This is a genomic window from Caldicellulosiruptor diazotrophicus, from assembly GCF_017347585.1.
Taxonomy (GTDB): Bacteria; Bacillota; Thermoanaerobacteria; order Caldicellulosiruptorales; family Caldicellulosiruptoraceae; genus Caldicellulosiruptor; species Caldicellulosiruptor diazotrophicus.
This window is the reverse complement of sequence record NZ_AP024480.1, coordinates 530687-646029: the sequence shown is the minus strand read 5'-3', so window position 1 is coordinate 646029 and position 115343 is coordinate 530687. Positions and strand designations below refer to the sequence as shown.

Annotated in this window: 91 protein-coding genes, 1 tRNA gene and 1 pseudogene (2 of these 93 running past the window's edge); 16 read left to right on the top strand and 77 right to left on the bottom strand. The window is 35.0% G+C overall.

Features of this window, described 5'->3' with window-relative positions; all coding sequences use genetic code 11:
- Positions 1-126, top strand: the 3' portion of a protein-coding gene (locus tag CaldiYA01_RS02830; protein ID WP_207181142.1) for a sigma-70 family RNA polymerase sigma factor. Its footprint begins 807 nt before the window's first position; the window shows 126 of its 933 coding nt (coding positions 808-933); its start codon lies beyond the left edge, outside the window; its stop codon occupies positions 124-126.
- Positions 127-140: 14 nt separating this feature from the next.
- Here CaldiYA01_RS02830 and CaldiYA01_RS02825 read toward each other — a convergent pair whose 3' ends face one another.
- Positions 141-557 carry a type II toxin-antitoxin system HicB family antitoxin gene (locus CaldiYA01_RS02825; protein WP_207181141.1) on the bottom strand — a complete coding sequence of 139 codons (417 nt, stop codon included), beginning with the start codon at positions 555-557 and terminating at the stop codon, positions 141-143.
- A gap of 22 nt (positions 558-579) precedes the next feature.
- Positions 580-762: a type II toxin-antitoxin system HicA family toxin gene (locus tag CaldiYA01_RS02820; protein ID WP_207181139.1), complete on the bottom strand. Its 183-nt coding sequence runs from the start codon at positions 760-762 to the stop codon at positions 580-582.
- Positions 763-2153: 1391 nt separating this feature from the next.
- Between CaldiYA01_RS02820 and CaldiYA01_RS02815 the strand changes: the two genes are divergently transcribed.
- Together CaldiYA01_RS02815 and CaldiYA01_RS12540 are read left to right on the top strand one after the other, a co-directional pair.
- On the top strand, positions 2154-2363 hold the full coding sequence (locus CaldiYA01_RS02815) for a type II toxin-antitoxin system HicA family toxin (RefSeq protein WP_207181137.1): 210 nt from the start codon (positions 2154-2156) through the stop codon (positions 2361-2363).
- Between the two features lie 7 nt (positions 2364-2370).
- Positions 2371-2788: pseudogene (locus CaldiYA01_RS12540) on the top strand (type II toxin-antitoxin system HicB family antitoxin).
- Positions 2789-3012: 224 nt separating this feature from the next.
- On the opposite strand, the gene CaldiYA01_RS02805 reads toward CaldiYA01_RS12540, so the two are convergent.
- Both CaldiYA01_RS02805 and CaldiYA01_RS02800 read right to left on the bottom strand, forming a co-directional pair.
- Positions 3013-3594: a Uma2 family endonuclease gene (locus CaldiYA01_RS02805; protein ID WP_207181135.1), complete on the bottom strand. Its 582-nt coding sequence runs from the start codon at positions 3592-3594 to the stop codon at positions 3013-3015.
- A 454-nt stretch (positions 3595-4048) separates the two neighbouring features.
- Positions 4049-5443 (bottom strand): alpha-glucosidase/alpha-galactosidase, encoded by a 1395-nt coding sequence (locus CaldiYA01_RS02800; protein ID WP_207181134.1) that lies wholly within the window; start codon positions 5441-5443, stop codon positions 4049-4051.
- Positions 5444-5631: 188 nt separating this feature from the next.
- Here CaldiYA01_RS02800 and CaldiYA01_RS02795 point away from each other — a divergent pair.
- Positions 5632-5707: transfer RNA gene (locus CaldiYA01_RS02795), tRNA-Trp, on the top strand.
- A 75-nt stretch (positions 5708-5782) separates the two neighbouring features.
- Here the strand turns inward: CaldiYA01_RS02795 and CaldiYA01_RS02790 are convergent.
- The 16 genes from CaldiYA01_RS02790 to thyX all read right to left on the bottom strand — a co-directional run bounded on the left by CaldiYA01_RS02790 (position 5783) and on the right by thyX (position 25409).
- A complete protein-coding gene (locus CaldiYA01_RS02790; RefSeq protein WP_207181132.1) occupies positions 5783-7363 on the bottom strand; it encodes an ABC transporter substrate-binding protein in 1581 nt (526 codons plus the stop codon).
- A 26-nt stretch (positions 7364-7389) separates the two neighbouring features.
- Entirely contained in the window at positions 7390-8283 is an 894-nt protein-coding gene (locus CaldiYA01_RS02785) for a carbohydrate ABC transporter permease (protein ID WP_207181130.1), read from the bottom strand.
- 15 nt (positions 8284-8298) lie between these two features.
- Positions 8299-9246, bottom strand: a complete 948-nt coding sequence (locus tag CaldiYA01_RS02780) for an ABC transporter permease (RefSeq protein WP_207181128.1) — start codon at positions 9244-9246, stop codon at positions 8299-8301.
- Between the two features lie 104 nt (positions 9247-9350).
- Complete coding sequence (locus CaldiYA01_RS02775; protein WP_207181126.1) at positions 9351-10946, bottom strand: type 2 periplasmic-binding domain-containing protein; 1596 nt, start codon at positions 10944-10946, stop codon at positions 9351-9353.
- Between the two features lie 211 nt (positions 10947-11157).
- A complete protein-coding gene (locus CaldiYA01_RS02770; protein WP_207181120.1) occupies positions 11158-13485 on the bottom strand; it encodes an AraC family transcriptional regulator in 2328 nt (775 codons plus the stop codon).
- A 269-nt stretch (positions 13486-13754) separates the two neighbouring features.
- On the bottom strand, positions 13755-15344 hold the full coding sequence (locus tag CaldiYA01_RS02765; RefSeq protein WP_207181118.1) for an FMN-binding glutamate synthase family protein: 1590 nt from the start codon (positions 15342-15344) through the stop codon (positions 13755-13757).
- 65 nt (positions 15345-15409) lie between these two features.
- Positions 15410-16825 (bottom strand): phenylacetate--CoA ligase family protein, encoded by a 1416-nt coding sequence (locus CaldiYA01_RS02760; RefSeq protein ID WP_207181116.1) that lies wholly within the window; start codon positions 16823-16825, stop codon positions 15410-15412.
- 162 nt (positions 16826-16987) lie between these two features.
- On the bottom strand, positions 16988-18673 hold the full coding sequence (argS, locus tag CaldiYA01_RS02755; protein ID WP_207181114.1) for an arginine--tRNA ligase: 1686 nt from the start codon (positions 18671-18673) through the stop codon (positions 16988-16990).
- The gene (locus tag CaldiYA01_RS02750; protein ID WP_207181112.1) at positions 18670-19107 is read right to left on the bottom strand and encodes a DUF1934 domain-containing protein; all 438 of its coding nucleotides are present in this window, start codon (positions 19105-19107) and stop codon (positions 18670-18672) included. The genes argS and CaldiYA01_RS02750 overlap by 4 nt, the downstream gene beginning before the upstream one ends.
- Before the next feature lie 28 nt (positions 19108-19135).
- The gene (murI, locus tag CaldiYA01_RS02745) at positions 19136-19939 is read right to left on the bottom strand and encodes a glutamate racemase (RefSeq protein WP_207181110.1); all 804 of its coding nucleotides are present in this window, start codon (positions 19937-19939) and stop codon (positions 19136-19138) included.
- Between the two features lie 7 nt (positions 19940-19946).
- The gene (locus CaldiYA01_RS02740; RefSeq protein ID WP_207181108.1) at positions 19947-21041 is read right to left on the bottom strand and encodes a D-alanine--D-alanine ligase family protein; all 1095 of its coding nucleotides are present in this window, start codon (positions 21039-21041) and stop codon (positions 19947-19949) included.
- An 86-nt stretch (positions 21042-21127) separates the two neighbouring features.
- The gene (locus CaldiYA01_RS02735) at positions 21128-22531 is read right to left on the bottom strand and encodes a phosphoglucomutase/phosphomannomutase family protein (protein WP_207181106.1); all 1404 of its coding nucleotides are present in this window, start codon (positions 22529-22531) and stop codon (positions 21128-21130) included.
- Between the two features lie 117 nt (positions 22532-22648).
- Entirely contained in the window at positions 22649-23284 is a 636-nt protein-coding gene (locus CaldiYA01_RS02730) for an RNA polymerase factor sigma-70 (RefSeq protein WP_207181104.1), read from the bottom strand.
- Between the two features lie 95 nt (positions 23285-23379).
- Complete coding sequence (locus tag CaldiYA01_RS02725; RefSeq protein WP_207181102.1) at positions 23380-23886, bottom strand: NYN domain-containing protein; 507 nt, start codon at positions 23884-23886, stop codon at positions 23380-23382.
- A complete protein-coding gene (rlmB, locus tag CaldiYA01_RS02720) occupies positions 23870-24631 on the bottom strand; it encodes a 23S rRNA (guanosine(2251)-2'-O)-methyltransferase RlmB (protein ID WP_207181100.1) in 762 nt (253 codons plus the stop codon). Before rlmB ends, CaldiYA01_RS02725 begins: the two co-directional genes overlap by 17 nt.
- Complete coding sequence (gene thyX / locus CaldiYA01_RS02715; RefSeq protein WP_207181098.1) at positions 24618-25409, bottom strand: FAD-dependent thymidylate synthase; 792 nt, start codon at positions 25407-25409, stop codon at positions 24618-24620. The genes rlmB and thyX overlap by 14 nt, the downstream gene beginning before the upstream one ends.
- Positions 25410-25510: 101 nt before the next feature.
- Between thyX and CaldiYA01_RS02710 the strand changes: the two genes are divergently transcribed.
- Both CaldiYA01_RS02710 and CaldiYA01_RS02705 read left to right on the top strand, forming a co-directional pair.
- Positions 25511-26530 carry a DnaD domain protein gene (locus CaldiYA01_RS02710; protein WP_207181095.1) on the top strand — a complete coding sequence of 340 codons (1020 nt, stop codon included), beginning with the start codon at positions 25511-25513 and terminating at the stop codon, positions 26528-26530.
- Positions 26517-27557, top strand: coding sequence for an ATP-binding protein (locus CaldiYA01_RS02705; protein WP_207181089.1), 1041 nt, complete (start codon positions 26517-26519; stop codon positions 27555-27557). Before CaldiYA01_RS02710 ends, CaldiYA01_RS02705 begins: the two co-directional genes overlap by 14 nt.
- 40 nt (positions 27558-27597) lie before the next feature.
- Here the strand turns inward: CaldiYA01_RS02705 and fabZ are convergent, their stop codons facing one another.
- The 16 genes from fabZ to csaB form a co-directional block, all read right to left on the bottom strand.
- Complete coding sequence (gene fabZ, locus CaldiYA01_RS02700; protein ID WP_207181084.1) at positions 27598-28020, bottom strand: 3-hydroxyacyl-ACP dehydratase FabZ; 423 nt, start codon at positions 28018-28020, stop codon at positions 27598-27600.
- Between the two features lie 22 nt (positions 28021-28042).
- Positions 28043-29308 (bottom strand): ArsB/NhaD family transporter, encoded by a 1266-nt coding sequence (locus CaldiYA01_RS02695; protein WP_207181074.1) that lies wholly within the window; start codon positions 29306-29308, stop codon positions 28043-28045.
- A complete protein-coding gene (locus CaldiYA01_RS02690) occupies positions 29305-29691 on the bottom strand; it encodes a Mini-ribonuclease 3 (protein WP_207181072.1) in 387 nt (128 codons plus the stop codon). Before CaldiYA01_RS02690 ends, CaldiYA01_RS02695 begins: the two co-directional genes overlap by 4 nt.
- 101 nt (positions 29692-29792) lie before the next feature.
- Entirely contained in the window at positions 29793-31274 is a 1482-nt protein-coding gene (locus CaldiYA01_RS02685) for an aminotransferase class I/II-fold pyridoxal phosphate-dependent enzyme (RefSeq protein ID WP_207181070.1), read from the bottom strand.
- A 72-nt stretch (positions 31275-31346) separates the two neighbouring features.
- Entirely contained in the window at positions 31347-31997 is a 651-nt protein-coding gene (locus CaldiYA01_RS02680) for an MgtC/SapB family protein (protein WP_207181068.1), read from the bottom strand.
- A 126-nt stretch (positions 31998-32123) separates the two neighbouring features.
- Positions 32124-33818, bottom strand: coding sequence for an ABC transporter substrate-binding protein (locus CaldiYA01_RS02675; RefSeq protein ID WP_207181066.1), 1695 nt, complete (start codon positions 33816-33818; stop codon positions 32124-32126).
- A gap of 73 nt (positions 33819-33891) precedes the next feature.
- A complete protein-coding gene (locus CaldiYA01_RS02670; RefSeq protein WP_207181063.1) occupies positions 33892-34782 on the bottom strand; it encodes a carbohydrate ABC transporter permease in 891 nt (296 codons plus the stop codon).
- A 28-nt stretch (positions 34783-34810) separates the two neighbouring features.
- Positions 34811-35725, bottom strand: a complete 915-nt coding sequence (locus CaldiYA01_RS02665; RefSeq protein ID WP_207181061.1) for an ABC transporter permease — start codon at positions 35723-35725, stop codon at positions 34811-34813.
- Between the two features lie 177 nt (positions 35726-35902).
- A complete protein-coding gene (locus CaldiYA01_RS02660) occupies positions 35903-37456 on the bottom strand; it encodes a response regulator transcription factor (protein WP_207181059.1) in 1554 nt (517 codons plus the stop codon).
- Positions 37457-37463: 7 nt separating this feature from the next.
- The gene (locus CaldiYA01_RS02655) at positions 37464-39215 is read right to left on the bottom strand and encodes a sensor histidine kinase (RefSeq protein ID WP_207181057.1); all 1752 of its coding nucleotides are present in this window, start codon (positions 39213-39215) and stop codon (positions 37464-37466) included.
- 77 nt (positions 39216-39292) lie between these two features.
- The gene (gene yicI, locus CaldiYA01_RS02650) at positions 39293-41617 is read right to left on the bottom strand and encodes an alpha-xylosidase (protein WP_207181055.1); all 2325 of its coding nucleotides are present in this window, start codon (positions 41615-41617) and stop codon (positions 39293-39295) included.
- 157 nt (positions 41618-41774) lie between these two features.
- Positions 41775-42629, bottom strand: a complete 855-nt coding sequence (locus CaldiYA01_RS02645; RefSeq protein ID WP_207181049.1) for an AraC family transcriptional regulator — start codon at positions 42627-42629, stop codon at positions 41775-41777.
- A 138-nt stretch (positions 42630-42767) separates the two neighbouring features.
- Positions 42768-43709: a transketolase family protein gene (locus CaldiYA01_RS02640; protein WP_207181047.1), complete on the bottom strand. Its 942-nt coding sequence runs from the start codon at positions 43707-43709 to the stop codon at positions 42768-42770.
- Positions 43710-43716: 7 nt separating this feature from the next.
- Positions 43717-44559: a transketolase gene (locus CaldiYA01_RS02635; protein ID WP_207181045.1), complete on the bottom strand. Its 843-nt coding sequence runs from the start codon at positions 44557-44559 to the stop codon at positions 43717-43719.
- A 116-nt stretch (positions 44560-44675) separates the two neighbouring features.
- Entirely contained in the window at positions 44676-45527 is an 852-nt protein-coding gene (locus CaldiYA01_RS02630; RefSeq protein ID WP_207181044.1) for a YitT family protein, read from the bottom strand.
- The gene (gene csaB, locus CaldiYA01_RS02625) at positions 45528-47366 is read right to left on the bottom strand and encodes a polysaccharide pyruvyl transferase CsaB (RefSeq protein ID WP_207181043.1); all 1839 of its coding nucleotides are present in this window, start codon (positions 47364-47366) and stop codon (positions 45528-45530) included. It lies immediately after the preceding gene.
- Between the two features lie 104 nt (positions 47367-47470).
- On the opposite strand from csaB, the gene CaldiYA01_RS02620 reads away from it, so the two are divergent.
- Complete coding sequence (locus CaldiYA01_RS02620) at positions 47471-47629, top strand: DUF1540 domain-containing protein (protein WP_013429637.1); 159 nt, start codon at positions 47471-47473, stop codon at positions 47627-47629.
- Positions 47630-47632: 3 nt separating this feature from the next.
- On the opposite strand, the gene CaldiYA01_RS02615 is transcribed toward CaldiYA01_RS02620, so the two are convergent.
- Positions 47633-48322: a 4Fe-4S double cluster binding domain-containing protein gene (locus tag CaldiYA01_RS02615; protein WP_207181042.1), complete on the bottom strand. Its 690-nt coding sequence runs from the start codon at positions 48320-48322 to the stop codon at positions 47633-47635.
- 27 nt (positions 48323-48349) lie between these two features.
- Complete coding sequence (gene radA / locus CaldiYA01_RS02610; protein ID WP_207181041.1) at positions 48350-49690, bottom strand: DNA repair protein RadA; 1341 nt, start codon at positions 49688-49690, stop codon at positions 48350-48352.
- 128 nt (positions 49691-49818) lie between these two features.
- On the opposite strand from radA, the gene CaldiYA01_RS02605 reads away from it, so the two are divergent.
- Positions 49819-50946: a glycosyltransferase gene (locus CaldiYA01_RS02605; RefSeq protein ID WP_207181040.1), complete on the top strand. Its 1128-nt coding sequence runs from the start codon at positions 49819-49821 to the stop codon at positions 50944-50946.
- Positions 50947-51024: 78 nt separating this feature from the next.
- On the opposite strand, the gene CaldiYA01_RS02600 is transcribed toward CaldiYA01_RS02605, so the two are convergent.
- The 4 genes from CaldiYA01_RS02600 to rplM all read right to left on the bottom strand — a co-directional run bounded on the left by CaldiYA01_RS02600 (position 51025) and on the right by rplM (position 53649).
- Positions 51025-51360, bottom strand: a complete 336-nt coding sequence (locus CaldiYA01_RS02600) for a P-II family nitrogen regulator (protein WP_207181038.1) — start codon at positions 51358-51360, stop codon at positions 51025-51027.
- A gap of 18 nt (positions 51361-51378) precedes the next feature.
- Positions 51379-52599 (bottom strand): ammonium transporter, encoded by a 1221-nt coding sequence (locus tag CaldiYA01_RS02595; RefSeq protein ID WP_207181036.1) that lies wholly within the window; start codon positions 52597-52599, stop codon positions 51379-51381.
- Positions 52600-52803: 204 nt separating this feature from the next.
- Complete coding sequence (gene rpsI / locus CaldiYA01_RS02590) at positions 52804-53196, bottom strand: 30S ribosomal protein S9 (RefSeq protein ID WP_207181034.1); 393 nt, start codon at positions 53194-53196, stop codon at positions 52804-52806.
- A gap of 24 nt (positions 53197-53220) precedes the next feature.
- Positions 53221-53649 (bottom strand): 50S ribosomal protein L13, encoded by a 429-nt coding sequence (rplM, locus tag CaldiYA01_RS02585; protein ID WP_207181032.1) that lies wholly within the window; start codon positions 53647-53649, stop codon positions 53221-53223.
- Positions 53650-53911: 262 nt separating this feature from the next.
- Here rplM and CaldiYA01_RS02580 point away from each other — a divergent pair, with 262 nt between their 5' ends.
- Positions 53912-55045: a glycerate kinase gene (locus CaldiYA01_RS02580; protein ID WP_207181030.1), complete on the top strand. Its 1134-nt coding sequence runs from the start codon at positions 53912-53914 to the stop codon at positions 55043-55045.
- A gap of 65 nt (positions 55046-55110) precedes the next feature.
- On the opposite strand, the gene CaldiYA01_RS02575 is transcribed toward CaldiYA01_RS02580, so the two are convergent.
- The 3 genes from CaldiYA01_RS02575 to CaldiYA01_RS02565 all read right to left on the bottom strand — a co-directional run bounded on the left by CaldiYA01_RS02575 (position 55111) and on the right by CaldiYA01_RS02565 (position 59852).
- Positions 55111-56571, bottom strand: a complete 1461-nt coding sequence (locus CaldiYA01_RS02575; RefSeq protein ID WP_207181028.1) for an alpha-L-fucosidase — start codon at positions 56569-56571, stop codon at positions 55111-55113.
- Between the two features lie 26 nt (positions 56572-56597).
- On the bottom strand, positions 56598-58412 hold the full coding sequence (locus CaldiYA01_RS02570) for an L-fucose isomerase (protein ID WP_207181026.1): 1815 nt from the start codon (positions 58410-58412) through the stop codon (positions 56598-56600).
- Positions 58413-58835: 423 nt separating this feature from the next.
- On the bottom strand, positions 58836-59852 hold the full coding sequence (locus CaldiYA01_RS02565) for a LacI family DNA-binding transcriptional regulator (RefSeq protein ID WP_207181024.1): 1017 nt from the start codon (positions 59850-59852) through the stop codon (positions 58836-58838).
- 195 nt (positions 59853-60047) lie between these two features.
- Between CaldiYA01_RS02565 and CaldiYA01_RS02560 the strand changes: the two genes are divergently transcribed.
- The 3 genes from CaldiYA01_RS02560 to CaldiYA01_RS02550 are packed head-to-tail and all read left to right on the top strand — an operon-like array spanning position 60048 to position 64953.
- Positions 60048-63167 (top strand): glycosyl hydrolase, encoded by a 3120-nt coding sequence (locus tag CaldiYA01_RS02560; protein ID WP_207181023.1) that lies wholly within the window; start codon positions 60048-60050, stop codon positions 63165-63167.
- 33 nt (positions 63168-63200) lie between these two features.
- The gene (locus CaldiYA01_RS02555; RefSeq protein WP_207181021.1) at positions 63201-63926 is read left to right on the top strand and encodes an SGNH/GDSL hydrolase family protein; all 726 of its coding nucleotides are present in this window, start codon (positions 63201-63203) and stop codon (positions 63924-63926) included.
- A gap of 34 nt (positions 63927-63960) precedes the next feature.
- Complete coding sequence (locus tag CaldiYA01_RS02550) at positions 63961-64953, top strand: Gfo/Idh/MocA family protein (protein ID WP_207181019.1); 993 nt, start codon at positions 63961-63963, stop codon at positions 64951-64953.
- A 172-nt stretch (positions 64954-65125) separates the two neighbouring features.
- On the opposite strand, the gene CaldiYA01_RS02545 is transcribed toward CaldiYA01_RS02550, so the two are convergent.
- The 3 genes from CaldiYA01_RS02545 to CaldiYA01_RS02535 form a co-directional block, all read right to left on the bottom strand.
- A complete protein-coding gene (locus CaldiYA01_RS02545) occupies positions 65126-66541 on the bottom strand; it encodes a GldG family protein (protein WP_207181017.1) in 1416 nt (471 codons plus the stop codon).
- A 131-nt stretch (positions 66542-66672) separates the two neighbouring features.
- Entirely contained in the window at positions 66673-67719 is a 1047-nt protein-coding gene (locus tag CaldiYA01_RS02540) for a glycoside hydrolase family 53 protein (RefSeq protein ID WP_207181015.1), read from the bottom strand.
- 215 nt (positions 67720-67934) lie between these two features.
- On the bottom strand, positions 67935-68177 hold the full coding sequence (locus tag CaldiYA01_RS02535) for a helix-turn-helix transcriptional regulator (RefSeq protein WP_207181008.1): 243 nt from the start codon (positions 68175-68177) through the stop codon (positions 67935-67937).
- A gap of 422 nt (positions 68178-68599) precedes the next feature.
- On the opposite strand from CaldiYA01_RS02535, the gene CaldiYA01_RS02530 reads away from it, so the two are divergent.
- The 3 genes from CaldiYA01_RS02530 (at position 68600) to CaldiYA01_RS02520 (ending at position 72471) form a co-directional block, all read left to right on the top strand.
- Positions 68600-70093 (top strand): hypothetical protein, encoded by a 1494-nt coding sequence (locus CaldiYA01_RS02530; protein WP_207181006.1) that lies wholly within the window; start codon positions 68600-68602, stop codon positions 70091-70093.
- A 59-nt stretch (positions 70094-70152) separates the two neighbouring features.
- Positions 70153-70368, top strand: coding sequence for a response regulator transcription factor (locus CaldiYA01_RS02525; RefSeq protein ID WP_238480579.1), 216 nt, complete (start codon positions 70153-70155; stop codon positions 70366-70368).
- Between the two features lie 243 nt (positions 70369-70611).
- Complete coding sequence (locus CaldiYA01_RS02520) at positions 70612-72471, top strand: rhamnogalacturonan lyase (protein WP_307729589.1); 1860 nt, start codon at positions 70612-70614, stop codon at positions 72469-72471.
- A 734-nt stretch (positions 72472-73205) separates the two neighbouring features.
- On the opposite strand, the gene CaldiYA01_RS12535 is transcribed toward CaldiYA01_RS02520, so the two are convergent.
- Positions 73206-73337 carry an IS3 family transposase gene (locus CaldiYA01_RS12535; RefSeq protein ID WP_408612169.1) on the bottom strand — a complete coding sequence of 44 codons (132 nt, stop codon included), beginning with the start codon at positions 73335-73337 and terminating at the stop codon, positions 73206-73208.
- Positions 73338-73658: 321 nt separating this feature from the next.
- On the opposite strand from CaldiYA01_RS12535, the gene CaldiYA01_RS02515 reads away from it, so the two are divergent.
- Positions 73659-74435: a Gfo/Idh/MocA family protein gene (locus tag CaldiYA01_RS02515; protein ID WP_238480578.1), complete on the top strand. Its 777-nt coding sequence runs from the start codon at positions 73659-73661 to the stop codon at positions 74433-74435.
- Between the two features lie 103 nt (positions 74436-74538).
- Here CaldiYA01_RS02515 and CaldiYA01_RS02510 read toward each other — a convergent pair whose 3' ends face one another.
- The 28 genes from CaldiYA01_RS02510 to dnaX all read right to left on the bottom strand — a co-directional run.
- Complete coding sequence (locus CaldiYA01_RS02510) at positions 74539-79896, bottom strand: rhamnogalacturonan lyase family protein (protein WP_207181000.1); 5358 nt, start codon at positions 79894-79896, stop codon at positions 74539-74541.
- Positions 79897-80209: 313 nt separating this feature from the next.
- Positions 80210-81421 carry a Gfo/Idh/MocA family protein gene (locus CaldiYA01_RS02505; protein ID WP_207180994.1) on the bottom strand — a complete coding sequence of 404 codons (1212 nt, stop codon included), beginning with the start codon at positions 81419-81421 and terminating at the stop codon, positions 80210-80212.
- 27 nt (positions 81422-81448) lie between these two features.
- The gene (locus CaldiYA01_RS02500) at positions 81449-82537 is read right to left on the bottom strand and encodes a zinc-binding dehydrogenase (RefSeq protein WP_207180992.1); all 1089 of its coding nucleotides are present in this window, start codon (positions 82535-82537) and stop codon (positions 81449-81451) included.
- 13 nt (positions 82538-82550) lie between these two features.
- Positions 82551-84338 (bottom strand): FAD-binding protein, encoded by a 1788-nt coding sequence (locus CaldiYA01_RS02495; protein ID WP_207180990.1) that lies wholly within the window; start codon positions 84336-84338, stop codon positions 82551-82553.
- A gap of 2 nt (positions 84339-84340) precedes the next feature.
- The gene (locus CaldiYA01_RS02490) at positions 84341-85486 is read right to left on the bottom strand and encodes a 4Fe-4S binding protein (RefSeq protein ID WP_207180988.1); all 1146 of its coding nucleotides are present in this window, start codon (positions 85484-85486) and stop codon (positions 84341-84343) included.
- A 126-nt stretch (positions 85487-85612) separates the two neighbouring features.
- Positions 85613-86455, bottom strand: coding sequence for a carbohydrate ABC transporter permease (locus CaldiYA01_RS02485; RefSeq protein WP_207180987.1), 843 nt, complete (start codon positions 86453-86455; stop codon positions 85613-85615).
- 3 nt (positions 86456-86458) lie between these two features.
- Entirely contained in the window at positions 86459-87394 is a 936-nt protein-coding gene (locus CaldiYA01_RS02480; protein WP_238480577.1) for a carbohydrate ABC transporter permease, read from the bottom strand.
- Positions 87395-87489: 95 nt separating this feature from the next.
- The gene (locus CaldiYA01_RS02475) at positions 87490-88794 is read right to left on the bottom strand and encodes an ABC transporter substrate-binding protein (protein ID WP_207180985.1); all 1305 of its coding nucleotides are present in this window, start codon (positions 88792-88794) and stop codon (positions 87490-87492) included.
- 485 nt (positions 88795-89279) lie between these two features.
- Positions 89280-91061, bottom strand: coding sequence for a beta-glucuronidase (gene uidA / locus CaldiYA01_RS02470; RefSeq protein WP_207180983.1), 1782 nt, complete (start codon positions 91059-91061; stop codon positions 89280-89282).
- A gap of 70 nt (positions 91062-91131) precedes the next feature.
- A complete protein-coding gene (locus tag CaldiYA01_RS02465) occupies positions 91132-93390 on the bottom strand; it encodes a glycoside hydrolase family 95 protein (protein ID WP_207180981.1) in 2259 nt (752 codons plus the stop codon).
- A gap of 31 nt (positions 93391-93421) precedes the next feature.
- Complete coding sequence (locus tag CaldiYA01_RS02460) at positions 93422-96019, bottom strand: exo-rhamnogalacturonan lyase family protein (RefSeq protein WP_207180979.1); 2598 nt, start codon at positions 96017-96019, stop codon at positions 93422-93424.
- A gap of 98 nt (positions 96020-96117) precedes the next feature.
- Positions 96118-97683, bottom strand: coding sequence for an extracellular solute-binding protein (locus tag CaldiYA01_RS02455; RefSeq protein ID WP_207180977.1), 1566 nt, complete (start codon positions 97681-97683; stop codon positions 96118-96120).
- A gap of 91 nt (positions 97684-97774) precedes the next feature.
- Positions 97775-98653, bottom strand: coding sequence for a carbohydrate ABC transporter permease (locus CaldiYA01_RS02450; protein WP_207180975.1), 879 nt, complete (start codon positions 98651-98653; stop codon positions 97775-97777).
- A gap of 32 nt (positions 98654-98685) precedes the next feature.
- Positions 98686-99651: an ABC transporter permease gene (locus tag CaldiYA01_RS02445; protein ID WP_207180973.1), complete on the bottom strand. Its 966-nt coding sequence runs from the start codon at positions 99649-99651 to the stop codon at positions 98686-98688.
- Positions 99652-99899: 248 nt separating this feature from the next.
- Positions 99900-102434 (bottom strand): glycosyl hydrolase, encoded by a 2535-nt coding sequence (locus tag CaldiYA01_RS02440; protein WP_207180971.1) that lies wholly within the window; start codon positions 102432-102434, stop codon positions 99900-99902.
- A 175-nt stretch (positions 102435-102609) separates the two neighbouring features.
- Complete coding sequence (rpsR, locus tag CaldiYA01_RS02435) at positions 102610-102843, bottom strand: 30S ribosomal protein S18 (protein ID WP_207182709.1); 234 nt, start codon at positions 102841-102843, stop codon at positions 102610-102612.
- A gap of 82 nt (positions 102844-102925) precedes the next feature.
- Entirely contained in the window at positions 102926-103411 is a 486-nt protein-coding gene (locus tag CaldiYA01_RS02430) for a single-stranded DNA-binding protein (protein WP_207180969.1), read from the bottom strand.
- Positions 103412-103426: 15 nt separating this feature from the next.
- Positions 103427-103717 (bottom strand): 30S ribosomal protein S6, encoded by a 291-nt coding sequence (gene rpsF, locus CaldiYA01_RS02425; RefSeq protein WP_207180967.1) that lies wholly within the window; start codon positions 103715-103717, stop codon positions 103427-103429.
- A 129-nt stretch (positions 103718-103846) separates the two neighbouring features.
- Positions 103847-104977: an aldo/keto reductase gene (locus CaldiYA01_RS02420; protein ID WP_207180965.1), complete on the bottom strand. Its 1131-nt coding sequence runs from the start codon at positions 104975-104977 to the stop codon at positions 103847-103849.
- 113 nt (positions 104978-105090) lie between these two features.
- On the bottom strand, positions 105091-106158 hold the full coding sequence (leuB, locus tag CaldiYA01_RS02415) for a 3-isopropylmalate dehydrogenase (protein WP_207180963.1): 1068 nt from the start codon (positions 106156-106158) through the stop codon (positions 105091-105093).
- Complete coding sequence (gene leuD / locus CaldiYA01_RS02410) at positions 106151-106651, bottom strand: 3-isopropylmalate dehydratase small subunit (protein WP_207180961.1); 501 nt, start codon at positions 106649-106651, stop codon at positions 106151-106153. Before leuD ends, leuB begins: the two co-directional genes overlap by 8 nt.
- Positions 106652-107941 (bottom strand): 3-isopropylmalate dehydratase large subunit, encoded by a 1290-nt coding sequence (gene leuC / locus CaldiYA01_RS02405; protein ID WP_207180959.1) that lies wholly within the window; start codon positions 107939-107941, stop codon positions 106652-106654.
- Between the two features lie 168 nt (positions 107942-108109).
- Positions 108110-108565, bottom strand: coding sequence for a chemotaxis protein CheW (locus tag CaldiYA01_RS02400; protein WP_207180957.1), 456 nt, complete (start codon positions 108563-108565; stop codon positions 108110-108112).
- Positions 108562-109681, bottom strand: a protein-coding gene (prfB, locus tag CaldiYA01_RS02395; protein ID WP_207180955.1) for a peptide chain release factor 2 whose coding sequence is annotated in 2 segments (ribosomal slippage) — positions 108562-109605 and positions 109607-109681 — 1119 coding nt in all. Because the reading frame shifts where the segments join, the coding sequence is not laid out codon by codon here. Before prfB ends, CaldiYA01_RS02400 begins: the two co-directional genes overlap by 4 nt.
- A gap of 38 nt (positions 109682-109719) precedes the next feature.
- Complete coding sequence (gene secA, locus CaldiYA01_RS02390; RefSeq protein ID WP_207180953.1) at positions 109720-112266, bottom strand: preprotein translocase subunit SecA; 2547 nt, start codon at positions 112264-112266, stop codon at positions 109720-109722.
- Between the two features lie 155 nt (positions 112267-112421).
- On the bottom strand, positions 112422-112967 hold the full coding sequence (hpf, locus tag CaldiYA01_RS02385) for a ribosome hibernation-promoting factor, HPF/YfiA family (protein WP_207180951.1): 546 nt from the start codon (positions 112965-112967) through the stop codon (positions 112422-112424).
- Between the two features lie 287 nt (positions 112968-113254).
- Positions 113255-114337: a DUF362 domain-containing protein gene (locus tag CaldiYA01_RS02380; protein ID WP_207180950.1), complete on the bottom strand. Its 1083-nt coding sequence runs from the start codon at positions 114335-114337 to the stop codon at positions 113255-113257.
- A 14-nt stretch (positions 114338-114351) separates the two neighbouring features.
- Positions 114352-115343, bottom strand: the 3' portion of a protein-coding gene (gene dnaX, locus CaldiYA01_RS02375) for a DNA polymerase III subunit gamma/tau (RefSeq protein ID WP_207180949.1). It continues 613 nt past the right edge of the window; the window shows 992 of its 1605 coding nt (coding positions 614-1605); its start codon lies beyond the right edge, outside the window — the gene reads right to left on this strand; it ends in the stop codon at positions 114352-114354.

The window sequence follows — 115343 nt, the reverse complement described above, 5'->3', positions numbered from 1 at the left end:
GTCTACAATGTAAGACTTCTTAAAGATTACTTTGTATTTTGTCTTTCACATCTTTCGATGGTACAAAAGTATGGCAGCAAGTACAGAGAACAATTAAAAAGAGTGGTCAAAAAGTTAGCTTTGTAAGCTGAAAATATCTTTTATGCATTTTTTCGCTCTTTTATTCCAAGTTTTTCTTTCAAAGCTTGTTGCAAAACCTGCGAAAAATTAATATGTGCTTCTTCAGCTGCCCTGCTTAACCATCTTGGAAGTGTCACCGTTTTATTTACGCTTTTGTTAGCTATCTCTTCCCTAACAGGTGGCATATATGCAATGATTGGAACTACAAAAGCACCTCTTGAAACATTCAATTTTTCTGGTGGTGTAGGTTCAGGTATTTTTTCTCCATCTTCTTCTAAACCATAGATGTGCAGCTCCAAAGCTTCTTTTGCCATGTATAAAGCTTCTTCAAGATTTTTACCTTCTGTTATACAACCGGGTAAGTCTGGAAATGTAACAACGTAGCCTTCTTTTTCTGCCGGTTCAAATATAGCTGGGAAAATATACTTATCTTTCATTATTCTTTCCCCCTTGCTCAATTTATTTTAATCCTGCCTGCTTGAGAATGCTATTGAGTGTTTTTATGTCAAGGTCTTTATTGTGGAATGGAATTGTAACTAATCCTTTTTTAACAGGATGTCTAAATTGCTTATGTGAACCTCTCTGCCTTACCTCATACCAGCCATCTTCTTTAAGTATTTTTATCAATTCTTTTGGTTTCAATACATCTCCACCTCACAAAACTATTTTAACACGTGTTTTTGACACGTGTCAATAATATTTTCCACGAACAATTTTTGTATATCCCCCCACTTTGACCGAAAAACAAAATCCTTTGAGACCAGAGGGCCCAGCTTCAAAAACCTGCACTCCCCACGCACACGAGGGGGGTTAAACAAAAAGGGCTAAAAACAAACAAAGTTTTGTATTTTGGCTTAAAAAGTCTAAAATAATTTTAAAATTGCTTAAAAACAAATAAATCAGCAAATGCAAAATGACTAAAATATTTAAATATGATAAGCAAAAACTTTTGTAAGATTACAAAAGGAAATGTCCCATTTTGACACATTTTAACCACCCTCTAAAGACCAGCAAAGCGTTGTAAACTCTAACGTGGAAGGTATTTAGGACTTTAAGGATGTGACATTTGGTGAGGTGTACCCTATTTTGTGGTGCCTTGCAAGGGTGCAGCAAATTACTGCATCACAAACATTGACTGCATTTCCATTTTTACTGTGGCTTATAAGCCATATCTGAGTGCCAGGTCGTACTTTTATCCCTCTCGTCTCTTTTGCGTGTTGTAGAAGCTTTTAAAATGCTTTGAGAAGGTTGTCAAACGTGTCAAATGCAAAGTTTAGCATGACAGGTTGACAAATTAACAGAGCTGATTTTGACCGCAGCGGTCAAAGTGTAACAAGCTTAACAACCAGCAAGAAAAGATTAACAGGTTAACAGGTTAACAGTTTTAAATTGTCAAGAAGTGTCAAATTATTTTGTAAATGCTGTCTTGTGTTAAGAAATGTCAAACTAAGCTACAGCTTTGACCTCTCTTTAAAGCTTATCAACCTTGGCACATCTCAAAATGGCAGTTATTCAAGTTTAACAGCCGATGAAATTCGTTGTCTGTTTTCTGCCAAGCCGACGAAATTTGTATGCTTTGACATGCTAGCAAATGCTAACCTTTGGAGAACACTCTACAAAGGGTATTCTAACTTGGAACATCCTAAATATAGGGCGTCGAAATTCACGACACCCTATAAACTATTCGAAGATTTCGGAGTCCCTAAAAAAGAGCAACATAAAACTTTAAATTTTGAGTCCTAAAATGGTGACTTCCTAACTTGGAAAGTCATTTTAAAATGGTAGGGCATTGTAAATCTCTGCAGCTTTTCAATCAGGACCAGCGCGCTGGGGTTTGCATATGTGACCGCAAGTTTTCAATGTTTTTTGGAGCCTGTCTGTTCTTTGCAGGCTTGAGTTTGAACTCCAGAATCTTGAGAAAAAGCTACTTAGTAAAACTTAAGGTTTGTTAAGGTTTTAAATTTGGTAAAACTTGAGGATTAAATTAACAAATTATTGACACGTATTAAAATAATGATGAAAAGATAAGTTGAATGAAAGCTTATTCTTCACGAGAGATTATAAAAATACTAATAGCTGATGGATGGTACTTAGAGGCGGTTAAAGGAGACCACTATCAATTTAAACATCCAAGCAAAAAAGGAAAAGTCACAGTACCTCATCCCAAAAAGAATTTGCCAATAAGAACAGTTAAAAGGATTTTAAAACAAGCTGGAATTAAAATTGAAGATATTGGGGAGTGAAAAAGAAATGAATAGAGATACTTATATCTTTCCTGCCATTTTTACTTTTGATGATGACGGAATAACAATTGAATTTCCCGACCTGCCCGGTTGTATTTCATGTGCTGATACCTTAGATGAAGCAGTAAAAAACGCAAAAGAAGTATTAGGACTATATCTTTGGAGTATGGAAAAAGATAATGAATCAATACCCGAGCCAACACCTGTGAACAACTTAAAACTTTGGACAAAATCAAATTCCAATGTTGATTGAAGTATGGATGCCTCTTGTTCGGCATAAGATGGACAATAAAGCAGTAAAAAAGACTTTAACAATCCCTCAGTGGTTAAACATATTAGCAGAAAAGAATAACATAAATTTTTCTCAAGTGCTTCAAGAAGCACTAAAAGAAAAATTAGGAATAAATGACTACAACCGCAACTAAAATTTCACTACAGCTACCGAAATAAAAAAACGTGATTTTTAACGACTTGAAATAAATTCTCAAATCCTTGTAATTAAGATGTATCAAGCGTTATACGATTTGTTAAAGTTTGTAAAAAGATATCCCGTCAATCTACGGATCTGAGGGTTGGGGGTTCGAGTCCTCCTGGGCGCGCCATTTGTTTTCAAGGGGTTTGAGGTTTGGAATAATGTTTGGTAGGCATTTTATAACACCTCTTTGATTTGTGCAAAGTCTATTATAAGGTCTTCAAATATACCAACTTTGACTTTATCATTGAATGTGTAAACTTCTGGCGGCAAGTAATCTTCATTGTCTTTGAGTCTATATATCAAAATTATTTGGTTGTTGGGATTGACAATCCAATACTCTTTGACTTTAAACTGATTATACAGGTTTAGCTTTCTTACATAGTCGTGAGATGGATTATATTCTGACACAACCTCAATTATCATCTCAGGAGCTCCAACGCAGCCTCTTTCAGTGAGTTTTTTCTTATTGCATATGATTGATATGTCGGGCTGGACAACGTTTATTGCTTTGCTTTCATCCTGTCCTTCCTCTACAAGGACAACATCAAACGGGGCTGTGTAAAGTTCACAAGGTTTTTTATTTTGTTTAATATAATTTCCAAAAATCAAAGTCAATTCAAAGATAATCTTCTGGTGTACCCTTGAAGGTGCAGGGCTCATATCATAAATGACACCATCAATAAGTTCTACCCTTGCGTCCTCTGGAAACCCAAGATAGTCTGCATAAGTGTAAACCTTAGGTATTCTTTCTTCCATCTAAATCACCTTCTTTGTTGTATTCTTTTCAAGTTTCTGTAATAAACTGTACTGGTAAAATAAATCTAATAAACTTACTAAATTTTTTTAACAAATCAAATACAAGAGTCTCTAAAGAATCTACCAAACCATCTGCAACTTCAAGTCTTTGTGTAATTAATTCAATATATTTCCTAAATTTTTGAATCCCTAACGAGCTTTGCAAAGCTAACAAGTTGACAAGGGATTCCAATGATAATGGTTCCTTTTTGTACATTATACTACTAAATAAATATAAGTGAAACTTTTTTGTCGATTTCTCAGATTTGAAGAGTTATGACAAAGTAAAGCTAATAACGAAACATTAATATCATTAAATTAAAATTTCAAATTCAAATATAGTACAACAACAAAGGGGCCGGTTATGAGACACCTAACAAGCCCCCGATGGTTATTTTTGAAATTGTTGTAATCCTTACAAGCCTAAATATGCCAAATACTTTTTAGTGTTACTTATCATCTCCTCAAAAAGCTGCTCAGCTTTGTTCTGCGGTAGTCTTTCAACTGCAGGGTCATTCAAGAATGCTCTTTTTGCAAGGTTCAAATCCTTTTCTAAAGCAGCTTTAACTATAAGCTCTTGATTGCTGATATGCCTTGTCATTATGCTTGCCAAATCTGAAGGCAGCTTTCCTGCACAAACTGGTCTGACGTCATCATGTGTGAATACTGCATTTGTCTCAACTATAGCACCCATCGGAAGGTTTGGTATTTGACCCATATTGGGCAAATTCACGTTTGTCACCAACGTATCCAAACCTAAAATAGCTTTCATCTGCATAACTCCTTCTTCTCCAGAAGGATTCAATGGAACTTCTTTTTGGTCAGATGCATATTCTTTACTAAGTTTAATCAACTCTTCTCTGTGTTTAATTCTCCATTCGACAGGTGTTAAGTTGAATTTCCATTTATAAACTGTCGCTTTGTCTGTAAGATAAATGTAAGGAACAAATTCAGCCAAGTGTCTATCACCTGCTGCAGCAATAAGTCCAAAGCGTTTAAACAAATCAAACTTTACTCTATTTGCAGAAGCAAAATAATCTTTTTCCCACAATCCTTTTGTTTTTTCAAAACCTTCTTCATAGTATTTGTTCACGAATTCTTTGTAAAGAGGGAATAAATCATAAGTTTTGTATGATGCTTTGTCAAACCAAGTAAAATGATTTATACCAAGAACATTTACCTTAATTTCTCTTCTTGAGATTTCTCTTTCTTCTCCTAAAAATTCTCTTACAACCTCTGTCAAAAGCTTTTGTGTACCAAAAACTTCATGACAGCAGCCAAAAGCTTTTATTTTAGGAAATACCTCATATAGGGCTTTTAAGCATATAGCCATTGGATTTGTGTAATTGATAACCCAAGCATCTGGACAATTTCTCTTTATAGCTTCTGCAAATTCAACATACATAGGAACAGTCCTAAGTCCTCTGATAAGACCTCCTGGTCCTGTTGTGTCACCTACAGACTGGTATATACCATATTTCTCAGGAACATGGACATCCGAATACATCTCTTCAAAAGTCCCAGGCAAAATCGAAATGATAACAAAATCTGCACCATATAAAGCTTCATCTAAGCTCTCTACAGCAACATATTTCCACTTCCCTACTACCTCAGGCTTGCTTGAAAGCTTATTGCCTATTACTTCATTTGTCTTAGCAGCTTCAAAATCAATGTCGTAAAGTCTTACAGTACCACTCAAATCCTTCTCTAAAGCTAAATCAGTCATCAACCTCCATGCCCAGCCGCGTGAACCCCCACCAATGTATGCTATATTGATTTGTTTCTGTTGTTCTGATGTGGTATTCAACATTACTCCCTCCTATAATAATTGTGAATTTCAAATAAATTATATCACAAATCTCACTCAAAACCAAACTATTATTATCTTTAAATATCATTTATTCCTATTATATCTGGTTTTTTCCTTGACTTTTCAAAAGTGCATCCTAAAAAGATATTGACAATTCTACATCTCTTCCCTTATAATAAAATAAGTGTAGGGGCGTAGCTCAATTGGTAGAGTAGCGGTCTCCAAAACCGTTGGCTGGGGGTTCGAGTCCCTCCGCCCCTGCCATTTTTTATACCGTTGAAAATAAGAAAAAAGAAGGGGCTGTATTTCAAACAGCCCCTTTATTGTTTTTTGTATTTCTTACTTCTTAGCTCTATTGTACGCATTTATCCTAATTGTTATCAAGCGTTGTAGACCAACTTTATTGAGAACATTCAGATATTGTTGCCAATCTTTGTTATTACTTGGGTCTAACTGACCTGTTACAAACTTCATGCAATATTCATCTACAACCGCCATGATATTCGATTCTAACTCTGCTCTTTCTGCCATTTCTTCTTTTGTATACATCATGGGTTCTTCCCTAATATAGTAATACTTTGGTCTATTCAAAAAAGTTTTTGCAAGTTCTGCATAAATAGGTGCATATGTTTCTACAGCCTGAGGATATGCCACCATAAAACCGTTCGGTGCCGCAAATGGAAATCCATAGTCTTGTAAGCTATACTTACCCGCGGGATTGGTTGGAGTTTGAATATGGCTCATATATACGTATTTGTTTCCTTCTTTTTTATAAGTAACACCATATTCCCCGTAAGTATGGAATATCTGCCCTTCTTCACTCAGTGCCCAGTTCAAATATTCAAGAAGCCTATCTAACTTTTCTTTGCTGATGCTTGAATTAAACCCATGACCATCTGCAAAATGTAAAGGATTTCTCTTGAAAAAGTATGCCTTACCAGGATATGCTGTTGGTACATCCTTAGACCATACCCAGTTTGTGTCTTTATCTGTATTTCTATACAAATTATTGTAAGTTCCTATATTCGCTGGATATGCCCACATAATTATTCCTTGCCCTTGTGTTCTGAACTTATCCAACTGGTCACGAGTTGCTGTTGCATATTCCTTCCATATGCAACCAGCTTTGTAAAGTTTGTTTATCAAAATCAGTGCTTGCCGGTAATTATTTTGATTGAACGCAAACGGAACAAATTTCTTGGTAAGTGGGTCTACATAAGAAATCTGTCTTGGTGCAAGTTCAGGCAAACCATACATTAAGAATATCCCTGTAAAAGCCCAAAGACTCAAATTACCAGAAACTGCATTTGCGTGTAGATAAACAACTTTACCTGTTTTTTGTCTTAAGAATATACATGTTTTATAAAACTCATCAACTGTGGTTGGAAACTTTAAATTATATCTATCAAATATCTCTTTTCTGTATAAAAAAGCCATATCCACTGGAGCTATACGTCTTCCATGGAAAGAATATACTTTACCATCACTATAACGTACTATTTTATAGAGGTAATCCCACTCTTCCTTTGTCCATATCTTTAAGTAGTTCGGCCATTTCTTTTTTATTTCGTCCTGAGTAAAACCAATTAAATATCCTGCTGCAATCCACTCATTCAAATTATACTCAGGCCTTAAAGCACGTATCCAGTCCGGTGCCATATTACTTGCAAAAAGCAAAGACATTTTTGTAACATAGTCACTTTGAGGAATATATATTGTTTTTAAATCAATGCCAAATTTTTCTCTCAATTTCTTTTTATATAAATCTGTAACTGCTGGTGGTTGACTCGAAGTCGTATGAGTAGTAATTGTAATTAGCTTTTTAGATGTAGCTGCTTTTCCAAATGAAAATCCTAAAGTCGAAATAGATATCAAAAAAGCAACTGTCAGAAAAATCACAAATATTTTTTTACCTTTCATCTTTCTATCCCCCTTTTTGCAGGTTTTTAATCTTTTAATGACCCTATCATAACTCCTTTGACAAAATACTTTTGGACAAATGGATAAACAGCTAACATTGGAACCATCGAAACAAAGAGTGTTGCATATTTCACCCCCTTTGCATTTATTAATCCCAACTCTTGCCTTGCACTCAAATCACCTGCTTCAGCCGCTTGCTGAAGTATCTGAGCAAGCATTATAATATCTCTCAAAACAAGCTGCAGAGGAAATTTTCTCTGGTCACTCAAAAATATCATGGCATTAAACCATGAATTCCAATGCCCAACAGCATAATAAAGCCCTACAGTTGCAAGTGCTGCTTTTGAAAGTGGTAAAACTATCCTTGTAAATATAACAAATTCATTTGCTCCATCAAGATAAGCAGATTCTTCTAATTCGTGAGGAATATTTTGGAAAAATGTTCGCATTATGATAAGGTTTGTTGTATGAATTGCTCCAGGTAATATCAATGCCCACATTGTATCATATAGTCCTAAATTTTTTACTAATATAAAAAGGGGAATTAAGCCACCTGAAAAATACATAGTTATGATAACAAGCCAAGTATAAAAGGACTTTAGTGGCAAATTTTTTCTTGATAGCGGATATGCGAATGAAGTTGTCAAAATAAGATTTATAAATGTTCCTATAACAGTGTAAACAACTGAGTTTTTAAATGCTCGCGGTACTGCTCCTGCTGTAAATATCATCTTGTATGAATCTAACGTAAAACCAATTGGAAAAATGGTAACTATTCCCCTGTTGTTTGCATCTGCACTGCTTAAAGATGAAGCAAATACATTTAATACAGGATATAAAGTTACGATTAAAACAAATATCATAGTAGTATGAACAATTAACGTCAGAATTTTGGTTGATAGCGAATTATCTTTCACCATAAAATTTCGCCTCCACTAAAAGAGTCCTGTTTCTGTAACTTTTTTTGTAATCTTATTTGCAATAATGAGAATTGTGAGATTTATCAATGAGTTAAAAAGTCCTATTGCAGTCGTATAACTATACTCACCATATACAAGTCCCCTTCTGTAAACATATGTACTTATAACGTCTGAGGTTTCGTAATTAAGAGGACTTTGCATAAGTAAAACCTTCTCTGCACCCAACGACATAATGTGACCAATTCTTAAAAGAAGCATTATAACAATTGTAGGCATTATTGATGGTATTGAAATATATCTCATCATTTGCACTCTTGTTGCTCCATCTATTACAGCACCCTCATAAAGTTCTGGATTTACATTACTAAGCGCTGCTATATAAATTATCGCCCCCCAGCCCAAATGTTGCCATATATCGCTTATGATATAAAGTGGTCTAAACCATTTTGGGTCAGCCATAAAATATATTGTTGGTAGTCCCATCTTCTGAAGTATCATATTTATAACACCATCTGTTGGTGATAAAAACATTACCATCATACCAATTATTGCAGGAAGAGAAATAAAGTGAGGTAAATAGCTAACTGTTTGGACAAATCTCTTATAAAAACCGTCGCGAAGTTCGTTTAGAAAAAGAGCAAATATAATTGGCAGAGGAAATACAAATATTATTTGATAAACGTTAATGAGAATTGTATTTCTAATTAACCTCCAAAAGAACGGATTTTCGAAAAATCTTATAAAATGTTTAAACCCTACCCATTCACTACCTAAAATACCTTTTCTAAAATTGTAATCTTTGAATGCAATTATTACTCCATACATAGGAATATAATGAAATATTATATAATAAAGTACCCCTGGTAAAGCCAAAAGATGAAGATATTTAGTTTTCTTCATTGATTTCCAGAAATTTTTAAAGTAAGTTCGAAAAGTTTCTTTCTTATTGAATGTAACTTCCACTATGTTCACCTCTCAATTTTTGAAATATAAAAACATATTTATAAATAACAATTTTTTTAGAAGGGACTGCCTTCTTTAAAGTTTTGAAAGTAGCCCCAATGCCGTTACTTTCTGTTGATGTAACGGTTATATGCTTGTTGATATATCTTTATTGCCTCGTCTATCCTCATTCTTTTCAATCCTTTTCTCAGCTGTTCAACATCGTTGAGTTTGCCTGTCATAAGTCTTACAAACATCTCATCATAATATGTGTTAACCACGTTCATAATATCTGCCAGTTTTTTTGCTTCATCTGACGTGAACGAAAGAATAGGCAAAAGTTTTTTGTTAGTTGCATATCTCCAGTTCTCGCTTGCCTCTTTCTGCTGTGGAAGCCCTAAACCTATCTGAAGAGCATTTTCTTTTGCCTGAATAAATGGACCACCAAACGAGGCACATGCATATCTAGCAAGTGCAGAAGGTCTATCAAGCTGCGGGTTGTTCATAACCTCATCAGTGTAAACCGGACGCCCATCTTTTATAACATAGCTTTTACCCAACACACCAAAATTGAGTGCCATGAATCCTTCCTTACTCCATCCCCAATCCAGAACCTTTATTGCAAGTGGAATATTTTTACAAGATGTGGTAATGGCAGCTCCACTTTTTGCAAACTGAGGCTCACGATGGCTAAACTCTGGTTTTTGTCCTTTTTTAAGAACAGGATACTTAACTCCCATTAAATCTTTCTTTAAGTTTACAAAGAAAGCTAAGTCTCCACCTATTAATCCCAAAAAAGAACCTATTAAATCGTTCTGAATATTTGCTCTGATTATATCTCTGTTCATAGTCAATATATCTGGGTCAATCAAACCTTCCTTCCACCACTTTTGAAGTGTCTTTATGAAATCTGTATATTGAGGTTTTAAAGGACCATATTGAATTTTATTGTTCTCAACAAAGAAATCAGTTTTAATACCCCATGCACCTACTAAAAAACTGCAATAGTCAAAAGCTCGTCTTGGACTTGTTGCACCGCCTAAGCTAATGGAAAATGGTCTTTCATCATTTTTACCATTTCCATTGAGATCGTTAACTTTAAAAGCTTTTAACATCTTATACCATTCATCGACAGTTTCGGGTGGACTGATTTTTAATTTGCCTAGCCAATCCTTTCTCACAATAGGGCCATAGAAGGTACCCTGAATTTCAGGGTCTTCTCTCAAATAAGGAAAACAATACAAATCACCATTGTCTGTTACTATCATCTTTTTCACATCAGGATGTTTTGACAAATATGATTTAAAATTTGGAGCATATTTGTCCACATATTCGTTAAGCCTTATAATTACCTTGTCTTGTAAAGCTTTTACAGGTCCACCTGGGTAACTGTCTACCCAATTCCAGTAAATGATATCAGGGAGCTTTTTGGATGCAATCATTAAATTTAATTGGTCTTGGGCAGCGGTACCTCCCATCGGAGGATGGATAAATTGAATATTTACATTTAGTTTTTTCATAAGAAGTTGATATGCCGCAATCTTGCCAAAGTTATCATATGACACTGCAACCTTTGCATCCATCTGGACAAAATAGGTAATAGTAGGTTTTGTAGCTGCCAAACCTACTATAGGGTTTATCACTAACAAACCAATAACAATTGCAAATATTATAAAAATACTAAAAATTCTCCATACTTTTAATTTCTTTTTGTCGAACATCGAATTTAGCCTCCTCATTTTTATTTATTTTCACTGATATTTAAGTTATAGCAAGTGCAATGTTTTATCAACTTTCACCTATTTAGAAAGTATAACAATTTTTTAGGATAATACACATTCACTTTTTAAAATTAAGGTACACTTTTATAGAAAAAACAATCCCCCTGCTTACTTATAAACAGGGGGAGCTTTTCAATAAACTCTTTTTAGTTTAAACTTCTCTCAATCTTTCACAAAACTCACTTGGCAAAATCCCTATTACTTTTTTGAAAGCTCTTCTGAAAGTATGGGCATTGGTGTATCCTACCATTTTTGCAATTTCATCAATGTTATACTTACCCTCTCTTAAAAGTTTACATGCCTTTTCAATTCGCAGTTTTTCAATGTAATCGCTAAACTTCATACCTGTCTGTTCTTTGAAAAAGAAAGAAAAATAAGAGTTCGAAAGATCAAATTGTGAAGCTACAAAAGATATACTCATCTGAGAGTTATACAAATTTGAATGTATAAAATCTAATATCTTTTCTAACAACTTTTCATTGTGACTTTTTTTATTCAGGTCCATTATTTTAGAAATTTCAAGGAATCTCTTAGCAATCTCTTCAAAAACCATTTCTAAGTCTTGTTTTTCTTTTGAAACAAATAACTGTTTTATTTCTAAAGTCGAAACCATTGAATTATCACACCTGCTGAGTATTTTAATGAATGTAGCTAAAAGCTCATTTAGAAAGATAATCTTTAGATTTTTACTGAGATTTTTTTCTATAAAATTTTTTTCAAAAAGTATATCAAGTATAGACTTTAAATCACTAACACGCCCTGCAAGAGTAAGTGAAATAATTTTTTCTTCTATTTCTAATGGATAGTATATTACATCCGATTTTTGCCACTCATCAGCCCAGATTATGTTGCTTTCTATCTCATCATACTTAAGCGAAATATTTTCTAATAATTCTTTAGCATCTAAAAATGCATATTGAACATCAAATAAACTGCTACATATACGTCCTAACACTATCAGTGGAGCTATAGAATACTTTTCAGCTATCTCCTTTTGAATGGTTTCAAATAATACTTTTGTTCGTTTTTTTACCTCTTCATCATTTTCCATATTAAAACCAATCAATATTGCAACTTCATTTTCGTTTATAGTATGTATGTAAATAGGACCCTCAAAGTTTCTCTTCAAAATCTCTTCAATAGAAATCCTGTAAATGTCAAGTTCATTGAGTATACTTTTGGTAGCTTTTTGATACTCTTTTAATATCCTTATAATTGCCACTGCAAACTTTTTTGAATCTATATTGAAATTTAGATACTTCATCAACTTCTCAATTTTGCTTTTGTCATCATAGTGACCATACAAAAGCCTTTCAAGGAAAACTTCTTTTAATACAAACTGCTGGTTCTCAAGTCTTTTAGAAAGTTCTATTTCACTTTGCAGTAAATTTGAAATTTCCTTTTTAATAAATTCAAATTCCTTCTCTTCTTTATTCAAAACTGGTCTTGCTCTTTTTAAAATACCTAAAATTTCTGATATAGGTTTCTCATTTTTATATGCAAATATTATCGAAAATATAAAACCTAAAAATAATGCCAAAAGTAATACTATAATTGTAATCTTTCTTAAAAAGTAAACTTCTTGCATAACAAATTCAATAGGAAATTCAGCAACATAAACCCAATTGTTTAATTGTGACTTTACAAATGTCCTTATTACTTTATTTCCATTTATTTGTACAACTGTATAACCTGCTGATTTCTCAAAATTTAGAAACCCAATATTATTCAATATTGTTGAATTTGTTGAAAAGGTTGAGATAATCTTCCCATCTTTTGAAACTATATATGCATTACCTTTTAAATTCTCTACAATTTCTCTCAGAAAATTTTGGATTTTTCTCTCGTCAATAAATATTGCAATGACCCCGTCAGGACTGCGTTTTTTCCAAAATGGAAACGAATAAACATACGTTATAACTTCTTTTTTTACTCCGTCTACTATAACCCTCGATTTTGGTAAAAAATCTTTGTAATGAAACCTGCTAAAAAGGTAAGTATACCATTCTTTAAATGACATTTTCTCATATTTAAAACTATTGTTATAAAAATCATTCATCCCAAAATAAAGAACAGAATTGTAATAAATAGTGTCGTTGTGTTTCAGTGCAACTAATAATGATATATCTAATTCGTCTTTCAAGTTAGAAACAATTTTGCAAAAATTATTGTAATATTCCCAAAACCAGTACATATCGGGAGAGCCTTCTGTCGGTTTCTTTAAAGAAGAAATCCATTGAAGTTTAGAATCATATGCCATCTTTATTGCTATTTCATCTATCTTTTCTATTCTACTGTCAATAAGATTTTTTAATTGATTTAACAAAAATAATGTTGAATTAACAGAATTCTTTTGAACAACAGTAACTGAGGTGTTAAACACAATCAATGATAACAACAAAGGAATAAGAAGTATTGATATATAGGATATTAGAAATCTTTTAAAAACAAATGACTCCTTAAATTTTTTTAATAGCATAAATACAGTTATCCCCCTGTCTTTGTATTGCTATCTCATAGTTTATATATTAATTCAAGATACAATTTAAGTCAATCTTAATAAATATATTTTTAAATTCACCATTTGTTTTGTTAAACATGACTATTTTATTTCTCTTTCACCTATAAATTAAACAAATACTTTTTATTGTTGTGTCTGATGGTATTAAATGTAATAAAAGGCTGCAGGGTTATTTATACCCCCGCAGCCTTTTTATACTGTGTCTTCAAAACAATAGGTAAATAGCCTTATTCTTCAAGTATTCTTTCTGCTTCTTCTCTGTATGCATCCATTACATATGGAATGCCTGATATTTTAGCCGCATCTTCGGTCAGAGCAATGAGGTCTTTTCTTGAAATTGTAGAGATTCTGAAGTTTCTTGACCCTGCCATGAGCTGTTGCAAACCTGTTTTGAACTTTTGAACAAACGTGTAAATACCAATCGCACCAAGAGGAATGTTCTTTATCTCATCACCATACTTTTCACGAAGCTCTTCATATGTTATGAATATCTCTTCGGGTGTTGTACCATATTTGGATACTGTCTTTGGAAGATTGCCTTCTTTTAGCCACTTTTCAATATTCTTACCCACCATACCTGGTATCATCAAGGCTCTTCCCATACAAACAGCTTTTACATACGGTGCACCCATTGCAATTGCCTTGAACACTCCATCTTCAGTTGAAAAACCACCTGCGATTGCAAGGTCAGGAACTCTAAAGCCTTTCTTTGTAAGCTTTTCAGCAAACTGATATGCCAGAGCTTCTAAATAAAATGTTGGAATTCCCCATTCGTTCATCATTGGCCATGGGCTCATGCCTGTGCCACCTGGTGCACCATCAATTGTTATTAAATCAAGTTTTGCCTCCGCACCAAACCTCAGTGCCATTGCAAGCTCAACAGCTGAATATGCTCCAGTTTTGAGTGTTATTCTCTTAAATCCAAGACTTCTGAGCCGTTCAACCTCTTGCAAAAAGCTTTCCTTTTCAACAAATCCAAGTCTGGAATGCCTTTCAAACTCTCTGATAGCACCTCTCTTGAACGCTTCCTGAACATCTTTTTGGGTTGGGTCTGGCAAAACAATATATCCTCTCTTTTTGAGTTCTAAAGCCCTTTCTAAGCTCTTTACCTTTATCTCGCCACCTATACACTTTGCACCCTGCCCCCATTTGAGCTCAATTGTGTCAAGCCCGTGTTTTTCAATGACATACTCTGCCACCCCAAGGCGAGTATCCTCGACATTCATCTGGACCAAAATCTCGCCCCAGCCCTCATGGAATCTCTTATATGTATTTATTCTCCTGTCCATCTCAGGAGACTTTTTGACCTTGCCATCTGATGTGAGCTCAAGTTCTGGGTCAACCCCACACACATTCTCACCACAAACAAGTGTAATTCCTGAAATAGCAGCACCAACAGCAAAATGTTCCCAGTTTTTGCGTGCAATTTCTGTTGAACCAAGGGCACCAGTGAATATAGGAACCTTCATTTTAACCTTCTTTTCCCAACCATACTCGGTTGATGTGTCAACATTTGGGAATATAGCTGTATCTGGATTTGGCTCAACACCTTCAGGAAATCCTTTTGCTCCAACAGCATAACCCTGAATGTTTAGGTGTGAATAATCAACAGGGTAATTTTTGTCAGCACCTGCAGTTACCTCACCAAACGGTCCTGGATACAAAACCTCTCTTCCTCTAAAAGAGGCCAAAAAGATTTCACAATTCCCTTGACACCCATCCACACATCTTGTACAAATTCCTGACATTGGCACAACATCTTTCGAGCGGTTAAACGTTCCTGTTGCTTCATTTGCATTTGGCCTTCTTAGATTCATCTTACAACCGTCCTCCCTTTCTACAAAATTTTTTTTAATTAAAAAACACAATAAGGCACTCTAAATTACAAATCAAAAGTGAATATCGTAAATACAGAAACTGCTATCTTTAAAAATGAGAGCAAAGCTCTCATTGCTGGAATTTTGTATTCTCTCACTATATATCTAACCTTTCCGGAAAGACTACATTCAATTTCATTCACATAATCTACCTTTATTGAAACATCTCCAAACCTGCTTTTAATATTTTTTATGAACCTCTCAACCTCACTCTCACTAAATCCTTTGCCTTTTACAATCTTCAGTGTCATATTTTCCAAATCATGCTGAACAAGCTGATACTGTAGCACTCCTTCCATCTCTCTTGCTAATATATTGAAAAAGTGACTGTCATAAACCTCTCCATTCTTTGTAACAAATATCTCATCAATCCTACCATCAATTTCTTTAATAGTTGGAAATCCTACTCCGCAGTTACAACCTTCATCATCAATGGTCACCACATCACCAAGTCTATATCTTAGCCTTGGCATTACATAATTGTGAAGATCTGTTACCAATATTGATTTTCTCTTTTCATTCTCTAATCCTTCAATATCTACAAACTCATAAAATCCTGTCAAGGTCATCAAATGCATCTTACCTTTTGGACACTGATATGCAATTATTCCGCCATCTCTTGCACCATATTCGTTTATTACAGGGCATTTAAATACTTCTTGAATTAAATCTTTTTGGTATTCATATAAATTTTCAGCTGTGGTGACAACTCCTTTGAGTTTCAACTTCAAGTCTATACCATTTTCTTTTAAAAGATATGCAAGTTTATATGCAGCAGAAGGATATGCGTATATGTACAAAGGTTTGAATCTCTTGATTCTTTTTGCAATTTTATTTATGTTTTTCTCGTTTATCTCCCATGAAGAAATTATAAGCCTATTTTTCAAAATTCGCTCTTTAATTTTACCTTTCAAATCCTTAACATTTCCAATATCATTTCTGGAAGCCCAAAGCATCAGACACCTATCACCAATGTTTATCCCCCACCAAGAAAGTCCCAAATACCTTGCTGCTTCATACCACTCGACAGTTTCTCTATCCATATAAAACTTTACAGGCTCGCCTGTAGACCCGCCTGTTCTATTTAAGATACACTTTGAGAGATCTGCTTTTTCTGACAAGTAAAAATCTCTGTTTTCTGAAAACTCTTTTTTCCCCAAGATGGGAAATTCTTTCAAAGCCCTTTCTGGATAAGCTTCTATTTCTTTTTTGAGATAGTTGTACTTTTTATATGCTGGGACATGTTCAATACAATGCAACAGTAGCTTTTTTAGATCTTCTCTCTGAACATCTTCAATCTTTTTTTGAGAAGCTCTACTTTTTTGTAATAAAATATCTAGTTTCTTTCTTATTGTATTTCCTTTAAACGTTTCCATTAAAGGAAAGAATATATTTCTTATCAGATAACCAATAAAATCCATATTAAATACTCCTAATCGAACTTTTTATTTACTATTTAAATTATATCACACATCTCAAAAAACAAACAATAGATTAAATAATTTTAATGAGATTTTCGTGAAAAATAAATAAAAAAGTCTCTTACCCTTTTGTAAAAAATGGGTAAGAGACATCGAAAGCAATTACATTTTCTCTGGAGCGTCAACTCCAAGCAGTCTTAGCATGTTATTTATGACAATTCTTACACACTCAACAAGAGAAAGCCTTGTAAACATCAGTTCTTCATTTTCATTCTTAACTCTGCACGCGTTATAAAAAGCATGGAACATAGATGCTAAGTCTAAAAGATACTTTGTTACTCTGCTAACGTCTAAGTTCCTTGCTGCTATCTCAATTTCTTCAGGAAGCTCTAAAAGCTTTTTCAAAAGTTCAAGCTCTTCCTCTTGCTGCAAAAGTTCTACTTTTATTTTACTTTTATCTAATACAATCCCTTCTTCTGAAAGAGCTCTAATGATTCCGCATGTTCTTGCATGAGCGTACTGGACATAAAACACAGGGTTGTCAAGTGTCTGCTGGGTCACAAGGTCTAAATCTATCTCAATGTGGGTATCTGCTGATTTTGTATTGAACATAAACCTTGCAGCGTCTTTACCAATTTCATCAATCAGGTCTATAAGGGTTATCGCTTTACCTGTTCTTTTAGACATTCTAACAACTTCTTTACCTCTTACAAGTCTCACAAGTTGCATAAGAATTACTATGAGCTTTTCGGGGTCAATTCCGAGCGCCTTCATTGCAGCTTTCATTCTTGCAACATGCCCATGATGATCAGCACCCCAAATGTCTATCACAATGTCAAAGCCTCTTTTTTCAAACTTGTTTCTGTGATAAGCAATATCAGCTGCAAAATAGGTTGGAATCCCATTTGCTCTTATCAAAACCTCATCTTTCAAGGTTTCATCTATCTTTGAAGCTGCAAACCACAGTGCCCCATCCTTTTCGTATGTGTATCCTCTTGATTTTAAATCCTCAATTGTCTCAAAAACTTCTCCACTTTCATAAAGGCTACTTTCATGAAACCATACATCATACTCAATACCATATTTTCTCAAGTGCTCTTTCATAAGCAAAATATTTCTCTTTAGGGCAAATTCAACAAGCTTTTTTCTTCTCTCATCTGAAGATAAATTCGCTAAATCATCCCCATACTCATCCAAATATTCTTTTACCCTTTCGATTATATCCTCACCATGATAACAATCTTCTGGAAGAACTATATTTTCACCCTTCAGTTGTCTGTATCTAATCTCAAGGCTCTGTCCAAACTTTTCTATCTGGTTCCCAGCATCATTGACATAAAACTCCTTTGTGACATTGTATCCTGCCCATTTTAAAAGGTTTGCAAGGCAATCCCCCAGCGCACCTCCGCGGGCATTCCCCATGTGCATGGGACCAGTTGGATTCGCTGAGACAAACTCAACCATCACTTTTTTGCCATTTCCAATATTTACTTTTCCATAGTCGTCGCTTTCAGACAAAATCACATCCACAACCTTGTAAAGCCAGTCTTTTTTGAAAAAGAAATTTATAAATCCTGGACCTGCTACTTCAACCTTTTCAATGAAAGTATTTGATAAATCAATTGCGTTAAAAATCCTATTTGCAATCTCTCTTGGATTTTTCTTAAGTTTTCTTGTAAGCTCCATTGCTATGTTTGTTGCAAAATCACCATGAGACTTCTCTTTCGGCTTTTCAATCATTATATCTGGGATGCTGTCAAGTTCAAATATCCCTTTATCAATACAGCTTTTTAGGGCATTTTGAACTACATCTTGAATCTGCTGTTTTGCAAGTTTTACTAAATTCAATTTTTTACACCTGCCTCTTTGATTTTAAGTAAAAAGTCATTTTCAGACATCATATGCGAATCTAAATCTATAGCATACTCTACTAAAACTTCTCCACCACTATCATCCAAGTCAACTTTCATCTTCTTTGTATAAACTCCAATCATGATAACTCCCTGGTCGGTTATATATGTGGAGATGTGTCTTTTGCCAGGCTCAAATATAAAGGTTGATGTAACATCACCCCAGCGGATTAAGGTTATAAGGTCGGGCTGAATCTTAAAAGTTGTTGTCGTACCTGCAAGACCGGTCAGTTCACTTTCCTTATATGTCACAAAATAACTTTCTCCCTTTTTATAGAACTTACCTTCTGTAAAAAATTCTATGCTATTTTCAAAACTGTTTATGGGGTATTCCTGCGTGCCTTTTACGTAAATCAAAACATCTTTTTTCATACTTCCACACCCCAAAAAATGGCTATTTTTAGTACCTCTCTATGTCTATTTTCTCTTCACATTTTATCTTTTCATTTAAAAATATCGAAGCTACAGACTCAAATTTTTTGAGATTGTCGCTTGCATAAAAATAATATGTTGGTTCATCGTTTGTAGTGTTTAACATATCTTTTTGCTTTAAAACCTCAAACACCTGTTTAGCTGTTTCAAGTGCAGGATTTATTAGCACAACGTCCGGCAATATCTTCTTTATGACATCTTGTAAAAAAGGATAGTGTGTGCATCCCAGAACGAGAGTATCTATTTCCTTTTCACTGAACTCTTCTAAATACTCTTTCGCAACAAGATAAGTTACCTCTTTATCTGTCCATCCCTCTTCTACAAGCGGGACAAAAAGAGGACACGGCTTTGAAAAAACTTTTATATTACTATCAAGTTCTAGTATTTTTTTTTCGAAAGCACCACTTGATATTGTTCCTTCCGTCCCTATAATTCCAATTTTTTTATTTTTAGTAGCTCTTACTGCTGCTTCAGCCCCAGGTTCAATTACTGCAACAATAGGAATGTCAAATTTTGCTTTCAAAGCTTCATATGCATACGCAGAGGCAGTGTTACATGCCACAACCACTATCTTAACATTTTTTGATAGCAAAAACCTTGTGTTTTGCATTGCAAACTTTGTAACTGTTTCTTTAGACTTAGAACCGTATGGAATTCTTGCCGTATCTCCAAAATACACAATACTTTCATTTGGCATAAGACTTACAATCTCTTTAAAGACAGTAAGCCCACCCAAACCAGAATCAAATATACCGATTGGTCGCAAATCCATAGCTATTTCAGCCCTCTTTGCTGTATTTTATGCTTTTTTTCTGTCTATTTTTCTCAATGGCAAGAGAAATTAGTTTATCAATGAGCTGAGAATACGGAATGCCACTGAACTCCATAAGTTTTGGATACATCGAAATACTTGTAAAACCAGGTATTGTGTTTACCTCGTTGAAATACACTTTGTTCGTATCTTTATCAACAAAAAAGTCCACTCTTGCCATTCCACAGCACTCAAAAATCTTGTAAATCCTTCCTGCCAAATCTTTTATTTCTTCAATAACTTCCTTTGGAAGTCTTGCCGGGATGATAAGCTCTGATGAATTATCAATATATTTTGCCTCATACGAATAAAACTCTCTTGACGGAATTATTTCTCCCGGCTCAGACACAAATACTTCATCATTTCCCAAAACTGCACATTCTATCTCCCGAGCGTTTATAGCCTGTTCAATCAAAATCTTTGTATCATACAAAAAAGCCTCATGTATTGCCAAAACAAGGTCCTCTCTATCTTTCGCTTTTGATATACCCACAGACGAGCCTGAGTTTGCAGGCTTTACAAAAACAGGATACGAAAACTCACTCTCTATTCTTTTTATGAAATAATCTTTTTTAGCTGAATATTCGTTTTTGTATACAACCAAAAAATGCCCCTGTGGTATTCCTTCTAAAAGCGCAAGCTTTTTAGCAAATGCTTTGTCCATACATATAGCCGACGAAAGAACTCCGCAACCCACATATGGTATGTCGGATAACTCTAAAAGCCCCTGAACTGTACCATCCTCACCATTCATTCCATGCAAAACTGGGAATACTACATCTATATCTATAAAAGTAGCTTCACTATCCTTTATTTTTACAAGTGCTTTTTTGGTTCTATCAGGAGAAACAAAACATTCTATAGAAAACTGAGTCCACTTGCTATCTAAATCTTCAATTTTGCCTGTGTACAAGAGCCATTTTCCTTCTTTTGTTATACCTATTGGAATTACTTCGTATTTTTCTTTATCCATATTTTGCATAATTGATTTTGCCGAAACTATGGATATTTCGTGTTCTGTTGAAACTCCTCCAAATAAAACAGCAACTTTTAACTTGGTCATTATCAGAATTACCTCCAAAAATATGCTTTTTGTAAATTTATATATTCATCAAGCAGACAACTTTATTACATTTCAAGTTGCATTTTCTACAATCCAAGATAGCCTCTCACATCAAGCAAAATTTCCTCTAATTTCTGCTCATCTGGGCTTTCACCATAAATTCTTATAAGGTCTTCTGTGCCAGATGGTCTTACTAAAAACCACGACATATCTTCAAGTATAACCTTCAATCCATCTCTTGTTCTGTATTCAATACATTTGAGCCCTGCAACTTCACTTTTGCCGAAATTTTTAATTCTTCCCAAAGCCTCTTCTTTCTTCTGAGAAGTTGTTCTTATATCAATTCTTTTATTATAAAGCTTTCCATACTCAGACTCAATGCTCCTTAAAATTTCTTTTGGAGATTTTTGAAGCTTTGCAACTGCCTCTGCAACCAAAAGGTCAGCCAAAATTCCATCCTTTTCAGGCACATGCCCTTTTATGGAAAGCCCTCCAGATTCCTCTCCACCGATTAGGCTATCTTCTTTCATCAAACACTCTGCAATATATTTAAACCCAACAGGTGTTTCAATGCAACGCATATTGTGCTTCTGTGCAATTTTGTCGAGCATAGAAGTTGTTGCAACTGTCCTTGCAATTGATGATGCTTTCCCACGCGTTTTTATCAAATAGTCTGCAAGCATAAAGATTACTTCATTTGCCGAAATATACTCTCCATCTGGATTCACAACACCAAACCTGTCTGCATCCCCATCTGTTGCAAGGCCTAAGTCAAACTTTTCGCTCTTTATAACCTCTAAAAGGTCTTTCATATTCTCCAGATTAGGCTCTGGCAAATGTCCACCAAAAAGCGGGTCGCGCCAATTATTAATTACCCTTACTTCACATCCAAGCCTCTTGAGCGCTTCATCAACATACCCTATTCCACAGCCATACATAGGATTTACAAGAACTTTTAAAGTTTTCCCCTCAAATACCTTTTTGTCTATCAAGTTCAAAACATCATTTATATATTCTTCTTTGTAATCAAAGTATTCAATAAGTTTTTCTTCAGGATTTAAACTGCCAAGTCCTTCTTTCTGGATTCTTTCCACGTTTTTTACTATCTTATCTGTAATCTGTGTGTTGGCAGGTCCACCATAGTGTGGAATAAACTTTATTCCGTTGTAGTAATATGGGTTGTGACTTGCTGTTATCATTATTGCTCCGCTTACACCTTTTTTAACAACAGCATGTGCTAAAGCTGGTGTTGGAATCGGCTGTTTTGAAAGAAAAACGTGTATCGCATTGCTACTTAGAACCTCAGCACACACTTTTGCAAAATTTTCTGAGTGAAATCTATAGTCATATCCAATTATTATTGTCGGGTTTTCGTAGGTTTCTAAAACATATTCAGATATTGCCTGAGCAACAACTTTTACATTCTCAAAAGTAAAATCGTCTGCTATAATTCCTCTCCAGCCATCTGTCCCAAATGAAATCTTTCTCACCCTTTTTACCCTCCTTAAAAAAAGATTGGACAAATATATTATAATATAGATTGAAATTTTTACAATAAACAAAAAGATGACCGGGCAATAAATAGACTGCCGGTCATCCTTCTTTGTTCATTTATCAGCTGGAGCCAAGTACTTTTCAATCTTCTTTTTAACCCTTTGAAGAGCATTGTCAATTGATTTTACATCCTTGTGAATCATATCAGCAATCTCTTGATAACTCCTTCCTTCAAGGTAAAGGCTTAAAACCTTGAACTCAAAAGGTGAAAGACATCCAGTAATAACATTTATAGCGTTTTCAAGCTCCTCCTTTGTAATCATAACCTCTTCGGGGTCAGAAATGAATGTGTCTGCTAACGTATCAATTAGCGTTCTTTCATCATTTTCTTCGTACACAGGCTTGTTAAGTGATATGTAGGTGTTAAGAGGAATATGTTTTTGCCTGCTGGCAGTTTTGATTGCAGTTATCATCTGCCGCGTAATGCACATCTCTGCAAACAATCTAAACGAAGGATATTTTGTCTCATCAAAATCACGCACAGCTTTAAACAAACCTATCATTCCTTCTTGATAAATATCCTCCTTATCAGCTCCGATCAAAAAATACATCCTGCACTTTGCCTTTACAAAGTTTTGATACCTTGAAAGAAGCTCCTCAAGAGCCTCTTTCACTCCTTCTCTTGAATATTTAACCAATTCCTCATCTGGACATTCTTTAAAATTTAAAAGCCATTTTTGCAATGTCAAGGCAATATGCCTCCTTAAGTTTTTAAGCCTTGTTAAGAATTCAAAGAAAAACCTATCACAATAATTATATATTATTGCTAAAGCTTCTTTCAAGCTCATTCCAGGTTTTTTTTGAACTTCTCCAGCTTGCGAATAATATCCTCTTCTAAAGTATCTTCCAATCTGCCATTTTTATGCACTTTTTCTTCTTCTTTCTTTTTAATTTCTTTTCTGTAATGTTCAATCTCATATATAAGTTCTCTTGGAGGTATTCTCAAAGCACCATCTCCAAGGATTATTAGCTGTTCTAAATAGTCTGAGGTTACAACCCCAATTTTCTCGTTTTTGCTATTCTTGTAAACATATTGTTCTATGTAATTGTCTGCTGTCTCGCCCTCTTTTGTAAATATTACTTCTACATTGCTGATGGTTTCTTTTTGCCGCATAGCTCCTTTAACTAAGTGTGAATCAAACACAATAGTAATTTTATACCCTTTGTAGCCAGAAAAATCTGCTAAAATGTCAATTAACTTTTTACGTGCACTGTCCAAATCCTCTTCAGCAATTTTTCTTAAGTTCTCCCATGTATTTATAAAATTGTATCCATCAACCATCAAGTGCACCTTTGATTTCTCCTTCTTTAAGTCTTTGTTTCAAAACCTCAAAAAATATGATACCGGCCGCAACAGATGCATTAAACGAATTGACATATCCTTTTTGTGGGATTTTTATCAAAAAGTCAGCTCCTTCTTTCACAAGCCTGGAGATACCTTTCCCTTCAGAACCTATCACAATACATGTTGGAATAGTAAAATCACACTCATAAACAGGTTTCGGACTACTTGCATCTGCAGCAAACACCCATATGCCCTTCTCTTTCAGTTCCTCAATAGTCCTTCTTAAGTTAACAACCCGTGCAATCTTCATATACTCAACAGCACCTGCAGAAGCCTTTTCAACGGCTGGCGTTACAGGGCATGAATTCCTTGCTTCAATCACAATTCCATGCGCCCCACACAAATGTGCAGACCTTATGATAGACCCAAAGTTCTGTGGGTCGGTTATTCCATCAAGCAAAACTAAAAAAGGCTCCTCACCGCTCTTCTTTGCTTCAAATAAGATGTCATCTGTATCGCAATATTCAAACTCGTGTGCAATGGCAATGACGCCTTGTGGATTTTTTGTCTGCGCCATTTTATCTATTTTGCTTTTATCAACAAATTTCACCACAACCCCACTTTGTCTGCAAAGGTCTATTATCTGGGCAGTCTCTTTATCTTTTGCTGAATTTGAGATATACACCTCTGTTATCTTAGCTCCGCTTTTGAGTGCTTCTTTCACAGGATTTTTGCCTTCAATAGTTCTCATTTTCCTCCCTCTTTTTCCCAAGATATTTTTCTCTCACTTTTTCAAACTCTCCACAAGAGAACTTCCCTTCAGGGCAATAGCCAAGTCTTATGCATTTAGGTCCTGCAAATTTGAATATGTTTGGCGCAACGTTTTTGACAAGCTCTAAAATCTTGTCAGCAACAGCCCTCATCTCCCACTGAGCTCTACTGCAGCACCTTTCGCTAAAAAAATGTAAAAGCTCTCTTGCGTTCATTGTCATGATAATCTTTGTTTCACAGGCATTTGGAAGAACATATCTTGCATCCTCAATTGCCATTTTTTCTGCCTTCTTTAAAGCCTCTTTCTCTGAAATTCCTTGTATTTTAAATCTTTCAATGTGTTTTTTTTGAAGCTTTTCAGACAAAATAGCATAAGCTTGTGAAATCTGGTTCATGGTGTCTATAAAAATATTTTTAAGCTCTTCATCTTCTTCTATGCTTGGTGGGATGACATAATCAAATCCATCCATCTTGACATACCGCTGAGATTGCTGTGAATACGAAGCAATCCTGTGACGGACAAGCTGGTGTGTAAAGCTTCTTGAAACTCCTTCTATCCCAAATGTAAAGCTTACATGTTCTAAGGGTGACTGATGCCCCACCTCTACCAAAAAATTCAGAAAGTTTTTAATTGTCTCATCATCTAATCTTTCGAAGATATTCTCAATGGTTGCATTAGAATAACAAAGTTTTGCTGCAGTTGCAACAACCTTTTCAGGCTCTGGTGTGTGAGATAACAGAACAACTTTGAACTTCATAGTCAATTCCTCCATATATAATAATTGCATTTTACTGGTATAAAAATAAATGAAGTTTTGTGATAAAATTATTGTATCACAAAAAGGGGGCAACTTTATATATGGGAAAGCTATTTATTATGCCTAAACAGCAAAACTTTGTTTTAATAGGCTATGATTTTATTAAAAATCATATGCCTTTTTCTGACGGGGAGTTTGTTAAGGTATATATATACCTTAAATATCTTTTCCAAAACAAAATTGAAGCAGTTGAAATAGATAGGATTGCAAAAGAACTAAATCTTCTTGAAAGTGATGTTGTAAAAGCACTTGAATTTTGGACACAAAGAAATTTAATTAGGCTTTCAAAAGACGTTGATGGCAATTTTTCAATTGAATTTTTGGATGAGGTGTTTGTATCTGAAAAGATTGAAAGTTCTATAGCACCACCAGTTTACACAACAGAGGATTTATCAAGATTTTTTGAAACAGATGAAAAGTTTAGAAACCTTCTTGAATTTGCCCAAAAACAGTACTGCAGGACATTTAACAAAAGTGATATTGATGTTTTGCTTGAGATTTATGACTGGCTAAAACTGCCTATTGAGGTCATATACCTTTTGATAAACTATGTTACAATAAATAAGAACAATAAAAATCTAAAATTTCTTGAACAAATGGCAATTAAATGGAAAGAGCTTAACATTGACAGCATTGAAAAGGCTGAGGAGTATATAAGGTCGCAGGAAGATACAAGTAGAATAAAAAGGCATGTTCTTCAGTATCTTGGAATATACAACAGAGCTCCCACTAAGGTGGAAGACGAAATTATGAATGTATGGATAAACGACTGGAAAGTGCCAGAGGATGTTATTATGTATGCTTTGAGTCTTGTGAAAAATGTGAACAATCCCACAGTAAGCTATGTAAATGGTATAATAAAAAGGTGGTATGAGGCAGGTCTGAAAGATTTAGAATCAATCAAAAAGTTTGAACTTGAAAATGCTCAAAAGAAAGAAAAGAACAAAAAGCAGGCCTCAAATAAAAAGAGCCTCCGTGAAGAAAGAGACCCATCTACATACACTGCGCTAGAAGAACTTTACAAAAAAGCCTTGAGAGGTAATGCAGATGATGACGAATAAGAAAGAAATATTAGAGACGATAGATAGAATATACAAGCAAAGACGCTACAATGCAGAGCTTTCAAAAGAAAGAAAAATCAACGAGCTTTATGCAAAATCAAAAGAGTTTGCCGATATATGTGACAAAATAAAATTAGCTGGCTTGAGGCTGTCAAAAGCGTCGCTTATGCAAAATAAAGAACAAATAGCTAAATATTCTAAAATTTTTGATACACTTATTTCAAAAAGGACAAAACTTTTAATTGAGATGGGATATCCGAGCGACTATTTAGAACCAGACTATGTGTGCAAGACATGCCAGGACACAGGCTTTGTCGTTTTAGATGACAGAGTTGATGTTTGCAAATGTAGAACACAGCTCTTTATTGAACTTCTGTATGAACAAAGTAAGCTCAAGGAAATCTTAAAAGACCATAACTTTAGCAAGTTAAATTTAAACTATTACTCAAAAGAAGTTGATGTGAAAGAAGGATTGTCACCGTATAAGAATATGGTCAAGATAATTGAAAAGGTTAAAGAGTTTTTAGAAAATTTCGATAAACCAAATCAAAAAAATTTGTTGTTTTATGGACCAACGGGTCTTGGTAAGACGTTTCTTGCTCATTGTATTGCAAAAGAGGTAATTGATAAAGGTAAAACTGTAATATTTTTAGACAGTATTTCTTTCTTTGAGGTATTAAAAGATAAATATTCCAAAATGCTTCGACTCTATGAAGATGTAAGTGATGAAGAATACAAAAGCCTTGAAGAGGTAGACCTTTTGATAATTGATGATCTTGGGAATGAGGGAAAAAATGCTGAGTTCTGCCATGGGGTTTTTCAAAGTTTGCTGGACAAAAGATTTTTATCTGGCAAAAAAACGGTTATAACAACAAACTACAGCCTTGACGGGCTTGTTACAGTTTATTCTCAGTTTATAATGGGTAGGCTTCAGGAGTATTTTTTGTTTCTTCATCTGTTTGGAGAAGACGTGAGGGTAATAAAAGCAAAACTTCAGCTTGAAAAGAGAACTTCAGAGATGTCATAAAAAGATAAAGGTAACCAGCTTGAAATCTTGCCGGTTACCTTTATTTTATAGCAAAAAGCAATTCACCCTCGCATACAACTTCACCATCAACATATGCAGCCGCCTTTGCCTTGCCAATTGAACCTTTGAGAGAAATTAGAACTGTTTCAATCACAAGAACATCGCCAGGTTTTACAACTTTTTTGAACCTTACCTTGTCAATACCTGCAAAAAACGGAGTCTTTCCTATAAATTCTTCTTTTAAAAGCATTGCAACAGCTCCAACCTGTGCCATTGCCTCAACAATCAACACACCCGGCATCACAGGATTTCCCGGAAAATGCCCCTGGAAAAACGGTTCGTTGATTGTCACATTTTTGATTCCCTTTGCTCTCTTTCCCTCTTCAACTTCTACAATCTTGTCAACAAGTAAAAAAGGGTATCTGTGAGGTAGAATGTTCATGATCATATTAATATCAATCATTTTTTAGTTCATCTCCTTTTTGTTACATATAATATCTTACTACTAAATATATGGTTGAAAGAACAATTGTAAGTATCATTGTAGGAAAGGCATATTTAAAAAATTCTCCAAATGAAAGCTTATATCCTTTTTCTTCTAAAAGACCTGCTGTGACAACATTTGCCGATGCACCGATAATAGTACCATTTCCGCCAAGACATGCACCCAGAGCTAAAGCCCACCAAAGTGGTTCTACATCAAAATGCCCAAGTTTTTGCATGTCTAAAATCAAAGGTATCATAGTAGCGGTAAATGGAATATTGTCAACAAATGCAGAGAATATAGCAGAACCCCAGAGAATTACAAGCGCTGTTAAAAGCGGGTTACGATGGGTTATATTTAACATTGCTTTTGCAAGAATATCAATGACCCCAGTTATCTCAAGCCCTCCTACTATTATAAAAAGTCCTAAAAAGAAAAATATTGTGGTCCATTCAACCTCTTCAAGGACCTCTTTTACGTCAACACCGCTAATCAGCAAAAGTAGGCTGGCACCTGCCAGTGCTATAATTGAAGATTCAAGCTTTAATTTATCATGAAGAATAAAACCCAATATCGTAAGACCTAACACTGCCAAACTTTTTATGAGCAACTTCTTATCTTTTATATATTCACTCTCATCTATTTTCAAAAAAACTTCTTTAAGTTCAGGATCTACCTTTAATTTGTTCCTAAATATAAAAGCAAATATTAACACTGTGGTAACAAGAATTATGACAATTACTGGAGCAAGATTTTTAACAAAGTCCATAAACGAAAGTCCTGCTTTGCTGCCAATCATTATGTTTGGTGGATCTCCAATTAGGGTTGCTGTCCCACCAACATTTGAAGCAAATATGATTGAAATTGCAAAAGGAATTGGAGAGATATTTAGATCCTCTGTGATACTCAGAACAATAGGAATTATCAAAAGTACTGTTGTAACATTATCCAAAAAAGCAGAAGCTACAGCTGTTACTATGGATATAAGTATTATCATAATAAGAAGGCTACCTTTTGAAAGTTTTACCTGTTTTACCGCAATGTATTCAAATATACCTGTGCGCTTTGTAATAAATACAATAATCATCATTCCTACCAAAAGTCCCAAGGTATTGAAATCTATTGCCTCATGAATAGCATATTCATAAGACACAACCTTAAAAATAAGTAAGATGGCAGCACCAAAAAGTGCAATAATTGTTCTGTGAATCTTTTCAGAAACTATAAATGCATATACAAGCAAAAATATTACAATTGCTAATATCATTGTTTTTTTCTCCTTTCATTTGTAAGCATTTCATAAACTGTATTAAGAATAAAGTAAAGTCTTTCATTTTTACCTTGAAGATATAAGTACCCTACAAGACATTCAAACGCTGTTGCAAACTTATAATCAATAACATTACTATTTTTCGGTATTGTTTTACTTTTTGCATTTCTTCCGCGTTTTACAATAATTTTTTCTTCTTCAGTTAAAATATCCCAGATATGTCGCATTGCCTTTGCTTGATTTTCTGCTTTAACGTACATTATTGACCTCAAATGATACAAATGCGGAGTCAAGTTAGGATTTTCTTCAACCATTTTTGTTCTTATAAATTGCTCATATACAGCATCGCCTACATATGCATATGTGAGGGGATTTAACATAATAACCTTCTCACCACTTTTGACTTTAATCTCACAATAAAAACAAAATGAGCCAAAGCCAAACTTGGCCCAAAAAACTATATAATTGTTTTTTACTAAAATCAATCAGCTGTTCCAAGTACCCTTATTGTATTCACATAAGGGTCGGCCGTGCCCTGCAGCTGACAATCCTCTTCTTTCAAAAGCTTTATATAATCAACAAGGTCTTTTGTAATTCTCTCACCCGGCAAAATAAGTGGTATTCCAGGCGGATATGCCATGACCATCTCACCTGAAATCTCACCAACTGCGTTGTCAAGATCAACAACCTTTTTAGAGCTATAAAATGCATCTCTTGGCGACACTATCACCTGCGGCGAGTGCAAAACTATTGTTGGCGTTTTTACATCCTTTACGCCAAGTTTTTTAGCCATATCGCGAAGAGCTTCAATTAGCTTTTCCACACTCTCTTGTGTATCTCCCAAAGAGATTATAGCCAGTATATTGTAAAGGTCAGACATTTCTACTTGGATGTTATATTCATCTCTCAAAATTCTCTCAGCTTCATATCCAGTTATGCCAAGTCTTCTGACATTTATCCCAAGTTTTGTCTCATCAAAGTCATAAACACCCGGTGTCCCAATTAGCTCTTTTCCAAATGCATAAAGTCCTTCAATCTTGTTAATCTCTTCTCTTGCCATTCTGGCAAGTTTGAGCGTCTCTTCTAACATCTCTTCACCATACATTGCAAGCTGTTTTCTTGCAACGTCTATGGAACACATCAGAATGTAAGATGAGCTTGTTGTCATTGTAAGGTTCAAAACCTGCTTGACAGTTTCTGGTTGAATTCTGTGACCTCTAAGAAGAAGCACTGAACTTTGAGTAAGTGACCCACCTGTTTTGTGAGTAGAAACTGCACTCATATCTGCTCCAACTTCCATTGCAGTGAGCGGAAAATCATTATGAAATCCCATATGTGCACCATGCGCTTCATCTACCAAAACAGCCATTCCAAACTTGTGTGCTGTCCTTGTTATGGACTTCAAATCACTTGCAATTCCATAATATGTTGGGTTTATAACAAATACAGCTTTTGCATGAGGATGTTTTAGTATAGCTTTTTTCACATTCTCAATTGTCACACCCATTGTAATCCCAAGCTCTTCATTGACCTCTGGCTGCACATATACAGGTATAGCCCCACTTAAAATTATCCCGCCAAATGCGCTTTTGTGTGCATTTCGAGGCAGTATTATCTCATCTCCAGGTTCGCACGCTGACATTATCATTGTCTGAACACCAGACGTTGTACCGTTTACCAAAAAATATGCATATTGAGCACCAAATGCGCTTGCAAAAAGCTTTTCAGCTTCATAGATGACTCCTATTGGGTTGTTTGCATTGTCTAAATCCTCCATGCCGTTTAAGTCCATTAGCATGACGTTTTGCCCAACAAAATCGGTAAATTCTTTAAGACCTCTTCCATATTTGTGTCCCGGAACATGGAACGGTATTATATTCTTTTCAATGTGTCTTTTTACAGCATCAAATAAGGGTGTTTTGCTCTGGTCCTCCTTTGTCACCTTATTCTGCCCTGCCTCCATTTCTTTTCTTTATACTTTTTAATTTTCTGATTGATAATTATACCACACTGCAATTTTTTTAAAAGTATTTTTTTACTCAAAAGTTACGCGGCTTACACCCTCAATTAGATATAGATCTGTAATAAGCTGGTTGATATTGCTATCTGGCAAAACTAAAGCTTTATAACAAACCTTCTCAGTCTTTTCATGCATAAATTTAATATCTTTAATTGTCACAGAGTGTGCTGTCAAAATTGAATCTATCTTTTGAATAGAACTTTTTAGATTGTGCCCCTCGACAATTATTGACCTCAAAATCCCTTTTGATACAAATTTTACTTCAAACTTTTTTAATAGAATCAAAGTAAGATATACAGCAGCTGTTGCTAAAAATGCACCCTTATAATACCCAATTCCAATTGCAAGACCAATACACGCAACAGCCCATAAAGTTGCAGCAGTGGTTAAACCTTTGACTGTAGCACCATCTTTTATAATTGTCCCTGCACCAAGAAAGCCAATCCCTGAGATGACCTGAGCACCCAGTCTTGCAACATCTATATTTGCATGTCCTTTGTAATAAATCTCATAAATATGCTCAGATGTCATCATAACAAGCGTTGAACCAACACAGACCAAAATATGTGTTCTGAATCCTGCTGGTCTGTGGACATTTTCACGCTCAATACCAATAAGTCCACCTGCCAATATTGCAAATATGATTTTCAATATATCCTGTAACATTCAAAATTCCCTCTTTAGAATGTAAGACTATGATTATATTATATACTACAAAATGTAAAAAAATTAAAGAGGCTGCTTTCTCGTTTTTTGGGTTTTAGAAAAAGCAGCCTCAAATGGAATACTTTATTATTTTGTCCACAATTCAATGTTTTGCTTGATTCTCTTTGTATAATATTCTTCAACTTTACTATTACCAAGCTTCTCAAAACCAGCTAAAAATTCTTCCCATACCTTATCAAAATCTTTTTCTTTTGCCATTACAACTTTTGGAATGGTTGAAAGTGTATAGTTCCAAATTTTGTCGTTTATTGTTTTGATATTAGGATCATCAATTGAAATCATCCATAGATATCCCCATGTTTTTTCTGGATATTCATTTGATTTGGGGAACAAGTCTTTCCAAATCTCAGCTTTGTATGCTGAGAGAACTTTCTTTTCAACATCACTGTAGTTCTTTCTTATATCTTCTTTTCTTGTATCAGGCGCAATTGGATTTCCTGTAGAGTCAATATACGTGTTAGGTAGTCTTGGGAATGGATAAAGGTATGCACCAATTCCTGTCTTTTTAGAAAATGTTGGATCTGTTTTTCGCATCTGGTCAATTTTAGGAAGAAATACTCTTTTGCCGTTTACATATGTGTAATGGATACCTTCTATCCCCCACTGTCTTAGGATATTGGCATCTTCTGTGCACATCCAGTCTAAAAATTTAATAGCTCTTACTTTATCCTTGCACTTAACAGTTATTGCAACACCCCAGCCCCCTGTGTAACCAACTTTGACATCAGGTGGAGCCTGTTTAATTTTTTCATTTACTGTAACAGGATAATAACCATATGTGTATTCGTACTTACCTGCTTTCTTGAGAGCAGTAATTGGCTCACCTACCGCCCAACCTGCGTCAATTAAAGCAAGAACTCTTCCAGATGCAATTTTTGCTTTATACTGGTCGTCTTTCTGAACAAATGTCTCTCTATCAAGGATTCCTGCGTTCCATAGGTGATTTAACCATTTGAAATATTCTTTTTCAATTGGACGTTTATAATGTCTTATTACTTTCAAAGTTTTTGGATCAACATAAAACTCTCCATCATCTGGTGCGCCCGTTGCCTGAAAAGCTGGATTTGTAACCGATATAACAGTTCGCCAGTCATCAGCGGAAAGTGTGAGTGGAATTGTTGGAAGTCCATCTGTAGCAGGATGTTTCTTCCAGTACTTGACTATTGCATTTTCAAAGTCTTTGATTGTTCTTATTCTTGGGTAATTTTGCTCAATTACTACTCTGTGCTGAATCATAAATCCACCATTAACATCCAAAGTTGCATCATTGTCTGTTGTAATTCCCAAACAGTAAATGTGTGGATCCTGTGGACTCCATCTGAGTCTTTTGAGATTTTTGCCATATGCTTTTTTGATATTAGGACCATACTTTTCAATTAAACTGTCTAACTGAACAATACCACCAGCATTCTTAAGAAGTTGCAAATCTCCTTTTGCATATACAAGGTCTGGATAATCACCACTTGCTGCCATAAGCTGAAGTTTCTGCTGGCCTCCTTGAGCCACAGCATATTCAATTTTGAGTGTCACGCCTGTAAGTTCTTTTATCTTTAGTGCAACAGGAGACTTAAATCCATCATCGTTCGGATTCACTTCAGCATTATACATAGTAAAAGTAATTGGTTTTTTAGCCTCTGGTGTAGGTTTTAAAGGATGGACAAGCTTTGAACCAGTAGCATTCCCAACAAAGCCAATTTCAAAAACAAAAATCCCAACCACTACAAGTGATAAAATTGAAAGTAACTTTTTTGAAATTCTCATGGCTAATTCAACCCTCCCCATTTTTGTTTTATGCTAAAAGCTGGTTCTTACCAGCTAAAAGCCGTGAATCTTTTTAACTTTTTATAGCACCAATTGTCATACCATGAATAAAATATTTTTGGACAAACGGATAAACAAATAAAATTGGTAAAGTCACAATTATAGTCATAGCCATTCTGAGAGAATGAGGAGTTACTTTCATCGTTCTGTTAGGGTCAAGATTGCTGTAGTAGTCAATCTGAGAGGAGGCTGCAGCATTAGACAAAATTTTTTGAAGTTCATACTGCAGTGTTGTAAGCCTTGGTTCATTTGAACAATAAAGGTATGTATCAAACCATGAATTCCAGTGACCTACTGCAATGAATAAACTTATTGTTGCAACTACAGGAGCACAAAGTGGCAAAATTATTTTCCAAAATATCAAAAAGTCATTTGCACCATCTATCATTGCCGACTCTTCCAAATCGGGCGGAATCCCTTCCATATACGACTTTATAACAATAACATTAAAAGGACTTATAAGACCGGGAAGAATATACACCAAAAAGTTATTCATAAGTCCAAGTCCTCTTATTAGCATGTAATCAGGAATCAAGCCTCCACCAACATACATAGTAATAATAAACATCATTGCAACTGGTTTTCGTGCAATAAAATCCTTCCTGTTTATAACATAAGCAACCATAGCAGTTGACAAAACACCAGCAAAAGTTCCAATAACTGTTCTCAACACAGTTATCAATACTGCCCACGGAATTTGAGGATAGTTTAATGTTTCTATATAGTTTACTAATGTAAACTTTCGTGGAAATATAGTAATTCCACCCTTTACTGTATCATAAGGGTCATTAAGCGATACAGCTAAAACGTGTAAAAAAGGATAGAGAGTGACTACTGTCAAAATCATCATTAGTAGGTAATTAAATACTTCAAATACCAAATCTCCTGTTGTTTTCCTTTTCACTTTAAAATGCCTCCTTGAGTAAAGTTTTTTACACCATGCGATAGCCAGTTGTCTTTTTAGAAAACCAATTAGCAAAAACAAGTAGAACCAAGCTCACAACTGACTTGAAAACACCTGCAGCTGTTCCAAAAGAGTATCTGCCTGTTCCAATACCATATGTAAGTATGTAAAGGTCGATGACATCAGCAACATCTCTTGTCGCCGCAGTTCTTAAAAGAAATTGCTTTTCGAAACCTATGTTTATTATGTTTCCAATACTTAAAATTAAAAGAACTATAACTGTGGGCATTATTCCTGGCAGCGTTATGCTTATCATCTTTCTGAATCTTCCCGCACCATCAACAGTTGCAGCTTCATACAGTTCAGGATTTATTGACGTTATTGCTGCCAAGTATATAATTGTGTTCCATCCGAGTTCTTTCCAAATATCGGAAAATGTAACTATCCACCAGAAGTAGCGTGGCTCTGCCATAAACATAATTGGGTAATTTATAAGATGAATCTTTTGTAAAATTTGATTTATCACACCGCTTGGTGATAGAATTTCGTTTACTAAACTTGCCACAACAACCCACGAAACAAAGTGCGGAAGATATGAAATTGTCTGGACTGTTCTTTTAAAGCTTATATTTTTTATTTCATTTAAAAGTAAAGCTAAGATTATTGGTAGTGGAAAGCCAAATACCAACCCCATAAAACTCATTATTAATGTATTTCTCATAGCTTTGTAAAAGTCAGGGTCCTGAAACATCTCAACAAACCACTTAAATCCAACCCATTCTTGATTCCAAATAGGTTTACCAGGTTTATAATCTTGAAATGCCATAATCCAACCCCATAGCGGAACATATCTAAAAACAATAAGCCATATGATAAAAGGAAAAATCATTAAAATTAGATATCTTTGCCGCCACAGTTTTTTGTAAAGTTTTGAACTATTCATTTTAAAGCCTCCAAAAATATATTTCACATTGTTGTCCACTGTTTAGACATATACAATTTTAAAGAAAAAAATAAAATTACAATACCCTATTTTTTTGACATCTTATACCCTACAGTTTAGACATTTAAAAAACAAAAAAAGAAGCCATTTTTTGTAGCTTCTTTTCTGATATATTTATCAATTTTTTAATTTCTCTTTATACTCCTTTGGTGAAAGTCCTACATATTTTTTGAATTTTGAACAAAAATAATCAACATCTTCAAAACCAACTTTTTTGCATGTCTCAGATACCTTACATCCTTCTTTTAAAAAGACTTTAGCCTTCTCTACCCGTATTCTATCTAAATACACCGTGAAGTTTTCTCCAAATATCTTTTTAAAGAGCTTACTAAAATAAGAGCTACTGTATCCAAAAGCACTGGCAATTGTATCTAATTTTATATCTGCAAAATAGTTTCTCTCTATAAAGTCAGCAATCCTTTGTTTTAAGCTATCAGGACTTAATTTATTAATCTCATCTGCAATAGATACAAAGTAGAATTTTATCAAACCTTTTAATTCTGTTAAGGTAGGCTGTACGTAAAAATTCTTTAAAATCTCTTGGCTAAGATATTTTTCAACAAGAGGTTTATAAAGATCATTTTGGGTCAATTTATATAAAGTCTCAATATAGAAGTTTGAGAAATTTATCTTTATATCCTCTTCAGACATTCTACTATACAAAAATTGTTCACTCTTTTCTTCAACTATCCGATTAATGTTCTCAAATCCATTTAGTGCTATAGCCATTGCTAATTTTTCGGTACACTCTTTATTATCAAAGTTGACTTTTTTACCTTCAATATTTTCCATATACTCACCTATGTAAACAATTCCTTTGTATCCTAAAAGAAATCGTCTTTCAAGCAATTCTATCGCTTCCTTAAATGACTTCTTGATAAGAGTGTAGTCATCAACTTCACTACCAATTGAAATCACTACTTGGTTGCTAACTATTCTTGACAGATTTTCCTTTAATATGTTAATACTCTTGCTATTGAATGGATACCAAAAATCTTTGAAAAGAATACATATATTATGATTAACAATTGTTGAATATCCACAACAATTTCTTTTTAAAAACAAATCTATCTCTTTTTTTAATTGAGATAGTTTTTCTTCTATAACCTTTTGATTATTCTTGCTACAAAACGTTACTATAGCAACCTGATATTTATTCCATGGAAGCAAGAGCCCGTAAAAACTACTGATATAATTTATTTCATGTTCATCAAATGCTCCCAGCAAAAGTTTTTCTATTGCTTTTTCCAAACCGATTTCTTGAGTAGTCCGAACTGCCCTTTGCAGTTCAATCTCTTGACTAATCTTTTGTTTCACTTTCTCTAACTTCTGCTCAAGCATACGCGGGTCAACAGGCTTTAGCAAATAACTTTCAACACCAAGCTCAATTGCTTCTTTTGCATACTCAAACTCAGAATATCCTGAAAGAATTATAACTTTGGTATTCACACCTTCCTCTTTCAACTTTTTTATAAGCAAAAGCCCATCTATTCCAGGTATTCTGATATCAATCAATGCAACTTCAGGTTTATATTTCTTTATCTTATCTAATCCTTCTATTCCATCTTGAGCTGTGGCAACAATCTCAAATCCTAATGCTTTCCAATCAATAATTTTTTGAAGACCTTCTAATATTATAGGCTCATCGTCAATCAAAATTGCTTTTAGCAAAACCTCTTCACCTCTTTGGAATTTGAATTTCAATACTTGTGCCTTTGCCAAGTTCACTATTTATAAAAATCTTTGCCTCTTCCCCATAAAATAGTTTTAGTCTATGATAAACATTTTTCAATCCAACATGACTTTTGTCTTTGCTATCTAACGACTGTAAGACCTCCCCAAGCTTTTCCTTAGGCATTCCAGCACCATTGTCTGTAATAATTATCCTTATTGTACCATCTTTCTCAAATACCTTTATTTCAATGGTTCCTTTTCCTATCATCGGTTCAATACCATGCCTAATTGAATTTTCAACAAATGGTTGGATAATAAATGGAAGTACTTTTGATGAAAGAAGGTCATCTTGAACTTCAATTTTGTAATCTATCTTATCGCCAAATCGAAACTTTTGAATCTCTAAAAATTCTTTAACAATCTCAATTTCTTTTTCCAAAGTTATTAAATCTATTGTCATCTCAATGCTTTTCCTGAGCAAATTACTCAGCAAATAAACAACTTGAGCTATTTCATGCTGACCTGTACAAAAAGCCTTCATTCTGATAGCCTCAAGAGTATTGAATAAAAAATGAGGATTTATTTGACTACAAAGCATCTCAAACTGGATTTCTCTTTGTTTAGCAATTATTTGTTGTTTTTGTACCTCTGCCAGATACACCTGGTCAATCAAGTTTTTGATATTTTTAGCCATTGTTTTTATATTCTCTGTGAGTTGTCCAATTTCATCATTGCCTAAAATATTTATCTGTGCATCCAAATTGCCATGCGAAATTTCATTCACTTTTTTGTTCAAGATTGCAATTCTGTCAGTTATTAGTTTAGAAAATAAAAGCATAAGAAGAAGTGATACAAGCAAGTTACTGAATATAAGTGCAAACGTTATAAAAGTTATTTTGTTGACTTTTTTAAATATTTCTCTCTTCGAGAAAAAAGAAATGACTTTGAGAAAGCTGCTTCCGCTTTCACTTGCACTAATTGTACCTAAAATTGCCATTGTTTTTTTACCATCAATATTGACATTCTCAATAAGTTTGCCATCCTGAGAGGAAAAATTAAAATTCAGTTTCTTACCAACAAGATCTTTGTCCTTTGTAGCAACAACTATTCCTTTGTCAGTTATAATTAAGGTGTTCAAGTGCAATGACAACACTTCTTCAAGCTTTTCTTTTTTTATGTAAATTACCATTACACCTATTCTTTCACCATAAGAGTTTTTTATAAGCCTTATCATGCTAAAATAATACTGCGGCCGAAATGGATTATTGTCAAACACAAGCTCCCATAAAATCTTCCCATCGCCTTTTATGGCTTCTTTAAACCATTTTTGATTTTTTGTATAATCGTCAACCTTTACAATTTCGCCTGTATCAAGTAAAGTGGGATTAAAGGCATAAATTTTTATTGCATAAATATTCTTGTTGTAAATAGACATGAGATTGGAAAGCTCTGTATATGAAATATAATCATCGTAGATTTTGGATATATCTTTGTACTCTGTTGAAAGTATATTCAGAAGTTTTTTGTCAAGATATAATTTATTTGAAATATCAACAGCATTCTGTACAATATCCATAAGCTTGATTTTTACATCTTCAACATTTTTTCTTGTGTCTTTGATAGCATTTTCCAAAGCAATTGCTCTGAGGTTTAAAAAAAGAATAATCCCCAAAATAGTTTGGGGAATTAAAGCAGAAATCACAAAAGCTAATATGAATTTTTTCTTTATTTTTAAATTTGCAAAAAAGATCTTCATCTTTTCTCACCTATTTGATTTCTTTAATTTTATTTTAACTAAAACCATGACGGTCAAACAATGGAAAATTTTTAACTCTATTTTTCAATACTCAACAACGCTTCTTTACTTGCTGCTTCTAAAATTACTTCACTCCCATTTTCTTTTTGATTTACAATAGCATTAAATTGAGACTTTAACTTAAGTCCATGGAAAAGAAGTATCCAAGGCTTTTGAGTATCTTTTAATACATTTATTGAAATTTTGTCATTGTCTCTTTTTACTTCTAACTCAAGTTCTGTCTCGCCATTTGTATTCTTTACAGCTACAGAAACAGTATTCCCATCCTCCAATTCATATACATTCAATGTTACATTTTGAGCATAGTCATAATCAGGTCTTGTGTCACAACTTCCCATTGGAATTATAGAATTTGGCCTTGCTAAAAGCGGCAAGCTAAAATAATTATGTTTTTCCTTTCTCCACCTGCCACCAACAATCTTTTCACCTGTCAATATGTTTGTCCATATGCCTTCTGGAACATAATACTGAACCTCGCCATCTGGTGAAAAAATCGGAGCAACTAAGAGGCTACTTCCTAACATATATTGTCTATCAAGGTAGTTGCATGCTGGGTCATCTGGAAACTCTAACACCATAGGTCGCAAGACAGGAATTCCTTTTTCTGCTGCCTCTACAGCCTTTGCAAAGATATAAGGCATAAGTCTACATTTTAGCTTTGTGAAAAACCTCAAAACATCAACCGCTTCCTCGTCATAAAGCCAAGGAACTTTATAAGCAGAATTCCCATGAAGTCTGCTGTGTGAAGAAAGTAGCCCAAATGCAACCCATCTTTTGTAAAGATCTGGTGTTGCTGTGCTTTCAAACCCACCTATGTCATGACTCCAAAATCCAAAACCACAAAGTGAAAGTGAAAGACCACCCCTGAGCGTCTCTGCCATAGACTCATATGAAGCCAAACAGTCTCCGCCCCAGTGAACAGGAAATTTCTGGCTTCCTGCCGTCGCTGACCTTGCAAACACAACTGCATTTCCCTTGCCAAATTCTTCTTCTAATGTTTCATATACTGTCTTATTGTAAAGATAGGTGTAGTAATTGTGCATCTTTTGAGGGTCTGAACCATCAAAATAAACAACATCTGTTGGAATTCTTTCACCAAAATCTGTCTTAAAACAGTCAACCCCCATTCTAATTAACTCTTTGAGCTTTTCTGCATACCACTTGCACGCCTCTTGGTTTGTAAAATCAACAATAGCCATACCAGGCTGCCAATCATCTGTCTGCCATACATCACCATTTGGCTTTTTCAAAAAATATCCTCTTTCTTTGCCTTCGTCAAAAAGTTTTGAAAGCTGAGATATATAGGGATTTATCCAAACACATATTTTTACTCCCTTTTCTTTTAGACGCTTTAGCATCTGCGATGGTTCAGGAAAAACCCTTCTGTCCCACTCAAAATCAACCCAGTGCATATCCTTCATCCAGAAACAGTCAAAGTGAAATACATGAAGTGGAATACCCCTTTGGATCATTCCGTCTATAAAGCTTGTAACTGTCTTTTCATCATAGTTTGTAGTAAATGAGGTTGTAAGCCAAAGTCCAAAAGACCATGCTGGAGGAAGCTTCGGCCGACCTGTGAGTTTTGTGTAATTTTCCAAAACATTTTTCATGCTGCTGCCACCAATTAGGAAATACTCTAAATATTCACCTTCCACAGAAAACTGGACTCTTTCCACATTCTCAGTGGCAACTTCAAATGATACACGTCCTGGGTCATTCACAAAAACACCATAACCACGGTTTGTAATGTAAAAAGGAATGTTTTTGTAAGCAAGCTCAGAGATCGTACCACCATCTTCATTCCACATATCAACCACTTGTCCGTTTTTAACAAAAGGGGTAAACCTCTCACCCAGCCCATAAACACTTTCGCCAACACTCAAAGAAAGCTGTTCTCTCATGTAAGTAGTATTGTCAGGCATGATTGCGTAACCAAGATATTTATAACCATTTCTTGTTAGATATTTATCTTCATAGTAATATGTTACTCCCCACTCACCTTTTTTACTAATGGTAGCTTTGAGCTTTCCACTTGTTATTACAATATTATCCGAAAAATCTTCTATCAAAGGACAATATTCTTCTTTATAAAATTCAAAATGTGGCTTTTTATCTTTTTGACCCTTGTAATGCCAAATTTGCACTCTTATAACATTCTCAAAAGGTGAGGAAAAACGTACGGTAAAAACAGGTCCTTGTAGAGTTTGTCCCCTGTTTGTAATAGATTGAGCTGGCGCGAAAATAGTAACTGTATCTTTTGCAACTTCATAATCATACACATGAGCTGGATGATATAATCTTACTCCATCTTTTACACGCCAAAAGCCATCTGTAAATTTCATTTTAAAATCCCACCTTTATATTATTAAGCTTGTCACTGGCAAAAGAAAATTAAAGAAACAATCCAGTTTTATTATACACACCTTCTTTTTATATCTCTCATACTCTTTTGCAAAAAAGTATAAATGATTTGCTCTAAAATAACTTTTACATGGCTAACTAAATATTTTTTTTGTATTTAAATGGAGTAACACCTACATGCTCTTTAAATACTTTTATAAAATAGCTCACATTATTAAATCCTACTTCAAATGCAATTTCAGAAATACTCATGTTTGTGTTTTTGATAAGCTCAATTGCTTTTTCAACCCTGAACTTATTTATGTAATCAACTGGTGTAAGATGAGTAATCTCCTTAAAAAGACGACAAAAATAGAATTTGCTCAGGTTTGCAAGCTTTGCGAGCAGGTCAACATCTATATCAGATGAGTAGTTAGAATTGATATAATCAAGTGCAGATTTTATCTTTTCAATTTTCAAATCAAGTTCTCTATCAGAATTGCTGGCTGTTATACGTCCATTATTAAAAAGATTATAAAATAAACCGAACAAATAGCCTTTTACTAAAAGCTCATAACCTTTTGGCTTTTCTTTCCACACTGTTATTATATTCGAAATTAGTTCTCCTATTCGTTCATCATCAAAACTATTTTGAACAAGCAATCTTCTTTCTAAAATAGGCTGCAAATATTTGCTTTTACATATATCTGGTCCTCCAGAAAATAGCATATTCAAGCTAAATACAATTGCATAAGGTTCGGGATTATTTTCTGCTTTTCCACCGTGAATTGAACCACAGTTGACAAATAAAAACTGTTTTGGCCCTAAAAAATACTCCTTGCCGTCTATTCTAAAACTTGCCGTTCCTTTTTCAAGATAGACTATCTCAAATTCATCATGCCAATGAGGTAGAAGAGTATTGTTTTCGTGAACAAATATTTTTTCATATACATTTATAGGAAACACCACACTGCCATGTTGAACCTTTTCTTTGAGCCTCAACCTTTCATCCATTGCAATTTCCCCACTTTTTTGTATGTTTTCAATAAAAGCAATATACTAATCTTAAATAAATTTTATCACAAGCACAACAAAATAAAAAGCTGCCACAAATTTTGGACTGCGGCAGCTTTTCATCTACATGATAATATTTTACTTTTTCATCTTCATAACCTCTTTTGCTTTATTTACAATCTCTTCTGCTGTGAGCTTGTAGTATTTCAAAACATCCTCAGGCTTTCCTGACCTTCCAAACTCATCATTAACACCAACCATTTTTACCGGTGTAGGATAATTTTGAATCAAAACCTCAGACACAGCACTTCCAAAACCACCCAAGATATTATGTTCTTCTGCTGTGACAATACAGCCAGTGGCTTTTGCAACATCTAAAATCAAATCAACATCAAGTGGTTTTACGCACGGCATGTCAACAAGATAAACCGATATTCCTTCCTCTTGAAGCATTTTTGCTGCTTTTATAGCTTCATGGACCATTAGCCCTGTTGCTAAAATTCCAACATCTGTTCCTTTTTGTAGAACAATACCTTTCCCAAGTTCAAGTTTTAGTTCACCTTTCTTGTAAATCTCCTCAACAGCAAGTCTTCCCAAACGAATATAAACAGGTCCTTCATGTTCAATTGCAAGCCTTACGCATTCATGCGTAGATGCAGCATCAGAAGGAGAAAGCACTACCATTCCAGGAATTACTCTCATTAAAGCTATATCTTCAAGCATCTGATGAGATGCACCATCTTCGCCAATTGATACACCTGCATGTGACGCTCCAATCTTGACATTTAGATGTGGATAGCCTATTGAGTTTCTCACCTGGTCATAAGCTCTTCCAGCGGCAAAGATTGCAAATGTGCTTGCAAATGGAATTTTACCACATGTTGCAAGTCCTGCTGCTGTTGCCATAAGGTCTTGCTCTGCAATTCCTATATTGAAAAACCTGTCAGGAAACTTTTTCTTGAAAATCTCTGTTCTTGTTGACTTTGAAAGGTCAGCATCAAGCACAACAATGTCTTTGTATATTTCACCAAACTCAGCCAATGCCTGACCGTATGCTTCTCTTGTTGCTATTTTTGCCATTTTAATTTTACACCTCCAAATTTTCTAACTGCTTTTGTAGCTCATCTAAAGCTTTTTGAGCTTGTTCTTTATTTGGTGCTGTCCCATGCCAGCCAGCTTCATTTTCCATAAAAGATACGCCTTTACCTTTAACTGTCTCAGCAATTATAATTGTCGGTTTCCCTTTTATTGTTTTTGCTTCATTTACAGCCTTTTCAATCTGGTTAAAATCGTGACCATCAATTTTTATAACATGCCAGCCAAATGCTTTAAATTTCTCTTCTACAGGTTCAGGTGACATAACCTCTGTGATTTTTCCATCTATCTGAAGCCCATTGTGGTCTAAAAAGGCTGTAAGATTGTCAAGCTTGTAATGTGCAGCTGTCATTGCAGCTTCCCAAATTTGACCTTCCTGAATCTCGCCATCACCAATTAAAACATAAACTCTGTAATTTTTCCCATCCAGTTTTGCAGCCAATGCCATACCGTTTGCAACAGACAAACCCTGACCCAAAGACCCTGTTGACATCTCAACACCAGAAACTTTCTTCATGTCAGGATGGCCTTGGAGATTTGAATATATCTGTCTAAAACCTGTAAGCTCATCTTTGCTGATGAAACCCTTTTCAGCTAAAACTGCGTACAAAAGCGGGGATGCATGTCCTTTGGAAAGAACAAACCTGTCTCTGTCAGGGTCTTTTGGATTTTTAGGATCAATGTTCATTTCAACAAAGTAAAGATATGTCAAAATTTCAACACCAGAAAGTGAACCGCCAGGGTGACCAGAGCCTGCAGATGCAGTTTGAATAATTATGCTCTTTCTTATCTCTGTTGCTATTTTTTTGAGTTCAATTTCTTTTGCTCTATCCATTGTCTTTTTTAAACCTCCTTTGCAAAATACAATATTTGGTTTGTGTTTTGGCTTTAAAAATGAATTTTTCAAACTATCTTTTCCTTTTATATTATATCATATTGTTCATTTTTTACTCAAACAGAAAAACCTTCACCCAAGACTTCACGGACATCTGTCAGAATAACAAAAGCACGCTTATCAACGCTTTTTACAAGGTTTTTTACACGACTCACTTCATGTCTTTTTACAACACATAGTAGAACATTTTTCTCTGTCCTTGTCCACATGCCTATGCCATGAAGACCTGTAACTCCCCTGTCAAGTTCCTTTAAAATTTTTTCAGCAATTACCTCAGATTTATCTGAGATTATTATGAGCGCCTTCGCAAAGTTTACACCTTCAAGTATTGCATCAATCAGCTTTGAACATGCAAATAGAGTTAAAATTGCCCAAAGTCCAAGCTCATAGCTTTTAAACACAACCGATGCAAGTACAATAACAGCTATATCAAGCCCTAAAAGAATTTGACCAACAGAAATAAACGAAATATATTTGTGAATAATCTTTGCCAACATCTCTGTTCCACCAGTTGTTGCACCAAAAAGTAGAACAATTGCAAGACCAATCCCCATCAGCGCTCCTCCAAACACCGACGCTAAAAGCTTATCATATGTAATACATGGCACAAATGTTGTTGTGTCTGTGAGCACCGAAAGTATTATTGTCCCGTAAACGCTTTTCACACCAAAGTCCACGCCAATTGTCCTAACACCAAGAATAAATGCAGGAATATTTAATGCAAGCATTGTCATACCAACAGGAAGCTTGTAGTGTGAAACATAATATACAACTGTTGCAATTCCCGAAAAACCACCCGCTGCAATCTTATTTGGAACAAGAAAAAGATTCAGCGACAAGGCAACCAAAAGCGAACCGAAAGTTATTGCAGCATATTCATATAAAACTCTGAAAATTTTTTTTAGCATTTATCTTCCCCCAAATATCCTAATTTTCAAAACAATAAATACAAATTTAGGAAGCACAAGCATCCTTTTGAACCTCCAGGGCTGGGTAATTAACCTATAAAACCATTCAAGACCAAGCTTTTGGAACATCTTGGGTGCTCTTTTTACCTCACCTGACAAAACATCAAGACTACCACCAACGCCCATAATAAGCTTACATTTGAGCTTCTTTTTATTTTTGTAAATCCATTCTTCTTGTCTTTTCATACCCATTGCAACAAATAAAACATCTGGTTTTGAGGAGTTTATAATCTCTACAACTGTATCATTTTCTTCTTCACTAAAATATCCATGATACACCCCGCAAATTTCCAAACTTCTAAATTGTTTTAAAAGATTTTCTTTCGCTTTTTCAGCAACTCCCGGTTTCGCACCAAGTAAAAATACTTTTGCTCCTTTTTTTTCAAGAACTGTCATAAGAGACATCATAAGGTCAAAACCTGTGACCCTTTCATACAGCTTTTCACCAAAATACTTTGATGCCCACACAACACCAATACCATCTGGTACGTTTAAGTCACTCGAATTTAAAATTTTTTTAAATTTCTCATCCCTTTGAGACAGCATTATCATCTCTACATTGGGCGTAAATACTACTTTGGGTGAAGATGCAGATAAAAAGTCAATACATTTTTTCTTTGCCTTGTCAAAATTGATACAATCAATCCTTACACCCAAAACATTGATGCTCTTTCTTTTCTTGATTGAGGTTAAGGCTTCTTTTAAAATCTCAAATGATTTTTCCGCCTTTTGAATCATATTGTTTGTTGTTTGTTCAATTTTCTTTTGAATTTTTGACTCATTAAGCATATACTGGATATTTAAAAGAACATTGTTAATATCAAAACTGTCAACATAACCAGCTGGTTTTAGCCCATACATTTTAAGAAAACTGTCAATTTTGGGGTCATAAGATATTCCAATAAACCTTTTGTTCATTTTAGCCGCAAATATTAGACTGTGAAGACGCATACCAACTATTAAGTCGAAATATCTAAAAATACCTAAAAGTTCATGAGGTTGAAAATTCTCAGAGAGAATACATGGTTTATTCTTCATTTTTGAGACAATCTCGTTTATCTTTATTATGTCCCACTTACCCTGAAAAGGAATAAAAACCACATTATATCCTTCATCTTCTATAAGAATGTCAGCAATTTGAGCAATTTTGACAGTCATGTCCTTTTCTTTTTTCCATTTCCTTACTACTATTCCTATTGTCTTTCTACTCAAATCGATATTATAAGTTTGAAATAATTTTTCAACTCTTTTTTCACAGCAAGGACTTAGCAAAAATGCAGGATCTGCTGAGAGGTCTATTTTGTTTTTAAGTTTCAGTCTGTGTAAAAGGTCAAAAGAATCATAGTCTCTTACTGTAATATAATCAGCAAGTTTGATTATATGTTTGAAAACCAAGACATTATACCACTTCTTTATTGGTCCTATCCCCTGAGAAAAAATAAAAACCTTTTTGCCAAATAGTTTTGCAATAAAAATTTGAAAGAGGTAATAATAAAGACTTCTATTGCTTGTCTCATTTTGAAAAAGACTTCCTCCACCAGAAATAAAAATATCACATCTTTTTATTGCTTTTACAACTTTCCAAATCTTTTTTCTATTTACAGAGTCTATTTTGTAAATCTTGCTTGTAAGCTGCGGTCTTGATGAAAGAACAACAATATTTATGTCTTCATTTTCTTGTCTTTCATATTCTCTCAGCCTATCTATCAAAACCCTTAGTATGGCTTCATCACCAGTATTTAATTGTCCATAATATCCTGATATTACAATATTTTTCATTCTTTTTCTCACCCAAAATTATTATTTTTGAATAAACTTAAGTTTTGTTGCAGAAAATAAACCTTGAAAGTTGCAAAATTTAAATCAAAATGGAGGTATTAAAGATGCCAGATAGAATCACATGTAATGTTTCCGACTGCATGTATTGGGATAATAAAAGATGCACAGCACCATCAATTGAAGTCTCTGTAGATGGTGGCGGTTCTTCTGCTCAAGGAACAAAGGAGAAAACAAACTGCCACACATACCAACTCAGAAGATAATACCTATCTTTTTACTTCACTTCCATAAGGACAGACCCTCATGCATATGCCACACACCTGACCACGCCCTATGAATTTAAACTTTTCTTTCATGTAACTGCTACATGCATGGGGGTCTATCATCTCGTTTCTATCAATACCTAAATGCCATATTCTTCCATAAATTGCTTGTGCAGGACAGCTCACAACACAAAGATTACAATCTCCACATTTAGGTTCAATAATATTATTTTTTATCCCATTTTCTGGTTCATATGTTGTTAAAATTGTTCCAAGTCGCACGCGCGGACCAAATTTTTCATGAACAAAAAGATTACTTTTCCCGATAAAACCCATACTAGACAGTACAGCACCTATTTTGTGTGAAAGTACCCCAGAAAATCCATTGTCCTTACCATGGACGCTCTGTGATGCAGCAATACTATAAGCATAATACCCTTTTGATTCTAAAAACAATACACCTTTTAAGGTTAGAAGGTCAATGAGGTTATTTACAGCTCTGTAATGATGATAGTATGTAAACGTTGGTGAGTCTACAATCTCGTTTACGATGGCATCTGAAAGCTTTATAACCACTGTTATACATGTTCTAAATATTTTTAGTTCTTCCGGAAGATATAAACTTATAGAAGAAAATCCTACATCACTCGCACCCTCAAAAATTAACATCTTTTTGAGTTCTTCTAAGAGCATTTTTCAATCATCTCTCTTTGGCTAGAACTAAAATACAAAATTCAAGACTTCTTCAATATTTGACATTCCAAAAACTTCGATTGTACCATCAATTTGGATTGTCTCCATATTTCTTTTTGGGATGATAGCCCTTTTAAACCCAAGCTTTTTGGCTTCGCTCAATCTCTTTTCTATATTTGACACAGCTCTAATTTCGCCTGTCAAACCCACTTCACCTATTAATACAGTATCTCCAATGGGAACTCCTTTATAACTTGAAGCTATAGCACATACAATAGCAAGGTCTGCTGCAGGCTCTGAAACCTTAAATCCACCTGCTACATTTACATATATATCTTGAGTATTTAATGCAAATCCCATTTTTTTTTCAAGCACAGCACAGAGCATCACACATCTGTTGTAATCAATTCCGGTTACCGTCCTTCTTGGTGTACCAAAAGATGTTGGAGTGCTAAGTGCCTGTATCTCTAAAAGAATAGACCTTGTTCCTTCTATTGCAGAGTAAATAGCAACACCCTCTACATTGTAGCTACTTTCCAAGAAAATGCTTGAAGGATTTTTTACCTCAACCAGTCCACTGTCTGTCATCTCAAAAATTCCTAACTGATTTGTAGGTCCAAATCTATTTTTGTAAGCTCTGATTACTCTGTAGGTGTTAAACCTCTCTCCTTCAAAATACAAAACACAGTCAACCATGTGTTCTAAAACCCTTGGTCCTGCAATAAGACCATCTTTTGTAACATGCCCAACAATAACTGTTGTCACATTATAAGTCTTTGCGATTTTTAAAAGCTGCATTGTTACGTCTCTGACCTGGGTTACACTTCCAGGTGCTGATTGGTTTTCAGGTACATACATAGTTTGTATGGAATCAATTATAACAAACTCTGGTTTTGTTTCTAAGATAACATTTCTTACTAAATCAAAATTGGTTTCACACACAACATCAAAGTTTCCATCTATGTTGAGTCTTTGTGCTCGAAGCTTTAGTTGGTTTGCCCCTTCCTCTCCTGATACATACAATACTTTAATTTTTTTACTTAATATATTTGCAACCTGTAAAAGCAGGGTTGATTTTCCAATCCCCGGCTCACCACCAAGTAAAATAAGCTCTCCCTTCACAAATCCCCCACCAAGGACAGTATCCAGCTCTTCTAATCCAGACAAAAATCTTTCTTCATTTGTACTGACATTAGAAAGCTTTAGTGTTGCTAAAGTCTCAGTCGAAATTGAGAAAGTTTCTTTTTTGTTTTGGTCTATTCTTTCAAGTACAAAGCTGTCCCAGCTTGAACAGTTTGGACATCTTCCAAGCCATTTTGAGGTTTTAAAGCCACACTCCTGACAAATATAAATGCTCTTTGTTTTCATTTTACTTTCTCCTCAGAATCATTTTAAATCTATACGATATATTTTTATCATATTTTCACCCTTTTATAAAGAGTTATGATATAATCTAATCGAAGGTTATTTAAGTTGAGGAGGTCTGTCTTTCAAAAATGAAAGTTTTGCACCTTATAAGCGGTGGTGATACAGGAGGAGCAAAAACACATATAATAAACCTGTGTTCAAAGCTAAAAGATCTTGTTAGTCTTAAAATTATATGTTTCATGTATGGGCAATTCTACGAAGAGGTAAAAAATGCTGGAATTGATATAGATGTTATTCAACAATCTTCTCGATTTGATTTAAGCGTGGTTGATAAAATTGCGCATATTGTTGCGGTTGAAGGTTATGATATAATTCATTGCCACGGCGCAAGAGCAAATTTCATTGGAATGTTTCTAAAACAAAAAATCAAAAATATACCATTTATTACAACAGTACATAGCGATTTTGATTTAGATTTTCAAGATGTTTTTTATAAAAGAGTAGTATTTTCATTTCTTAACAAACTTGCTTTAAAAAGATTTGATTATTTTATTTCTGTGGGATCTGCATTAGTTGACAAAATAAAAGGACTTGGAGTAAGAGAAGATAGGATTTTTCTTTTGTACAATGGTTTTGATTTTTCAAAAGAGATACATTATGTGCAAAAGGATGAGTTTTTATCGAAGTTTCTTGACAGAAAAGTATTTGATTCTAAAATAGTTATAGGAAACTTGAGCAGGTTATATAAGGTAAAAGGTTTAGATGTATTTATAAAAGCCGCCAGTATAATAGCTAAAAAACATTCTGATGTCATTTTTTTAATCGGTGGAAGTGGTCCTCAAAAGGAGTTTTTAAAGCAGATGATAAGTAAGTACAACTTAACTGATAGAGTATTTCTACTTGGCAGTATAAAAAATCCATATGACTTTTTTAATAGCATAGATATAAATGTTATAAGTTCATACTCTGAAACCTTTCCCTATTCTATCTTAGAAGCCACAGCACTTGAAAAGTGTTGTATATCAAGTAAAGTTGGTTCTGTGCCTGATTTAATTGAAGATGGAAAAAACGGCTTTTTATTTGATATTGGAGATTATAAAGGACTTGCTCAAAAGATAGAAATTCTTATGCAAAATAAAGAACTTATCAAAGAATTTGGACAACTTCTTTCTAAAAAAGCAAAAGAAAAGTTTTCCGCAGAAAATATGGCAATGATGCAATCTGAGATTTATAAAAGCATACTTTTGAAAAAATAAAAGGGCTACTTGCTTTAAAAACCTCATTTTAAAACCTTATAGCAAAGTAGCCCTTTTGACTTATATATTTTTCAAAATTTACAGCTTTACATTTCTTTCTTTGCTGCTAATCCTTATAACTTCACTTATTTCTGACACAAAAATCTTACCATCACCTGGATTTCCTGTTGAACAGCATTCCAAAATAATGTCAATCACCTTTTCAAACTTCTCATCACTCACAACAATCATTACCAGAACCTTAGGGAGAAGATCCACGGTATAACTTCCTGCTCTCCACTGCAAGGTAATACCGCGTTGGATACCTCTTCCTTTAACTCTCATAACTGTCATTCCGTATATACCCTCTTTTTCAAGGCACTCTTTGAGGTCGTTAAGTTTTTCTTCTCTTATTATAGCTTCTATTTTTTTCATCTCAAAACACCCCCAAAATTAAATTCCTCCATAAGCCTCTTCGCCATGCTGAGATATATCAAGACCAACAGTCTCTTCTTCGTATGTCACAGCCAAACCAACTGTTTTATCAAGTAATTTTGAAATTATTATGGTCACAATAAACGAAAATGCCCAAACAACTAACACCGAGATAAGCTGAACAAAAAACAGCTTGTAGTTTCCAAATAAGAGCCCGTCGTTTCCTGCTGGATTTACAGCCTTGCTTGCAAATATTCCTGTTGCAAGCGCCCCCCAAGTTCCACCCATTCCGTGGCAAGCCCAAACGTCTAATGTCTCATCAAGTTCTAATTTTTCTCTGAGTCTAATACAATAAAATGAGATTATAGAAGCAACTGCACCAATAACAATTGCTGAAAGAGCATTTACATAACCTGATGCAGGTGTTATTGCAACAAGCCCAACAACTGCACCTGTTGCAATTCCAATTGCGCTTGGTTTTTTGTAAAGCCAGCTGATTAACATCCACGAAACTGCAGCAGAGGCTGCCGCAACATTTGTTACAACAAAAGCATTTACCCCAATCTCATTTGCGGCTAAGCTGCTACCTCCGTTGAACCCAAACCAGCCAAACCAAAGTAAAAACGCCCCAACAAGTGTTAAAGGAATATTATTTGGCTCCATCTGAACTTTGCCAAAGTCCTTTCTTTTTCTTAGCACAAGCGACAGTGCTAAAGCTGACACACCAGCAGTAATATGAACAACAGTACCTCCTGCAAAGTCTAAAGCCCCTAAGTTTTTGAGCCATCCACCTTTTGCCCATACCCAATGCGCAACCGGATTGTAAACAAATATTGACCATAGTAATGTAAAAAGTATATAACTGCTAAATTTTATTCTCTCAACATAAGCACCTACAATAAGTGCAGGAGTGATTGCTGCAAACATCATCTGAAATGCCATAAACAAAAGGTGTGGAATGCTCCCTGCATAGTCAGGGTTAGGCTTATATCCAACATTTTTTAACCCTGCCCAGTCAAAGCTCCCAATCAATCCAAATCTGTCAGGTCCAAAAGCCATGCTATAACCGATCAAAACCCATTCAATGCTGATAAGTCCCAGAGTCAGTGCTGACATGGTAATTGTGGAAAGAAGGTTTTTTCTTCTGACCATACCACCATAAAAAAGACCTACTGCTGGTGTCATCAGCATAACTAAAGCAGTTGAAATTAAAACCCATACAATATCAGCATAGTTCATCCAAAACACCCCCAAATTTTATTTTGAAAGTCTATATTCCCCTAAAATGCAAAATGGGGACATACCTTTTCTGGTATGCCCCCATTGGCAACTACAGTTTTATTATATTCTCTTGAGTGTAAATTGTCAATAGGTTGAAAGAAAAAAACTTCTGAATTGCAGAAAATAAAAGCTCCTTTAAAAAAGGAGCTGTAAAAAACTTTTTTATCTTTTTGAGAACTGAGGTGCTCTTCTTGCTTTCTTGAGACCGTATTTCTTTCTTTCCACCATACGCGGATCTCTTGTAAGAAATCCCGCTTTTTTCAGAGCAGGTCTTAAAGTTGGATCAGCAAGCACAAGCGCTCGTGCAATCCCATGTCTTACTGCACCTGCTTGACCAGAAAGACCGCCACCTTTAACCTTTGCAATTACATCAAACTTACCAAGAGTCTCAGTAAGCGTCAATGGTTGTTTCACAATAATTCTCAATGTCTCAAGAGGAAAATACTCTTCCATGTTCTTATCGTTCACAATAATTTTGCCATTTCCAGGTGAAAGCCAAACCTTAGCAACAGAAGTTTTCCTTCTACCAGTTGCATAGTATTTTATCTGTGCCACTTTCATATCCTCCCCTAACTAAAACTAAATTTCCAGCACTTCTGGCTTTTGTGCCGCATGTGGATGATTTGGTCCTCTGTAAACCTTGAGCTTTCTCATGAACCTATCTCTCAGCCTATTTTTAGGAAGCATTCCGCGCACCGCAATCTCAATTGCCTTTTCTGGATGCTTTTCAAGAAGTCTGCGATATGGTATGAACTTAAGTCCCCCAGGATATTTTGTATGATATCTGTATCCATCATTGTCAAGCTTTTTACCTGTTAAAACAACCTTCTCAGCGTTTACTACAATTACATAATCTCCAGTGTCAACATTAGGTGTAAACTGGGGTTTATGTTTTCCTCTCAAAATCACAGCAATTTTAGCTGCAAGCCTTCCCAGCGGTTTTCCTGTTGCATCTATCACATACCACTTCTTTGGAACTTCATTTGGCTTTGCAAGGTATGTCTTCATCGCTTTCTTCTTCACTCCTTTTGAAATTTTGTTTTCTGTTATTAAAAATCGAAAATCTATATCATCAACTTATACTCGGGGCCTTATTTTAAAACATAAAATATTCTAATATATTATAATGTCAATGTCAATCGCCCAGAATAAGTATTTGAATACAAAATCAAGATTGTTTTAGTGTTAAAAATACAAAACATCTGATAAGTATTTTGGTAAAATATAAATGTATATTATACATTAAAGAGAAAAGAGAGGAGGAATCTTATTGAGATATTTAGTTTCACCGGATAAATATAAAGGGTCATTTGACGCTTTAGTCGCATCTGAGATAATAAAAGAAGCTATTATTGAGGTTGACAAAAGCGCAGAAGTTTTCCAGCTTCCGCTTGCCGACGGTGGAGAAGGGACCCTGACAGCTCTATCTAAAATCTTTGGTGCCAAAATAGAAGAAGTTGAGGTAAATGACCCTCTTTTTAGGAAGATAAAAAGCAGGATAGGATTTTTTGAAGATAAAGCAATCATTGAAATGGCAGAATGTTCAGGACTTCTTATTTTGAAAGATGAAGAAAGAAATCCCCTTTACACAACAACATACGGTGTTGGCGAGCTCATCAAATACGCAATCTCAAAGAATGTTAAAGAAATCATCATTGGCATTGGTGGGTCTGCAACAAATGATGCAGGAGTTGGGATGCTAAATAGCCTTGGTATGAAATTTCTGGACGAAAATGGAGAAGAGTTAAAACCAATTGGAGAAAACTTGGTAAAAATAAAAAAGATTGATGATTCAGAATTTTTGAAAGATGCTCTCAAGATAAAATTTACAGTTTTGTGTGATGTTACAAATCCGCTTTATGGAGAAAACGGTGCAGCGTATGTGTTTGCACCTCAAAAAGGGGCAAACGAAAATGCTGTAAAGCTTCTTGATATGGGACTTAGAAATTTTGCAAATGTTGCCAAAGAGTATCTCGGAAAAGACTTGTCACTGTCAAGCGGAGCTGGTGCCGCAGGAGGATTAGGATTTGCGCTTTTGGCTTTTTTGAACGCTCAATACGTATCAGGAATAGATTATATACTCAGCGCTTCAAATGCAGAACAACATGTCAAGTGGGCTGATATTATTATCACAGGTGAAGGAAGATTTGACAGGCAAAGCTTATCTGGAAAATCTACAATTGGAATTGCAAGACTTGGGGTTAAGCTTGGCAAGATGGTAATTGTTATTTCAGGGTCTATTGATTGTCCTTTTGAAGAATATTCAAAAGAAGGCATAACTTCAATTTTCTCTATCGTTGATATGGCATCATCGCTTGACAGATGTCTCAAAGAAGCACCACGGCTTTTGAAAGAAACTACAAAGAGTATTGTGAATTTGATTTTAAGGGCAAAAAAACTTTAAAAAGCAGATAAAACCATCAGGGCTATTCCGTCTTTTTTTGGAATAGCCCTGAAAAAGGAAAGTTTTTACTTTATGCAAAAACAGTGTGGATATCCTGTGCTGCAGTACTTTTCTGGCAATTTGATTATCAGAGCGTTATTGAGCTGTTCAAATTCAAGCTTATCTTCAAAACCTAAAAGTTTTACCTCTTTGACAGAGATACCACTTGACAGTCCCAAACTTTTGATGATTGCTCTGTTATCTTCTGGATACTTCATTTGAAAAGCAAAAATTTTCCCATCTTTTTGGGTAAATCTAAAATCATCTTTTGTCCACTCAAGCTTTTTCTCCTGGAAAGCTCCACCTTGAGCTTTTGTCGGACCTTCTCCATATCTTATCCATGGACGTGTTGCATATATGGCTTCTGCGTTTACTTTCATCCATTTTGCAATCTCATCAAGAATATAAAGACACTCATCATCCAGTGTGCCATCTGGTTTTTGTGGAATGTTTAAAAGAAGGTTTCCACCTTTGCTGACAATATCAATAAGCATTTCAATTACCTGCTCAGGAGTTTTATATACAGCTCTTACATCATAAAACCAACCACCTACACATGTATCTGTCTGCCATGGATGAGGTAGAATATCTTCGGCTGCTCCACGTTCAATGTCCAAAACACCAATTTTATACACATCTGGATTTGTGTCTTTTTGAGTATACACTGCTTGATTTACACCGCCATAATTTTTTGCGCTTGTATTGTAAAGATGCGCAATTATACTCAGACCAATCTCACCAAATGGAACACCACCATCTGAATACAAAAAGTCTGGTTCATACTGGTCGATTAAATCTTTTATTCTTAAAAACCATTTTATATGCCACTGTGTATTTTGCGAGTACCAATTGACAATCTTTCCATGCCGTTTTTCTAATTCATACTCGTCCCTATTTGGGTGATAAAAATCCTCATAGGCAGGGTCATTTCCATCATATGGAACACTCTTGTATGGTCCTTTTGAATCACATCCTTTGCTTGGTGCAAACCATGAAAAGCTTGCTGCTAAATGTTCTGATACACCAAACGGAAGACCTCTTTCCCTTGCAGCCTTTGCCCACATTCCAACAATATCTTTTTTGGGACCCATATTTACTGCATTCCACCTATGGTATCGGGAATTCCAGTTATCAAAGTTATCGTGGTGAACAGCCTGAGCAACAAAATATTTTGCCCCTGTTTTTATATACAGGTTAATTAATTCCTCTGGATTAAACTTTTCGGCCTTCCACATCTGAACAATATCTTTGTAACCAATCTTTGAAGGATGCCCATACTTTCGCCAATGGTAGTAATACTGTGGTTGTCCTTCTATATAAATATTGCGTGCATACCAGTCACCATACATAGGAACCGATTGAGGTCCCCAGTGCGCCCAAATACCAAACTTGGCATCTAAAAACCATTGAGGACATTTGAACTGCCTTAAAGATTCCCATGTTGGTGAGAATGGACCTTGTTGGATGGTTTTTAAATACTCCTCCATGTGTAAAAGACCTCCTTGTACACAAATTATTTTTTATAAAGTGGGCCAAAATTCTTGCATGCTCTAAAATCTGCACCCTCTAAGTCTTCTGTTCCAAACGCACTCCAAGCACTCGGTCTGAATATTCTTTCTTCTTCTACATTGTGCATGCACACTGGAATCCTTAACATAGATGCCAATGTGATAAACAAATCACCCACATGTCCATAGGTTATTGCACAATGATTTGCTCCCCAGTTTTCCATCACAGAGTATACACTCTTAAATGCTCCCTTGCCAGTAAGTTTTGGAACAAACCATGTGGTTGGCCATGTCGGATCTGTCCTTCTATCAAGTATTTCATGAACATTTGGAGGAAGTTCTACTGTCCAGCCTTCTGCAATCTGAAGAACAGGTCCCAACCCTTTAACAATATTTAATCTTGAGATTGTAACAGGCATACCACCTCTTGTCACAAATTTTGTTGAAAATCCACCACCCCTAAAATAGCCCAAATTTGCATAACAGAATCTTGTTGCCTCTAAACACTTTCTAACTTCTTCTTCAGTGATTTCCCAGAAAGATTTTATAGCAGGCTTGCCGTCAATCTCTTGCTGACCTGTTCCGTCCAGTGCTGCTGAACCTGAATTTATAAGATGAATCACACCATTTTCCGAAAGCCCTTCTGGTTTCCATCCAGTAACTCTATAAATAGCATCTGGACTCCAATATGTTCTAACGTCTGCAAAAATCTGGGCTGTATTTGTAAGAAGATGCCCAAATAACATACATACACCGTTTAAGCTATCATTTTCAGTCGCAAGTATGTAGGGCTGTCTTAGTCCATTCCAGTCAAATGAGGAGTTGAGAATTGTTTCCATAAAGTCACCGTTTGGAAAATGATCTGTCCACTGCCGCTGTCCTTGAAATCCTGCTAAAATTGCATTATGTCCAAGTGCTTCTTCGGGATAACCCAATGCTTCAAGCTTTTTGTTACCAATCATTAAATCTCTTGTTATTATAGCCATCTTGACCACAAATTCCCATACCTCATCCTTCTTTTTTCTGTCAACTCTTTTCTCTGGTGGATTAGGATCTTTTCCTTCCTTACAATTATTCCTCACCCACTGTATTGCCCTTTCAAATTCTTCTTGGTCGTATATTTTTTCTTCTATTCGCCTTATTATCTCTGACATGTCAACACACTCAACTCTCATCCCAAGATAATCCTCAAAAAAGTCAGGGTCAACAATAGAACCTGCGATTCCCATCGATACGTTTCCAATTGAAAGATAGGACTTATTTTTCATTATAGAAACTGCTAAGGCACTTTTTACAAACTTTAAAATCTTTTCTTGGACATCTTGAGGAATTGAAAAATCATCTTTGTCTTGAACATCCTTCCCATATATCTTAAAGACAGGTAACCCTTTTTGATTGTGAGCGGCCGACACTGCAGCAAGATATACAGCACCCGGTCTTTCTGTACCATTAAATCCCCATACAGCTTTTGGAATATCCAGTGTCATATCCATTGTTTCAGAACCATAACACCAGCAAGGCGTGACTGTTATAGAAAGGCCAACTCCCTCTTTTTTGAAAAGTTCATCTGCCATTCTTGCCTCAACAACACCACCAATACATCGAGGAGGGAGTACACACTTTACCTTCTCGCCATTTGGCAAATAAACATTCTTTTCAATAAATTCTGCTACCGATTTTGCTAATCTCCATGTCTGCTCTTCTAAAGACTCTCTTACTCCACCATATCTTCCATCTATAGTTGGTCTTATACCCACCTTGGGGTAATCTTCAACAAGTCTTTTTTCACCTATGAAAACATTCAATCTTTCATTTGACATTTTTGCCATTTCTCCTTTCTTTCAGTTTTTGAGATGCAAAATTACATTGGCAAAATGGAAAGAAAGTGCGTGAAACGTTTAGCTTTTGTTTTACAAAAATAATTATAACGCTATTTATCCTGTTTCTAATATACACTCTTTTTCACAACTTGTCAATATATTTGCCTAATTTTTTGCTATAAACTTCTACATAATTGTCCTTTAGTCACAATTGTATATCACATTTTTCTATTTACTCTAAAAATAGAGAGTCAATTATCACTAAAACTCACTCACCATATGCTAAACGTTTCACAAACCATGACAAAATAAAAATTTTACTTTTGATTTTATTATATTCTTTGATACATTCCTTGTCAATAACAAATAAATTAAATAAAAAATAAGTCAAAAACACTCTAAATCATCTTAAAACCAATAAAATCAACATTTGATCTCTTTTATAGACTTTTTTATCAAAAGTTGTGCATCCAACTTTTTAAAGAGAGGAAAATCGCTTTTATCCCCTTTTAATCTTTTCAAAATAAGCTCAGCTGCTACTTTGCCAATTTCCTCTGTTGGTTGTAGCACTAAAGATAGAGGTGGTTTTACCATTCTTGCTATTTCAATGCTGTCAAATCCAATTACAGAAAGTTCATCGGGAATTTTGACATCCTTTTCATTCAGAGCGATTATACTCCCTACAGTCATATCGTAATTTGTGATGAATACTGCAGTAGGAGGATTATCTTTCTCTAAAAGCTCCATCATCTTTTTAAATCCTGATTCCATACTGTGATAATCACTAAATTTTATATACCCTTGGTCTATTTCCACGTTATAATTCTTGTGTGCTTCAATGTAACCTCTCAGTCTTTCCTTTGCTGTATAAATATTTTGCGGGCCGCATATTATGCCAATTTTTCTATGTCCCATGGTAATAAGTTTTTCCACCGCTTTGTACGAAACCTCAAAATTGTTTACAACAATTGTGTCACACTCGTAATCTGGAATTGGTCTATCAATTGCTATTATTGGAATATCTCTTTTTACAATTTTTCTTATATCAGAGCCCTTCAAAGAAGAGGGAACAACTACAAGAGCATCTACTCTTTTTTTATAAAGAAAATCAAATCTCTCCTTTTCCAATTTCTCATCATCTTTATAGTCGCATACAACAACGCTATAGCCTGTTTCAAGCAAGATTGTTTCTAAACTCGAAATAATAGTGCTAAAGAACTGCTCAAACACAGGTATAAGCACACCCACGGTCATAGTCTTATTTGTCCTCAAGCCTCTTGCAATCTCATTCACTTCAAAATCCAAGGCTTTTATGGCTTCTTCAATCAATATTCTATTTTTTTCAAGCACATTTCCTCCATTTAAGTATTTTGAAATTGTTGCAATTGACAAGCCTGTGTAGCGAGCAATGTCTTTGATGGTCGCAGGAATTTTTATCACCCTCTTTTGTCCAATGAATTTTTTATTAGTTTATTTTACCACCCTAAGCTCTCTTAAATCAAGAATTTTAGTAAGCATTGTTTGAAATACCCATAGGTTTTGATTTGTTTTTGTTGATTCTTTTTATTTTGTTGTGTATAATTAAAATAAATAACTTTAAAATAAATACAACTAAAACAATTTGGAGTGAAAGAAATGGATATCAACTTTAAAATAAAACCTTTCTGGTTTTGGAATGGGAAAATGGAAAATGATGAAATAGCAGAGCAAATAAAAGAGATGCATGACAAAGGAATTGGTGGATTCTTCATTCATCCACGGCAAGGCCTTGAAATACCCTACCTTTCTCACGAGTGGTTTGAAAAGGTTTCTGTTGCAATTGAATGTGCAAAAAAATATAACATGGAAGTGTGGCTTTATGATGAATATCCTTATCCAAGTGGAATTTCAGCTGGTGAAGTAGTTGCTCAGCATCCTGAGTATCAAGCTTTTATATTAGATTATAAAGTGTTTGAGGCAAAAGATAATGAAGAGATTTGCATTGAAATTCCCATGTGTGAAGTGTTATTAGCAAGAGCCTATAGAATAAGAAACGATAATATAGTATGGAATGAATACATAGATTTGATTGATTATATTGGTGTAATCTACAAAGAACACATTTACCAAGAAAGTGGGCTTACGTTTTACAATAGGAAAAGATACTTTGTTGGAGATGGGGCAAAAGTTCTTAAATGGAAAGTACCAAAAGGAGAGTGGAAGATATTTTTGTTTTATCAGTATCCATTAAAAAATTTTAAATATTTCGGAACATTTATCGACCCTCTAAACAAAGATGCTGTAAGACTGTTCATTCAAACCACTCATGAAAGATATAAAAAATACTTAGGTCATGAGTTTGGAAAAACAATAAAGGGAATTTTTACGGATGAAACAGCTCCAGTTGCCGGCAAACTTCCTTGGTCAAAATTGCTTCCTAAGCTTTTTGAGCAAACATATGGGGAAAATCTTATTGAAAAATTACCTCAAATTATTTGCACAGACATATTTGATACAGCTTATGCTAAATTTAAGTATCAGTTTTGGAAGCTTGTTGTGGACACATTTATTGAAAGCTACGACAAACTAATCCTTGAATGGTGCCACCAGAATAATCTTCTATATGTAGGTGAAAAACCAATTTTGAGAAGCTCGCAATTAGCATTTATGGACATTCCCGGAATAGACGCAGGGCACCAAAAGGCTGGTGACATTCCCCAGGTTGTATCTGAAAACTACAGAGCAAATCCAAAGATAGCATCATCTGCCGCTCACTTTTATAAAAAGGAAAGGGTTTTGTGTGAATGCTTTCATAGTATCGGCTGGAGCATCACAATTCAAGATATGAAATGGATATTTGATTGGCTAATACTACAGGGAATAGACATGTTTGTTCCTCATGCTTTTTATTATAGTGCAGATGGGCTTAAAAAACACGATGCTCCACCTTCAGCCTTTTTCCAGATGCCTTGGTGGAAACATCAAAAAATATTGTCTGAGTATGTAGAAAATGTAACTAAAATGCTTAAAAATTGCAAAAGAAAAGTTGATGTACTTGTAGTAGATCCAATTACAAGCCAGTGGACCTGTTTTAATGAGAGAGAGATAAAAGAAAAGATTTCAAAGGATTTCTGTAGAATTCAACAAATTCTTTTAGAAGAAAATGTAGACTACTATGTGATTGACCAGTCATTAGTGGGGAGTTTGGAATGCAGGAATCAAAAGATCTATTATGACAATGAAAAATTTGAATTATTGATCATTCCACCTGTGACCAATTTAGAAAAAGAGGCTTACTTAAAGATAAAAGATCTAATATTTAAAGGATGTAAGCTAATATTTATTGGCTGTTTGCCATTTCAAAGCATCGAAGATTTTGATGTTGCAAAAGATATTAGCAATCTTCTTGGAGTAAATCCTATGGACATCGCAAAGGCATATACAACAGGTTCTAAATTGAACAATATAGTTTTTCTAAACAGTTGTATTTTCATTAGTAACATAGAAGATTTGGCTGCAAAAATTGACAAGATTTGTAAAAAGCCTGTAAGTATATCATATGAATCTCTTAACGACCGCGGTATTCTCTGTGCTTACTTTGAGGATGTAGATCATGATCTTTTATTCATAATAAACCCAACTAAGGAGAAAAAGAGTTGTAAGATACACGTGGGTTACAAGGCTGATGAAATAACCAGAATTTATTCGGTTCCATTAACATTGCAAGAACTTGATAAGGAAATAAATTTCGAAAATTCTTTAGATAAAAAGCAAATGACTTTTTCCATGAGTTTTGAGCCTTTTCAATCGTATTTAATCAAATTAGAAAAAGGTTTGGTTAAGAACAGTGATAACAAAAAGGATATTGAAAAGAAAATTTTTCAATATAAAATTCCTCTTGAAACTTCCTGGAGATTTTCAATTGAGAGTTTAAATCCATTGAGGCTTGGTAGATGGAATTTAAAACTTATTTTCAACAACGGAAATGAACAGTACTCAACATCTTCAAAAATTACAGTGACCCCAAAACCGATAATTGATCAGATAGAAGAAGCAAAAATTCCAATACCACTAAAAACAAAAAGTTTCTTTGGATGTCCAAAAGAAATAATATTGCCAAGCTTTGAGGCAATATACACTACTTCATTTTTTGTAGATGTTGCAGACCAAAAATTCTGGCTTGTAATTGAAGATGAAGGTATAAAAGGTGAATGGTTTATGTTTTTGAATGGCTACACTATTTTACCAAAAGATTTTGTACCTAAAAGATTTTATTCTCATACTAATTTAGCATATGACATTAGCAACTTAATTAAATTGGGAGAAAATCAGCTTTGTGTATGCGTTAAGATTAGCAGGTCTTTTGATGGACTTCTTACACCCATTTATATTTTCAGCATGGCAGGTATATTCAAAGTTGATGACAGCTGGCATATAGGCAACCTTCCAACTCAAGGCTGCTTTGGTAAAGACCTTGAAAATGGCATTCCTTTTTATGCTGGTTTTATAAAGTACGAAAAAGAACTTCAAATGCCATCTTTGGAAAGTGGTTTTGTGGAACTCTTTATTGAAGATAACATAGATCAGTGTGTAAGTCTTTATATAAATGATGAATATATAGGTACAAGGTGCTGGCAACCTTACAGATGGAAGATAGATTCTGATTTACTTTCTTCAAAGAAGGTAAAGCTCACCCTTGAAGTATCAACTTCGAGCCTGCAGCTGTTTGAAGGTGAAGTTATTGAACCAATAACACATAAAATTAAAACAATATGAAACTCATCAATATAAATGGGGGCAGACCCAGGAATGATGCGCATTGTAGAAAAAATTAGACAAAAAAATGAAAATTATCACTCCGGTCCAATACCTACAATTGTCTTTTTGGGTGACAGTGTAACCCACGGTTGCTTTGAGATCATTGAAGGAACAAAAAGAACATTAGAAGTTGTGTGCGATTTCGAAGCTGTCTATCATAATCAATTTAAAAAAATCTTATCAATGGTGTTTCCATTTGCTCCGATTAATATTGTCAATGCAGGCATAAGCGGCGATACAGCACAAGGTGGCTTACAAAGACTTGAAAGAGATGTTTTAAGATTTAACCCAGACCTTGTGGTAGTATGCTATGGATTAAACGATAGTAACAAAGGAAAAGAGTATTTGAATGAATATTTAGATAGTTTAGCAGGGATATTTTTAGAACTTAAAAAACACGATATTGAAGTAATCTTTTTAACTCCCAACATGAAAAATACTTATATTTCACCAGCTATAAAGAGCTTGCCGTTAATTGAGATGGCAAAATTAAATATGGAAAGTCAAATCAATGGAACATTAGACCTTTACATAGACTCAGCTAAGGAGCTTTGCCAAAAAGAAAAGGTTGTAGTTTGTGATTGTTATGAAAAATGGAAAAAGCTTTATCATAGTGGCGTTGACACAACAAATCTTCTTTCAAATTTTATAAATCACCCCAATCGCCCGATGCATAAGCTCTTTGCATGGTCATTGTTTGAAACAATTATGTTTTAAAAGAAAAATTTGAATGAAAGGTGTGGAACTTTAAATGAAAATTTGCATTGTAGGTAGTAGTGGGCACTATGTATACGCTTTAAGAGGAATAAAAGAAGACCCTGATGCCAAAATTGTGGGAATCTCTCCTGGATGTGAAGGAGAGAATATTGAAAGGTTATATTCTCAAGTAAATGAAATGGGATTTGCACCTGTGGTTTATAGCAATCCTATAAGCATGTTTGAAGAGCTCAAACCTGACATTGCTGTGATTAATACATTTTTTTATAAAAATTCTGAGCTTGCAATTGAGGCTATGGAAAGAGGAATCCACGTATATATGGAAAAACCTGTTGCACTTTCAATAGAAGAACTTGAAGAACTAAAGAGTGTGTGGAAACAAACAAAAGTAAAACTTTCGTCAATGTTGGGATTGCGCTATACACCCCATTTTTGGACTGCTTATAAACTTATAAATGAAAACAAGATAGGTAGAATAAGACTGATACATGCTCAAAAATCTTATAAACTTGGAATGCGACCTGATTTTTACAAACAGAGAAGAACATATGGCGGAACAATTCCCTGGGTTGGGATTCATGCTATTGATTGGATTTATTGGCTAAGTGGCAAGAAATTTAAATCGGTCTTTGCAAGACATTCAAAACTTTATAATAATGATCATGGTGAGCTTGAAGCCACTGCTTTTTGTAGTTTTGTAATGGAAGATGAAATTTTTGCAACTGTAAATATCGACTATTTGCGTCCAAACGATGCACCAACGCACGACGATGACCGAATTAGAGTTGTTGGTACAAATGGAATAATTGAAGTTATAAATGGAAAGGTTTTCTTGCTAAATGATGAAACAAAAGAAGCAATAGAAATTAAGACAGAAGATCCGCCGGTAATATTCTTAGATTTTTTGAATGAAGTACGCAGCACAGGAAAGTGCTTAGTAAGTAGCGAAGATAGCTTTTATATGACATTAGCTTCACTTTTGGCAAGGGAGTCTGCAGATAGGGAAAGGGTAATTGAGTTTTATTAATGCAGTGTATTTAGTTGATAGTACAGCAGAGATTATATTCTGTGTTTTGTGTTGATATATTGTATATTTTATTGAAATATTCGAATTATTATAAATTTTTTTGTATTCAGTTGAATTAGTAATATTTTTTAAATTGTTAATTATTTAATTGATGCTGTTCTTATAAAAATTTTTATGCATTCTCCCTGTGTATCCATATATTAATACCTATTGAAAAAATTAACAGTGGTATCAAAATAACCACAATAATTGTATAAACATATGACTGAAACGGAGTAAGTGTTAAATAAAACGTAACCAAACTTTTAGGTTCAATATATGGAAGTTCTTTTTGGTCCACCAACCAATTTAATGAAGATAGAAATATTGAGAAATTCCCTCTTACAACTTTTACCAAGTCCTTCTGAAGAAATTTAGCGCTGCCTAAAATTACTATTTTTCTTTCTGTTATATCATTTGTTTTCTCACTGACTGTCATGCCAATGCAAAACGTGTCCCTTATATCTCCTTTCTGGAATATTGGATCCTCTATTATTTTAGCTCCCATTCCACCTTTGAAAACTGTATTTGATTTTGTCGTCAATATTTTTTCTATCACTAAGTTTTGTTTTCTTATTTTTGTTTCAAAAATGGGTTGTGAAAATGGAAAAAGAGCATTAAGATTATTTTTTCTCACCGTTTTTAAAATTTTGTGAGAGGTATAATTTGGAACAATATAAAAAGTTTCATCTTCTGTACCCTCTAAATTTAATAATATTCCTTGCTTCAACTCAAAGCCCCACCTATTAAATAACCGATTAAAATTCGTTAACTTTTCATTTACCACATCAATCAAAAAAATTGCTTTTCCACCACTTTTTAAGTAATTGTGGATTATTTCAATCTCTTTTTCTGAGAGGTCTACTTGCGGAGCCATTACCAATAATACTTTAGCTTCACGGGGAATTTGAGAAATTGAAAGAAGATTGATGCTCTTTATTTGATAATTAGCTAATTTAATTTCATTGAGAATGCCAAGATCTTTAAGTTTTTTCTCCCCATGACCTTCTAATTCATATATTAAAACGCTTGATTCTTTTGTTAAAGACATTATAGCGTATGTAAGTTGTTCTTCTATTCTTACTCCTAATATCTTTTCTTGATTAGTAGCAGGATTTACCAAAATATCTAATATATTATCTCGATTGATAATTATGTATCTATTCCCTAATTCAACAATTAAGCTGCCATCTTCAATTTTGTTAAAAGAATCTTCATACTTTTTCAATATCCATCCATTTTTAGAAGGATTAATATATTTCACTTTTACAAATTGAGAATGAATTTGATATTGCTTGACTATTTCTAATAATCGAAAATTTTTACTTGTATCTTTACAAATCACATAAATAGTTACCGGAGTATTAAGTTTTTTAAGGAAAGAATGGGTAACTGCCGATAAAGTATAAAACCTATTAGAAGTTAAATCTATTTCAGGCAAATGTAATTGACTTAATAAATTAATTCCTATTAAAAAAATGAAAGAAAAAGAAAAAATAAATATCCTATTTTTCTGTTTTCGCACCTTATTTAAGCCCTTCCCTTTCATTTTTGCACTCCTTTACTCAAATTCTATAAACCTTTATTTACTAAAATTCTTAAGGGATGAGATTTCCTCCCTACGGAAATCTCATCCCATTTCATTTTTTTACCAACCTTCATAATTTGTTTTTATTCCTATTATTTTAGGAAAGCATCCAATGCACTGCTTGGTCTGCCATCAGTTCTCCAGCAACCCTTTGTGTATCCTGCCCAATTGTAACATTGTGGCTCCCAGTAGAAGACTCCAAGGCCTTTACCACTACTTACAGAGCGAGTTTTGTTAATGATATCTACAATAAAGTTATAAGCTGTGGACTCTGCAGTGTAGTCCATTCCTATCTCACAAATCATTACTTCTTTCCCATAACGGGAAACCATATCATTCATATTGTTTAAGCATTGTTGATTTTTTGATTGCCAATCAGCCGTAGAAGGATAGAGAGACATTCCAATAACATCCCATTTGCCACCATTATTCTTCAAACCGTCGAATAACCATCTATACAGCGAATTATCATATCCATTAGAAAGATGTACAATACATTTAGTAGAAGGAAATACAGCCTTTGTTGCATCATAACCACAGTTAACCAACCAAGCAAAGTTCTTCATGTTTTTTGATGCACGTCCATCTTCCCACAACATTCCGTCGTTTGTTTCGTTACCTGTCTGAACCCACTCTGGTGTAACACCATTGCTTTTGAGTTTTTCTAATACCCATTTTGTGTAACCGTAAACTGCATTCATAAGTTCATTAAAATTATAATTTGTCCACGCCGCTGGTTTATATTGTTTACCTGGATCTGCCCAAGAATCGCTATAATGGAAATCAATCATTATCCTAAATCCTTTGTTCGCCGCTCTTTTTGCCATTGTAACAGTTTCATCTGCACTACAGTGCCCATTTACTGGGTCATCAGATGGATTAACCCATGTTCTTAATCTTATAGAATTAATACCATGTTCTTTTAAAATATCCAAACAATCTTTTTGTGCCCCTCTATCATCGTAAAACTTATAACCTTTTGCTTCCATTTGAGGCAGCCAACTTACGTCCGCACCTTTTGCAAATGTAGCTGCTCCACTTGATTGATAATTCCCTATAATAGCTACAACAAACAATATAACTATTGCCAAGCCAATCAAAGCCGTTAAACTCCACCATCCAGCTATTCTCTTTTCCATTTTGCAACATCCTCCTTTTCACGTGATTTTTTGAAATTTTACATTTGCTTTTTTGTCTTTTGTATTCCCTAAAAATATTTTTGAAAATTTAACCTTTTTCTTTATTTTCCCTCTTACTACATCCTCCTTTCTTTTCCTTCTGCTCTTTATTATACTCACCATCAACAGCACACCCAATATCCTTTTGAGGAAGGGATAATTACGGCTCAAAAAATTTATTTTCTTTTTTCCAACATAGCCAAAATCCAGTTTTGATGATCACAAGTCCATTTTATAAGCATATTTCTATTATCGATATCCAATTTTTTGTATATTGTTTTAAGATGATTACGCACAGTCCCAATTTTTATTTTGAGTTGATTGGCTATATCTTTATTTGTCATTCCTTGAGAAAGTAAAAGAAGAATTTGTAATTCTCTTTGTGTAAAATTATAGTTTCCATCACATAAATGTACCACTTAATCATCAGCCACCCTATGTACAATTTTTTAGTCAAAACAACTATGCAGTATATATTTTATCTAAAAAAAATATTATGTTACCTTAAAAAAATTAATATTTTCTTTGATTTTTTCTCATTTTTTAGCTCGAACTACAAAATCATTGACAAACTAATTGAAATATAGTTAATTCAAAACTCCTTAAAATCAATTATAAATTTATTCTTTCAATATGCAGCTTATTTATTTGCTTTAATTTTTATAAAAAATATAAAAAAATTAGCCAAAATAAGTTTACTGTATTGATATCATTATTGCTACAAGTCAAAATTAGCAATAATATTTTGTTTTCTATTTACTTTTGTTTAAATATGTGATAAAATTAAATAAAACAATCTTATTACATATAAAAACTTTATAAAACAACGAGAAGGGAGGACTTGGAATATGAAAAAAAAAGTTTAATAATTTTATTTTGTACATTATTATTAATCCCTTTTAGTATTTATCTAACCTTATTTTCTCCACAAGAACTGGCATATTATAAAAATGGTTGGATAACATTATGGGGCGGAAGTAAAAATGATAGTTTTCTTGACTGTGAAATTGATCAAGCAAGTAAGACAATATTTGCAGCAGGGTCAAGCTTCTCTAATGATAAAAATTTATATCACATCTCAAAAGGAAACGAAGATGGAATTATTGTCGCCTACTCTCTTACTGGAAAATTTCTTTGGAAAAAGAGCTTTGGCGGGAGTTATGTTGATACCTTTAGAAGAATTTTACTTACAAAGCATCAGGAATTGTTCGTCTTAGGCATCTCTTCTTCAGTAGATCATGATGTGAAATACCTCTCTAAGGGAAATGATGACAGCTTTATTTTAAAATTCAAATTAAAAGGCAATCTCCAATGGCAAAAGTGTATAGGCGGCTCCAACTTTGATTGTATTAATGACATTGTAGAATCAAAAGATACCATAGTATGTGTAGGATATACTTTTTCAAATGATGGAGATTTCGTCAACAAAAACAGAGGAACAGCAGATGCCTTTATAGTCTCTTTAAGGAAAAGTGATGGACATATCAACTGGCTGAATACTTTTGGCGGAAGCAGTTACGATGAATATAAAAAAGTGTTAGTCACTAAAGATGGATATGTTGTTATTGGTATCACTGGCTCTCAAGATAAAGATATGAAAGGTTATTCTAAGGGCAAATGGGACGGAATTATAGCAAAATATTCGTTTGATGGTAAACTAAACTGGATTAAAGTGTGGGGAAAAGACGGAAGTGATTATATCAATGATGCCTGTATAACACAAACTAACGAGATAGTCATAGCTGGGTGTTCAGAAGAAATTAAAAGTGGCTCGTTGGATGGATTCATAGCTTTGTTAGATTCTAAAGGCAAGCTTAAATGGTCATCATATCTCAGGGGAAGTGGAGAAGATGTCCTCCTCAAAGTGACTGAAATCTCTAAAGGCAAGTTTATAGTAGGTGGAATAAGTAATTCACCAGATGGCAATTTTAAAGGTAGAAACTTTGGAAATAATGATATTATCTTGGTTTCTTATGATAGACAAGGTAATCTAATATGGATTAATAACATTGGTGGTAGTAATGATGAAAAGTTTGTATCAATAGAGAAATATAATAACAAAATTCTCCTATGCGGGGTTTCAAATTCTAATGACTATCATCTGTACAGAAAGAATAAAGGAAAAAATGATATACTCTTAGCGCTAATAAGTGAAGAAGGCCAATTAGAAAAAGTCGAAACCTTTGGCGGGGAAAATGATGAAGTACTCTATGCAATCAGTATCAGCGGTAGTCAAATAGTAATGGTAGGAAATTCAAATTCTAAAAAAGGGATATTTAGAAGAATTTCTAAAGGATTATCAGATGCTTTTTTAGTATGTTTATTAAAATTTTGAAAATTTATAAAATTATATATTTTAAATTAGGAAATTGGAAGGCAGGGAAGAACCCAAAGATGTCGATTATCGACTTTACCAAAAGAGAGAAAGAAATAATTAAGCTTATTGCTGAAGGATACAGTAACAAAGAAATATCCAAAGTACTAAATATAAGTGAATGTACAGTGAAGACATATATTAAGATGATTATGTTAAAACTACAAGCAAGAAGCAGAGTAGATATTGCTGCCTATTATTATAAACATAAAGAGCAATTTCTTGATTTTCATTAGTAATTTACTTTTTCTTTACACGAATTAATTTTAAAGATTTAGTAAAAAAGAAGAATTTACTTGAATTTTATAATTTGCAATAATTAAAGTGTAAAAAAACTGGGAGTAAAGGTGGTGAAAAATCAAAAAAACAATGTACTCTTTAAAAAAAAAACTTACACCATTACAAAAGCTAAAAACAACAAAGTTGCAAAAGAAAAGTAGTATTTTAAAGTTTTAAAATCAAAAAAGGAGGGCTAAAAAGTGTTAAGAAACAAACTGAAAAAATGGAAGAAAATTTTACTTTCACTTATTGTTGTATTAAGTGCTGTGATAACTTATTCTATAGCCATCACCCCTGCAATGGCTGCTCGCCAAATGGAAAACTTAAATCGAGGTCTAATCGCAATCCAACGTAGTGACGGAGTGTACCTTAGCTGGCGTATGTTAGGAACTGACCCCTCAGATATAGGCTTTAACATTTACCGGAATGGTACAAGGATTAATACAAATGTGGTTACAAACAGAACAAACTTTTTAGATACAGGTGGGAATTCATCATGCACATATTACATTAAGCCAGTCATTAATGGAGCAGAAGGAACGGCTTCAGAAACAGTAGGAGTATGGACAACTAATTATCTGACAGTTCCTTTACAAAGGCCGTCTACTTCACCGTTAGGCGCTACTTATTCCGCCAATGATTGTAGTATTGCTGATCTTGATGGTGATAAAGAATATGAAATTGTTGTCAAGTGGGAACCAAGTGATGCGAAAGATCCGTCTCAAGATGGCTACACCAGCAATGTTTACTTGGATGGATATGAGTTGAATGGCACAAGAAAGTGGAGAATTGATTTGGGAATAAATATTAGAGCAGGCGCTCATTATACCCAGTTTATTGTTTACGATTTTGATGGAGATGGTAAAGCAGAAATTGCATGTAAAACTGCAGATGGTACAAGAGATGGTACAGGTGCTATAATCGGTGACGGCTCAAAAGATTGGAGAAATTCAGCTGGAAGAATATTAGATGGCCCAGAGTATCTGACAATTTTCCGTGGAACTGACGGTAAAGCATTAGTAACAACAAATTATATTCCACCTCGTGGTACCGTCTCTTCATGGGGCGATTCCTATGGAAACCGTGTTGACAGATTCTTAGGCGGGGTAGCATATGTTGATGGGCAAAGGCCTACTTTGATTATGTGTAGAGGATATTATACAAAAACCTATATAGTTGCTTGGAACTACCGAAATGGATCATTAACAAAAGTATGGCAATTTGACACAGGTGAAATGAACGATGGTTATAGAGATAATTATGAAGGCCAAGGCAACCACAATTTAAGTGTAGGAGATGTTGATGGAGATGGAAAAGATGAAATAATTTATGGTGCCATGGCAGTAAATGATGATGGTTCACCAATGTATACAACAGGATTAGGTCATGGAGATGCTATTCATCTTGCTGATATAATACCAAGTCGTAGTGGTTTAGAAGTATGGCAATGTCACGAAAATACTTCAACGGGCGCAGGAGCAAGTTTAAGAGATGCAAGAACCGGAACAATTTTATTGAGAGTTACTACTTCATCAGACTGTGGTCGTGCCTTAGCAGCAGATATCGATGCTAATTATCCTGGCATGGAAGTGTGGGCTGCTTCAACAGTAGGACTATACAGTTCAAACGGCACAAAAATTTCAAGTACTACACCCCCAATAAACTTTGCTGTATGGTGGGATGGAGACTTATTGAGAGAATTGCTTGATAATATTTATGTCTATAAATGGGATCCAAGCACCAATTCTACTACCACCTTACTAACCGCGTCGGGTTGTGCTTCTAACAATGGAACAAAAGCCACACCCTGCCTGACAGCGGATATCTTTGGTGATTGGAGAGAAGAAATTATCTGGAGAACGTCTGATGATACAGCTCTGCGCATATACACAACAACATATCAGTGTAACACAAAAATCTATACACTTATGCATGATCCCCAATATAGAATATCCATTGCATGGCAAAATGTAGGATACAACCAACCGCCACACACAAGTTTCTTCATAGGTAACGGAATGAGTACTCCACCAACACCTAATATTTACTTAGTGCCGTAAAATTAATTCAGAAAGAGAAGAAATTACATTTAACAATTTAAAATAAAATAGTTTTAAATAAAGAGAGTAACTGAAATGAAAGCTGAACTGGCCTCTAAAAATCAGAAAGTTAGTGTCCAAAAATAATAAATTTTCAATAATCAAAATTAAGCCAAGTGATAGTATTAAATATAAATTTTCAGTTATGATGGAAAAAATAAGAGGGTTGGTTTGGCAAAATCGCTAACCAACCCTTTATTATTAATTTTTACTGTTCTTTCTATGTCATATAGATAATACCAAACCACAATCTACTCAAGTAGATTTAAAATGAAAATTGTATGTACTGTCACAATATCAATGAGTAATAATCAAAAGGGTATCATAATTATGGTAAAATGAGATCATCAAAATCCCAAAAAACATGGCTAAAAAACGCGGCTATTAAACAAGTTCTAAACATGCATTGTTCCGAAAATAATCCAACTCGCCCATTTTATAACAGTTTCTAGAGAACTTGCTAAATTGCTTTATGTTGTCGGAAAGATCAGTATTCCTTACTTAAAATGCTAAAGACAAAGGCAATAGTTTTTCACAATAGAAAACTTGAAGCACATGAATTAGTCTCAATCAAATTGACAAAGTAAATGATAATAATTTTTCAGGTAACTCTAACTGCAGCTGTTGTTGTTACCTGTATTATCCCAATATGCCAAGGAGTTGTCCGCGATGCCCAATGGTGACATGCACTTCAATCATTTTTGATACCTTTTCGTGTTATAATAATCTATATTTAATATTTTAACTACTTTATTCAAACTATCACAATCATTAAAATTACTTGAATAATACATTTCTAAACTCAATATCCCCCAGAATCCTTTCATAGGTCCATTATCTATACAACAACCAACCCTTGGCATGCTCCATACTATTCCCTTATCCTCAAGCTTTTTTTAAATGCTTTGCTTGTATACTTGAAATCCTCTATCACTATGAAATATAGGTCTCGCTTCTGGATTAACTAATATCACTGCCTCAAATGTTTCAAACACTAACTCACTGCTATTCGAACGTCCAATAGAATAAGCTATATAACTTCTGTCTCGGGTAATAAAATATAATTGTGTACATTGTATAATAAAAGTTATAATGTAGTTGACTAAAATGGAAAAAAGTATCATTAATCAAACAGCTAAGGTATTGCTGTGATTAATACATTTTTTTATAAAAATTCTGAGCTTGCAATTGAGGCTATGGAAAGAGGAATCCACGTATATATGGAAAAACCTGTTGCACTTTCAATAGAAGAACTTGAAGAACTAAAGAGTGTGTGGAAACAAACAAAAGTAAAACTTTCGTCAATGTTGGGATTGCGCTATACACCCCATTTTTGGACTGCTTATAAACTTATAAATGAAAACAAGATAGGTAGAATAAGACTGATACATGCTCAAAAATCTTATAAACTTGGAATGCGACCTGATTTTTACAAACAGAGAAGAACATATGGCGGAACAATTCCCTGGGTTGGGATTCATGCTATTGATTGGATTTATTGGCTAAGTGGCAAGAAATTTAAATCGGTCTTTGCAAGACATTCAAAACTTTATAATAATGATCATGGTGAGCTTGAAGCCACTGCTTTTTGTAGTTTTGTAATGGAAGATGAAATTTTTGCAACTGTAAATATCGACTATTTGCGTCCAAACGATGCACCAACGCACGACGATGACCGAATTAGAGTTGTTGGTACAAATGGAATAATTGAAGTTATAAATGGAAAGGTTTTTTTGATTAATAATGAAACGAAAGGAGTTATAGAAGTTCATTTAGAATCACCACCTATTGTATTTTTAGACTTTATTAACTACGTAAGAGGAAAAGACGAGTGTTTAGTAAATGCTGAAGATAGTTTTTATGTTACTCTTTCTTCATTGCTTGCAAGACAGTCAGCTGACGAAAACAGGGTAATAACATTTTGAAATAACAATCTTTAACATAAAATAACCAATCAAGATCTAAATAAAAAGTGGGGCTATTCATAATTTGGATAGCCCCACTTAATTTGTGTTAAAATTTCATTACTTATTTTACATTATTTAAGGCTCTCATTAACATTGCAATGAATTCGGCTCTTGTAACTGATTTTTCTGGCTTAAATGTACCATCTGGATAGCCTTTCACAATGCCCAATTTGTACGCTTTAGAAATAATTTCAATGTATGAAGGATTATTTATATCTTTAAACTGTATAGTATCGCCATTGATAGTAATTCCTTGCTGTTCTAAAATCCTTACTAAGAATTTCACAGCATCTATTCGCGTTAGCAACCCATCAGAAACATTTTGGCTTTCAAAAATTCCATTATCTATCATTTTCTTTATAGCATCTATAGCCCATTTTGGAACTTCTTTAGAAATTTCAATATCTTCAGCAGATTTCAAGCTAAATGCCCTATCCAATATAACAGCAGCCTCATAGTATGAAATTTGTTTTTCAGGTTTGAGTTTTAAATCAGGATATCCAGTGATTATTCCTTTAGAGATTGCTTGACTGAATGAATTATATGCCCAGTTATTTTCACTTATATCACCATAAATTTCTTGTAATTTTGCAGCTATTATTTGAACTACACCTGTTTTACTAATTTCTACCTGAACAGAATTCATATTTTTCTTAGTTAAGGCTGGTATCCATCTTTTATTCTGGGAATCAAAAACTAAGCCTACAACAACTTTTTCGTTTTTAACAACTTCGGGTGCTATTTTAACTTCTAAAATAATTGGTTTTTTAATATTTCCACCTTCGACGTTTACATTAATAGGTTGTGTAATTGGCATTCCTACATCTACTTTTTCTGTGTAGTTATTCATTATTTCTACTTTGAGAACTGGTTTATTACCATCTACAGACTGTGGTGGTACTGTAATTTTTGCCTGGTTACCTATGTCTATGTTTGTTATAGAGTCTTTATTTATATTAGTAACGAAAGTATTCTTATCTAAAGCCTGAGATTGAGGCATTGATTGTAATGATTCCTTTGAGCTTTCTTTCTGTGTTTTTTCTTGTTCTTTTATTGCTTCGGTTGTCGAAGTTGTAGCTTGCGACTGAGGAACTGTAATAATTGTTGTTACTGTTCCAGATGATGCAATTGGTTTTACACCAAAAATCCCATAAATTCCTCCTACATTATCAACAAAAGATACAATGCCCTTACTAATATTCAGTATCTGTCCATTCACAAGCTCCCATTTTGCCGCTGGGATATTGTATCTGTAAAGTTTTAATGAATTTACATCACACCCATTTATGTTAGCTGAATTAAACTCTATCTCTACCATAATTGGTAAGTTAATAATATTTTCGCTCTTTTTAATTTCTACAAAGTTATTAGTACTACTTAATTCAGAAAGCAACGGGATATTATTGACCATGTTAGAGCGTTTTATAGAAATCTTAGCACCAATTATTTCATCATTATTTTCAATTGTTACTTTAACTTTGCTGTTTTCAAAATACAAATCTACTTTACTATCGGAAGCTGACTTGTAGAACAATTTTTCTTCTGGGTCATCAGTTTTCTTCGGCTTATTAGTATAATATACGTCTTTAACTGGTAAATTGTTCGCCAAGACAACATCTTTTATATCCTCACCAAGATAAAAGCTTGTATGTGGTGGCTGATTGTAAGCAATGTTCTGCCATGCTATCCCAAGTCTGTATACAGGGTCATGCATCAGAGTATAGATTCTATATTGAGTGGGTATAGTAGTGCTATAAATTCTCAGCTCAGTATTATCAAATGTTGGATATATAACTTCTTCTCGCCAATCACCTAAAATATCGGCTTGCAAGCATGGATTTGCTTTAGTTCCATTAATACTTTTTACACCTTCAAAAGTTCTTATAATATCAGTTTTATCTCTTGTTTCATCATATTTGAAAATGCTAACATCATCGAGAAGCTCTTGCATTAGGTCCCCATCCCAGTACAGCGCAAAATTCATAGGAAGTCCTGCTGCCCGACAATCATTGCTAATTATCTTGCCATATACATTATATATACCTGCACCTTTGTTTACATCATTGAAATCACCAGCACCCCAAAATTCATAACCTGGCTCAGAAGCTATGTTTGCACAAACTCCACGTCCTGTGTCTTTATAAGCAAAGTAAGCTTGTAAAGTTTCGCCAGTTGCACCATCATGAAGCTCAAGCGAAGCTACAGCAGGTACCTCATGAACACCAAATACCTGAATCCCTTCACGGTCTGGGAAAAATGCACCTACATGCAATGCATCGCCATGCGAACCCAATTCTCTTCCCATTTCTCCATCCATTACATACAAGATTTTACCGTCATGGTCAAGCGTTAATGACCCAGCAATTATTTCATCGCATCCATCATTATCTACATCTGCTACCGAAAGATTGTGATTACCCATGCCTTCACCTTTGCCGCCAATTTCTTGAGTATCAAAATGCCATCTTTCTTGCAACTTCCCATTGATAAAGTCGTATGCAACAAAAGTCGTTCTTGCATAATATCCTCTTCCAAATACTATAGACGGTGTTGTACCATTTAAATATGCAACTGCTGCTAAGAATCTATCTGATCTGTTATACCATGTGTCACCCCATGAAGCAACACCTGTTTTTTCTATAGAATACCTATATTCTATACTATCCAATACTTTACCTGTTTCACCATCAAAAATGGATATATACTCAGGACCGCCCCATACTTTACCTGGAAATGCACCACTTGGTCCAAAACGGTATGCACCGTTCTTCGATGGGTCTCCGATAACACTTATTACTTTACTATAATCAACTTTTCCGTATGTTGTGCCATAAACGGTTGTACCATCAGCGGTCTTGACAACAAATTCGCTTCTTCCATCTCCATCAAAATCATATACTAAGAACTGATTGTAATGTGCACCAGATGTTAGGTTAAGTCCCATATTCATTCTCCACAACAGCGTTCCATCAAGTTTATATGCATCGAAGATTGTTGGACCAGTTAACCCTGTCTGTGAACTATCAATTGCATTTGAAGGCAACCATTTAACAATTATTTCATATTCACCATCACCATCTAAATCTCCTACGCTGCAATCATTTGCTTCATATGTGTAACTCTCCCCTGCTTCATTGATCCCATCTTCAGGCTTTTGAAGTGGTATTGAAATATAGTCTTTATCAAGTGCTGTAACCTGCATTTCTTCTATTTTTGTCCCATTTAATAAGGTTTCTATTTTGTATATGTCTCCTGGATTACCATCTGAATCTAAATAATTTGTTACTGTCAACGGTGTTATATTCAACTTCTGTCCATTTCTATAAATATTAAATTTTATATCTTTTTTGTATTCATCAGCTAACAATCTCCAACTAATAAATATACCATTTTCTGCTTTTAAAGCAATTAAACCTCTATTAAGCCACTCTGTTTGTCTTACAGCTTTAGACGGTGGTAATTTATTGTAGACATAACATACAGCATACTTCCCATATGTGTTGTCAACTGTGTTATCTTCTTTTAATATGCCTTTAAATGTATATATACCCGGCTTATCCGGTGACCTCTGACCACCAATGGATTCCCAATTCTGTACTTCAACTTCCTTTTTTTGACCACTCGCAAGTGTAACTGTAACCTTTGATGGAAGCCCTATTTGAGATACATCTTGTACAGTATTTACGTATACAGTTTTATAGGGCAACTTATCAACATTTATTATTCTGTTCTGTGGTATAGGTTTGTTGTAAATCCATACATTGTCTAAGTAAGTAGTCCATGTTATATTATTGCCGGAAGTTCTAATACCAACTAAACTCATTGACTTAAGAGTCCCGTCAAATGCAATTCCTTCTATTGAATAGGTAAATTCTACGACAGTTGAAGTTTCTGTATCTGTAATTTTTGTATAAATTAATTTATTCAAAACATCACAATTAACTTCAATATTGTACCACTTTTCTGGATCAGCAAAATATGTCATATAACTTACTGTTCCACCCAATACAAGTTTAAGCGGTGAATTTCTTGTATTATTTAATACCCAAAATGTGTTTCCTGACGAATCGACAAGTCTTAATTCCCCACCATTTTCATATGGATTTGTTCCTTTATCATTTAGTAGTCCTGGATACCAATCTAACTTAATAAGTATTGAATCTCCTTTAATAGTTTCACCAAAAGATTTTGTAGCAACACGTCCACCTGTTTGATTAATTTGTGTAAATTCCAGTTTAGGTGTTGAGTTGCCTTTTACATTACTTGTATTAATATTAAGTGTAGCATTTTGAGTGGAAAATCCCCAGTACTTCGGAACAACTGTAATTGTATCGCCAAAATCAGTTGCATATACCGCTTCATAACCCGGAATTTGTGGTGGAATAAATACAAGGTTTAATAGTCTTACATTAATTTGGGCAGTTATATTGTAATCATTTTTAACCCCAGTTATCCCGTCAACAATGAGATTGCCAATAAACTGATATGTCCCTTCCTGATTTGGATTATAATTATAACAACTCCAGCTCACTGGCACATTATTAACTACAACATTATTTTCAAGTTTTACATTAAGTGTTGTAGGGAAAAATGAAATTACATCATTAATAGAAGTACCCAAAGGAAAATCATAATTGTATGTGTAGCTACTTACAATCTCAACAATATTTTTAGCTCCTTGTATCGGAGCATCTGTTGTAGAGGTGTATATAAAAATATTATCTATATTTGTAGTAAAGTTCAAAGTATTTCCACTTGCCCTGTTTCCAATAATTGATATTTTTTTGATTTTGTTTAGATATATTATATTCTTCAAGTCAAGGTTATATGCTGAAAAATACTTTGAAGGGTCATCTTTGTTAAATATCTCAAACGAAACTGTTTCTGCACTAAAATCGAATAAAATGTGAACAGTTAACCATTTTTGAGTTGTGTCAATTGAGTTGATATAAGTAACTTTTGAAAGATCAATTCCTGTTGTTCCAACACTGTATCCTATAGCTCCGTTTGTCCCACCTTTTTTTACTAGTCTAAAAAGAGGATTGTTATTTTCATCGCTGATCAATACTTCACTATTATTTGCTGATGTTGAAACGTCCATCGGCTGCCAATCGAAAATTATTAATACTTTATCTTTTGTAGTTGAACTTGTAAACGTCTTAACAACAGAGCGCGTACCACTGCCTGAACCTTTTGCTTCTAAATATTTGTTACCATAAACATCTGTAACAACTGTTGAACTTGCGCCCGCACTTGCAGTAAATCCCCAAGTTGAACCATCTTCAAAGTTAGTCCCATCAAATAAAACATAGTTTGATGGGTCAAAAATATTATTGCCCTTTACAACAAATACATTTCCAAAGATATTAAAAAGTAAAAACGAAATCAAAACAACAAAAGCACATACCTTCTTCTTCACTCAAATTCCCTCCTTTTTATTTGTATTTGTTATTTTTTTGAATATTTTGTTTTAAAGCAATTATCACCTATGTATGTTTTGAGTAAACAAAGAACTCTAAGCATAGTATTTTTGTTTATGCATGATTATTTGATTTTATTTCTATGTTTTATTTTATATCTGCTATTTTATTTTGTCAATATTGTTTATCATTATTATTGTAAATATATTATTCTCTTACTCTAAAAAAATAAAAGAGCTATCCAAATAAAACTCAAGATAGCTCTGTACTTTTTAAAATAAATCAAGCTATTCTATTTTAAAATATAAGACTTTACCCTTTAAACATACTAAAACAACAGTAATCAATTAAACCAAACTCTCTTGTTTGTTTCGCCCATGGTACTTCTATTTCAGAAAATAGTTTTTTATTTACAGCAACCTCATCTATGATTTCTTTTATATCCTTGATATAAGTATATATCTTACCATTTTCATTGCTAATCTCTAAATATTCATCTGGAATACCATAAACACACCCCGATGATTCAAAAGCCCCGTTTGATGCTAATACAAAATTACGCGTTATTTCTAGTGGACAGTAAAGCTGTTTGCCTTCAAACAGATGCTCTACCATATTAATGTACATATTTACAAACAAATCTTCACGCCCACCATCAAATTCTTCTGTAGAGCCATCAATGTATTCTATTTTAAACCTATTTGCAAATGTCCAATAGACTTTTGCTTTTTCAGCTTCTATTATGATATAGGGTGGCTCTTCTTCCCTGTTGCATAGCGTTGAATAAAAATAAACCTCGATTCCCGTTTTTGTTATAATTCTCACACACGCTGTGTCTTCCCCTTCAATCTTGTGCCCGTGATAAAGTTCTGCAGTAACTTTCTGAGGCACACCCCCATTTTCTTCCAAGGTCTCAGCAATAATCAGTTCATTGTTCAAAAGATGTGCAAGAGGATTGTTTATTGTTCCATCCAAGACATAGTTGCCATTAACAATTAACTTACCAGCCCACGCATTTCTTTGATAATAGCTTTCATCCCTTTTCCAACGTCCAACACCAACAATTGATCTTATTCTGCCAAGTTTGCCTTCTTTTATATACTCAAGAAGTTTTCTAAATGCTTTACCAGAGGTGTTTTGAAAGTTCACGCTACAAACCCTTTTTGTTTTTCTCTTCGTCTCAATTATAGCGTCAATATCCTGAATTGTCACAGCAGGCGGCTTTTCAAGCAGGACATTAAAACCTCTTTCCATTGCATCAATTGCCATTGGAGCATGTAAATGAATGGGCGTTGAGATAGCAACAAAATCTAAGTCTTTATGATTTTCAAGCATTAATCTATAATCCTGATAATACTTAACACCTCGAGAAGCCAATCTATCAATCACTTCTTTATTTTTTTCGTAGCTTGTTGCAACAATTGCTCTCAAGTCAACCATCTTCCCTTGGAGCTGTTCTATTGACCGCAAGTGTATACTTCCAAACCCACTAATTCCAATAAGACCAACCTTTGCAATGTTCAAGACTGTACACCCCCTTTTAAATTATATTCATGGCTTCAGAACAGATTTTATTGTATTTCTGTTTTCCATATCCTCAAGAGCTTTTGTCGCATCAGTCAACTTGTAAACATTTGTAATCATCTTTTTGAAAAGTTCCCTGTTCTGCAGCACAACATTTACTGCCATATACAGATGTTTTGTGCTACTTACCCATACACCCTGATATCTTAAATTCTTTCTTACAATGTCATAATAACAGTCAAGTGTAACGCTGCCGTTTGGGTCACCAAAACCAAGTGATAAGTAGCTTCCACCATTTCGAACAAGTTTTATTCCCTCACTTACTGCTGATGGATGTCCCACAGCTTCAATTGCCAAATCGACTCCACGCCCATTTGTGATATCCATTATTATTTCCTGTCTTTGACCAGCTGTAGTCGAATTTCTATCAAGCACATGCGTTGCTCCAAATTCTTCACACATTTTAAGTCTTTCTTTTGTGCCACCAATCACAATTATATTTCGTGCTCCTCTAAGTTTTGCAAAAATGATTGCATAAAGCCCTATAGGACCTGGTCCTTGAATTAGGACACTGTCACCAAAATCAGGTGAAACAATGTCAAAAGCATGAGCACACGTTGCACCAGAACATGAGGCAGATACTAAAATTTCCGGAGCAACATTCTCTTTTATTTTTATAACTTTCGTATCTTTGTGAAGATAAATGTATTCCGAATAGCAGCCTCTCAAATACGGAGGTTCTGCGCAGCTAACGCTTATCCCATATGTCCATCTGTGCGGACACAGATAGCTTTCTTTTTTGACAGCACAAAAGTAGCACCTACCACACACAACACCCCTGTCCCAAATTATCAAATCTCCCTCTTGAATTTTCTCGCCATTTATATCACGCCACTGACCTGAAATAGCATACACACGTCCAACACCTTCATGCCCTAAAATCATGGGAAGTTTTGTGCGAGGGTCATTACCCCTGAACATATGCACATCAGAACCACAAACACCTGCTGCTTCTATCTTTACCAAAAGCTTACCGTCAGTTGGAGACATTAATTCAAACTCCTTCATCTTCAAAGGTTTGTTGAACTCTTCTAAAACCATTGCATAAGCTTTCATTCTTGTTTTCCCCCTACGCTTTTGGTTTTACCGACTGCATTGGAAAGACTTCAATTTGATTAGTCTCTTTGTTTAGCCTGCATACATGGTATACGTTGTATCTTTCATCTCTTGGCTTTGGCCACAAATCGCTGTAATTTTCAAACATCAAGTGCGGTCCTCTGCTTTCATCTCTTAAAATACAACTTTTTACAACTGCCTCTGCACACAAAAGCATGTTTTTTAGCTCTAAAAGATATTCATACTCAACAGGCTTGATTTTTCTTGTTTTCAACTCCTCAATTTTCATAAGTGCTTTTTGAAGTCCATCCTGATGTCTCACAACACTTGCGTACAAATCCATAACCCTATTTAGTTCTGATATGGCATTCTCCAAATCAATGCCATCTTCAGCTATATAGCTTTTATAGCTTTCAAACAAGCGGTTTGCTTGGCAAACTATAGATTCTTCATCGATTGAAGTATTCAAAGCAAATTCAAAGCTACTTTCCCCTGCTATCTTACCAAAAACCTGAGTATCCAAAAGTGCATTTCCGCCTGGTCTGTTTGCTCCATGTTGTCCGCCTGCACACTCTCCACAGGCATACAAGCCTTCAATAGCTGTATTTGCATTTTCTCTAATTTTTACACCACCCTGGAAATGCTGAATTGATGGTGCAATTTCTAACATTTGGTTTCTAAGGTCAATTCCCCTTTTCAAAAACCACTCAACTGTCTGAGGATTTATTTCACAGAGTCTTTCATATGGAGTTTTTCTGCTCCCAATCTGATTTTTAACTTCTTTATAATACCTTTGTTTTAAATCTTCTCTTAGATGTTCAAACTCAAATCCTTTGGGATTTTGAGTAAAGTCCCAAAACACCTTTCCACCACGTGCAATTTCCCTAAATACTGCAATGTCTATTAGGCATGTCTTATGCTCGTAGCTTATTGGCCAAGTTGCACCTTTTTCAAATACATCATTGTATGTGATAGGATAATTTAACAAAAATTCTTCTCCTTTTTCATTTACAAACCTGGGGACACATCTCATTATACTTCCCGAACACGCAAGTTTTGTTTTGGGGGATGAAAGACCTATCTGGATAAATTCCATGTTTACAAGCTGTGCTCCTGCACGAAGTGCCATTGCATACCCATCACCTGTCATGCGTGGTGGAAATACATTGCTTTTATAAATACTTCCTGCACCACCTGTTGCTAAAACAATGGCTTTTGCAAGTATTATGATATTTTGATTCTCTTTAAATCCAATTGCTCCGCAAACTTTGTTATTCACAACAATCAAATCACTTATCATCACATCTTCTAAAACTTCAATATCCTTCATCTCACCAAGCTTTCGAATCAATGCCTTTTCTATTTGAACAGCAGTATCAGGTCCTGTAAAACATGCACGCGCATATATAGAGCCGTCTGTCACAAATTGAACGGGTACGCCATTTTCTTTTACAAAGGGAACACCTAAACTATCTAAGTAAAAATAAGCATCGGCTGAGTTTTTTGCTAAAATCTCAGCCAAGTCATAATCAGAAACAAGTCCGCCAATCTCATAGATATCTTTTGCATGATATTTCCAGTTATCTTCACCTTTAGGCTCTGTTGTGGGAAGTGTGACATGGAATGCCATTCTATCAGAGTATGCAAGAGCTGTAGTACCACAACTTCCTATTTTTCCTTTGCTTGCCAGCAAAACTTTTATTCTTTTTCGGCTCTCATAGGCTCTTTCACACGCTGCAATTGCAGCTCTCAAACCTGCTCCGCCACTACCTACTACCAGCACATCTGCTTTGTATATCACTTTTAAACTTCACCTCTTCTTACCATTAAGATTGCCTTGGCTGGGCACAGTTCTGCACAAAGTCCGCAGCCATCACAGTTTTGATTTACTTTAAACTTTCCATCATCCTTTTCAATTGCATCATATATGCAAACTGTGAAGCACTTGCCACAAGATGTGCATTTTTCTTTGTCAATCCTTGCAACAGCCCAGTGCGTTCTGTCAACAGAGTCCATGTCAAGAATTTTGCCACATACCTTTCCTTTAAAATCATCAATTGTGTTGTAACCTTTTCTCTCCATGTACTCTTCTAAATACTTGTTTATCTTTTTTATAACCCCATAGCCATTCAAAATAACAGTTGTGCAAACTTGAACAGCCGACGCACCTGCCAATATGTATTTGACAACATCTTCTCCATTTATGGCACCGCCGCTCGCACTGATACTACATTTTACTTTTGGCGATACAGCGCTTATCCACCTCAAACCATACATAATTGCCCACGGACCACCATGCCCTGCATAACCGCCGTGCAAAATGGGTGCTTCTTTCTCAATATCAATGTCAAGCCCTGTAAATCTATTGAACATTACAAGCCCGTCTGCTCCTGCGTTATCGAGTCTTAAGGCATCAGACCCCGGATTTGTAGATTGAGGAGTCATTTTTGGTATTACGGGTATTTTGACATTGCTTTTGACAAGCTTTGTTGTGTGGACCATCTCTTCAATTACATCCATACCAGACATTATATGCACACCGTGAGGACATGAAAGGTTTAGCTCTATCGCATCAGCCCCTGCCTGCTCCATAAGCTTACTATACTCAAGCCATGCATCATCTGTGTAGCAGTTTATACTCGCAATGACTGGAATGCTTAGCTTTTGTTTTGCTTTGAATATAAATTCAGCATACTCTTGAGGGTTAAATTCGCTTGCCTGTTCATATGAGTAAAGCGTAAACGTGTTTTCATGCTTGACTATTTTAAACCGTGGAGTGGGTGCAATTCTGCATATTTCCTTTTGAAAAAGACTTTTTGTCACAACAGCCCCAGCACCGTTTTCTTCACATCTTTGAAGCCTCTCCACAGTTCCTGTAATCCCTGCTGATGCAACAATTACAGGTGATCTTAGTCTTAGTTTACTATATGTAATTGATAAGTCTGGCATTGTTATCACTCCTTCTGAAAAAAATTTTTAAAAAAACCAATAATTGGGTTACTACTTACAACACTAAAATCACCATTAAAAAATAGAAGTGTACCCTTTTCGTTTCCATAAATCTCCTATTCTTTTTTAACCTTTTAACCCTGTAGTGACAATTCCTTCAACTAGATAACGCTGGAAGAAAATAAATATTATAAACGAAGGAACAAGTGATAAAGTAGCCATAGCAAATGCTGCTCCCCAATTTGATACTGCTGTCGGATCAGAAAACATCCTCAAACCCAAAGAAACAGTATATAGCTCTGGTTTGCTGAGATAAAGCAAAGGTCCTAAAAAGTCATCCCATCGCCACAAAAACGAAAATATTGCCGATGTAATTAAAGCAGGCGAAATCAATGGCAAAATAATTCTGGTAAAAATTGAATATTTGCTACAACCATCAATTTTTGCTGCTTCATCCAATTCATTAGGAATACCTCTTATGAATTGAATCATTAAAAATATAAAAAACGGTTGACCCAAAAAGGCTGGAACAAGTAGTGGTTTAAACGAATTTACCCACCCTAACTTTTGAAACATAATATATTGAGGTATCATAACTACCTGATATGGCAAAAGCATGGTTAAAATCATACATCCGAACCAAAATCCTTTACCTTTAAACTTACATCTTGCAAAACCATATGCAACAATGGCTGATGAAATTACAGCACCAATTGTCCCAATTACAGTCACAATAAATGAATTTTTAAAAAAAACTGAAAATGGATATCCGGCAAAACCTTTCCACCCATCAACATAATTTTTAAAGAGCCATCTCTTAGGTAATAACTCATGAGCGTTTAAGAAAATTTCACTATTATCCTTAAATGAGCTAAAAAACATCCAGAGAAGAGGATAAAGCATTATGTAGCCAAATAAAAGTGTTATGAGATGAAATAGAAACATTCTTATCATCTTTGATCTTCTCATCAATTATTCACCTTCCTTTGATTCGTAATAGACCCAAAATGTAGAAGATTTAAATATAAAAGCTGTAAGTATTCCAATAATAATAAGCATTACCCATGACATTGCACAGCTATAACCCATATCATAGAACTGAAATGCTCGTCTGTAAAGATAAATAGCATAAAAAAGAGTACTATTTACAGGTCCTCCGTTGGTAATAATAAATCCTTGAGTAAAAGTCATAAAACTACCTATCATCTGCATTATCAAGTTGAAAAATATTATCGGTGTAAGCATTGGTAAAGTTATCTTAATGAACTTTTGCCAACTATTTGCTCCATCAATAATAGCTGCTTCATAATAGCTTTCAGGTATTTGTTTTAAACCAGCTAAAAATATTAACATAGGTGAACCAAATTGCCAAACTGCAAGTAATATCAATGTCCAGATTGCAGTTTTAGGATTTCCTATCCACGAAATATTTGAATCGATTCCAAGCAATTTTAATATAGAATTTATAACGCCATCACTTGTAAATAGTCTTTGCCAAAGTACAGCAACTGCGACACTACCTCCCATCATTGATGGGATATAATATACGGCTCTGTAAAAAGGAGTTAATTTACTTTTATAAGATAGCCAAAGCGCAAGAAGTAAAGCAAAAGCTAATTTCAAAGGGACAGTCACAAATACATAGAAAAATGTCACTGACATTGACTTCCAAAATAAAGGATCTTCCTTAAACATTTGAATATAATTCCTTAAACCAACAAATTTGGGCGGTGATAATAAATCATATTGAGTAAATGAAAGGTAAAATGTAGCCACAATTGGAATCAAGGTAAATACAAAAAATCCTACCAGCCATGGTAAAATAAAAACATATCCTGCTATATTTTCAGAATTTAAAATCCTATCAACTCTATTTTTTAATGGCATTTTATAGGTTATTTTTGACATTAAATTATTTCGCCTCCTTATATACAGGAATTTAAACAAGGGGCTGTCCACCCTTCTGGATAGCCCCTCGTTTTTTAAATGACTCTATTTTCTTACTATTTTTTATTTCTCATAAGTATTTGGTTTGCCTTTTGTATAAACATCTTGGCAGCTACTTCCGGCTTTATCTGACCATACAAAACTTGATCATACAAATCTTTAAATAGCTGACCAACTTCAGTTCCTCCTGATGGATCGGGTGGATCAATAGGTGAGCAGTTTTTCTCAGCAAGTGCTATATAATCAAATGTCTGTCTTACTGCTGGTTCTACTGCATTTTTAATACCTTCTCTAACTTTAGATGAAATAGGCACACCTCGCTCTGCTAACAAGATTTTGTTTGCCTCTACACTATTCGTAAAGAAATTTATAACTTTTGCTGCTTCATTTTTATATTTTGATGTTGCTGCAACAGAGAAAAATTGAGAGGGTTTTAAATACAATCCTGCCCTTTTTCCACCCTTAGGAGGTAATGCTAATGCTAACGGACGTTTTGCTGCGTTTGCTGTTGCAACAAACATATTACTCCACGTCCAGCCAATCCATGTCTTCCCTTTAACAAATAAACTGTCTTCAATTGTAGAAGTTGCTGAAACTTCATCTGGTCTTGCTGTATATCCACCTTTTAAGAGTTCCAAATTGATATTAAATACATCAACAATAAATTTTTCTTGAGTAAATCCTAAACTTGTCCCATCGGGCTTATATAAGCTCTTACCTTGCTGCCTTACATAGTATTCAAGTAAGAATTTTGGATCAGCTGTTAATGCCAAGTCTGCTCTAATTTTGGTTTTTTGATAAACTTTTTTAATAATCTCCTTGTAGTCATTCCAACTCCAGTTACCATCTTCAGGTATCTTCACACCCGCTTTTTTAGCCACAGCAGGGTCATAAATAATTGCCAAAGCGTTAGTTCCTAAACTTATAGCATAAACCTTTCCACCGATTGATCCACTTTTTATACTTGCATCACTTACATCTTTCAAATTCAATATTCCATTTTTCGTATAAGGGGTCAAATCTGCTAATAAACCTTTTTGAACATATTGAGCTAAATACATGTAGTCCATCTGAATAATGTCAGGCAAATTCTTTGCTGCTGCTTGAGTTGTAAGTTTATCCCAGTATCCAGACCAGCTACCAAATTCAGTGACAAAACTTACCTTACGATTAACTTTTGCCCGATATAATTCAAGCACTTTTTGAGTCCTGTCATGACGTGTTTGGCTTCCCCACCACGCAATCCTCAGCTTTATTGACTGAGAAGATCCAAGAGCAGTTTGTGAAGTCTTTATCTGAGTGGTCAAAACGCATGAAAGTAAAAACAAAATAGCAAAAAGGATTGACAAAAACTTTCTCACTGAACTTCCCTCCCTTTATGTTTTTTGTAGTAATATTTACAATTGCTCTTTTAAGAGCATTTTTGCCACAACACTCCAAAAGAAGAAAATATTTTGTCTTTCTTAATTTATATTTTTTGATTTGTAATCGTAATTTAGCTTATTGAGTTTGTATTTATTTTAATTATATTAATTTGACTACTAAATTTATAAAATATCTTTTAAATCTTGTATTTACCATTACTAGCTTCTTTCTAATAGATACTGAACTTATCATCAATATAAATTTCGCTCAATTGTTGTTTTTTGCTTTGTTTTGTCTATACATTCACTTTTCTTGTGTTTGTTATTAAAAATATTGTTTTATTAAATCACGATTTTATTTTATCAGTTTGTTTTTGTTGTGTCAATATGTATATTTTTAATTCTTCAAAATGGTAAACCACAAACTCAATTCAGTCAAACTATTGTAAAACTTTTAGAAAATTCTGTACATAAAAAGTTACTCATTTATTTTCTTTCATACTTTCCCATCTTTTCTTTAGTAAAAATGCTGCCATCTTGGGCTGTCTTTGCCTTGTAAAGATTCCTTTTCTGTTGCCCATAACCCTTCGAACCTCTTGTTTTGTTGCAAAGTCTGCAAAGTTCCATATGTGCTCACCTATCACAAAATCCAGCCTGTCAAATACCCTATGATACCTCTTCAGCATCTCACACTGATATTCTTCAGAAAACATCATTGGAGGACTTGAATGAAATCCTGCAATTGTATCTGCCCCATACTCTGTTATTATCACTGGTTTTTGATAAAGCTCAAACCACCTTTTCAGCTCCTTTTCAAGCTGGAACTCTATCAAATCCAACCTGCCAGGATCAGAATACCATGAATAGTACCTGTTTACACATATAACATCAACAAGACTCGCTACTTTAGTCTCATCCGGAAAAGAGGATTCAACCAGCGTCACCGGTCTTGTCGGGTCAAGCTTTCTCACCTCATCTATTACTCTTTTGAAATACTCATATGCCCCATCTTCATATGTTGCAGCCTCATTTGCCACACTCCACATAATCACACTTGGATGGTTTTTATCCCTTGCAATAAGTCGTCTTATAACTTCCAAGTGATGTTCTAATGTCTTTTGATTTACTCTCTCAGGGGTAAACACTTTTTCGTTTTTGTTAAAGAAATTCATGCCAACAGCTGGTGCCTCGTCAATTACCAAAAAACCATACTCGTCTGCCAAGTTTAAAATCTCTTCTGCATAAGGATAATGTGATGTTCTGAATGAGTTTGCTCCTATCCATTTTAGGAGGTTGAAATCTTTCACAGCTATCACAGGGTCGTATCCCTTGCCTCTAATATCACTGTCTTCATGCTTTGCCAAACCTTTAAGATACATTGGCTTACCATTTAGGTAAAGTCTTTTGCCCTTGACTTCAACAGTCCTTATTCCTACAGGAAGATAATATTCATCTATAGCTTTACCATCACGTACTAAAGTCACATTTAGTTTGTAAAGATATGGATTTGAAGGCTCCCAAAATATTGCATTTTCAACTTCTATCATACCCTCTGGGCCTTCCACTTTGGCTATTTGTCCTCCATCTTTATCATATAAAGTTGCTTCTATGTGACATTCATCCTTCTTTTCACCATTCACAACCACCTTAAAGCAAACTATCCCCTTTTTGTCATCAATTTGTGTCTCCACTTTAATATCCTCAATATATGTTTTGGAAGTGGTGTAAAGCATAACTGGTCTGTGAATACCTGAATAGTTGAAAAAGTCAAAAAGATACTCCTGAGTTTTATACCCTTCTGGATGCATTGGGTCATTGTATTCTCTTATAAATCCTGGTGGAAGACAGCTCCAGTCTAAGATATTGTTGATAACAATTGTAAGTCTATTCTCACAGCCAATTTGGGCAAATTTATTAATCTCAACTTCAAAAGGCAAAAATCCACCTTTGTTCTGGGTTATTTCCTTACCATTTAAAAATACTCTTGCGTGATGAGTAGCACTTCCAACTCTCAAAACTATTCTTTTGTCCTTCCAACCTTCAGGTATGTAAAATGACCTTTCATACCACACATCACCTATGTGGTCTCTTATGCTCTCATCCTGGGTTATGTCGTTATAGCTTGACGGCACAGGCATCAAAATAGCATCTTCAAGGGGTTTTTCAAACCACCTCTGTTCATACCCTTCCCTGTCAACTTTAAATCTCCATATGCCACTAAGGTCTTTTACCTCTCTTGTTCTTGTCTCACGTGGATAAAGCATAGCTTACAAAACCTCCTTATAAATTTTTTCAATTTTCCATAAATGCTCAAAATAGAGGTTATTAACTATTTCACAGATTAAATTCCTCACCTTTAATTATTTTTTCTTCTCCTGACTTGCCTTCAATTCGTACAATTTTATCTTTGTATTTTACATTAACATCTTGCCTAAATCCAAATTTAATTTTAACTTTTTTGAGTTTTCTGTTCTCCCATTCAATATCAATAATATGTCCTCCTCTTGCTTTGAGCCCTTTGATATAACCACTTTTCCAATCTGAAGGTAGGGCAGGTAAAATTTCTATTATTTCATCATACGATTGCAAAAGCATCTCTGCAATTCCTGCAGTAGCACCAAAGTTCCCGTCAATTTGGAAAGGTGGATGGTTATCAAATAGATTAGACAGTGTGGATTTTCTTAAAAGCTCTAAGATATTCTGATATGCCTTCTCACCATCTTTTAGCCGTGTCCAAAAACATACTATCCATGCCCTACTCCAGCCTGTGTGCCCTGAACCAAAAGAAAGTCTTCTTTCAAGCGTTTTTTTTGCTGCTTCAAAAAGCTGCGGTGTTTTTTCTTTTGTTATTTGGCTTTCAGGATACAGCCCAAATAGGTGAGATATATGACGATGCCCGGGCTCTGCTTCTTCATAGTCTTCAATCCATTCTTGAATTTGACCATGTTTTCCAATTTTTATTGGTGGTAATCTTTTTAAAGTTTCCTTTAACTGCTGTGCAAAGTCAAAGTCCATATTTAAAACTTCGCTTGCTTTAATAATTCTGCTAAAAAGCGCTGTTATGATTTGAATATCCATAGTCGGTGCATATGTTAAACTGCATACATCTCCATTGGGAAGAATATATTTGTTCTCCGGTGATAAAGACGGACATGTCACAAGATAGCCATTGTGGTCTTCAACCATATAGTCAAGCAAAAATATAGCTGCTTCTTTCATTGTTTCATAGTGAGATTTCAAAAATTCAACATCACCTGTATATTCATAGTGGTCCCATATATGAAGGCACAGCCAAGCAGCACCCATCGGCCAGTGAGTTGCAGGTAAATACACATCTTGAGGTGCAGTATCACCCCAGATATCTGTATTGTGATGTGCACAAAACTCTCGACATCCATACATCTTTTCAGCCGTTTTTCTTCCTCTTTCTTTCATTTTTTCTATCAAATCAAATAGTGGTAGGTGACATTCAGAGAGATTGCAAACTTCTGCAGGCCAGTAATTCATTTGTGTGTTGATATTAATAGTATATTTGCTATCCCATGGTGGCAACATATCCTTGTTCCATATACCTTGCAAGTTCGCAGGAAGGCTGCCAGGCCGGCTGCTTGAAATTAGTAAATATCTGCCAAACTGAAAATACAGAGGTATCAAACCCAAATCAGTTTCGCATTCTTTCAAGCGGCTAAGCCGCTCAGGTGTCGGTAAGTCAAGCTTATCCTGGTCTTCAGTATCGATATAAAACTCTACCCTTCTGAACAAAGAAGTATAATCAGCAATATGGTCTTCATATAGCTTCGCAAAACCCTTCTGAGCAGCTTTCTGGAGTGTATTTAAAGTATGTTCAAAATAGTCAGATGTTCTGTATGTGGTTGCAGAAGAAATTAGCAATATAACTTCTGATGCATCTTCTACAAATAACGTTTCACCGATTGAAAAAACTCTGCCATCTGGTGTCAATGCCTTGACCATTCCACAAAACGAAAGCCCATTTGCGCCGCCGTTGAACACCTCAATAAATATTGTATCATCTCCTATGCGACCGCACCTGTCAACATATTTCCCTTTTTCTCTTCGCAAGACTGCAGAAAAAGAAATGCCTTTTTCTTTTTTACATTCAAACCTTCCTACAATCACATTATCAGGATATGAAGCAAAATACTCCCTTTTAAACACTATTCCATTTAGCTCAAAATTTACTTTTGCAACTGCTCTTTCAAGATCAAGTTCACGACTGTACTTTTCTACCTTATCCTCATTAATATCAAAATCTATATACAAATATCCCAAAGGCTCATAATGCCCCTGGCTTGGTGGAGTGGCCGTTAAAGCAAAAGTAGCAAGCCTTTCTGCTTCTTTTACTTCTCCTTTTAACAAGAGTTCTCGTATACGAGGTAGATACTGTTTAGCATCAGGATTTTCTCTTTCCATGGGTCCTCCCGACCAGATGCTGTCTTCATTAAGCTGAAGTATTTCCTTTTTAATAGTTCCATAAATCATAGCCCCCAATCTTCCATTCCCTATCGGCAACGCTTCATTCCAATCATTGGCGGGAGTATCAAAGAATATTTTTAAGCTGCTATTTTCTTTCATATCATATCCCTCCAGGTTAATTATATTATTTTCATAGCTCATCTCCAATAAATTCAAGTGCAAGCAATGCGTTTAATGACCACTGAGATGCTATATTAGTTGAAATAAAAGGAACTTCCACAACAGGCTCAGGTACAGTTGCCAATTGCAACTTGATACCTCCATCACAAATAAATTTCAGCCAGGGATTTTTGTTATAGTCTAAAAACATCTGCCAGATTTCTTTTTTCAATTCAGGAATATTCTTTTTCATTGCAGCAAAGGCAGCCATCCCAATATTGAGCATGTTCAACTTAAATCCAAAGCTTGGAACGCCCCAGCTTTTTAAAATCTCATCTTTGTTTTCTTTAAATTCGGTATAAAAAAGCCCCTGCTGAGCACACAACTCTTCAAATTCTTTATCTTCAAAATTCTTGACTATTTCAAGCCAAACAAGTGTGTTTCCAAAACAAAATACAAAATTTGAACCACCAGTGTATTCAATAGGTTTTAACTGGGTTTTTTCGGAATCATAGGCAAATACACCACCCGAAATAAATGCTGCTGGATTTTTCTTCAAAAAATCCAGTATTTTTATTATCTTTTGTTTATAAATCTCTTCCTGGTACCTTTCCCATCTTACAAACCAATTGGCACAAAAGGTCATAACATCCGGTCCAACCCTTATGTGTACTCTATTTTCAGGATCATTCGTAAAATACGCACGCATAGGGTCCATGTGCATAATTTGTTTGTCAATATCTTTTACATCATCCATAAGCTGGCCTATTCTTTCATCGGCAGTAAGATAATAGTAATACCTGTGAAGGTATGCCATGCTAATTCTCACTTCTTTGCAACCACATCCCCAATGAACAACATTGTGCCTTGAACCCAGTCCCTTGTATTCCCCAAGATGATACACATCTACTTCTGATGTATGTCTTGTCATTGCCTCAGCCATTTTAAATATATCAAAACGTCCTGTTCGCAAAAACATAAGCCACAACCAAATGTTTGGCACAAGCTCTGTGTTCTGCCAAGCATATCCACCAATATCATATTTCCACATATGTCTTACTATATCGTAGCTATGCATAAAATCACCATAGTCCCAAAATCCGTACCACTTTCTTCTCTCAACTTCCTTTAGATAAAAATCAACAATAGCTGTCAGTATTCTTTCAATCTTTTCTTTCTTGGAGTTGCTATTATCCGGTAAATTTAATCCTTCAAATATCTCTGTCTCTTTATACCTTTCAGGGCTACATACAAGAAGAGGTGAAAATCCTTGCATTTTTGCATATTCCAAAAGCTGCTCACTTGTTGGAGCATAATCAAAACAGTACAGCCACAGCTCATTTGTATTAGCTATACCATAGGGAGTACTTCTATACTCATCAAACCCTTCATATGAAGAAGATGTGTATGTACCAAAATCATAGTGTCTCAAATCCATAACTTCAGCATAAGGGGGCCAAAGCCAAACTATTAAATTTGCCTCAGAAGAAGTTAAAGCTTTTACCTCAAATCCTGAAGGATATTTTTGCCAAAAATCCTTTAAAGCTACTCCAAGCCCACCATTCTCATCACCAACATACGCAAACCCCATAGATCTTCTGCCTTCTGTTGCTTTTACAAAACTGCACTGGCAAGATGTACGTTTTTTAATAACATAGTGCTCGGAAGAATCTTGAAAAAGAATAAATTCATCCCACTCTGGAGTATTGTTAATCTCTCTAATATAATGGTGGTCCTCGTCAATATCAAAATCTACCGGTTGTCCATTGACCTGATTTTGAAACATTGTTATGTATCTCTCTTTTCTGTACACATCTATCAAATTTTTTGGTGACTCACAAAAAAGTCCACTGTCCCCTCCAAATCTTACAAATCTATTGTACAGAGGAGAGTGCAAAGGAAGATCAAATTTTAAGCCCAATCCTTTTATAAAATCTTGATGGGGATTTCCGTTGTAAATAAATGTATGGACAATCTTAATTTTATCTGAATTTGCATAGAAATATAATCTCAACTCAAAAGGTAGCCACCCTTGTTTGAGTAAAGAGCCATCAAATGTCATCTTGGTATTTCGCAAATGTCTTCCCCACACCTTTATAACACATCTCAAAGGTCCGTGAGACTCTACTTTTGCACCTAATATTTGAGGAATGTATTCTTCTTCAACTTTAGTCCTATATCCTGTAAAATTAGAAATTCTTTCTGTAATAAGAATTTGCGTGAGATTAGAGCAAATAATCTTTTGTCCTACTTTTAAATATTCAATAATTTTATCTCCGGTCTTGCTAATTTTGCACTCAAGCTTGCCTGTTATAACGCTAATATGATCTTTGCCTTCATAAACTTCAACCATTGTTTCGAATTTTGTTACGGTATCTTCTTCAATACATGCAAAGAGCTCATCAGGTAAATTGGTGCCAAAGAAAGCAGCGTGGCTACTCACCTTTACCGACCCATCACCCCAGTATGAAAGTGCCCAGTTTTGAGTAGGAATAATACTTCCATCCTTGTTTCTTACAATAACATCTTCTGTATTCCTTAGTTCTCCTTTTTTCCATGGAATACAAAACGTTGCACCAATATTGCCTACCTGCGGTTTTATAAGCCATTTTAGCTTTATTTCTTGCATTTTTTAAACCTCCAAATTCAATAAGTGTTTTAAAAAAAATCTCGTGCGAAATATCAGAAATATTTCGCACGAGATTAAATATTTTTTTTACTAAGTATTTAATTGAGAATCTTATACAAGTCCTCTTTATATGGAATATTCTTTTTGTACTTACGATACAGTGCATTTACTTCTTTTATAATCTGGTCTCCACCCTGCTTTCTCCAGTTGTCAAGAACTTTCTTGAAGCCCTGGTCATTGAGCTGACCAGTAATATACTTAACACGTGCATCCTCAATCATATTATCAAGTGTGACACCGCGTTTGATATAGGTATCTGACATACCTATCAACGCTTCTGCTGGGTTTGGAACAAGAATATTGAGCTTTTCATTTAAAGCCTGCATATCTGCCTGTAGTTGCAAAAGTGGAGTCATATATCTTGGTGTTCCACCATTTGCAGGATAAAAATGTAGAACCTGATTAAGCCCGCTTATTTCTCTTGACAAATCTGCTGGCAAGTTAGGAATAGGATCTATTTTACCATCTACAAGCTTATAGTGTCTGTTTGGCAGTCCATAACCAAACAAGTCCTGTATTGTTCTGTCACCAAATTTATCTAATATCGACATTACTTTCTTGAATGTATTCATATCTTTTACACTTGTCTTTGAAACCATTAAATATCCTGAGTAACCAGAAGTCGGCATATTTCTTAGGCCGTATTTACCTTTGACAGACACAACAATGTCCATTATATCCGTATCTTTTGCATCTTTTGGAATGATACCGTTGTTCTTGAGGCCATTGTAAATTCTGTTTGCAGAGTCTATAACGTCAATTTTTACTCCACCTTTACCCTGTGAGTAATAATCTTCCCATCTTGCACCTGGAACACTTGGGAAGTCATGGTTAAACAGCTTTTCCTGATACATCTTTCGCCAGAATTTTAAATTTTCAAGATATGCATTTGTTAAGAAAGACGGAACTAACTGTCCGTTTTTGTTCAACCCCCATCCATTCGGACCACCAAACCATGTGAGAGTAATATAGAATGGTCCATTGTAGTTGCAAACAATCATTCCATATGTGTCATTTTTTCCATTTTTATCTGGATCATTGTAAGTAAACTTCTTTAACATGTTGTACAAATCATCAATAGTTTCAAGTTTAGTAATCCCAACATTTTTAGCCCAATCTTTTCTATATACAATTCCATTTCTTCCTAAAGTTCTTGATCGCGGTATACCATATATTTTACCATCAATTGATGAGTTCCAAAGAACTATATCTGGAATTGTTTTCAAATTCTTATATTGCTTTATATACGGCCCAAGTTCCCAGAATGCTCCTGCTTTGCAAGCACCAATTATAGATGCAGTCTTACCTCCAACATAAACCACCATTGGAAGATTTCCACTTGCTAACATAATGTTTAATTTGTCATTGTAACCATCAGCAGGTACCCATGTAAACTCCAGGTCAGTTTTTAAGTACTGCTCTGCTTTTAAAATAACTGGACTGTTTGAAGGCGCAGGTTCTGTCCCAAAATACTGAGCCATGATCGTGAGTTTAAACGAATACTTTGATTTTGATGCACCCAATACTCCAATTGATGTTAACAATAAACCTACAATACAGATGCTAACTACAAATAACCTCAAAATCTTCTTAACTTTACTCATAAATTAACTCCCTCCCGCTTTTTGTTTTTGAAAATAAATTTTTTGGAGTTTGAATATATCCTTTTTTTATAACACATTTTACATCTTCACATCACTCCTTCAATGAACCAATAAACATACCTTTTATGAAGTACTTCTGAAGCCATGGATATAAAAGCATTATTGGCAAAGTAGCCACAACAATTATTGCCATTTTCAGCGACTCCTGTGGGGGTTGGAAATTGGGATCAAATTGTGTTAGATCAGAAGCAAGTGTGGTTGACAACATTACTATTTGCCTTAAAATTAGCTGTACAGGCCACTTCTCAGCATCATTTATATACAAAAGTGCTCCAAACCATGAATTCCAATGCCCTACTCCATAGAACAAAGCAAATGTCGCAATAATAGGTTTTGAAAGAGGAAGTATTATCTTCCACAAAACTTGAGCTTCTGTACAACCGTCAATTCTAGCAGCATCTTCTAAATCTTGTGGCATTTCCTGGAAAAAGTTTTTTACAACGAAGAAGTTAAAGGGGCTAATAGCTCCTGGCAACCACAGTGCCCAATAAGAATTTAAGAGGCCCAGACTTTTTACCAACAAATATGTAGGAATCATTCCTCCACCAAAAAGCATTGTAAATATTACGCCATTTAATACAATGCTTCTGCCTATAAAATGCTTTTTTGAAAGAGCATATGCCATTGTAAATGTGAAAAACAGATTTACCAAGGTACCTCCTACTGTGATAATCACACTGTTGAACATACTACGAAGAAAATAGTTTGAAGCAAAAATAAATTTATAGGTGAGAAGAGTAGGATTATGAGGAATTATAAAGAAGGTCCTTGTTTTTATTTCCGAATCTGGCGCAAAAGATGCAGCCAACACATATAAAAATGGTAAAACGGTTATTATTGCCCATATTCCAAGAAATACATGATTAAAAACATCAAAAATAGTACTTGCTACTGTCTTATTTTGTTTCATTTTTGTCACCTCTCAATTTACCGAAATAAAGATTAAAACAATGAAGTTTCAGTAAATTTCTTAGACAGATAGTTAGAAACCTGAATCAAAATCAGTCCAACAACAGACTTAAAAAGACCAACCGCTGTACTGTAACTGTACGCTCCTTGGGTAACACCTACTTGATAAACATATGTGTCAAACACTTCTGCTACCGACCTGTTAATAGGATTTTTCATCAAAAATATCTGTTCAAAGCCAGTATCAAGAAGATGTCCCAATCGCAAAATGAAAAGTATGATTACCGTACTCATAATTGAGGGTATTGTGATATGCCACGTCTGCTGCCACCTTGTTGCTCCATCCACAATAGCAGCCTCATATAATGTTGGGTCAACATTTGAGAGTGCTGCCAAAAAGATTATTGTTCCCCATCCTGCTTCTTTCCATATACTCTGAATTATTATAAGGGCTCTGAACCATCTTGGATCTGTCAAAAATTCAATTTTTTTGCCCGTTAAGCTATACAGAATATTGTTTATAACCCCTGTCTCACTTGAGAGAAGCACGTATGTAATACTTGCTATGACCACCATTGATACAAAGTGAGGAACATAAACACATGTCTGAACAATTCTCTTATAAACCTGATTTCGCACCTCGTTGATAAGTAACGCCAAAATAATTGGTACAGGGAAATAGAAAAGTATATTGTAAAATGAAATTAATAGTGTATTTCTAAACAGCATCGGAAAATCAGGGTCAGTGAAAAGTGTTTTAAAATGCTCAAAACCTACCCACGGACTTTTCCAGAACCCTAAAAACGGATTAAAATCTTGAAAGGCAACTACTATACCAAACATCGGAATGTACCTAAAAATGATAAAGTACAAAATACCCGGTAGAGCCAAGATATACAGCCATTTGTCTTTTTTCAGTCTTTTCCATATAGAAGTGGTAGCTGTCATTAAATCATTCTCTCCCTTCTTTTTTGGTCCATTGATAATATTGTTTTTCATCAAACTTCCATTATTTTTGTCGGTATTAATATTGAGATTTGAATTTTGTTTTTGGTTTAATTTTATTTTAATACTTTGTTTTTGTTGTGTCAATACCTATTTTTTTATTTTATTTTTGAACATCTACAAAGATTTTTCTACTTTTAAAGCGAGCTAAATATTGCTACAAGGAAAGACTTACAAAACCAAAGGCAGTCACCTCTCTCCCAAAAAGAATGATTTGCGCAAAAAATTGAGCTTTAAAATATTTATTCGAAAGAGACAATAGTAACAGGAGGCAACAATCCTGATTGGACCATTTCCAGGTCAAATTTCAGAGAAATGGAAAGATAAAAGTTCTTCTCTGCCTCTTTTCTTAATTTTTCCAATTGTTCTTGTGTTCCAAGTAGAGCTGCTGCAGGGGTGTTTTGAACTTCAATCACAAGTTCATTCTCACCAATTTTCAATGCCTCTGTTATATCCCACATAAAAGGCGAAAAAGCTCTTACACCAAGATATCTTTTATTTAACCAAACCTTTGCAGAGTACTTTACATTGGGGCAGTAGAGGAAAAGATGTTTATTTTTAATAAAGTCATCATGAAAAAACGAAAATATTTTTCTATAAACTACACTGCCAGAATAGTCACCAAAGCCCAAGCTTTGCCAATCTTTTAAATCTGAAAACAAAACAAAATCTTTATCAAAATGAATTTCCCAGTTATCGTTTAATTCCAAGACTGTCCGCGGTAAACTTCCAAGCAGATCTGTTTTTTGAATTCCATCTACATACTCATCACTTGCTATTAAAACCAAAGTCTGATATGGATGCATGTAGAGATCTAATTGTATATTATTACCATTACTTCTAATATTTGAGGCCATCAAAAATTTATTTCGCATTTGATCCCATATATATACATTTTTCTTGTAAAATTCCAATATTATCTTACCCAAAAATGAAGTAGATGAATCGTTGAAGAGAAAAATCAGATGATTGCCTTCTATTCTTTTATGAAGAACTCTAACGTCCCTGCTGTCTACAACAGTGATATCTTTTTCAACCATCTTTGATAGCTGCTCGATACTGTCAACAATCACACCCATTTCTCTATCTACAAAGTGGAAAAACGATGTAAATGTTTTGTTATAAACAAACAAAGGAGAGTTTTCGAAGAAAATAATCTTCCCTCCTTTACTTGAGAAAAGCTTTAAAAATCTGAACAGATCTTGTGGCAAATACTTTATAGGCGGAAGAATAACAATGTCGTATTCTTTTCTATTGTTAGCGTATATTCTATGGTTTTTAATTTCCAGATATTCTAAAAGAGAATGGTCAAAAAAATCAAAATCAATCTGGTTCTCTAAAAGTGCATTGCCAATTTCCATTGCTTTTGAAGCAGACATATTTTCACCTGCCCACAGATCCGGTGTAGGAAAGTAAACCAGAGCCTTTGTACAAGGGGTGCTTACATAGAGAAGATATGAAATGGTATTAATATACTTAATTACCTCTGGAAAGAAATAATTTTGTGGATGGTCATAAAGATACTTGAAGATTGAGGTCAAAAATAGATTTATGTCCATTGCAAACTGGTAATCAACCACCCATTTGATTTGTTCAACAGATATACCTTGTCCATATACTGCAAAACTCTCTGAAAAGGTCTGAGCAACATTTTTAATATGAGAAACAGAAGAAGCGTATTTAGGGAATATTGCTTTTTTGTCATACCAGATTTGTCTCCAAATTACATCAATTGCTGGAATATGAACATACTTCATATGCGAAAAGAACTGTCCTTCAGATTTGGTAAGGTGTTCTATCTTATCTTCATGATTTAGATGTACTACAAATTTGAGGCCATTTGCTTCACACCATTTGTAGATCTGCTTAAAGAAAGTATTTGTAAAAATATTGCTCCATACATCCCAGTAATCTGCTTTTACTCTTTTTATTTCTTCATCTAATTGCTCTTTAAAGAAATACGGTATGTACTTTTTGACATCGTATCCTTTTTCATTGTAAAATATATTAAATATATTGTCCGTATATGGTATTCCAGAAATTGAGTAATCAGGTTCGTCAGCAAAAAATCCAATTATTGTCTTTCCAAATTCTTCTCCTATATAAGCTTTGTATCTTTCATATACCTCACTTATGAATAGGTTGACAGCTTCATAGTCAAGATAATCACAAAGCGAATATGTAGTATCTTTAGCACCTGTTGGATGGTGAACATACCTTGTTGGAGATGTCCTGTAAGCTGAAGATATTACTTTTATTTGCCAGGTCGAATGATAGGGCAAGTATAAAAATCCAGCACTAAATTCAAACTTTTCAAAAGCAAAGTATTTATTTTGGTTCATGTCTTTGGCCAAAATCCCAATTGTACCAGAGTGAGGTTCAACTTCACATAAATTACCCTCAATAATAAACTCCTTCTCAACAATAATAGCCTTCATCCTTTTGTGAGGATACTTCTTATTAAAAGTTTCGCCAGCAAAGCCACTTGGATATGTCCCTTCATCGGCAATCCACACTTTAACTCCTCTTTTTTTAGCTTGGACAACTGCAAATTTTACCATTTCAAACCAACCATGTGTCAAATATTTAGGCGAAACATTGTGTCCTGCTGCAATTAATACTTGCTTAAAGCCAAGATTTGAAATATAATCAAGCTCAGCATTTATTCTGTTCTCGTTCATCTCATCAGAAAAAATCCACCAATGAATAATACTGGCAGTAGCTGGAGGGTTATTGATTTCATCAAAAAGAGAACTCAATTTTATACTCTCATTCATTGTATGCTTCCCCTTTCACATTTATTAGATTGATTTTGGCTTTATTTAATAAAAATTTTACACAAAAACATTTCAAATATCAATAAATATTAAATAAAACCACACAAAAATAAAACCTCCTTCTATTTTATCACTATAGAAGGAGGTTTATTTATATTCTTTTTATAAAAGGATCTTATTCAACTATAAACGGAAGAAGTGCTAAGATTCTTGTGCGCTTGATAGCTCGTGTTAGCTGTCTTTGATGTCTTGCACAGTTGCCAGTTGTTCTTCTTGGCATTATTTTGCCTCTTTCTGTGAGGAATTTCTTGAGCCTGTTTACATCTTTGTAATCTATCTCATATATTCTCTCAACACAGAATGAACATACTCTCTTTTTCTTTTTCTGTCTTGAGCTAACTCTTTCCATTGTTTGAGTAGCTTGAGCTTGCTGCTGATTTTGATTGTTGTTCAAACCTTTTCCCTCCTTTTTACTTAAATTTCCACTTTATCTAAAATGGCAGGTCGTCTTCTATACCCTCATCAACATCATTATTTTTTGATGGAATTTTTACATCCTCTTCGAAAAAGTTCTCAAGTTCGCTTTCAATTGTCTCATCATCTAAGTCAGGCAAAATAATGTCTTCTTTCACCTCTGTTTCGCTGTCAACCGGCACATCCTTAGGTTTTGGTTCTGCAAAGTAAATCTCTTCGGCCACAACCTCGGTGATGTAGTGACGCCTATTTGCCTCATCATCCCACGTGCGAAGCTGAAGCCTTCCTATTACCACAACTTGCCTTCCTTTTTTGAGATAGTTTTTTGAAAACTCGGCAAGCCTGCTCCACGCAACAATCGGGATAAAATCGGCATCCTGGTCATTTTCGCGTTTAAAACGTCTGTTGACAGCAAGCGTGAAGTTTGCAACGGGGGTATTGTTGGCAGTAAGCCTAAACTCAGGGTCGCGCGTTAAGCGACCCATCAAAATAACCTTATTCAAAAAAGCCGCCCCCTCTTATTTTTCAAGCTTTACAATCAAGAACCTAATAACCCCGTCTGTAATTCTGTAAACCCTCTCAAGCTCGCGTGGGAACTCAGGCTTGCTTGTAAATTGCATTAGAACATAGTATCCTTCTGCATGCTTGTCTATCTTGTATGCAAGCCTTCTTTTTCCCCACTCTTCAACATTTAAAAGCTGTCCATTGCTTGAGATAAGGTTTTTGAACTTTTCGATGAGGTTTGCCCTTGCCTCATCGTCAAGTGCGGGGCTTATAATAAATACTGTTTCATACTTTCTCTCAACCACAAGCTTTCACCTCCCTTTTAGACTTAAAGGCCCCCAAAGCTCTTTTTGGGAGCAAGGGAAGATCAATTTTTCTTCCCACAACATGCAGTATTTTATCATAAAATGCGCTTTAAAGTAAATAACCTATTTTTATTTCGAAAAATAGGCTGCAACCTCTTTCAAAAGTCTTCTAATTGGCAGATTTTGTGGACATTTTGTCTCGCAAACACCACACTCAACACAATTTTCTGCTCTCTCTTTTTCTTTTTTTGCATAATCATTTTTCATCTCCTGATACATGTTATACATGCTTGCTTGATTGTAAATGCTAAAATTCCACGGAATATCAATGCCCTGTGGACATGGCATACAGTATTTGCACTCTGTACAGTTGACTTTTCTCAATTCATTATACTTTTGCGCAACCCTTTCAACAAGCTCAAGTTCCTCGTCAGTTAAACTTCCCACTTCATATTTACTTGCATATTCAATATTTTCTTTTACCTGCTCTAGTGTACTCATACCACTTAAGACAATCGACACTTCTTTCTGGTTCCAGAGCCATGAAAGTGCCCACTCAACAGGTGTTCTTTTGATAGGTGCTTTTTCCCAAAGCTGTCTTATCTCTTGAGGCGGCTCTTTTGCAAGCCTTCCCCCCAAAAGTGGCTCCATGATAACAACTGCCATTCCTTTTGCGGCTGCGTATTTGAGCCCCTCTTCCCCTGCCTGATAGTTTCGGTTGAGGATATTGTACTGTATCTGGCAGAACGTCCAGGAGTAGCTGTCAACAATCTCTTTGAATGTAGCTACATCGTCATGGAACGAAAACCCAATATATTTTATCTTACCCTCAAGAAGCACTTTTTCAATCCACTTAAAGATGTTCATCTCTTTTAGCTTCTTCCAGTGGTTTTTGTTGAGAGCATGCAAAAGATAAAAGTCAATATAGCTTGTATCAAGTCTTTTTAGTTGCTCATCCAAAATCCTATCAGCATCATCAAAATTATTTACCTGCCAGACAGGAAGTTTTGTTGCAACCTTAACCTTTTCTCTATATCCCCCTTTCAAAGCTTTGCCAACCAAAACCTCACTGTTACCACCATGATATACATACGCTGTGTCAATGTAATTGATTCCATTGTCGATTGCAAAATGCAGCATTTCAATTGCTTTTTCTTCGTCAATCTTCGAATAGTCACCATCCAAGATTGGAAACCTCATTGCACCAAATCCAAGAGCAGACACCATAAAGCCTGTTTTCCCAAAGGGTCTGTACTTCATTTCAAAAACCCCTCCAGTGTATGGTTTATTTAAAAAATGCTTTATGTTTATATTTTACCTTACTTTAAAAAGAATTTAAACACAAAAAAGCTGCAGAAAATCTTCTGCAGCTTTTAGATATTTTCACAAATGATTTTTCCCATCTGCTTTGTTCCAACAAGCTTACAATTTTCTGTGTAGATATCTCTTGTTCTATACCCTTCTTTGAGAGCAATCTTTACAGCATTTTCTATAGCCTTTGCAGCATCTTCCATGTCAAAGCTGTAACGCAGCATCATCGCAGCAGACAAAATTGTTGCAATTGGGTTTGCCAAATCTTGTCCTGCAATGTCTGGGGCAGTTCCGTGAATTGGCTCGTAAAGGCCTACCCTGCCTTCGCCAAGTGAGGCTGAGGCAAGCATTCCAATCGAGCCTACAATCATTGAAGCCTCATCAGACAAAATGTCACCGAACATGTTGGAAGTAAGTATAACATCAAACTGTGATGGGTCTTTTACAAGCTGCATTGACGCATTGTCAACATACATGTGAGAAAGCTCCACATCCGGATAATCTTTTGCAACCTCTTCAACAGTTTCTCTCCAGAGCCTTGAAGATTCTAATATGTTTGCCTTGTCAACAGAGGTTACTTTTTTCTTTCTCTTTCTGGCGGCTTCAAACGCAACCTTTGCAATTCTTTCTATTTCACTTACTGAATAAATTTCAGTGTCATATGCAACTTCTTCACCATTTCTTATTTCTCTCCCCTTAGGTCCAAAATACATACCACCAATTAGTTCTCTTACAACCAAGATATCTATACCCTTTGATACAATCTCTTTTTTCAAAGGCGAAGAATCTTTTAATTCATCATAGAGCACTGCAGGTCTTAAATTTGCATAAACTTTTAGTCCTCCTCTGAGCTTCAAAAGAGCTTGTTCAGGTCTCAAATTTCCGGGAAGATCATCCCATTTTGGTCCACCAACAGCACCCAAAAGAGTTGCTTCACATTTTTTAACAAGTTCTAAATCTTCCTCTCTAATTGGCACACCATACTTGTCGATTGCACATCCGCCAGCGTCAATGAAGATATATTCAAATTTAACTCCAAACTTAGAAGATATCTTATCAAGAACAATTAGCGCTTGTTCAATTACTTCAGGACCTATTCCATCACCAGGAATTACAGCTATCCTATGCATCTTTTTTCAACTCTCCTTTTACAAACTCTATAAGTCCGCCTGCTTTCATTATGTTTTGCATAAACTCAGGAAAGGGTTTTGCTTTAAACTCTTTACCTTTTGTTAGATTTTTAATTATTCCATTTACAAGGTCAACTTCCACCTCATCTCCAGCTTCTATACCATCTACTGCCTCTTCACACTCAACAATTGGAAGACCAATATTTATTGCATTTCGATAGAAAATCCTTGCAAATGACTTTGCAACAACACAAGAAACTCCACATGCCTTTATTGCAATTGGTGCATGTTCCCTTGAAGAGCCACAGCCAAAGTTTTTCCCTGCAACCAAAATGTCACCTTTTTGAACCTTGTTCATAAACTCCTTATCCAAATCCTCTAAACAATGCTTTGCAAGCTCGTTGGGGTCAGATGTGTTAAGATATCTTGCAGGAATAATAACGTCTGTGTCTATGTTATCATAATACTTGTGAGCTTTACCTTTGAAAATCATCTATTCTTCATCTCCTTTCATTCCAAGCTCTTCAGGTGATCCGATATAGCCTAAAACTGCTGATGCTGCTGCAATTGCTGGGGATGAAAGATAAACTTCACTGCTTGGATGACCCATTCTGCCAACAAAGTTCCTATTTGTTGTTGCCAAAGCCCTCTCACCATCTGCCAAAATCCCCATGTGTCCGCCAAGACATGGACCGCAAGTGGGTGTTGAAACAACACATCCAGCGTCAATGAATATTTCAATGAGTCCCTCTTTTAATGCCTGCTTGTATATATTCTGTGTTGCAGGGAATATAATACATCTGAGCCCTTTTTTAACCTTTCTTCCTTTTAAGATCTTTGCTGCAATCCTCAAGTCTTCAATTCTGCCATTTGTACAAGAGCCAATCACAACCTGGTCAATATAAATCTTTTCTGTTATCTCATCTATTGTTTTTGTGTTCTCTGGAAGGTGTGGAAACGCAACCGTAGGCTTAATCTTGGAAATATCAATCTCATAAACCTCAGAGTACTCTGCATCTTCATCTGCCTTAAAAATTTTGTATGGTTTTGTTGAGTGATGCTTTACATACTCTATTGTTTTCTCATCAACCTCAAATATGCCATTTTTCGCACCTGCTTCAATTGCCATGTTAGCGATGGTGAACCTGTCATCCATTGAAAGTGATTTTAAACCCTCTCCCGTATATTCCATTGACTTGTAAAGTGCACCATCAACACCTATCATACCAATAATGTGAAGGATAATATCCTTCCCAGATGTCCAGCCAGTTTTTTTGCCGTAGAGCACAAACTTGATAGCCTCTGGTACTTTGAACCAGCACTTTCCTGTTGCCATTGCACATGCCATGTCAGTAGAACCAATTCCTGTTGAAAAAGCACCCAATGCCCCATATGTGCATGTATGAGAGTCTGCACCAATTACCAAATCACCCGGCACAACAAGTCCTTTTTCTGGCAAGAGTGCATGTTCAATACCCATCTCGCCAACTTCAAAATAATTTGTAATTTCATACTTTTTAGCAAACTCGCGAACCATCTTGCACTGCTGAGCAGACTTTATGTCTTTGTTTGGAGTAAAATGGTCGGGAACTATCGCAATTTTATCTTTGTCAAAAACCCTGTCAATCCCTATCTTTTCAAACTCCTTTATTGCAACAGGTGTTGTAACGTCATTCCCCAAAACAAGCTCAACATTTGCAAAAATCAAGTCTCCTGGCTCAACATATTCTTTTCCTGCATGGTGCGCCAAAATCTTTTGAGACATTGTCATTGGTTTTGACATATTTAAATTTCACCCCTGAACTTATTTTGTGATTTATTTTAGTATACCTGTATACAGTTTTCAATAATTTATTTTTTTATTCTGATAAAAAATATCATGTTTTTTGCAAACAAAAAGGGGCCTTACAGGAAAGTTTCTTTTAAAAAAAGCCCCTAATATTCAAAAATCTTATTGATTTTTCTCTGTTAGCATTTCAGATATTTGATCCTCTTCTTCAATTGTAAGAACATTTTTAAGGTCAAGAATAATAATCATATCGTCGTTGACACGCGCAATCGAATCAATGAATTTTCGTTTGATTCCCCTGATGCTCTCACTTGCCTTTTCAATCTTCTCATCTTCAATTTTGAGTATCTCAGAGACATCATCAACCAAAAATCCAAGCTGGAATTTGGAAAGCTCTACAATGATTATTTTCTGTGCTTCTGCATTTGACTCAATCTCGAGCCGTTTTGCAAGGTTATAAACTGGGACAGATGTGCCTCTCACATCAATTATTCCTTCAACATACTGGGGCATACTTGGTACCTTTACAATCTTATTTGGCTTTATAATCTCAACAATCTCAAGTATGTCAACACCAAAGCTGTAATCACCCACATTGAAAATGACATACTGTTTCATGCAACTTCCTCCTCGTTTCTAAATTTCTTCAGGTATGCATTTATGAAGACATCTATCTCACCGTCCATTACTGCCTCAACATTTCCTACTTCTGTCTCTGTCCTGTGGTCTTTTACCAAAGTATATGGGCAAAATACGTAAGACCTAATTTGATTTCCCCAGCCAATCTCTGTCTGCTCACCTTTAAGCTTTTGAATCTTCTCTCTTCTTTCCTTTTCTTTGAGCTCTAACAGTTTTGCTTTTAAGATTTTAAGTGCAATTTCTCTGTTCTTGTGCTGGGACCTCTCATTCTGGCATGTCACAACAATACCTGTTGGAATATGCTTTATTCTAACAGCAGACTCTGTCTTGTTAACATGTTGACCACCTGCCCCAGATGCTCTGTATGTGTCTATCTCAAGGTCTTCTTCCTTTATCTCAATGTCCGTGTCATCTTCAACCTCAGGCAGAACCTCAACCGCTGCAAAGGAAGTATGTCTTCTTCCTGCTGCATCAAAAGGTGAAATTCTCACAAGCCTGTGAACTCCTTTTTCAGCTTTCAGATACCCATAAGCATTCTCACCAACTATGCGAACTGTAACATTTTTTATACCCGCCTCTTCACCAGGAAGAATGTCCAAAGTTTCAACTTTGTAACCTTTTTTTGCAGCCCAGCGCGTATACATCCTAAGTAACATCTCTGCCCAGTCCTGAGCTTCTGTTCCGCCTGCACCCGCATGAATTGAGAGTATTGCATTGTTTTTGTCATAGGGACCGTTTAAAAGGACCTCTATCTTGAAATCCTCTATTTTCCTTTCAAGGTCCAAAAGCTCTTTTTCAAGCTCTTCTGCCATCTCGTGATTGCCTTCTTCTATACTGAGTTCTGTTAATACTTTCAAATCATCCCATTGAGAATACAGTCTTTGGAACCTTTCTATCTTGTCCTTTAGCCTCTTTATTTTCTGTAAAACTTTTTGAGAGTTTTCTAAATCCTGCCAAAAATCAGGACTCGAAGTCTCACTCTCCAACGATTTCAGTTCACTTTCCAGCCTGTCGATGTCAAAGAGAAACCCTCATTTCCTTGAGGTCTTCTTCTGCCTTCTCAAGCCTCTGCAAGATTTCTTCAAGCATAAGCATATTTTAAAACCACTCCTTCTAATTATGATTTTAAAAAATCAAACTGCACCACAGCATTTTTTATATTTTTTACCACTGCCGCAAGGACATGGATCGTTTCTTCCAACCTTCTGTGTGTTCACAACAGGTTTTCTTACAGGTGTGTCTGATGGTGCGTTTTCATACATCTCTTTTGCAACTCTTTCTCTTTGAGGCATATTTTCAACATTTGCATGAAGTATGATTTTTATTGTGTCCTCTTGGATTCTCTTTATCATTTCATCAAACATCTCAAACGCTTCGAACCTGAACTCAACAATTGGATCTTTTTGCCCGATTGCACGAAGAGATATACCTTCTCTCAGCTGCTCGACAGCATCTATATGCTCCATCCAGTGCATGTCAACAACTCGCAAAAGCACAACCCTTTCAAGCTCGCGCATAAGCTCGCCAACTTCTTGTTCTTTCTTCTCATATTTTTCTTTTGCAATTGAGATGAGCTTTTCTTTTAGCTCCTGTTTTGTCATATTTTTTGCATCCTGCTCAGAAAGCTCACTGTCCAAGAATATAAACTTCAAATCCTGCAAAAGACCTTTTATATCCCAGTCTTCAGGATGAGGACTTTCACCTGTGTATACCTTTATCTTGTAATCCACAAGCTCATCTATCATGCCCAAGATAGAGTCTCTTAAGTTCTCACCTTCTAAAACTTTGCGTCGCTGGGAGTATATTATCTCTCTTTGCTTGTTCAAAACATCGTCAAACTGCAAAAGGTGTTTTCGTATCTCAAAGTTTCGCGCTTCAACCCTTTTTTGTGCCTTTTCAATGGCATCAGACAAGAGCTTATGTTCAATCGGCTGGTCATCAGGAAGTCCCAGCGACTCAACAAGATTTTTAATCCTCTCAGACCCGAAAAGCCTCATTAGATCATCTTCAAGCGACACATAAAATCTTGACTCGCCAGGGTCACCCTGACGACCTGATCTTCCGCGAAGCTGGTTGTCTATTCGCCTGCTTTCATGCCTCTCTGTGCCAATTACTTTGAGGCCCCCAAGCTCAGCAACACCTTCGCCTAAAACAATATCTGTTCCGCGGCCTGCCATGTTGGTTGCAATTGTAACAGCACCTTTTTGACCAGCCTTTGCAATTATCATTGCTTCTTTTTCATGATGTTTTGCGTTTAAAACCTCATGTTTTATACCATGTTTTTTTAGCATCTCGCTCAGCATCTCAGACTTCTCAATTGACACTGTACCAACCAAAACAGGCTGACCTTTTTTATGAGTCTCAACAATCTCCTGAACAATTGCCTCAAACTTTGCCTTTTCTGTCTTGTAAACCTTGTCTGGATGGTCAATTCGTATCATTGGTTTATGAGTTGGAATTTCTATAACATCAAGCTTGTAGATTTCTCTGAATTCCTGCTCTTCAGTTTTTGCAGTACCTGTCATACCAGCAAGTTTTTTGTACAGCCTGAAATAGTTCTGAAAAGTTATTGTTGCCAAAGTTTTGCTTTCTCTTTCTATCCTCACACCCTCTTTTGCCTCTATTGCCTGGTGAAGTCCTTCAGAAAATCTTCGTCCGTACATAAGTCTACCTGTAAACTCATCAACAATTATTACCTGCCCATCTTTTACAACATAGTCCCTATCTCTTTTCATAAGAGCATGAGCTTTCAGTGCCTGGATAATGTGATGGTGAAGAGTTGCATTTTCCGGGTCAGCTAAATTTGTAACACCAAAATATTTCTCAGCTTTTTTTATCCCCTCTTCTGTAAGCGAAACTGTATGTCTTTTTTCGTTTACTATATAGTCATAGCCGGTTGTATCAGGCATTTGTTTGTCGTCATCACTGTTATAATAAAAAGGCTTTAGTCTTCTTACAAAACTGTCTGCTCTTTTGTAAAGGTCTGTTGACTTTTCAGCAGGACCTGAGATTATAAGAGGCGTTCTTGCCTCATCAATCAAGATTGAGTCAACCTCATCTATTATTGCATAGTTTAGCTCTCTTTGCACAAGCTCTTCTTTGTAAATTGCCATGTTGTCTCGCAAATAATCAAAACCAAATTCATTGTTTGTCCCATAGGTAATATCACAGTTGTACGCTTTTTTCCTCTCTTCATGATTAAGACCATGTACAATAACCCCAACAGAAAGTCCCAAAGAGTTATAAATAGGTCCCATCCACTCAGCGTCTCTTTTTGCCAAGTAGTCATTGACAGTTACTATATGAACACCCTTACCTTCTAAAGCGTTCAAGTACGCAGGTAGAGTTGCCACAAGGGTTTTACCTTCACCAGTTTTCATCTCTGCAATCCTACCCTGGTGCAAAACTATACCGCCTATGAGCTGTACTCTAAAATGGCGCATCTTTAAAGTCCGCCAAGCAGCTTCTCTCACAGCTGCAAACGCTTCTGGCAGGATATCGTCCAAAGTTTCGCCATTTTTTAGCCTTTGTTTGAATATATCTGTCTTTTGCCTTAGCTCTGCATCTGTTAACTTCTCATATTCCGGGGCAAGTGATTCTATCTTGTCAACTATTGGCAAGATTTTTTTAATCTCTCTTTCGCTGTAGCTTCCGATTAGCTTTTCAATAATCTTTAACATGTTTCCACCCTCGATTTTTTCAAAAATTTTTTGGACAGTTCAAATAATTATTTTATCACTTCTTAAGTCTATATTCAAACAAAAATCCGCTCAAAGACAAACAGTCTTTGAGCGGGGGCAGTAATGATCTTAATTTTTTCTTTTGTTAAAAACTTTTAATACTCAGGTTCAATTAAACCATACGCACCGTCGTTTCTTTTATACACTACATTAACTTTATCTGTGTCCTGATTTAAGAATACAAAGAAGCTGTGACCAAGCAAATTCATCTGCAAAATTGCCTCTTCAACACTCATTGGCTTTATAGGGAACTTCTTTGTTTTAGCAATTCTAAACTCACTATTTTCTTCTTGAACCTCTTTTTCTGGCTCTTCTAATTCAAACGTTATATATCGCAAAGACTCTGCGTCTTTCGCCCTTTTAGCTATTTTTGTCTTGAACTTTCTAATTTGTCTTTCCAAGGTATCAACAACCAAATCTATGGCACTGTACATATCGTTGCTTCTCTCTTCAGCTCTCAAAATCATTCCATGGAATGGTATTGTTACTTCAATTATGTGTGAAATTTTTTCAACACTCAAAGTTACATGAACATCTGTGTTAAGCTTTATATACCTTTCAAGTTTTGAAAGTTTTTTTTCAATCCTCTCTTTTAGGGCATCAGTTACTTCGATGTTTTTACCACTGATAATAAAGTTCATCATATTGACCATCCTTTCTATGTAGAAGGTTTTGTTTTGATATTATATATATACCACCAATTTCGACTTATTTACACAAAAATTTTTTCCACAGAATTATCCACAATTCACAATAAGCAAATATTCGTTCTGTTTAAAAATGAGTTGTGGATAATGTGGATAACTCTGTGGATATGTTATTTCCCAAGTTTCTTTGGTTGTTGAAAAGTTACTTTTTGCTTTTAAGCAAACAAAAAAGGCACACACATCTTCTTTTACATGCATGTGCCCTTGAGGATAAATGTTTTCTATAAATTCTGTTTTAAAAACTCAACAATCTCGTTTGACTTTGGGGGACACCCCTGTTTGCACACATCAAAAGCTTTTGTGCAGCTTCCAATTCCTATTCCATCCATAGCTTTTCCTTTATAGCCTTGTCCAATATAGAGCTTTTTTGAAAGTTTTTTTAAAAACCCTTGCTCGTCTAATCTCATAAGAGCACTTATAAGGTTTGCATAACATACCGAACATGCATCTCTTTCTTCAATATATTTTGCATATCTTGAAACAATTGAAGATCTTTTTGAAATTCCAGTTGGTTTTTTCTCAGGATTTATTTCTATGAGATTATACTCACCTGTTTTCCCAACACCCAATTTTTCTGCCAATCTTATGTATTCAATCTCATAGGGGTCATATCCCAAATGCTCGGCAGCAAAACTGTCTATCAATACCGGGTCAAAACCAAGGGCTATAAAATCCTTCTCAACAGGATTTCCTCCCTCTTCAAAGTCAGGGTCTGGCATAATACTGTCTACTATTATAAGATGTGTCTTTATTGCTTTGTTTAAATACGCAATTGGTTTGTGAAGACCAAGTGTATGAAACCTTCTCTTTTCACTGTCTGGAATAAGCCCTTTGAGATTTTTCAAAGCACAGGTAAGTTGTGTCTGGCAGTGACCTTTCAAAAGTGGAACGTTTATTAAAAAGTCATAGCTATAAACCTGGCTACAAATGTTCAGCTCAAACCCATCAACATTTATCTTCAAAGGCCTATCTTCTTTTGTGTCAATAAGCTTTACACCGTATCTTTTTGCAATCTCAGTATACCCACAAACTTCAAACGCCCTTTTTGTGGAAGCGCCAAGCCATGCGCCTTCCATAATTGTAATTTCGTCAAATCCATTTTCTTTTAAATACTCTACAATTCCTTCAACAATATGCGGATTGGTTGTAGCACCTGAGGTGTACGGCTTTGCAACAACCAAATTGGGTTTTATAGCAATTTTGCTCTTCATAGGGATATATCTTTTTACATCAGCATATTCAAGAAGCTGTTTTGTCATAGATTTAGCATCTTTACCGTAGATAATGTAAATATTGTTGTTCATGTTCATTCTTCCTTTCATTCTTTTATTGTAATTTCTGTGTCAGGAAAGAAACCTTTGAGCTTGTTTATAACATCCTGATCAGACATAGCATCTTCTTTAAAAGGCTCTTGTTTTTCCACATCAACAGAAACTTCGCCTTCATACCCCACAATTCTCTTTAGAACTGACTTAAAATACTCCATGTTTCTAATCAAAACATCTGCAAACACACTATCTTCTTGTTTAAAACACACCTTTACACCATTTTCTATCCTCAAGCTGGCATTTTGAAGAACATGCGAAAGTCCCGGCTTTTCCTCCTTGATAGCTTCTTTTATTTCCTGCCACCTGTTCAAAATCTCAGATAATGAAAAAGATGTATTGCTATCCACACCTTCTGCGCTTTTGTCAGCTATATGCGGGGTCTTTTGCTCTTGTTTTGTAGATTGAGCCTTGTCAAGTTTCATGGCTTCAAAAGCCTTGGGATTTTCAGAAAACCGGGAAAGTTTTGTCTCAAGTTTTCGCACTCTCTCAATGAGCGTTTCAAATGAGGTGTCAAACTGGCTGTCGCAAAGTTTTATTGTATTTATCTCAAGCAAAATCTTTGGAAACCTTGTCCAGCGTATCTGGTTAGCGGTGTCAATTAGCATTTTTATTATTGAAACAAGTCTGTTTGAGTCAACAAGGTTTGATATATTTATAACAAAATCTTTATCACTCTCAAGCATATCAACTAAGACATCTTTTGCGCCAAGTCGCAAAATCAATGCACTTCTTAAAAGTTTCACAGACTCTTCTAAAAAGGTATTGACATCCATTCCTTCATCCCAAAGCTTATTTACAACTTTTAATCCTTTGTTTGAATCATTTTCTACAATGGCAGCAATAAATTCTTTCACAATCTCGGTTGATGTAACACCCAAAAGGTTTGCAACAAACTTGTATGTTATGTGTTCATCAGATGTATTTATGCATCTTTCTAATATGGTCAAAGCATCCCTCAGAGCTCCTTCTGCCTTTTGTGAAA

Coding starts and splice junctions, on each gene's coding strand:
- CaldiYA01_RS02635 (WP_207181045.1), bottom strand. CDS start 44,559: ATGGATAGAGCAAAAGAAATTGAACTCAAAAAAATAGCAACAGAGATA.
- rpsR (WP_207182709.1), bottom strand. CDS start 102,843: ATGGAAAGAGTTAGCTCAAGACAGAAAAAGAAAAAGAGAGTATGTTCA.
- CaldiYA01_RS02665 (WP_207181061.1), bottom strand. CDS start 35,725: ATGAATAGTTCAAAACTTTACAAAAAACTGTGGCGGCAAAGATATCTA.
- CaldiYA01_RS02710 (WP_207181095.1), top strand. CDS start 25,511: ATGGGAAAGCTATTTATTATGCCTAAACAGCAAAACTTTGTTTTAATA.
- CaldiYA01_RS02595 (WP_207181036.1), bottom strand. CDS start 52,599: ATGAACTATGCTGATATTGTATGGGTTTTAATTTCAACTGCTTTAGTT.
- CaldiYA01_RS02555 (WP_207181021.1), top strand. CDS start 63,201: ATGATGCGCATTGTAGAAAAAATTAGACAAAAAAATGAAAATTATCAC.
- CaldiYA01_RS02460 (WP_207180979.1), bottom strand. CDS start 96,019: ATGCAAGAAATAAAGCTAAAATGGCTTATAAAACCGCAGGTAGGCAAT.
- CaldiYA01_RS02575 (WP_207181028.1), bottom strand. CDS start 56,571: ATGGAGGAGTATTTAAAAACCATCCAACAAGGTCCATTCTCACCAACA.
- CaldiYA01_RS02805 (WP_207181135.1), bottom strand. CDS start 3,594: ATGGAAGAAAGAATACCTAAGGTTTACACTTATGCAGACTATCTTGGG.
- CaldiYA01_RS02445 (WP_207180973.1), bottom strand. CDS start 99,651: ATGAAAAACAATATTATCAATGGACCAAAAAAGAAGGGAGAGAATGAT.
- CaldiYA01_RS02655 (WP_207181057.1), bottom strand. CDS start 39,215: ATGAAGATCTTTTTTGCAAATTTAAAAATAAAGAAAAAATTCATATTA.
- CaldiYA01_RS02560 (WP_207181023.1), top strand. CDS start 60,048: ATGGATATCAACTTTAAAATAAAACCTTTCTGGTTTTGGAATGGGAAA.
- CaldiYA01_RS02545 (WP_207181017.1), bottom strand. CDS start 66,541: ATGAAAGGGAAGGGCTTAAATAAGGTGCGAAAACAGAAAAATAGGATA.
- CaldiYA01_RS02450 (WP_207180975.1), bottom strand. CDS start 98,653: ATGAAACAAAATAAGACAGTAGCAAGTACTATTTTTGATGTTTTTAAT.
- leuB (WP_207180963.1), bottom strand. CDS start 106,158: ATGCATAGGATAGCTGTAATTCCTGGTGATGGAATAGGTCCTGAAGTA.
- CaldiYA01_RS02815 (WP_207181137.1), top strand. CDS start 2,154: ATGAAAGCTTATTCTTCACGAGAGATTATAAAAATACTAATAGCTGAT.
- CaldiYA01_RS02785 (WP_207181130.1), bottom strand. CDS start 8,283: ATGGTGAAAGATAATTCGCTATCAACCAAAATTCTGACGTTAATTGTT.
- thyX (WP_207181098.1), bottom strand. CDS start 25,409: ATGAAGTTCAAAGTTGTTCTGTTATCTCACACACCAGAGCCTGAAAAG.
- CaldiYA01_RS02550 (WP_207181019.1), top strand. CDS start 63,961: ATGAAAATTTGCATTGTAGGTAGTAGTGGGCACTATGTATACGCTTTA.
- CaldiYA01_RS02465 (WP_207180981.1), bottom strand. CDS start 93,390: ATGAAAGAAAATAGCAGCTTAAAAATATTCTTTGATACTCCCGCCAAT.
- CaldiYA01_RS02455 (WP_207180977.1), bottom strand. CDS start 97,683: ATGAGTAAAGTTAAGAAGATTTTGAGGTTATTTGTAGTTAGCATCTGT.
- CaldiYA01_RS02775 (WP_207181126.1), bottom strand. CDS start 10,946: ATGTTCGACAAAAAGAAATTAAAAGTATGGAGAATTTTTAGTATTTTT.
- CaldiYA01_RS12535 (WP_408612169.1), bottom strand. CDS start 73,337: ATGAAAGGATTCTGGGGGATATTGAGTTTAGAAATGTATTATTCAAGT.
- CaldiYA01_RS02705 (WP_207181089.1), top strand. CDS start 26,517: ATGATGACGAATAAGAAAGAAATATTAGAGACGATAGATAGAATATAC.
- CaldiYA01_RS02440 (WP_207180971.1), bottom strand. CDS start 102,434: ATGAATGAGAGTATAAAATTGAGTTCTCTTTTTGATGAAATCAATAAC.
- CaldiYA01_RS02640 (WP_207181047.1), bottom strand. CDS start 43,709: ATGGCAAAAATAGCAACAAGAGAAGCATACGGTCAGGCATTGGCTGAG.
- CaldiYA01_RS02770 (WP_207181120.1), bottom strand. CDS start 13,485: ATGCTATTAAAAAAATTTAAGGAGTCATTTGTTTTTAAAAGATTTCTA.
- fabZ (WP_207181084.1), bottom strand. CDS start 28,020: ATGATTGATATTAATATGATCATGAACATTCTACCTCACAGATACCCT.
- CaldiYA01_RS02740 (WP_207181108.1), bottom strand. CDS start 21,041: ATGACCAAGTTAAAAGTTGCTGTTTTATTTGGAGGAGTTTCAACAGAA.
- CaldiYA01_RS02620 (WP_013429637.1), top strand. CDS start 47,471: ATGCCAGATAGAATCACATGTAATGTTTCCGACTGCATGTATTGGGAT.
- CaldiYA01_RS02685 (WP_207181070.1), bottom strand. CDS start 31,274: ATGGAGGCAGGGCAGAATAAGGTGACAAAGGAGGACCAGAGCAAAACA.
- csaB (WP_207181043.1), bottom strand. CDS start 47,366: ATGAAAAATATTGTAATATCAGGATATTATGGACAATTAAATACTGGT.
- CaldiYA01_RS02675 (WP_207181066.1), bottom strand. CDS start 33,818: ATGAGAATTTCAAAAAAGTTACTTTCAATTTTATCACTTGTAGTGGTT.
- CaldiYA01_RS02695 (WP_207181074.1), bottom strand. CDS start 29,308: ATGATATTAGCAATTGTAATATTTTTGCTTGTATATGCATTTATAGTT.
- CaldiYA01_RS02765 (WP_207181118.1), bottom strand. CDS start 15,344: ATGAATCTAAGAAGGCCAAATGCAAATGAAGCAACAGGAACGTTTAAC.
- CaldiYA01_RS02680 (WP_207181068.1), bottom strand. CDS start 31,997: ATGTTACAGGATATATTGAAAATCATATTTGCAATATTGGCAGGTGGA.
- CaldiYA01_RS02630 (WP_207181044.1), bottom strand. CDS start 45,527: ATGCTAAAAAAAATTTTCAGAGTTTTATATGAATATGCTGCAATAACT.
- murI (WP_207181110.1), bottom strand. CDS start 19,939: ATGGATTTGCGACCAATCGGTATATTTGATTCTGGTTTGGGTGGGCTT.
- CaldiYA01_RS02760 (WP_207181116.1), bottom strand. CDS start 16,825: ATGGATTTTATTGGTTATCTGATAAGAAATATATTCTTTCCTTTAATG.
- CaldiYA01_RS02420 (WP_207180965.1), bottom strand. CDS start 104,977: ATGAAGTACAGACCCTTTGGGAAAACAGGCTTTATGGTGTCTGCTCTT.
- leuC (WP_207180959.1), bottom strand. CDS start 107,941: ATGTCAAAACCAATGACAATGTCTCAAAAGATTTTGGCGCACCATGCA.
- CaldiYA01_RS02605 (WP_207181040.1), top strand. CDS start 49,819: ATGAAAGTTTTGCACCTTATAAGCGGTGGTGATACAGGAGGAGCAAAA.
- secA (WP_207180953.1), bottom strand. CDS start 112,266: ATGTTAAAGATTATTGAAAAGCTAATCGGAAGCTACAGCGAAAGAGAG.
- CaldiYA01_RS02600 (WP_207181038.1), bottom strand. CDS start 51,360: ATGAAAAAAATAGAAGCTATAATAAGAGAAGAAAAACTTAACGACCTC.
- radA (WP_207181041.1), bottom strand. CDS start 49,690: ATGAAAACAAAGAGCATTTATATTTGTCAGGAGTGTGGCTTTAAAACC.
- CaldiYA01_RS02500 (WP_207180992.1), bottom strand. CDS start 82,537: ATGAAAGCTTATGCAATGGTTTTAGAAGAGTTCAACAAACCTTTGAAG.
- hpf (WP_207180951.1), bottom strand. CDS start 112,967: ATGAACTTTATTATCAGTGGTAAAAACATCGAAGTAACTGATGCCCTA.
- rplM (WP_207181032.1), bottom strand. CDS start 53,649: ATGAAGACATACCTTGCAAAGCCAAATGAAGTTCCAAAGAAGTGGTAT.
- CaldiYA01_RS02615 (WP_207181042.1), bottom strand. CDS start 48,322: ATGCTCTTAGAAGAACTCAAAAAGATGTTAATTTTTGAGGGTGCGAGT.
- yicI (WP_207181055.1), bottom strand. CDS start 41,617: ATGAAATTTACAGATGGCTTTTGGCGTGTAAAAGATGGAGTAAGATTA.
- CaldiYA01_RS02570 (WP_207181026.1), bottom strand. CDS start 58,412: ATGTCAAATGAAAGATTGAATGTTTTCATAGGTGAAAAAAGACTTGTT.
- rlmB (WP_207181100.1), bottom strand. CDS start 24,631: ATGAGAACTATTGAAGGCAAAAATCCTGTGAAAGAAGCACTCAAAAGC.
- uidA (WP_207180983.1), bottom strand. CDS start 91,061: ATGCTTTATCCACGTGAGACAAGAACAAGAGAGGTAAAAGACCTTAGT.
- CaldiYA01_RS02485 (WP_207180987.1), bottom strand. CDS start 86,455: ATGAGAAGATCAAAGATGATAAGAATGTTTCTATTTCATCTCATAACA.
- CaldiYA01_RS02800 (WP_207181134.1), bottom strand. CDS start 5,443: ATGTTGAATACCACATCAGAACAACAGAAACAAATCAATATAGCATAC.
- CaldiYA01_RS02690 (WP_207181072.1), bottom strand. CDS start 29,691: ATGTTAAATCCCCTCACATATGCATATGTAGGCGATGCTGTATATGAG.
- CaldiYA01_RS02480 (WP_238480577.1), bottom strand. CDS start 87,394: ATGTCAAAAATAACCTATAAAATGCCATTAAAAAATAGAGTTGATAGG.
- CaldiYA01_RS02400 (WP_207180957.1), bottom strand. CDS start 108,565: ATGAAACAGTATGTCATTTTCAATGTGGGTGATTACAGCTTTGGTGTT.
- CaldiYA01_RS02490 (WP_207180988.1), bottom strand. CDS start 85,486: ATGCCAGACTTATCAATTACATATAGTAAACTAAGACTAAGATCACCT.
- CaldiYA01_RS02825 (WP_207181141.1), bottom strand. CDS start 557: ATGAAAGATAAGTATATTTTCCCAGCTATATTTGAACCGGCAGAAAAA.
- CaldiYA01_RS02790 (WP_207181132.1), bottom strand. CDS start 7,363: ATGAAAGGTAAAAAAATATTTGTGATTTTTCTGACAGTTGCTTTTTTG.
- CaldiYA01_RS02540 (WP_207181015.1), bottom strand. CDS start 67,719: ATGGAAAAGAGAATAGCTGGATGGTGGAGTTTAACGGCTTTGATTGGC.
- leuD (WP_207180961.1), bottom strand. CDS start 106,651: ATGATTTTCAAAGGTAAAGCTCACAAGTATTATGATAACATAGACACA.
- CaldiYA01_RS02525 (WP_238480579.1), top strand. CDS start 70,153: ATGTCGATTATCGACTTTACCAAAAGAGAGAAAGAAATAATTAAGCTT.
- CaldiYA01_RS02645 (WP_207181049.1), bottom strand. CDS start 42,629: ATGGATGAAAGGTTGAGGCTCAAAGAAAAGGTTCAACATGGCAGTGTG.
- CaldiYA01_RS02380 (WP_207180950.1), bottom strand. CDS start 114,337: ATGAACAACAATATTTACATTATCTACGGTAAAGATGCTAAATCTATG.
- CaldiYA01_RS02750 (WP_207181112.1), bottom strand. CDS start 19,107: ATGAAAAAAGATGTTTTGATTTACGTAAAAGGCACGCAGGAATACCCC.